The sequence below is a fragment of the Faecalicatena sp. genome (assembly GCF_058819085.1).
Map to the genome: position 1 here is coordinate 1 of NZ_JBZUUL010000037.1, position 115,343 is coordinate 115,343.

The 115,343-nt window shown below is 45.8% G+C and carries 96 protein-coding genes and 1 riboswitch (1 of these 97 running past the window's edge); of the genes, 82 read left to right on the forward strand and 14 right to left on the reverse strand.

From position 1 onward, the window contains the following. Positions 1-26 precede the first annotated feature (26 nt). Together AC4OGX_RS16995 and AC4OGX_RS17000 are read left to right on the forward strand one after the other, a co-directional pair. Positions 27-155, forward strand: a complete 129-nt coding sequence (locus AC4OGX_RS16995; RefSeq protein ID WP_493331944.1) for a DUF4367 domain-containing protein — start codon at positions 27-29, stop codon at positions 153-155. 64 nt (positions 156-219) lie between these two features. Further along, positions 220-735 (forward strand): hypothetical protein, encoded by a 516-nt coding sequence (locus AC4OGX_RS17000; protein WP_493331846.1) that lies wholly within the window; start codon positions 220-222, stop codon positions 733-735. A 240-nt stretch (positions 736-975) separates the two neighbouring features. Here AC4OGX_RS17000 and AC4OGX_RS17005 read toward each other — a convergent pair whose 3' ends face one another. Then, positions 976-1,218, reverse strand: coding sequence for a TIGR03905 family TSCPD domain-containing protein (locus AC4OGX_RS17005; RefSeq protein WP_493331847.1), 243 nt, complete (start codon positions 1,216-1,218; stop codon positions 976-978). 359 nt (positions 1,219-1,577) lie between these two features. Here AC4OGX_RS17005 and AC4OGX_RS17010 point away from each other — a divergent pair, with 359 nt between their 5' ends. The 16 genes from AC4OGX_RS17010 to AC4OGX_RS17085 all read left to right on the forward strand — a co-directional run bounded on the left by AC4OGX_RS17010 (position 1,578) and on the right by AC4OGX_RS17085 (position 20,624). Beyond that, entirely contained in the window at positions 1,578-2,345 is a 768-nt protein-coding gene (locus AC4OGX_RS17010; RefSeq protein ID WP_493331848.1) for a hypothetical protein, read from the forward strand. Between the two features lie 62 nt (positions 2,346-2,407). Continuing rightward, entirely contained in the window at positions 2,408-3,757 is a 1,350-nt protein-coding gene (locus AC4OGX_RS17015; RefSeq protein ID WP_493331849.1) for a glucose-6-phosphate isomerase, read from the forward strand. 294 nt (positions 3,758-4,051) lie between these two features. After that, positions 4,052-5,251, forward strand: coding sequence for a PD-(D/E)XK nuclease family transposase (locus AC4OGX_RS17020; RefSeq protein ID WP_493331850.1), 1,200 nt, complete (start codon positions 4,052-4,054; stop codon positions 5,249-5,251). A gap of 57 nt (positions 5,252-5,308) precedes the next feature. Next, positions 5,309-6,187, forward strand: coding sequence for a C-type lectin domain-containing protein (locus AC4OGX_RS17025; RefSeq protein ID WP_493331851.1), 879 nt, complete (start codon positions 5,309-5,311; stop codon positions 6,185-6,187). A 153-nt stretch (positions 6,188-6,340) separates the two neighbouring features. Next, on the forward strand, positions 6,341-6,892 hold the full coding sequence (locus AC4OGX_RS17030) for an FHA domain-containing protein (protein WP_493331852.1): 552 nt from the start codon (positions 6,341-6,343) through the stop codon (positions 6,890-6,892). Between the two features lie 183 nt (positions 6,893-7,075). Then, positions 7,076-9,343: a hydratase gene (locus AC4OGX_RS17035; protein ID WP_493331853.1), complete on the forward strand. Its 2,268-nt coding sequence runs from the start codon at positions 7,076-7,078 to the stop codon at positions 9,341-9,343. A gap of 215 nt (positions 9,344-9,558) precedes the next feature. Further along, positions 9,559-10,080 carry an RNA polymerase sigma factor gene (locus AC4OGX_RS17040; RefSeq protein WP_493331854.1) on the forward strand — a complete coding sequence of 174 codons (522 nt, stop codon included), beginning with the start codon at positions 9,559-9,561 and terminating at the stop codon, positions 10,078-10,080. Between the two features lie 3 nt (positions 10,081-10,083). Next, the gene (locus tag AC4OGX_RS17045; protein ID WP_493331855.1) at positions 10,084-12,162 is read left to right on the forward strand and encodes a beta-propeller domain-containing protein; all 2,079 of its coding nucleotides are present in this window, start codon (positions 10,084-10,086) and stop codon (positions 12,160-12,162) included. Between the two features lie 130 nt (positions 12,163-12,292). Further along, positions 12,293-13,057 (forward strand): TatD family hydrolase, encoded by a 765-nt coding sequence (locus tag AC4OGX_RS17050; RefSeq protein ID WP_493331945.1) that lies wholly within the window; start codon positions 12,293-12,295, stop codon positions 13,055-13,057. Between the two features lie 211 nt (positions 13,058-13,268). Continuing rightward, positions 13,269-14,144, forward strand: a complete 876-nt coding sequence (rsmA, locus tag AC4OGX_RS17055; RefSeq protein WP_493331856.1) for a 16S rRNA (adenine(1518)-N(6)/adenine(1519)-N(6))-dimethyltransferase RsmA — start codon at positions 13,269-13,271, stop codon at positions 14,142-14,144. Between the two features lie 188 nt (positions 14,145-14,332). Next, the gene (locus AC4OGX_RS17060; protein ID WP_493331857.1) at positions 14,333-15,712 is read left to right on the forward strand and encodes a citrate/2-methylcitrate synthase; all 1,380 of its coding nucleotides are present in this window, start codon (positions 14,333-14,335) and stop codon (positions 15,710-15,712) included. An 8-nt stretch (positions 15,713-15,720) separates the two neighbouring features. After that, positions 15,721-16,653 (forward strand): alpha/beta fold hydrolase, encoded by a 933-nt coding sequence (locus AC4OGX_RS17065; protein WP_493331858.1) that lies wholly within the window; start codon positions 15,721-15,723, stop codon positions 16,651-16,653. Positions 16,654-16,888: 235 nt separating this feature from the next. Then, complete coding sequence (locus AC4OGX_RS17070; RefSeq protein ID WP_493331859.1) at positions 16,889-17,035, forward strand: hypothetical protein; 147 nt, start codon at positions 16,889-16,891, stop codon at positions 17,033-17,035. A 413-nt stretch (positions 17,036-17,448) separates the two neighbouring features. After that, a complete protein-coding gene (locus AC4OGX_RS17075) occupies positions 17,449-18,105 on the forward strand; it encodes a GntR family transcriptional regulator (RefSeq protein ID WP_493331860.1) in 657 nt (218 codons plus the stop codon). 203 nt (positions 18,106-18,308) lie between these two features. After that, positions 18,309-19,430, forward strand: coding sequence for an MBL fold metallo-hydrolase (locus AC4OGX_RS17080; protein WP_493331861.1), 1,122 nt, complete (start codon positions 18,309-18,311; stop codon positions 19,428-19,430). 12 nt (positions 19,431-19,442) lie between these two features. Continuing rightward, positions 19,443-20,624, forward strand: coding sequence for a substrate-binding domain-containing protein (locus AC4OGX_RS17085; RefSeq protein ID WP_493331862.1), 1,182 nt, complete (start codon positions 19,443-19,445; stop codon positions 20,622-20,624). Positions 20,625-20,850: 226 nt separating this feature from the next. Here the strand turns inward: AC4OGX_RS17085 and AC4OGX_RS17090 are convergent, their stop codons facing one another. Next, on the reverse strand, positions 20,851-21,813 hold the full coding sequence (locus AC4OGX_RS17090) for a LysM peptidoglycan-binding domain-containing protein (RefSeq protein ID WP_493331863.1): 963 nt from the start codon (positions 21,811-21,813) through the stop codon (positions 20,851-20,853). 237 nt (positions 21,814-22,050) lie between these two features. Here AC4OGX_RS17090 and AC4OGX_RS17095 point away from each other — a divergent pair, with 237 nt between their 5' ends. Then, entirely contained in the window at positions 22,051-22,734 is a 684-nt protein-coding gene (locus tag AC4OGX_RS17095; RefSeq protein ID WP_493331864.1) for a YczE/YyaS/YitT family protein, read from the forward strand. 103 nt (positions 22,735-22,837) lie between these two features. On the opposite strand, the gene AC4OGX_RS17100 is transcribed toward AC4OGX_RS17095, so the two are convergent. After that, complete coding sequence (locus tag AC4OGX_RS17100; protein WP_493331865.1) at positions 22,838-23,308, reverse strand: ImmA/IrrE family metallo-endopeptidase; 471 nt, start codon at positions 23,306-23,308, stop codon at positions 22,838-22,840. A 55-nt stretch (positions 23,309-23,363) separates the two neighbouring features. Beyond that, positions 23,364-23,690: a helix-turn-helix domain-containing protein gene (locus tag AC4OGX_RS17105; protein WP_493331866.1), complete on the reverse strand. Its 327-nt coding sequence runs from the start codon at positions 23,688-23,690 to the stop codon at positions 23,364-23,366. 261 nt (positions 23,691-23,951) lie between these two features. Here AC4OGX_RS17105 and AC4OGX_RS17110 point away from each other — a divergent pair, with 261 nt between their 5' ends. The 11 genes from AC4OGX_RS17110 to AC4OGX_RS17160 all read left to right on the forward strand — a co-directional run bounded on the left by AC4OGX_RS17110 (position 23,952) and on the right by AC4OGX_RS17160 (position 37,236). Beyond that, positions 23,952-24,341 carry a gp17 family tail completion protein gene (locus AC4OGX_RS17110; protein WP_493331867.1) on the forward strand — a complete coding sequence of 130 codons (390 nt, stop codon included), beginning with the start codon at positions 23,952-23,954 and terminating at the stop codon, positions 24,339-24,341. An 11-nt stretch (positions 24,342-24,352) separates the two neighbouring features. Continuing rightward, complete coding sequence (locus AC4OGX_RS17115; RefSeq protein ID WP_493331868.1) at positions 24,353-24,871, forward strand: phage major tail protein, TP901-1 family; 519 nt, start codon at positions 24,353-24,355, stop codon at positions 24,869-24,871. A gap of 72 nt (positions 24,872-24,943) precedes the next feature. Continuing rightward, entirely contained in the window at positions 24,944-25,327 is a 384-nt protein-coding gene (locus AC4OGX_RS17120; RefSeq protein ID WP_493331869.1) for a tail assembly chaperone, read from the forward strand. A gap of 83 nt (positions 25,328-25,410) precedes the next feature. Next, positions 25,411-25,677: a hypothetical protein gene (locus AC4OGX_RS17125; protein ID WP_493331870.1), complete on the forward strand. Its 267-nt coding sequence runs from the start codon at positions 25,411-25,413 to the stop codon at positions 25,675-25,677. Continuing rightward, positions 25,678-28,755, forward strand: a complete 3,078-nt coding sequence (locus AC4OGX_RS17130; protein WP_493331871.1) for a tape measure protein — start codon at positions 25,678-25,680, stop codon at positions 28,753-28,755. A gap of 10 nt (positions 28,756-28,765) precedes the next feature. Continuing rightward, positions 28,766-30,295 (forward strand): distal tail protein Dit, encoded by a 1,530-nt coding sequence (locus AC4OGX_RS17135; protein WP_493331872.1) that lies wholly within the window; start codon positions 28,766-28,768, stop codon positions 30,293-30,295. Continuing rightward, positions 30,295-33,642: a phage tail spike protein gene (locus AC4OGX_RS17140; protein WP_493331873.1), complete on the forward strand. Its 3,348-nt coding sequence runs from the start codon at positions 30,295-30,297 to the stop codon at positions 33,640-33,642. Before AC4OGX_RS17135 ends, AC4OGX_RS17140 begins: the two co-directional genes overlap by 1 nt. Positions 33,643-33,649: 7 nt before the next feature. Then, positions 33,650-35,536, forward strand: coding sequence for a DUF859 family phage minor structural protein (locus AC4OGX_RS17145; protein ID WP_493331874.1), 1,887 nt, complete (start codon positions 33,650-33,652; stop codon positions 35,534-35,536). Between the two features lie 86 nt (positions 35,537-35,622). Beyond that, positions 35,623-35,928, forward strand: coding sequence for a hypothetical protein (locus AC4OGX_RS17150; protein WP_493331875.1), 306 nt, complete (start codon positions 35,623-35,625; stop codon positions 35,926-35,928). Positions 35,929-35,941: 13 nt separating this feature from the next. Continuing rightward, positions 35,942-36,187, forward strand: coding sequence for a phage holin (locus AC4OGX_RS17155; RefSeq protein WP_493331876.1), 246 nt, complete (start codon positions 35,942-35,944; stop codon positions 36,185-36,187). Positions 36,188-36,234: 47 nt separating this feature from the next. Further along, complete coding sequence (locus AC4OGX_RS17160; RefSeq protein ID WP_493331877.1) at positions 36,235-37,236, forward strand: N-acetylmuramoyl-L-alanine amidase; 1,002 nt, start codon at positions 36,235-36,237, stop codon at positions 37,234-37,236. Positions 37,237-37,413: 177 nt separating this feature from the next. Here AC4OGX_RS17160 and AC4OGX_RS17165 read toward each other — a convergent pair whose 3' ends face one another. After that, on the reverse strand, positions 37,414-38,157 hold the full coding sequence (locus AC4OGX_RS17165) for a hypothetical protein (protein ID WP_493331878.1): 744 nt from the start codon (positions 38,155-38,157) through the stop codon (positions 37,414-37,416). A 294-nt stretch (positions 38,158-38,451) separates the two neighbouring features. Between AC4OGX_RS17165 and AC4OGX_RS17170 the strand changes: the two genes are divergently transcribed. The 4 genes from AC4OGX_RS17170 (at position 38,452) to AC4OGX_RS17185 (ending at position 45,587) form a co-directional block, all read left to right on the forward strand. Continuing rightward, positions 38,452-39,147, forward strand: coding sequence for a response regulator transcription factor (locus tag AC4OGX_RS17170; RefSeq protein ID WP_493331879.1), 696 nt, complete (start codon positions 38,452-38,454; stop codon positions 39,145-39,147). A gap of 11 nt (positions 39,148-39,158) precedes the next feature. After that, positions 39,159-41,744, forward strand: a complete 2,586-nt coding sequence (locus AC4OGX_RS17175; RefSeq protein WP_493331880.1) for a sensor histidine kinase — start codon at positions 39,159-39,161, stop codon at positions 41,742-41,744. 197 nt (positions 41,745-41,941) lie between these two features. Further along, the gene (locus AC4OGX_RS17180) at positions 41,942-43,093 is read left to right on the forward strand and encodes a class I SAM-dependent methyltransferase (RefSeq protein ID WP_493331881.1); all 1,152 of its coding nucleotides are present in this window, start codon (positions 41,942-41,944) and stop codon (positions 43,091-43,093) included. Between the two features lie 58 nt (positions 43,094-43,151). After that, the gene (locus tag AC4OGX_RS17185; RefSeq protein WP_493331882.1) at positions 43,152-45,587 is read left to right on the forward strand and encodes a C39 family peptidase; all 2,436 of its coding nucleotides are present in this window, start codon (positions 43,152-43,154) and stop codon (positions 45,585-45,587) included. Between the two features lie 143 nt (positions 45,588-45,730). Here the strand turns inward: AC4OGX_RS17185 and AC4OGX_RS17190 are convergent, their stop codons facing one another. Next, positions 45,731-46,225 (reverse strand): QueT transporter family protein, encoded by a 495-nt coding sequence (locus tag AC4OGX_RS17190; RefSeq protein ID WP_493331883.1) that lies wholly within the window; start codon positions 46,223-46,225, stop codon positions 45,731-45,733. A gap of 306 nt (positions 46,226-46,531) precedes the next feature. On the opposite strand from AC4OGX_RS17190, the gene AC4OGX_RS17195 reads away from it, so the two are divergent. The 9 genes from AC4OGX_RS17195 to AC4OGX_RS17235 all read left to right on the forward strand — a co-directional run bounded on the left by AC4OGX_RS17195 (position 46,532) and on the right by AC4OGX_RS17235 (position 57,064). Continuing rightward, positions 46,532-47,497, forward strand: a complete 966-nt coding sequence (locus AC4OGX_RS17195) for a Gfo/Idh/MocA family protein (protein WP_493331884.1) — start codon at positions 46,532-46,534, stop codon at positions 47,495-47,497. Between the two features lie 64 nt (positions 47,498-47,561). Then, positions 47,562-48,953, forward strand: a complete 1,392-nt coding sequence (gene asnS, locus AC4OGX_RS17200; protein WP_493331885.1) for an asparagine--tRNA ligase — start codon at positions 47,562-47,564, stop codon at positions 48,951-48,953. A 118-nt stretch (positions 48,954-49,071) separates the two neighbouring features. After that, positions 49,072-50,124 carry a metallophosphoesterase family protein gene (locus tag AC4OGX_RS17205; RefSeq protein ID WP_493331886.1) on the forward strand — a complete coding sequence of 351 codons (1,053 nt, stop codon included), beginning with the start codon at positions 49,072-49,074 and terminating at the stop codon, positions 50,122-50,124. A 26-nt stretch (positions 50,125-50,150) separates the two neighbouring features. Next, complete coding sequence (locus AC4OGX_RS17210; protein WP_493331946.1) at positions 50,151-51,899, forward strand: ATP-binding protein; 1,749 nt, start codon at positions 50,151-50,153, stop codon at positions 51,897-51,899. Between the two features lie 116 nt (positions 51,900-52,015). Beyond that, positions 52,016-53,350 (forward strand): CCA tRNA nucleotidyltransferase, encoded by a 1,335-nt coding sequence (locus AC4OGX_RS17215; RefSeq protein ID WP_493331887.1) that lies wholly within the window; start codon positions 52,016-52,018, stop codon positions 53,348-53,350. Positions 53,351-53,414: 64 nt separating this feature from the next. Continuing rightward, the gene (locus AC4OGX_RS17220; RefSeq protein WP_493331888.1) at positions 53,415-54,437 is read left to right on the forward strand and encodes a CotS family spore coat protein; all 1,023 of its coding nucleotides are present in this window, start codon (positions 53,415-53,417) and stop codon (positions 54,435-54,437) included. Positions 54,438-54,485: 48 nt separating this feature from the next. Beyond that, the gene (locus AC4OGX_RS17225) at positions 54,486-56,216 is read left to right on the forward strand and encodes a phospho-sugar mutase (protein WP_493331889.1); all 1,731 of its coding nucleotides are present in this window, start codon (positions 54,486-54,488) and stop codon (positions 56,214-56,216) included. A gap of 240 nt (positions 56,217-56,456) precedes the next feature. Next, the gene (hbs, locus tag AC4OGX_RS17230; protein ID WP_216241830.1) at positions 56,457-56,732 is read left to right on the forward strand and encodes a non-specific DNA-binding protein Hbs; all 276 of its coding nucleotides are present in this window, start codon (positions 56,457-56,459) and stop codon (positions 56,730-56,732) included. A gap of 92 nt (positions 56,733-56,824) precedes the next feature. Continuing rightward, a complete protein-coding gene (locus tag AC4OGX_RS17235; protein WP_216241828.1) occupies positions 56,825-57,064 on the forward strand; it encodes an RNA-binding S4 domain-containing protein in 240 nt (79 codons plus the stop codon). 178 nt (positions 57,065-57,242) lie between these two features. Here AC4OGX_RS17235 and AC4OGX_RS17240 read toward each other — a convergent pair whose 3' ends face one another. Both AC4OGX_RS17240 and AC4OGX_RS17245 read right to left on the reverse strand, forming a co-directional pair. Then, positions 57,243-58,535, reverse strand: coding sequence for an ABC transporter substrate-binding protein (locus AC4OGX_RS17240; protein ID WP_493331890.1), 1,293 nt, complete (start codon positions 58,533-58,535; stop codon positions 57,243-57,245). Next, complete coding sequence (locus AC4OGX_RS17245; protein WP_493331891.1) at positions 58,535-61,456, reverse strand: hybrid sensor histidine kinase/response regulator; 2,922 nt, start codon at positions 61,454-61,456, stop codon at positions 58,535-58,537. Before AC4OGX_RS17245 ends, AC4OGX_RS17240 begins: the two co-directional genes overlap by 1 nt. Positions 61,457-61,688: 232 nt before the next feature. Here AC4OGX_RS17245 and yabP point away from each other — a divergent pair, with 232 nt between their 5' ends. The 4 genes from yabP to AC4OGX_RS17265 all read left to right on the forward strand — a co-directional run bounded on the left by yabP (position 61,689) and on the right by AC4OGX_RS17265 (position 64,289). Further along, positions 61,689-61,973 (forward strand): sporulation protein YabP, encoded by a 285-nt coding sequence (gene yabP / locus AC4OGX_RS17250; protein WP_216241823.1) that lies wholly within the window; start codon positions 61,689-61,691, stop codon positions 61,971-61,973. An 8-nt stretch (positions 61,974-61,981) separates the two neighbouring features. Further along, complete coding sequence (yabQ, locus tag AC4OGX_RS17255; RefSeq protein ID WP_493331892.1) at positions 61,982-62,314, forward strand: spore cortex biosynthesis protein YabQ; 333 nt, start codon at positions 61,982-61,984, stop codon at positions 62,312-62,314. An 85-nt stretch (positions 62,315-62,399) separates the two neighbouring features. Beyond that, the gene (locus tag AC4OGX_RS17260) at positions 62,400-62,738 is read left to right on the forward strand and encodes an FtsB family cell division protein (RefSeq protein WP_493331893.1); all 339 of its coding nucleotides are present in this window, start codon (positions 62,400-62,402) and stop codon (positions 62,736-62,738) included. Positions 62,739-62,891: 153 nt separating this feature from the next. Continuing rightward, a complete protein-coding gene (locus AC4OGX_RS17265; protein ID WP_493331894.1) occupies positions 62,892-64,289 on the forward strand; it encodes a SpoIIE family protein phosphatase in 1,398 nt (465 codons plus the stop codon). Positions 64,290-64,394: 105 nt separating this feature from the next. On the opposite strand, the gene AC4OGX_RS17270 is transcribed toward AC4OGX_RS17265, so the two are convergent. Next, positions 64,395-65,456 (reverse strand): ROK family transcriptional regulator, encoded by a 1,062-nt coding sequence (locus tag AC4OGX_RS17270; RefSeq protein WP_493331895.1) that lies wholly within the window; start codon positions 65,454-65,456, stop codon positions 64,395-64,397. A 323-nt stretch (positions 65,457-65,779) separates the two neighbouring features. On the opposite strand from AC4OGX_RS17270, the gene AC4OGX_RS17275 reads away from it, so the two are divergent. The 25 genes from AC4OGX_RS17275 (at position 65,780) to grdD (ending at position 98,594) form a co-directional block, all read left to right on the forward strand. Beyond that, positions 65,780-67,312, forward strand: a complete 1,533-nt coding sequence (locus tag AC4OGX_RS17275; protein ID WP_493331896.1) for a sugar ABC transporter ATP-binding protein — start codon at positions 65,780-65,782, stop codon at positions 67,310-67,312. A gap of 1 nt (position 67,313) precedes the next feature. Then, a complete protein-coding gene (locus tag AC4OGX_RS17280; RefSeq protein ID WP_493331897.1) occupies positions 67,314-68,294 on the forward strand; it encodes an ABC transporter permease in 981 nt (326 codons plus the stop codon). Positions 68,295-68,367: 73 nt separating this feature from the next. Further along, positions 68,368-69,444, forward strand: a complete 1,077-nt coding sequence (locus AC4OGX_RS17285; protein WP_493331898.1) for a sugar ABC transporter substrate-binding protein — start codon at positions 68,368-68,370, stop codon at positions 69,442-69,444. A 149-nt stretch (positions 69,445-69,593) separates the two neighbouring features. Further along, positions 69,594-70,643 (forward strand): NAD(P)-dependent alcohol dehydrogenase, encoded by a 1,050-nt coding sequence (locus AC4OGX_RS17290; protein WP_493331899.1) that lies wholly within the window; start codon positions 69,594-69,596, stop codon positions 70,641-70,643. A gap of 1 nt (position 70,644) precedes the next feature. Then, positions 70,645-72,114, forward strand: coding sequence for a xylulokinase (xylB, locus tag AC4OGX_RS17295; protein ID WP_493331900.1), 1,470 nt, complete (start codon positions 70,645-70,647; stop codon positions 72,112-72,114). Positions 72,115-72,287: 173 nt separating this feature from the next. Beyond that, entirely contained in the window at positions 72,288-73,757 is a 1,470-nt protein-coding gene (gene tilS / locus AC4OGX_RS17300) for a tRNA lysidine(34) synthetase TilS (protein ID WP_493331901.1), read from the forward strand. Beyond that, entirely contained in the window at positions 73,741-74,268 is a 528-nt protein-coding gene (hpt, locus tag AC4OGX_RS17305) for a hypoxanthine phosphoribosyltransferase (protein WP_493331903.1), read from the forward strand. The genes tilS and hpt overlap by 17 nt, the downstream gene beginning before the upstream one ends. A gap of 16 nt (positions 74,269-74,284) precedes the next feature. Further along, positions 74,285-76,132, forward strand: coding sequence for an ATP-dependent zinc metalloprotease FtsH (ftsH, locus tag AC4OGX_RS17310; protein ID WP_493331904.1), 1,848 nt, complete (start codon positions 74,285-74,287; stop codon positions 76,130-76,132). A gap of 30 nt (positions 76,133-76,162) precedes the next feature. After that, positions 76,163-78,208 (forward strand): glycoside hydrolase family 13 protein, encoded by a 2,046-nt coding sequence (locus tag AC4OGX_RS17315; RefSeq protein ID WP_493331905.1) that lies wholly within the window; start codon positions 76,163-76,165, stop codon positions 78,206-78,208. 138 nt (positions 78,209-78,346) lie between these two features. Next, positions 78,347-80,065 (forward strand): glycoside hydrolase family 2 protein, encoded by a 1,719-nt coding sequence (locus AC4OGX_RS17320; RefSeq protein ID WP_493331906.1) that lies wholly within the window; start codon positions 78,347-78,349, stop codon positions 80,063-80,065. Between the two features lie 110 nt (positions 80,066-80,175). Next, positions 80,176-82,656, forward strand: a complete 2,481-nt coding sequence (locus AC4OGX_RS17325; RefSeq protein ID WP_493331907.1) for a glycoside hydrolase family 94 protein — start codon at positions 80,176-80,178, stop codon at positions 82,654-82,656. After that, positions 82,653-84,077 carry a phosphoglucomutase/phosphomannomutase family protein gene (locus AC4OGX_RS17330; protein ID WP_493331908.1) on the forward strand — a complete coding sequence of 475 codons (1,425 nt, stop codon included), beginning with the start codon at positions 82,653-82,655 and terminating at the stop codon, positions 84,075-84,077. Before AC4OGX_RS17325 ends, AC4OGX_RS17330 begins: the two co-directional genes overlap by 4 nt. Before the next feature lie 8 nt (positions 84,078-84,085). Beyond that, a complete protein-coding gene (locus tag AC4OGX_RS17335; protein WP_493331909.1) occupies positions 84,086-85,828 on the forward strand; it encodes a sensor histidine kinase in 1,743 nt (580 codons plus the stop codon). Positions 85,829-86,004: 176 nt separating this feature from the next. After that, positions 86,005-87,348, forward strand: a complete 1,344-nt coding sequence (locus AC4OGX_RS17340) for an ABC transporter substrate-binding protein (RefSeq protein ID WP_493331910.1) — start codon at positions 86,005-86,007, stop codon at positions 87,346-87,348. Positions 87,349-87,417: 69 nt separating this feature from the next. Continuing rightward, positions 87,418-88,305 carry a carbohydrate ABC transporter permease gene (locus AC4OGX_RS17345; RefSeq protein ID WP_493331912.1) on the forward strand — a complete coding sequence of 296 codons (888 nt, stop codon included), beginning with the start codon at positions 87,418-87,420 and terminating at the stop codon, positions 88,303-88,305. A 14-nt stretch (positions 88,306-88,319) separates the two neighbouring features. Next, the gene (locus AC4OGX_RS17350) at positions 88,320-89,186 is read left to right on the forward strand and encodes a carbohydrate ABC transporter permease (RefSeq protein ID WP_493331913.1); all 867 of its coding nucleotides are present in this window, start codon (positions 88,320-88,322) and stop codon (positions 89,184-89,186) included. 98 nt (positions 89,187-89,284) lie between these two features. After that, positions 89,285-90,061, forward strand: a complete 777-nt coding sequence (locus AC4OGX_RS17355; RefSeq protein ID WP_493331914.1) for a response regulator transcription factor — start codon at positions 89,285-89,287, stop codon at positions 90,059-90,061. Positions 90,062-90,304: 243 nt separating this feature from the next. After that, positions 90,305-90,416: riboswitch (glycine riboswitch) on the forward strand. 85 nt (positions 90,417-90,501) lie between these two features. Continuing rightward, a complete protein-coding gene (locus AC4OGX_RS17360; RefSeq protein ID WP_493331916.1) occupies positions 90,502-90,960 on the forward strand; it encodes a GrdX family protein in 459 nt (152 codons plus the stop codon). A gap of 133 nt (positions 90,961-91,093) precedes the next feature. After that, positions 91,094-92,374 carry a glycine/sarcosine/betaine reductase component B subunit gene (locus AC4OGX_RS17365; RefSeq protein ID WP_493331917.1) on the forward strand — a complete coding sequence of 427 codons (1,281 nt, stop codon included), beginning with the start codon at positions 91,094-91,096 and terminating at the stop codon, positions 92,372-92,374. A 17-nt stretch (positions 92,375-92,391) separates the two neighbouring features. Continuing rightward, positions 92,392-93,702 (forward strand): glycine reductase complex selenoprotein B, encoded by a 1,311-nt coding sequence (gene grdB, locus AC4OGX_RS17370; protein ID WP_493331918.1) that lies wholly within the window; start codon positions 92,392-92,394, stop codon positions 93,700-93,702. 103 nt (positions 93,703-93,805) lie between these two features. Next, positions 93,806-94,750 carry a thioredoxin-disulfide reductase gene (trxB, locus tag AC4OGX_RS17375; protein WP_493331920.1) on the forward strand — a complete coding sequence of 315 codons (945 nt, stop codon included), beginning with the start codon at positions 93,806-93,808 and terminating at the stop codon, positions 94,748-94,750. 30 nt (positions 94,751-94,780) lie between these two features. Beyond that, positions 94,781-95,098 (forward strand): thioredoxin TrxA, encoded by a 318-nt coding sequence (trxA, locus tag AC4OGX_RS17380; RefSeq protein ID WP_493331921.1) that lies wholly within the window; start codon positions 94,781-94,783, stop codon positions 95,096-95,098. Between the two features lie 116 nt (positions 95,099-95,214). Next, complete coding sequence (gene grdA / locus AC4OGX_RS17385) at positions 95,215-95,688, forward strand: glycine/sarcosine/betaine reductase complex selenoprotein A (RefSeq protein WP_493331922.1); 474 nt, start codon at positions 95,215-95,217, stop codon at positions 95,686-95,688. A gap of 174 nt (positions 95,689-95,862) precedes the next feature. Further along, complete coding sequence (gene grdC, locus AC4OGX_RS17390) at positions 95,863-97,401, forward strand: glycine/sarcosine/betaine reductase complex component C subunit beta (protein ID WP_493331924.1); 1,539 nt, start codon at positions 95,863-95,865, stop codon at positions 97,399-97,401. 14 nt (positions 97,402-97,415) lie between these two features. Next, a complete protein-coding gene (grdD, locus tag AC4OGX_RS17395) occupies positions 97,416-98,594 on the forward strand; it encodes a glycine/sarcosine/betaine reductase complex component C subunit alpha (RefSeq protein WP_493331925.1) in 1,179 nt (392 codons plus the stop codon). 156 nt (positions 98,595-98,750) lie between these two features. Here grdD and AC4OGX_RS17400 read toward each other — a convergent pair whose 3' ends face one another. Next, positions 98,751-99,620: an Rpn family recombination-promoting nuclease/putative transposase gene (locus AC4OGX_RS17400; RefSeq protein WP_493331926.1), complete on the reverse strand. Its 870-nt coding sequence runs from the start codon at positions 99,618-99,620 to the stop codon at positions 98,751-98,753. A gap of 464 nt (positions 99,621-100,084) precedes the next feature. Between AC4OGX_RS17400 and AC4OGX_RS17405 the strand changes: the two genes are divergently transcribed. The 3 genes from AC4OGX_RS17405 to AC4OGX_RS17415 all read left to right on the forward strand — a co-directional run bounded on the left by AC4OGX_RS17405 (position 100,085) and on the right by AC4OGX_RS17415 (position 102,201). Further along, positions 100,085-100,951 carry a pyridoxamine kinase gene (locus AC4OGX_RS17405; protein ID WP_493331927.1) on the forward strand — a complete coding sequence of 289 codons (867 nt, stop codon included), beginning with the start codon at positions 100,085-100,087 and terminating at the stop codon, positions 100,949-100,951. 39 nt (positions 100,952-100,990) lie between these two features. Beyond that, positions 100,991-101,512: a TIGR04002 family protein gene (locus AC4OGX_RS17410; protein WP_493331928.1), complete on the forward strand. Its 522-nt coding sequence runs from the start codon at positions 100,991-100,993 to the stop codon at positions 101,510-101,512. A gap of 92 nt (positions 101,513-101,604) precedes the next feature. Then, positions 101,605-102,201, forward strand: coding sequence for a TIGR04100 family radical SAM protein (locus AC4OGX_RS17415; RefSeq protein ID WP_493331947.1), 597 nt, complete (start codon positions 101,605-101,607; stop codon positions 102,199-102,201). A 122-nt stretch (positions 102,202-102,323) separates the two neighbouring features. On the opposite strand, the gene AC4OGX_RS17420 is transcribed toward AC4OGX_RS17415, so the two are convergent. Further along, positions 102,324-103,187 (reverse strand): methionyl aminopeptidase, encoded by an 864-nt coding sequence (locus AC4OGX_RS17420; RefSeq protein ID WP_493331929.1) that lies wholly within the window; start codon positions 103,185-103,187, stop codon positions 102,324-102,326. Positions 103,188-103,222: 35 nt separating this feature from the next. Continuing rightward, entirely contained in the window at positions 103,223-104,467 is a 1,245-nt protein-coding gene (locus AC4OGX_RS17425) for a DUF1015 domain-containing protein (protein ID WP_493331930.1), read from the reverse strand. Between the two features lie 328 nt (positions 104,468-104,795). On the opposite strand from AC4OGX_RS17425, the gene AC4OGX_RS17430 reads away from it, so the two are divergent. Then, the gene (locus AC4OGX_RS17430; RefSeq protein WP_493331931.1) at positions 104,796-107,405 is read left to right on the forward strand and encodes an ABC transporter permease; all 2,610 of its coding nucleotides are present in this window, start codon (positions 104,796-104,798) and stop codon (positions 107,403-107,405) included. Beyond that, positions 107,393-108,154: an ABC transporter ATP-binding protein gene (locus tag AC4OGX_RS17435; protein WP_493331932.1), complete on the forward strand. Its 762-nt coding sequence runs from the start codon at positions 107,393-107,395 to the stop codon at positions 108,152-108,154. Before AC4OGX_RS17430 ends, AC4OGX_RS17435 begins: the two co-directional genes overlap by 13 nt. 148 nt (positions 108,155-108,302) lie before the next feature. On the opposite strand, the gene glgD is transcribed toward AC4OGX_RS17435, so the two are convergent. Together glgD and AC4OGX_RS17445 are read right to left on the reverse strand one after the other, a co-directional pair. Continuing rightward, positions 108,303-109,418 (reverse strand): glucose-1-phosphate adenylyltransferase subunit GlgD, encoded by a 1,116-nt coding sequence (gene glgD, locus AC4OGX_RS17440; protein WP_493331933.1) that lies wholly within the window; start codon positions 109,416-109,418, stop codon positions 108,303-108,305. 1 nt (position 109,419) lies between these two features. Beyond that, positions 109,420-110,559: a glucose-1-phosphate adenylyltransferase gene (locus tag AC4OGX_RS17445; RefSeq protein ID WP_493331934.1), complete on the reverse strand. Its 1,140-nt coding sequence runs from the start codon at positions 110,557-110,559 to the stop codon at positions 109,420-109,422. A gap of 416 nt (positions 110,560-110,975) precedes the next feature. On the opposite strand from AC4OGX_RS17445, the gene AC4OGX_RS17450 reads away from it, so the two are divergent. From AC4OGX_RS17450 to recR, 5 genes are all read left to right on the forward strand, one after another. Beyond that, positions 110,976-112,055: a 6-phosphofructokinase gene (locus AC4OGX_RS17450; protein ID WP_493331935.1), complete on the forward strand. Its 1,080-nt coding sequence runs from the start codon at positions 110,976-110,978 to the stop codon at positions 112,053-112,055. 24 nt (positions 112,056-112,079) lie between these two features. Continuing rightward, positions 112,080-113,657, forward strand: coding sequence for a DNA polymerase III subunit gamma/tau (gene dnaX, locus AC4OGX_RS17455; RefSeq protein WP_493331937.1), 1,578 nt, complete (start codon positions 112,080-112,082; stop codon positions 113,655-113,657). A 237-nt stretch (positions 113,658-113,894) separates the two neighbouring features. Continuing rightward, on the forward strand, positions 113,895-114,374 hold the full coding sequence (locus AC4OGX_RS17460; RefSeq protein ID WP_493331938.1) for a Panacea domain-containing protein: 480 nt from the start codon (positions 113,895-113,897) through the stop codon (positions 114,372-114,374). Positions 114,375-114,618: 244 nt separating this feature from the next. After that, entirely contained in the window at positions 114,619-114,972 is a 354-nt protein-coding gene (locus AC4OGX_RS17465) for a YbaB/EbfC family nucleoid-associated protein (protein ID WP_493331939.1), read from the forward strand. A gap of 119 nt (positions 114,973-115,091) precedes the next feature. Continuing rightward, a protein-coding gene (gene recR / locus AC4OGX_RS17470; protein WP_493331940.1) for a recombination mediator RecR crosses the window boundary here: on the forward strand, positions 115,092-115,343 show its 5' end (the start). Its footprint extends 345 nt past the window's final position; only the first 252 of its 597 coding nucleotides appear in the window; its start codon is at positions 115,092-115,094; its stop codon lies off the right edge, out of view.

A 115,343-nucleotide genomic window follows, 5' to 3' on the forward strand; every position in this document is an offset into this window, starting at 1 on the left:
ACCAGGAGATAGAAGTAAAAGAGTATATAGTAAAGGATTCCAAAAAGAAACGGTATATTGCGAATTTTGAATATCATGATGTAAATTATCAACTAAAAGGCATAATGGAAAAGGCAGAAATTATAAAAATACTAAAGGATTTAAAATTTAATTAAAAATGACGTAAGTTTTTTGGGTTCAAATTGTTAACTTAATGTAAGGTAAAAAGGGGACTTAGTTATGAAAACAACTAAAGATAAAATTTTATCAATAATGTGTATTGCAATTACATTAATTGGAATGATAACATTTTCTAATTTGGAAGTTAAAGCTTCAGATAATGAACTTGAAAGATTTGATGGTTCATATCTGACAATAAAAGACAGTTCTAAAGGGACAACACATTCAGAAATTAGTACCCGTGGGAAATATCTTATGGATGGAGAATCATCTATAACAAAAGCTGGTCGGGGGAAAATTTATGTTTATGCATCAACGACATCAAATCAGGAGTCCGTTGATTATATATCTGCAATAATTTATGTGGATAGGTTTAACCCAAAAACTGATAAATGGGGGCAAATAGATAGCTGGCAAGTAGAAGATCATAATACATATTATGTTGCTACTAGTAAACTACTATCAGTAGATAGCGGTTATTATTATCGAGTACATGCTTCGCATTTTGCAGGTATGAAAGCTGACTATCCATATGAAGAGGCAACTTCCCTCACCGACGGAATCTGGATCGACTAGATAACAACTATTTTCATCCGTAGCCTCGCCTCTTTCTTGAGCAATTGAAGTAGCTGCCGATATTGTAATTACATAACAGGAGAAACTATTAACAAATTTTGATTATAGAAAAGACCTGTACCGAGAAAACACCACAAATTTTTTTAAAATGTATTACATCGGCAGCTGCTTCAATTGCTCAAGGACGGGCACTCAAATTAATATTGGTTCATGGAGATTTATATAAAAAAAGCAATCGGATTATTTTCCGGTTGCTTTTTTTAATGCCTCTGCCAGTTGGTCCGGGCAGGAAGTTTTTTTGAAACCACATTTAATTCCTTCTATTTTGGAAATGGCCTCATCTACATCCATACCGTCGATAAGGCGGGAGATTCCCTGGAGATTCCCGCTGCATCCACCAACAAATGCGACATTTCGTACTTTATTATTTTCAATTTCAAAATTTATCATTCTGGAACAGACGCCTTGTGGTTTGTATTCCATGATAAAATCCTCCTTTTTTTGTTGTTTAAAAACTATTAGCATTATATCAAAAGAAAATCATAAATGCCAGCTTAATTTCGTATGTCATTTTTCGAGTCATTTTCCAATAAAGTGACAGTAGTTTTCTGAAGGGGAAGTGCTTGGATGGATTTGGAGTATTTTGTTAAATTTAAGGATTAATGACACTATTCCATTCTATGTTTCTTAACTTCAGGATATTCCTGGCTGAAGTTAAAAATACTTTGATGTGGCGAATTATGTAGAACGGTTTTTGAGGCAAGTCCAGAAAAGTTGGGCTATAATAGGCTCACACCAAAAAAATGGTAGTTGTGGCACAACCAAAAACAGGAGGTCTAATTATGTTTAAAAACGTAGCAGCCGACACAAACATTATTCTCTATTTAATGATTGCGGTAGGCGTCATTGGGGTAGTTGCAAAAATAGTAAATCATCTTACCCTTCGTCGTATGGTAAAAGCGGCAGGCAATATGTCAAAGAGTACACACAAACTGATGAAACTTGTGCGGGCAAAATATGAACACGCATGTATGATACACGATAAGGTGGAAAATGTAGGAGCATTTGTAGAGAAATACATATATGAATACCGCGGATTTATTTTCCGGGTACACACCTGGAGACAGGTAGAGTTACAAGCAATTTGGTTTTCAGGGATCCTGGCCTTACTTGGAGCAGGCGGACATTATCTTGCACATGGATTCTGTGAAGGAATGTTCCAATATCTAGCAGCAGGTGCTGCCGAAATGATGGCTCTGTTCGTGATCAGACAATTATCTGACGAACCATACAAAATGAATGCAGCAAAGATTTATATAGTCGATTACCTTGAAAATGTCTGTGCACACCGTTATAAAAAGGTGAAACAGACGGAAAAGGAAAACATAGATGTAATCAGTCCGGAGAACGCTGGGGCAGCAAGGACAGCCACACAGCGGGAGGAACAGGAATTGTCCATTAATATAGAGGGTGAGCCGCGCAGAGTAGAAAAAGGCGAGGCCGCAAGACAGGTGATCAGACGCACAGTAAAGGAAAAGTTGGAGGAGGATGAGCAGCCTGCACTAAAAGAGGAGGCAATTCGCCAGATATTAGAGGAGTTTTTAGCTTGATTAAGATTTGCATATTTGGTAGAATTAGTTTGTAAAAAACGTTTAGAGAGGAAGGATGAACAATGGCTAATAAAGTTACATTTGATTATTCGAGAGCAGGTAGTTTTATTCAGGAACATGAGATGGAATATATGAGCGAACTGGCTGCACAGGCGAAGGACAAGCTTGTTGCAAAGACAGGGGCAGGAAATGATTTCCTTGGATGGATCGATCTTCCGGTTGATTATGATAAAGAAGAATTTGCACGCATTCAGAAAGCGGCAGAGAAGATTCGTGAGGATTCTGAGGTATTGTTGGTTATCGGAATTGGCGGTTCTTATCTGGGAGCAAGAGCTGCAATTGAGTTCCTTGGACATTCATTTGCCAATGTCGTAAGTAAAGACGTTAGAAAGTCCCCGGAGATTTACTATGTGGGCAACAGCATCAGCAGTAAGTACATAAAGGATCTGATGGACGTTGTAGGCGACAGAGATTTTTCCATTAACATGATTTCCAAATCCGGTACGACAACCGAACCAGCCATTGCCTTCCGTGTATTTAAAGAAATTTTGGAAAAGAAATATGGAAAAGAGGGAGCAGCAAAGAGAATCTATGCTACGACCGATAAAGCCAAAGGAGCTTTGAAGAATCTTGCAACAGAAGAAGGATATGAAACTTTCGTAGTACCGGACGATGTTGGCGGACGTTTTTCAGTACTTACGGCAGTAGGCCTTCTTCCGATCGCAGTCAGCGGTGCTGATATCGCTAAGCTGATGGAAGGTGCGGCAGCAGGAAGAAAAGAAGCATTGGAGAATGATTTTGCAGAGAATGGGGCAATGCAGTATGCGGCAGCCCGCAACATTCTGCTTAGAAAAGGAAAGGCGGTTGAGATCGTAGCGAATTACGAGCCAAGCCTGCATTATGTGTCTGAATGGTGGAAACAGCTTTATGGAGAAAGCGAAGGTAAAGACCAGCGGGGTATCCTCCCGGCATCAGTAGATTTGACGACCGATCTGCACTCCATGGGGCAGTTCATTCAGGATGGCAGCAGAATTATGTTTGAGACGGTTCTGAATGTAGAGACTTCACCGGCAGAGATCGTGATAGGCGAAGAGACGGTTGACCTTGACGGACTGAATTACCTGAAAGGCAAGACCGTAGACTTTATAAATAAGAGTGCAATGAACGGAACGATCCTTGCCCATACAGACGGCAGTGTGCCGAACCTGATGGTGACAATTCCGGAGCAGAATGAATTCTATCTGGGACAGTTGTTCTATTTCTTCGAATTTGCATGCGGCGTTAGTGGATATTTACTCGGCGTTAATCCATTTAATCAGCCAGGCGTAGAAAGCTATAAGAAGAATATGTTCGCACTTCTGGGTAAACCAGGATTTGAAGAAGAAAGAGAAAAGTTATTAAAGAGATTATAATAGTTTTTTAGATATTATATTGTATTTATAGAAGTTAAATAATTGTAGGAAGTTCTAAAAACAGGAATCTTAGAATCAGAGATTCCTGTTTTTTCTTTATAGTTTTTTTATTTGTATCACATGAAAATCTATGGTATTCTGAGAACATCAAACGGCAGGCGTTTCAGCCATATCACAGCCGCAAGAGTTCTCATTTTTCGGCGTTTCAGATTCGAAACAGATTCCGTGAATGAAAAAGGTTAGACAAGAGAAACAGGCAGGAAAAACAGAACGTAAGAGAAAGGAGCAGTGCCTATGCACAAAAAGTTAAAAGATTATTTTCCACAGATTCGGACCAGAGAGGAGGTATTGGATGATATTTACGGGAATCCGGTCTGTTCCTATCAATTTGCATCTTTTCCACAAGAATTAAAAGATGAAATTATAGATTTCTGTACTGGAGCCAGAGGGGTTAAGATGACATATGATTCCTTTTTCAAGGAGATACTAAGTCCTGAGATCCACCCAGAACGGCTGGAGGAACTTTTGTCCTTATTGCTTGAACAGGAAGTACATATCAAGCAGGTCTTGCCAAATGATTCTGTGCGCATTGCTGATGAGAGTACATTGTTAGTCACTGATATTTTGGTAGAGCTGGCGGATGGCAGCCTGGCAGATATTGAGATACAGAAGATCGGTTATGCATTTCCCGGACAGCGCGGAGCATGCTATTCGGCAGATTTGTTATTGCGGCAGTATAAGAGAATGAAAGGGTTGAAGAATAAGAAGTTCAATTATCGGGATATGAAAACGGTATATACAATTGTATTTTTCGAGAAGAGCACTGTTGAATTTCATGAGGCTGGCAGCCAATATATTCACAGGGCGAGGCAGGTGTTTGATACAGGGCTAAAATTAGATATGCTTCAAGATTACATTTTAATCCCACTTGACATTTATAAAGAACACAAGCAAAATGAAAGTATAGAAACTAAATTAGATGCATGGTTGAGCTTCTTGAGCGATGACAGTCCCGGACGGATCATGGAAATTATAGACAAATATCCTACTTTTCGGGAGATGTACGGAGAAGTATATACAATCTGCAGGAACATCGAGGGAGTGATGGATATGTTTTCAGAGGAATTGCTTGAACTGGACAGGAATACGGTACAGTATATGATTGAAGAGCAGCAGGAACAGCTGGATGCTTTAAAGAAGGAAGTTGAGGAATGGACTAAGAGGGCTAAGCAGGAAGAAGAGGAGGCCAAAGCCGCAGAGTATAAAGCCGAGCAGGAGCGTACAAAGGCCGAGCAGGAGCGGATAAATGCAGAAAAGGCCAAAGAAACCGAGGAGAGAACTCGTGAGGCTCTGGAATATGTTAAGAAGGAGGTTTTGGAGGCCAGACGGGAAGTGGAACGGCTGAAAAAGGAAGCTGCGGAGAAAGCTGTTTTGGAGAAGCAGGTGGAGGATCTCAAGCGAATGGTAGCGGATCTGCTGGATAACAGAAGATAACTATTGTGGATAAGTATACTGTAATGTGGATAACGAAGTAAGAGGAGGAATAAGGGGTTGAAAAAGTCAAGGAATCATAAGAATGTAAAGGTGGTTATTATTGCAGCAATTTGTCTTGCTTTTGTGATCGGTATCGGAGCAGGGCTGGGAGCCGGAAAATATTTTCTGGATAACAAGGAGCAGAAGACTCAGGCAAAGACAGAGAATGCAAAGCCGGGTGACTCTTCGCAGAGTGGAAGCGATGAGGTCAAAGGAAATGCGGCGGCGAAAGATGATGGGAAAACTCAAGGGACGGATGCGAAGCCAAATGACAGTACAAACAGTGACAGTACCGGAGACGGCAGTCTCAAAGAAGACGGTTCCAAGGGCAGCGCGGCAGAGAAAGAGAATGACGATTCTAAGGGGAACACCCAGAATTCAGACTCAAATGACCAGCCGCAGGGCAGCGAAAGCAGTACATATGATGCTTCTGCACCGACAGATGATACGAAAATCCATAGATATGAATTGATCATCAGCGATGTAACGTGGCAGGAAGCTTTTGCAGATTGTATTAATAGAGGCGGATATCTGGCAAGGATCAACAGTTCTAAGGAATATGAGGCAGTCAGAAAAGAGATCAGCCGGCAGAAGATGACGAACATTTATTTTCGGATTGGCGGCCGGCGTGACAGCCAGTCAAAGGATTATTATTGGGTGAACGAGGATAACAGGCTGTTTGGTGAAAAATTGAATTCAGACAGCAGCTGGTGTTCTGATGAGTGGATGAAGGGTGAGCCTAGCTTTCAGGATGGGGATCTGGAAGAAAGATATATGGATCTTTTTTTCTTTGACGGGGAAAAAAGATTTGTCTGGAATGATGTGCCGGATGATATGCTTGCAGCAGAGCCTGCTTATACAGGAAAGCTGGGATATATCTGCGAATATGAAGATTAAGTTTTGGAAAGTTTTAATGGAGAAGGGATATGACACTCCAGTAATTAATTAAATATGACAAATAAATTAAATAAGTATGACAAAAAGGCTACATTTGCTTGCTTCGACCGGGAAAATATAGTACTATAAACTCTTGAAGGAGTTGATTAACAAATGATGTACTGGATTATTCTGATTGCCCTGGCAGTTTTAATTTTGGTCACCATCATTGCTACGATCGTGACAATTGTTAAGGAACGAAAAGATTATAAGAGTTATGAGCTTGATGATGAAGACGAGATAGATGATGAGATAGAAGAGGATGATTATGAAGAGCGCCCGGTCAAGAAGCGCAAAAAGCAGGTATCCGGGGAAGCACCTTCTTCGGGCGGCAGAAAGCGGCGTTGGAAGATCATTCTGGAGAATACGGATACTGGAGAGCGTCATGATTTTATTTTCTATGATGCTGTTGGCATAGGCAGGACTACGAAGGAAGTTGCCTTTGAGGAATTCCTTCCGCTGCCGGATGACAGAAAAGTGTCGAAGGTCCACTGTTCGATCGTCAGAAGCAAGGATAAGCTGTACCTGAGAGATGAAGGCTCTAAGAATCATACATATTTGAATGGGAAAAGGATTCAGAAGCCGATCTTGCTGCAGAAAGAGGATATCATTTCCATAGGAGAGACAGACTTGGAAGTGATCAAGATTATGAGAGAGGCAAATTAGTATTCAGGGCAGTGTAAGACTGCTTGATTAGAAACTTATAAATCGGATCAGAAGGCAGTATCTTACCGGATGCTGTCTTTTTTGCTGACTTTTTTTGTAAGTCCGCTTATTTACATCCATTCTTTATCATGCTAAAATGATAAACAGTAACGATTTAAAACAGAAGGTTTAGGAGGGTATTTCATGATAAAGCTATATGAGAATGGTGTTTATCTGTTAAATGGCACCGAGATAGTTGAAGATACAGGCAATGTACAGGTTCCTTCTACAAAAGAAGAGGCAGCTAAGAATACGATTGCCTATGGGATTTTAAAAGCGCACAATACTTCATCTGATATGGAACGGCTGAGGATTAAGTTTGATAAGCTGACTTCCCATGATATTACATTTGTCGGAATCATTCAGACAGCCAGGGCATCAGGGCTTGAGAAGTTTCCGGTTCCTTATGTGCTGACGAACTGCCATAATAGCTTGTGTGCAGTAGGTGGTACGATCAATGAAGATGACCACATGTTTGGACTGACTTGTGCGAAAAAGTACGGTGGCGTCTATGTTCCGCCTCATCAGGCAGTTATCCACCAGTTTGCGCGTGAGATGCTTGCAGGAGGCGGTAAGATGATCCTTGGCTCTGACAGCCATACCCGCTATGGTGCGTTGGGAACGATGGCTATGGGCGAAGGCGGACCGGAGCTTGTAAAACAGCTTTTAAATAAGACTTATGATATCAAGATGCCGGGTGTGATCGGTATATATCTTGACGGAGAGCCTATGAAGGGGGTAGGACCTCAGGATGTTGCACTTGCGATCATTGGTGCGACATTTGGAAATGGCTATGTTAACAATAAAGTGATGGAATTCGTAGGTCCGGGTGTCAGCAGGCTGAGTGCGGATTTCCGTATCGGCATCGATGTTATGACAACGGAGACTACATGTCTGTCCTCTATCTGGAGAACAGATGAGAAGATCCGGGAATTTTATGATATCCATGGAAGAAGCGAGGAGTATAAAGAGCTGAACCCGGGAGCTGTTACTTATTATGACGGAATGGTTTATGTGAACTTGAGTGAGATCAAGCCTATGATCGCAATGCCGTTCCATCCAAGCAATGTATATACGATCGATGAGTTGAATGCAAATCTGGAGGATATTCTGCATGATGTTGAGAAGAAGGCTCTTGTGAGCCTGGATGGCGCTGTGGATTATTCTCTTCAGGATAAGATCGTAGATGGTAAATTTTATGTAGAACAGGGAATCATCGCAGGATGTGCAGGCGGTGGATTTGAAAATATCTGTGCTGCCGCGGATATTATCAAGGGAAGAAATATCGGACATGATGAGTTCACATTCAGTGTGTATCCGGCAAGTACTCCGATCTATATGGAGCTGGTGAAGAATGGTGCGGTTGCTGATCTGATGGCAGCAGGAACGATCGTTAAGACAGCGTTCTGCGGACCTTGCTTTGGTGCAGGTGATACTCCTGCCAACAATGCATTTTCTATCCGTCATTCTACAAGGAACTTCCCGAACCGTGAGGGATCTAAGCTTCAGAACTCTCAGATCGCCTCTGTTGCACTGATGGATGCCCGTTCCATCGCTGCTACAGCTGCAAACAAGGGATTCTTAACATCAGCTACGGCAATGGATGTGGAATATACAGGGCAGAAATACCATTTTGACAAGAGTATTTATGAAAACCGTGTCTTTGACAGCAAAGGAGTTGCTGATCCTAGTGTTGAGATCAAATTCGGACCAAATATCAAGGACTGGCCGGCTATGTCTGCACTGCCGCAGAATCTGGTCCTTAAAGTGGTCTCTGAGATCCACGACCCGGTTACCACAACGGATGAACTGATCCCGTCCGGTGAGACATCCTCTTATCGTTCTAATCCGCTTGGACTTGCTGAATTTGCACTTTCCAGAAAGGATCCTGCATATGTAGGGCGTGCAAAAGAAGTACAGGCAGCACAGAAGGCGATTGAAGCAGGAACCTGTCCGCTGGATGCTCTGGAAGAGTTAAAACCGGTGATGGCTAAGATCCAGGAGAAATTCCCGGAGGCCGGAGCGGGGAATATTGGGGTAGGAAGTACAATCTTCGCTGTGAAGCCGGGAGATGGTTCTGCACGTGAGCAGGCCGCGTCCTGCCAGAGAGTGCTTGGCGGCTGGGCAAATATCGCCAATGAGTATGCAACAAAACGCTACCGGTCCAATCTGATTAACTGGGGAATGCTGCCGTTCCTGACAGATGAGGATCATGAACATCTCTCCTTTAAGAATGGAGATTATATCTTTGTTCCTGACATAAGGGCCGCAGTTGAGGAGAAATCTGATACTGTGAAGGCTTATGTGGTTGGAGACAGTTTAATAGAAGTCAGCTTCCGCCTCGGGGAACTGACAGATGCGGAACGCGAGATTATCTTAAAGGGATGTCTGATCAACTACTACAGAGGATAATGCAGGGAAATATAGGATAGAGACCGCATAAGAGCGCATCGGGCAACCGGTGCGCTTCTTTTCAAAAGCAGGATAGAAGGAACTAAGAAATGTTGACCGCACACAAAGCGGCTGTTTCTCATGAAAAAAATAATTTTGATGCAACAAAACAAGTGGATTTATACTCTTATATATAAAGGTGACATAGCTTATCTAACAGGAGAGGAGGGGTGCAGATGTATGATTATGAGCATAGTTCGGAGCTGGCATTGATCAGGCGTGCACATAAGGGAGATGTGAAGGCTTTTTCAGAGCTGTATGCCCGTATTTATGTGGAATTATATAAGTTTGCATTGTATACGCTGAAGCATCCGCAGGATGCGGAGGATGCAGTGAGCGAGGCTGTGATTGCTGCCTATGAGAATATAGGCAGCCTTAAGAAGGAGGAATCTTTCAGAAGCTGGATTTTTCGGATTTTAAGTAACCAGTGCAGGAAGAGGTTCAGAGATGCAAAGCCATCTGAAGAACTTGAGCCGGATATGGCAGTAGAAGAAAAGGATTATGCCGGGGATCATGACGTACGTCAGGCATTCCTTTTATTGAGTGATGAAGAGCGTATGATCGTGGCGTTTTCTGTATTCGGGGGCTATCAAAGTGATGAGATAGGCAATATCCTGGAACAGAAGCCGGCGACTGTCCGATCGAAGAAGACACGCGCACTGGAGAAGATGCGGCGGGTTTTGGAGAAAGGAGTGTAAGATATGAGTTTGGTTGGGTCAGATAACAGACAAAAGGGAGAACAGAAAGAATCGCAGGCAACAGAGGAACAGTTTGAAAAGACATTAAAGGAAAGGGCAGCATTGGAGACCGAAAAACTGGAAGTCCCGGACTCCTTAAAACCGGAGAACATCGAAAAGATGTTGGAAGCAAGGGCGGGTAAGAGAAACGGGAAAAAGTACAGGTGGAAGCCTCTGTATACAATGGCAGCGGCAGCAGCATGCTGTGTTCTTATTATTGGAATTGCAGTGATTGGCGGACAAAGCGGCCAGAAGCAGAAGATGGATACTGCATCGACGAAAGAAGCCGGACAAACTGGAGGAAAAAAGGCAGTAAAGGAGAGCCGGATTGCGTCGGCAAAGGATTATGATGAGGTATATCAGTATATCGAGGCTGAGAAGAAGAGCCAGGAGGCTATGGCCAGAAGCTATGAGAGCGGGAAGACCGATGACGGTGCAATTCCCGAAAGTAGTTCAGAAAAGGCTGCTTTGAATGCGTCTGGTGCGGAGCAGTCTGCAAAAAGTGACAGTACGGCGGCTGATACAGGTTCCTCCTATTCTGATACGAATATCCGACAGGAAGGTGTCGGTGAGGGGGATATCGTTAAGACAGATGGAAAGCATCTGTATATTTTAAACGGGCAGAAGATTCAGATCGTAGATATTCAAAACAAGGAAATGGAGCAGCTCTCCACAATCCGTCTGGATGATGACCAGTTTATTTCCGAGCTTTTCGTTAAGGATAACAGTATGGTCGTTGTTTATACAAAGTCTGAATACGAAGATGGGCAGAATGGATATGACGGTATTTATAAGCAGTATACAGTTGCACAGACCTATGATGTCAGTGATCCGAGAAAACCGAAACAGGCAGGAAGTATCACGCAGAGCGGGAACTTCTATACGATGCGCCAGAGCGGGGACTATATCTATCTGTTCAGTAATTTTTATGCAGATGTGCAGGCAGCAAGGAAGGATACCGGCGCCTATATCCCTGAAGTTAACGGAAAGATGCTGGACAGCGGAAATATCCTTCTTCCGGTCTATGCCCGAGGGAACCAGTATACGGTAGTCTCATCCTTTTCTTTAAAGGATCCTGGCGAGAAAACGGACAGTAAAGCAGTTTTCGGCAGTGCGGGACTGATCTATGTGAGCAATAAAAATATCTACGCCTGTGAAGCATATTATGATTCCAATGATTCTGATGTAACCCAGACCTGCATCAGGAAGGTTGCGTATAAAGATGGAAAGCTGGATGCTGTGGGACAGACACGGATCGATGGTATCCTGAATGATTCGTTCAGTATTGATGAATATGAGGGGAATCTTCGTCTGGTCACAACCGTGAGCCCGACTGGAGGAGGTGCATTCCCGATCGTAATCATGGATGATGTTGCAAAGCTCGGAGACACAGCACCTAAGGACAGCAACACATTATACATTCTGGATGATAAGCTGGATGAATTAAGCAGAATCGAAGGCATGGCAAAGGATGAGCAGGTATATTCTGCCAGGTTTATGGGAGATACCGGGTATATTGTAACTTATAAACAGGTAGACCCACTCTTCTCAATTGACCTTTCCGACCCAAAGAAGCCTAAAGTGATGGGGGAACTTAAGATCCCAGGATTCTCCGAGTATCTGCACCCATATGGTGACGGACAGCTGCTTGGGATAGGGATGGATGTGGATGAGACGGGCACGACAACGAATGGTGTAAAGCTGTCTATGTTCGATATCTCTGATCCAAAAGATGTAAAAGAGGTCCAGAAGTATGTGCTCGAGGATATTTATTCTACGAATGTATCTTATAATTACAAAGCAGCACTGATCGATACTGACCAAAACCTGATCGGATTTTCTGCATATGGAAAGGGTCAGGAATATTACCTCTTCTCCTATGATGAAAAGAAAGGCTTTGAATGCATATTTGACAGGGAGCTGAACGGATATTCAGAGGGACGCGGGATATATTCAGGAGATACATTCTACCTGATCGCAGGGAATACGGTTGAGTCTTATACGATGGATGGATTTCAGAAGATCGACGATATTGTTTTATAAGGAAAGGGAGCGTGATTTTGGAAGCGCCGTGATCTGCTTCCAACAAGGAAGCAGTGAAGCGGACTGCGAATATCCGCTTTTGCAGGGGGAGAATAGTAAAGAAGAAGGAAAATGCACAGGAGGCAGAAGGATGATATTTGATACGCATGCGCATTATGATGATGAGCAGTTTCAGGAGGACAGAGAGGAGTTATTAAACTCTATGCATGAGGGAGGGGTCGGAACTATTGTAAATGTAGGGTCCGATATTGCCTCATGGGAGGATATCCGTGCGCTCGTTAAGAAGTATCCTTTCGTATATGGGGCTGCAGGGGTACATCCAGATGATGTGGGAGAACTGAACGAAGAGAATTTTGCACGTCTCAGGGAGATTTTAAAGGAAGATAAATTTGTGGCAGTCGGTGAGATCGGGCTGGACTACTATTGGGATAATGAAAGCCATGATACACAAAAGGAGTGGTTTATCAGGCAGTTAGGACTGGCCCGGGAACTTGGTCTTCCTGTGATCATACACAGCAGGGAAGCGGCCGCGGATACATTTGAGATCATGAAGGAATATGCAGACGGGCTGGACGGAGTGATCCATTGTTTTTCCTCTTCCGTGGAGATGGCCAGGGAATATGTAAAGAGGGGTTTTTATATTGGAGTTGGCGGTGTTGTGACCTTCAAGAATTCTAAGAAGCTGAAAGAGGTGGTGTCGGATATCCCATTGGAGGCAATCGTGCTTGAGACAGACTGTCCATATCTGGCGCCAGTGCCAAACCGTGGAAAGAGGAACTCTTCTATGAACCTGACTTATGTAGCTCAGACGATTGCGGATTTAAAAGGTGTCAGCTATGAGACTGTGGTAAGTAAGACGGAAGAGAATGCAAGAAGGCTCTATCATATGGATTAGAAACAGGCGGAGTTTCTTCTGTGCAGACTGGTTTTATGGACGGATACGCCCGCCAGGGCACAAGCTGCGGGATGCCCTTTGGGCATAGAATGATTTCATATATGTCCAGGATATTGTTCCGGATATTATATTTTACATTGTCGGAAAGACAAAAGTATATTATACTGGATAGATAGAAATGGTAATGAATCATTCAGACAGGGAGGAACTTATGAAGGAGCCAACATTAGGCAATCCACAGAATACAATTGCGGTTTTACAAAAGTATAATTTCGTATTTCAGAAGAAGTTTGGACAGAACTTTTTAATAGATACCCACGTATTAGACAAGATCATCCGTTCAGCGGAGATTACATCTGAGGATATGGTCCTTGAGATCGGTCCGGGGATCGGGACGATGACTCAGTACCTTGCACAGGCAGCAGGAAAGGTGATTGCCGTAGAGATTGATAAGGCGCTGATTCCGATTCTGGAGGATACTCTGGATGGATTTGAGAATGTGAGAGTACTCAATGAGGATATCTTAAAAGTAGATATTGCAGAACTGGCAGAGCGCGAAAATGGAGGCAGGCCTATTAAGGTGGTTGCAAATCTGCCTTACTATATTACAACGCCAATCATTATGGGATTATTTGAGAACCATGTTCCGGTGAAAAGTATTACAGTAATGGTACAGAAAGAGGTAGCCGATCGTATGCAGGTAGGACCTGGAACAAAGGATTACGGTGCGCTGTCTCTTGCAGTCCAGTACTATGCTAAGCCCTATATTGTGGCAAATGTTCCACCGAACTGTTTTATGCCCCGTCCCAAGGTGGGATCTGCGGTCATCCGGTTAGAGACATATGAGAATCCGCCGGTACAGGTTGCGGATGAAAAGCTGATGTTTAGAATTATCCGGGCGTCCTTTAACCAGAGGAGGAAGACTCTGGCGAACGGGCTGAAGAATTCGGCGGAACTTCATTTTACAAAAGAACAGATAGAAGAGGCGATCGAGCGTCTCGGCAGAGGTTCAAGCGTGCGGGGGGAAGCCCTGACGCTGGAAGAATTTGCAGCTTTGAGTAATGATCTGGGACGCAGTGTGAGTTAAGAAACACTGCGTTCCTTCTTTTTTTGAATAAATATGAGAAATCGAAAGGCTGACAGTATCCTGGAGATTTCTTTCTTTTATGGCAGTTCATAAATATTTAATAGACATTTCATTGTATAAAATCCACTTTTTTAGTATAATAGAAGGGTCAGACAAGTGAATTAGTAGAAGAGGAAGGGAGAGGTTTTATGGCAAGAGTACCTAAAGACATTGACAATATCTTTTTTGAAAACACTCCAAAGATTGAAGAATTAGCCCGGATATGTGAGGAGAACAATGCAATTGAAAAAGAGCTTTACACGAAATACGAGGTGAAACGCGGCCTGCGTGACTTGAATGGTAAAGGTGTATTAGCCGGACTTACGAACATCTCAGATGTGTGTGCAACGAAGATCGTGGATGGAAAAGAAGTTCCTTGTGCAGGAAACCTCTATTATCGCGGTTACAATATTAAAGATCTGGTAAAAGGATTTTTGGATGCAAAGCATCCGGGATTTGAGGAGACAGCATATCTGCTTCTGTTTGGAAGCCTTCCCAATGAGGCACAGCTCAAAGAGTTCCAGGGAATGATCGCAGAGAGACGGATGCTTCCGCCTAATTTTGTGCGGGATGTCATCATGAAGGCTCCGAGTAAAGACATGATGAATATGATTTCCCGGTGTATTTTGAACCTTTATACTTATGATGAGAAAGCAGATGACACATCGATTCCAAATGTGCTTCGTCAGTGCATGAATCTGATCAGCCAGTTCCCGATGTTAATGGTTTACGGATATCATGCATATAATTACAGAAGAGGCGAGGATCTGTATATTTATGCACCTTATCCTGAATTATCCACAGCAGAGAATATTTTGATGATGCTTCGTGAAGATCGGAAGTATACAGAGCTGGAGGCAAAGATCCTGGACATGGCACTTGTGCTCCATATGGATCACGGCGGTGGTAACAACTCTACATTCACCACACATGTTGTTACATCTTCCGGAACGGACACATATTCCACGATCGCAGCTGCGATGGCGTCACTGAAAGGTCCGAAGCATGGCGGTGCCAATGTGAAGGTGACACAGATGTTTGAGGATATGAAGAAGAAGCTTACTGACTGGAAAGATGAAGATCAGATCCGCCAGTACCTGACCGATCTGCTGGATAAGAAAGCATTTGACCAGAAGGGATTGATCTACGGAATGGGTCATGCTATTTATTCTGTTTCTGACCCAAGAGCCGATATTTTCAAGAAGTTTGTTAAGCAGCTTGCCACAGAAAAAGGATATGAGGAGGAATATGCTCTTTATGAGAAGGTTGAGCATATGGCACCAGAGATCATCAGTGAGAAGCGTAAGATGTACAAGGGTGTTAATGCCAATGTAGACTTTTACAGCGGACTCGTGTACGGCATGCTTGATCTTCCGCCGGCATTGTATACTCCGATCTTCGCGGCGGCACGTATCGTTGGATGGAGCGCTCACAGACTGGAAGAGCTTAAGAATGTGGATAAGATCATCCGTCCTGCATATAAACCACTCGCTCCTTACCGTGAATACATAAAATTAGAGGACAGGTAGAGGATAACATGAAAGATGAATTTTACTTCCCATCAAAAGATGGTAATACAGAAATCCATACAATTGAATGGAAGCCGGAAGGCGAAGTAAAAGCGGTTCTGCAGCTTAGCCATGGCATGGTAGAATATATTGACCGTTATGATGAATTTGCTGATTTTTTGTGTCAGCAGGGTTATTATGTAGTAGGCAATGACCACCTGGGGCATGGAAAGTCCGTCCAGAGCAAGGCCGAGTATGGTTATTTTAATCAGAAGTATGGCAATGCCTGTGTGCTTGGGGACATGCATACACTGCGGCAGCGGATTTCCAGGAAGTATCCTGATGTTCCATATTTTATGCTGGGTCACAGCATGGGTTCCTGCCTGCTTCGCCAATACATCCAGATGTATGGGAATGGCCTGGGAGGTGCAATCGTGATCGGGGTTGTAGCTGATAAGAAGCGTGCGGCTCTGAGACTGGGAAAGAGGATCTGCAGAATTCTGGCTGCTTTCAAGGGATGGCATTACCGCAGTAAGCTGATCGATAATATAGCCATCGGCAGTTACAATAAAGCTTTTAAACCAGCAAGGACCCGGGCTGACTGGGTTACAAGCGATCCGGAAAAGCTGGATGCATATGTTTCGGATCCTCTGTGTTCATTTGTATTTACTGTGAACGCTTATTACCATATGTTCTGCGGTATGCTCCAGATGCAGAAAAAGGAGAGTATTTATATGATTCCGAAAAATCTGCCTGTCTTAATGGCAGCAGGTGCAGAAGACCCTGCCGGAAACTTTGGAAAAGGCGTTAGGAAGATCTATGAGCAGTATAAGGCAGCAGGGATCAAGGATATCACACTGCGTCTCTATGCAGGAGACAGACATGAACTGCTGAACGAAACAGACCGGAAACAAGTGTATCAGGATCTGTATGAATGGCTGGAAAGTAAAAGGAAATCTTAATAAGAGTATAAGTTGAAGAGAACAGGCGGTGAAATCCCTGTTCTCTTTTTTTGCGAGCAAAAGGGTCAGACCCTTTTGCTCGTCATTTTCAGAATATTCTTAAAATATCCAAGACGAGAAAATGAGATAATAAAAAATTTCAGCCAGGGAAAGTTAGATTCTATGTTTTAGGTAAAGCGATAAAACGGAGGGTTTATGGAGAGAATAAAAGGTGTTTCAAAATGGAGGTGAGCAGATGAATAAGAAACAGCAGGAGGAAATAAACAGCCAGAAGAACCGGAATGAGTTCAATAGCATTACGGAAAAGAAAAAGCCGGAAAACCAAAACCAGGATCACAATGCCCGAAAGGAAGCTGTAGATGTAAAAATGAGACAGGTATAGAAAGTTTACAGGCAGGTGAGTTTAAGATATCATGTTTCAGAGACACGCAGAAGGCCCGGATAGTATCGGCTATCCGGGCCTCTGTTGTCTTTATAGTTATCTAAAGGAATGAGAGTAAAGTGCGACACCTTGGGTTTCCCCAAGATGTCTTTACTTTATGAGGGGGGAGATAGTTGTTTATCAACTATCTAAGTACAAGTATAAGAGATAAATGTGACCAAAGTATGTTGTAACTATTAAAGAAATCGAAAAATTATTATGAAATTCTTAAAATCTATAGCTGTGGGTATTATTTTGCAGAGTAAATAGTAAACATATCCGCTTTTTTAAAGGTCTGTTTTCCCTTTAATTGCAAAAATAGTAGTTTAATGGTAATATAGTTTTAATATTTATTGTAGATTAGGAGAATAACTTTGACGAGGAAATTTACCGGCGGTATGTCGGAAGAGATTTATCAGCATTTATTTGATATGATTCTTTCTCTGGAAATCAAGCCGGGGGATCGTGTACCGGAGGCGGAGATCGCGAAGCGCTTCGGTGTAAGCAGAACCCCTGTCAGGGATGCTCTGCGAGATCTTGCAGGTGAGGGGATCTTGAATATTTATCCCAACCGGTATGTAGAGGTTGCTACATATGATGAGCAGAGAGTCAGGGAGATCGGTATGACAAAGATTGTACTGGATCGCTTTGCAATTAAGGCAGCAGCATATTTTGGGAGCCGTGCAGAATACGACGGTTTGTATGTTTATGCCCAGAATTGTCTTGATGCAGCTAAGAATCACGATATGGCCAACCGTATCAAGGCAGACTCGGACTTTCACTACGAATTATGCAGGATAGGGAAGAACGGGACTTTGATGAAGATGGAGAAGACCATGCTGCTTCAGTCGGAGTTTTTACAGGCGGCACGTTATCTGGAGGCGGATGACCCGGACTGTCAGTATAATGTACATATCGGGGTGATAGAGGCACTTAAGGAAGGCGATGTAGAGAAGGGGCTGAAGTTGATCACCGAGCCGACAATTAAGTTCTATGAGTTGGAGAATATGCCTCCGTCTTTATACCTGTAAGAAAAAGAAAAGAAAACGAAGGTTTTACGGATTTTGTTGAAAGCGAACAAAATCCGTATTTTTTTTGCCTTGAATTCGAATATAAAATATACAAAATAACAAAATGGTATACAATCAATATAGATTGTATTGACTTTGCACAAAAATATGAGTATGATACAACTATAGACAAACAAATTGCACAAACGAAGGGAGGAATTGGTTTGGCAGAAAAAGTGGAAAGAACAGATGGAAGAGGTATCCTGGCCGGGGATTATTTGAACCAGAACAGAGCACTTACCAGGCAGGACTGGCTGGAGGACTGCTTTCCAGAATGGGGAACACTGCTCAATCAGGAAATCGAAGATATTGAGCTGGAGAAAGGTACAGTAGCAATCTGGTGGCTGGGCGGCCCCTCATGGATACTCAAGACAGATGAAGGAGGAATTTTCTTTATCGATGTATACTCAGGACCGTCCCATTATACACAATATTATTACTGCGGTGTGTGTAAACAGGCTGGAGCAGAGACGATCAATTGGATGAGGCTGAATCCGCAGCTGATCGATCCTTGGAAGTTCCGCCGTCTGGACGGCGCTTTTAGTACACATAAGCATCAGGACCACTGCGATCTGTATACGGTAAAAGCGGCCCTGCAGACTACAGACTGTATGTTTTACGGCCCTCCGACAACAGTCGAAAAACTTAAAACGTTTGAGGTGCCGGATGAAAGGATCACCACCACCATTGTGGGAGAATCCGTGAAGGTTCCAGGTGCCCAGGTCGAGTTCTGCATGAATTATGATGAGACTGTTATCAAAACCGGAGAAGGGACAGTGCCGGACCGTTATGAGAACTGTGCCACGAGTTTTTTGTTCAAGACCTCTGCAGGTAATATTATGTTTCTGGGGGATACATGGTACCATGATGGATACAAGGCGGTAGGGGATAATTACGATATTGACGTGGCAATCTTCGATATGGGAATGAATGCTCCTGGCGCTACAGACAAAATGTCTCCCTATGACTGTGCACGCCTCGGGGAAACTCTCAAGGCGAAGGTTTTGATTCCTGACCACTATGATAACTGGGCGAATACGGCAAGTGACCCGGATCTTCTGGTCAGCCAGTTTGAGCGGATCGTGAGTGAGAATACACCGCAGATTAAAACAGTGATCTTAAAGCCGGGAGCACGTTTTATTTATCCAAACGACCAGAACATAAAGAGATACCGTTATCCGAACCAGGGAGAAGGTTACAATGCAGCAAGATCCATTACTTACGGTGAATATGCGAGAAAATATGGAAACAACAAGAAACCTGACGATAAGGATGTAGATGTTTAGGAGGAAACGTTTATGAAAAAGAAATTACTTGTTTTCGTATTGGGATTGACGCTGACCGCAGGTCTACTGGCAGGATGCGGAGGGAAAAAGGAAGAAGCGGATGCAGAGGCGGGGAAGAAGACAGCTGACAGTAAGGGCGATGAGGCATCAAAGGATCAGGCGTCAGGCCAGTCCGCTTATGGAGATGTGAAAGCAGAGGGAAAGTATAAGTTCCATGTCATTGTGAAAAGCTACAGCTCTGATTTCTGGCAGGCCACAGTAAAGGGGGCAAAGGATGAAGCAAAGGTGCTTGGAGTAGACGTACAGTGCGATGGCCCGAATAACAGTTCTGATATTGCAGACCAGGTTCAGATGTTGAACAGTGCGATCAGCAGCAGCCCGGACGGTATAGGGATTGCGGCAAGTGATCAGGATGCATGTCTTGATGCGCTTAAGCTGGCTATGGAATCCAACATCCCTGTTGTATGTTTTAACTCAGGAATACCAAATGCACCACAGGGCAGCGTTTATGCAACGGCTACCACGGATAACTATGCGGCAGGAGAGATCGCGGCAGAGCATATGTACGATGCCATTAAGGATGAGATTAAAAATGCAAAGGCACCGGTCAGGATTGGGGAAGTGAATCAGGATTCAACCAGCGAATCCGTGATCCAGAGAGGCCTGGGATTTATAGACAAAATGACAGAGCTGTGTGAGGCAGACGGAAAAAAGGCGGCTGTCATCGGGAACGATAAATATGTTGCCGATTGTAAGGATGCAGGGGAGGAATCCTCCGCAGATGTCATAATCGAAGTCAGGGTTCCGGCACAGGCAACCAACGAATTGTGTGCAACAGAGGCCTCCGCTTTATTAAATGAAGAAGACCTGGTCGGGATCATGGGAACCAATCAGGAGACGACAGAAGGAATTCTGATTGCAAATGAAAACCTCAAGAAGCTTGGAAAGGATACTGCTGATGGTCAGATCATCGGCTGCGGGTTTGATTCCGGGTCAGCCATCGTAACGGCTGTAGAGAATGAAATTCTGTATGGTGCAGTCACACAGGCACCAAGATATCAGGGGCAGGTAACCGTTGACCTTCTGACGATGGCAGCAAATGGTGAAGAGGTAACAGATGTGGATACACCGGCTTATTGGTATGATTCCAGTAATGTCGATGATCCTGAGATCGCACCAAACTTAATTAAATAAGTGCAAAAAAACCTCCAGTGGAGGTTTTTTTGTAGTTTTTATAGTTATCTAAAGGAATGAGAGTAAAGTGCGACATCTTGAGCTTCCCCAAGATGTCTTTACTTTATGAGGGGGGAGATAGTTGTTTATCAACTATCTGAGTATTAGTATAAGAGATAAATGTGCATAAAGTGTGTCGTATCTATAAAAGAAATCGAAAAAATATTATGAAATTATAAATTTCTTATTATGAAATACGAATCGTGCTTCCGGCATAGATCAAATTCGGATCTTCGATGCCATTTAGCCGCTGTAATGTGCTGACTGTGGTTCCGAAGCGCTCTGCGATCCCACTCAATGTATCGCCAGGCCGGATGGTATAATAACGGGCCGATGGAGCACCGCCTTCCGGCACACGAATCGTTTGTCCCGGGTAGATCAGGTTTGGATCAGAAATCTGGTTTAGGGAAGCCAGAGTCTGGTAAGTGGTTCCATACCGTAAAGCAATCCCGCTTAAAGTGTCCCCCGGCTGGACGATATAAGTAATATAATCCTGGTCCGGCGGTGGAGGTGTACTGCCGTTCAAATGATTCAGCCCTGCATCCCGGATTATAGCAGGATAGTTCTCAAATGAGACATCCAGGTCCACATTTCCGCTGATACCGGGAACACTGCCCTGGGCAGTATACTGCCACATTCCGCAGTTGGTGTTATCAAATTGCGTATTGTAGTATGCATACCAGAGTGCATACCGGTCAGACAGACTTTCCGGAACATAATTATTCAAAAAGTTCCGGTTGCTGTAAAACATTGCAAAGTATCCTCTTTGTTCTACCCGATTGCAAAAGCTTTGGACAAATTGGGCAGCAAGGTCTCTTGTGACGGTAACGCCATTTTCTGCGGCGTAATTGACGGTTGCCTGCTCTATGTCATAGCAGACGGGGTAATCCAGGCGGTAACCAGAGACTGCATTGATACAGCCATCGGCCTCCTGCCGTGCAGTTTCCGGTGTCAGCGCATAGCAGAACCAATATACGCCGATGGGGAGCCCGATTCGGTTACACTCTGAAGCATTTCTTCGAAACTGCTGATCCAGGGTACCGAAGCCATATCCGGCGCGGATCATGGCAAACTGGTAGCCGGCAGCTTTTACACGCTCCCAGTCGATGATTCCCTGAAATTCACTGACATCAAGTCCTTTTATACTCATAAAAACTCCTTTACCATAGAATGGAGAACATGATCACTTTATTATATGAAAAATGAGGGAAAACAGTTCTTGGAGAGCTGCCTTTTGGACCGGAACGGAAACGAAGATCAACAAAAACGAGGATCAACAGAAAGGGGGTTCAGAAACTAGAAACAGAAACCAGAATACCGATTGAATAATCATGCCCGGGAAGATATAATACTTATACTAATGTTAATTTGTATGGGGGATATCAAGATGGAGAATGCCAAGGGAAAGAAAAAGGAACAGTTTGCCTCCGATACTTCGCAGAGAGATGCGAAGGGCTGGGCAAAGGCACTGGTCATACTGCTGGTGGGACTGACGATCGCACATTTAGGAGTAACGCTGTTTTTGCTGTCGGAACTGGGGACGGATACTTTTACGGTCTTCATACAGGGCCTGTCACGGACAGTACATTTGACTGTGGGGACAGTGCATGTGATCGTGCTGTGTATTCTGATGGTGATCATGCTGGCAGCGACGAAGGGATATGTAAAGCCGGGGACGGTCGTGTGCGCGTTCTGCGGTGGACCGATCATTGATCTTTTCACATGGATGTTCGGTGGATACATCAATGGGGATGCGGCTATGCCGGTCCGGGTGGTCAGCATGGTTTTGGGATGTGTGATTTTATCGGCAGGAATGTCCATCGTGATCAATAGCAATGCAGGGACAGGGCCGAATGATCTGGTGGCGATCATTTTATCGGATAAGATCGCATCCGTGGAATTCAGATGGGTCAGAGTTGGTTGTGATCTTTTCTTTGTTGTGCTGGGCTTTTTGCTTGGAGGGACAGTGGGAGTCGGAACGATTGTGGCTGTTTTCCTGACAGGTCCTTTCGTGCAGTTCTGGCTGCCCAGGACGAAACGGGTAGTGCAGGGGATCCTAAGAGAAGAGTAAGTACATAGATATATACATAGGGAGATATAGGATGAGAAAATCCGGCTTAAGAGAAGTCAGCCGGATTTTCTCATTTTATGAAACAATAGTGTCTGGCAGTTGATCATTTTAAAACTTTTCCGATTGCCAGATGGGGGATGAACATGATGCAATAGCTGTCGATCGTGGCGGCAACGCCATATTTTTCACGGTAACAGCAGATACACTCCTGAAGGAATTCCTCTGTAACCTCAAGATATTCAGCAATCTCGTAACTATTATGGCATCCGTGTTCATATGCGGCGATCAATCCTTTTAAACCGATATGCTCATTGTAGGCCCAAAGCCTGGCCTGGTATTCCTGTTTTCTGTTCTCTGCTTTGGACATATCGGTAATATTTCCGCTGGTAGTATAGTGATGACCAAGCTCTTCTACCATAATGCAGCCCTTTTCCACGGAGGTATCGAGCTTATCTGACAGAGCGATGTTACCGTCCACATATAGACCGGAGATCTTTCCGTTAAATGGGAAATCCTCATCCACATCGATTCCGGCTTTATAAGCCTTGTCTAACAACTTTTCATATTTATTCATTCAACCAACTCCTGTTTACTTATTATACAAAACCTCATGTACAATAATCAGGACTTTACTTATTTCTTTTGTTTTTTATAAATGCAATATAGTTAGCAACATCATCTAGTTCATCCTGAGTCAGATCCTCAGTATCGAGATGGGCAGCAATTGTAACCGGCTCTGTAGCATGGACCGTCTGGCTGGTACGGCCTAATAAATAGTCCAGATCTACATTAAAATAGTCAGCAATCAACTCCAGCGTTTCAAAATTAGGCTGCCGTTCTCCGCGCTCATACATATTAACTGCACTCTTGGAAATACCAAGTGAATCTGCAAGCTCCTGCTGCGAGAATCCTTTTTTGTTTCTTAATAAACGTAATACTTTTGCAAAATCCGCCATTTGTACACACCCTTTTCCTTTGATAATTGTATTATACACGAGACGTGTTTAAAAGTAAATAAAAAAGTGCACAAAGTGTGCTTGACAAAACAGCAGGGTGTGTGTATTATATAAGTGTGCACAAAACGTACTCGAACCTGAAAGCAGTTTTATGAATCAGGGCGGTATGTGATAGTTATAACTGAAAAATGGCCAGGAAGAGAATTTTTTTTACCACGATTGAGCACGAAAAGTGCACAAGAAGGAGCGGGAGGTAACCGGATGAAAACAGCAGAGCAGGCACTACATGACAGCTTGTGGGATTTTTTATCAGTTCGGCTTGCAGGAAGAGTTTATGAAAGCCGTCCCATGACAGATGCTGAATATCCACTTGCAGATTTTGGGGATTTTGAAACGGACTACATAAGTACAAAAAACGGAAATATTTCCAAAGTATCTTTTAGTCTTAATATCTGGGATACCGGGGAGAACCGGAAGAATGTGTCAGATGTGTGCAGCGAAGTTTTGAATGAGGCGATGGTGTTGTCTGATTCATACGGACACAGGGTGTCGCTTGCAGTCAATGATTCAGGCATCAGGATTACCCGGGACAAAACAGCAGACCCTCCACTTTGGCGGGGAAGCGTAAACTTAGTATTTGATATTTTATAGGAGGATTTAACATGAGCGTAATTAAAGGAAAAAGAATTGTTTATTTATACCGTATTTTAAAGGATGCAGAGACAAGCACAGCAACGGCGATTGCTTTCACAACAGAAAACAGCCGTTCTAAATCAAGAGATTCAGATACCGTAGCAACAAAAGACGGGGTGATCCGTGTTCCGCAGGAGGCAGAGGTTGAACTCAGTACAACCGCTCTTTTTGCAAATGAGAATGATGAAATGATCAATAAGCTGGAGACAGCGCTTGACACAGGTGAAAAGGTGGAAATCTGGGAAGTGAACCTGGACAACCCGGGAACAGGAGATGAGGCCGGCAAATATGCGGCAAAATATTTCCAGGGATTCGTGACAAGCTTTGAATTAGCATCCAACTCTGAGGATCACGCAGAGGCGACTCTGGAGTTCGGAATCGAAGGAACCGGAGTGAAAGGATTTGCAACGATTACAGACGCACAGCAGGAGCTTGCATCCTATGTGTTTAAGGATACTGCAAAGGAAGCGGCACCGGCAAACGAATAAGAAACAGTAGATAAGGCGGGGGATGGAGGATATCCCCTGCCGGAAAATGACTGAAAAATGGAGGACAGGCAGATGTATGAATTAACAGTAAATAATCAGGTAGTACAGTTTAACTTTGGAATGGGATTCCTTCGTGAAATGAACCGTAAGGTTTCAGTCCCGGTAGAAGGGATGCAGGGGGTCAAGCAGAACATTGGACTTCGTTACAATGTAGCAAGGCTGATCGACGGTGATGTGGAGGCGCTGGTTGATGTGCTGGACGCTGCTAATTTAGGCTGTGAACCGAGGGTAACAAGAAAGACACTCGATGAGTTTGTGGATCAGGCAGATACGGATATTGATGAGGTTTTCGAAAAGGTGCTGGGTTTCTTGAAGACAGCCAATGCTACCAGAAAGGTGACGGAAAGCGTGATGGAAGCAGTGGAGAAGGAAATGAAGAAGGCAAAGAAGGCATAGAAGACTTCGAGGAAACCTACCATCGGATCGCCATTGACTGTTTCCGTTATCTTGGTATTCAAAGTTTGGCGCAGGTGGATCAAATGACAATCCCAGAATATGAAATGAGGATGGAGGCATTCCGGCTTCAGATGGTAGACCGGGATTATTACATCCACAGGCAGGCTTATCTAGACTTTGCGGTACAGGCTGAACGTCCTGTCGGTAAAGGTAGAACAAAGCCGGTGTATAACCGTTTTGATAAATTTTTTGATTATGAGAAGGAGTTGAAAAGGGTATCCGGGAAAAAGAAGGAGAAAAATGGGAGGTTTTCAGGTATAGGAAAGCTGCTGAGAAAGGAGGACACATAAATGAGCAATGCGGTTGTAAAGGCAGAAGCAGGAATTGATACTAACATTATAGTAGAAATCGTAACGAAAGAGAAAGCAGAAGACGATAATTTTAGTAAGGTTATGGAAAGTGTCCTCGGAAGCGCAGAAAAATTAAAAGCAGCAATGACCAGTGGGCTGGGATTTAAGACGATTGCGTCTCTAGGAACGACTGCGATGTCTGCGATCAATAGTGGAATTACTGGAATCATTGGAGATATGCAGACGGCAAGTTCTGCATGGAAGGTATTTGAAACGAATATGCAGATGAATGGTGCCGCAGCATCTGAGATACAAAGTATAAAACAGGAATTACAGGATTTTGCATTACAGACAGTGTATACAGCGTCTGATATGACAAGCACCTATGCACAGCTTGCGTCTGCCGGACTAAAAGATACAGGCAGGCTTGCGAAAGGTCTTGGGGGATTGGCGGCGGCTACAGAAAGCCCTCAGCAGGCAATCATGTCACTCAGTGAGCAGGCGGCAAAAATGGCTGCCAAGCCCAAGGTTGAACTGGAGGACTTTAAACTTCTTCTGGATAAGATACCAGGAGGGGCATCCGCAGTTGCTGCGGCGATGGGAATGTCCGCAGATGAAATGGTTAAGAGTATTGAGGGCAGCCAGATCGTTACAGAGGATTTCTTTCATGCAGTTGCAGAAGCGGGGACAAATGTGGATTTCACAAATCTGGCCTCTCAGTTCAATACTGTGGATCAGGCAATGGATGGGCTGAAGGAAACTGTCGGTACAAAGCTTCAGCCGGCATACGAGGAATTGTCGTCCTTTGGGATCAAGGCAGTCAGTAAGCTGACAGACTCTTTCAGCCAGATTGATGGAGAAGCACTTGGGGCAGCCGTTGGTTCCTTAGTGGATACGGTCTCTAAATATTTTGATACATTTATAGAAAATATGTCCGGTGTGCCCGGTGCATTTGGTGATGCATTTAAGGCGATCGGTTCAGAATTGGGAAAAGTACTTGGCAAGTTTGGATCGGATAAAAGTATTGAAGGGTTTGGAGATGCCGTCAGTGTGGCAGGAGACTGTCTGAAAACGTTTGCCGGATTTTTGGAGGACAACGCGGATAAGGTAGTTGCAGTGCTTAAAAATCTGCCAGTCTTGCTGGCAGCAGTCAAGGGGTTCAAGATTTTTCGGGCCATGGCACCGGCTGTTGAGACACTGACAGGCGCATTCAAAGGACTGGAAAAAAGCAATCTTGGAAAGCTTACGAGGAGCTTTCTGGGGCTGTCGTCGTCTGAGAAAGAGAACGAGGATGGCAGCAAAAAGGCAAATGAGGGTATCACATCTTTGAAAACAGGTTTGAATTCGCTTCAGAAAAGTGCAGGGATCGCATTGATCATCGGTGCGCTGGCCGGTCTTGCTCTTGCTCTGCGGCCATTAGCGGAGCTGGGAGTGACAGCGGTAGTACCTCTTCTCACATTTGGAGCAGTTGTAGCCAGCCTGGGAGTTGTTTTGGGTAACATGGGTAAAAACCTACAGGCAAGTATGCTGGGCATCATGGCTTTTGCGGCGGCGGTATCCCTTATGGCACTGGCTATGGTTCCGATCGCGATGACAGGGACCGAAGGTGCGGTTGCGATGGGAATGTTCGGGATCGTTGTAGCGGCGCTTGCAATGGTCTTTGCAGCATTTGGATCTTATCTTACAGGGGCGATCCCGGGAATGCTGGCATTCGGTGCAACTGTTTTAATGGTAGGAGCCGGAATGGCCATGGCATCGGTTATGATCGAAGCACTGACACCATTTCTCAGTCAGCTGGGAAATACGGTGACGCAGATCGCATTCGCCATCGCCGTGGCAGTCACTATGATCATCGCGTCATTTGCGAGTCTGGTACCGGTAATTGTCGGTGCGGTGACGCAGATCGTAACTGTCATAGGAACGGTGCTTGTTAATGCCATACAGATAGCCGGAGAGGTTATCAGCGAAGTGATTGATTCGATCAGCGAGGGATTTAAGACCATAACGGAGGGGATATCCGGGGTGATTGATTCAATCAGCGGAGGATTGACCGGTATATTGGAAGCTATTGCTGACGTCATCAGTGCAATTGGCGAATCAGCTTTGAATGCCGGAATGGGATTCGAATTGGTGGCAATCGGGATTGAAAGGATTGCGGGACTGTCAATCGGGGATGTTGTAAAGGCTCTTGGATCAGTTGCTCTTGGACTTGGCGAAATCGCCGGTAAAGGCGAAGGCCTTCTGAATGCAGCAGCGGGAATGAGTGGCATTAATGCGGCTATCATGAGTGCAGCAACATCGGCAGCCATGCTGAATGGATTACTGATGCAGTTAAGTGTACTTTCTCTGAGCGTCGCAATGAGTATTTCTATGATAACACTGGCGTTCAGCGGACTGGTGATCCCTCCATTGGATATCGGGCCTATACTGGCGGCATTCGCAGCTATCACGATGGCTGCAACGATGCTGGGAAGTCAGATAACCGCACTGGGAGCACAGGCAGGTACGAATTTTACGACAATGTTTTCTACCGGTATCATGAGGGCAGTTATCATTGCAGCGAATATTTCGACTTCCATCGTTAATGCACTGAGAACGGCAGAAATTGGAGCATTTTCGTGTGGCTTATATATAGGAATCGGGCTGGCAAATGGAATGCGAACCGCGTTAGGTGAGGTTCAGGCTGTTGCGAACCAATTAGCGGCTGCGGCAGAAAAAGCCGTGATCGCAAAGGCCAGGATCGGCAGCCCTTCACGAGTATTTAAGGAGCTTGGAGGCTTTATAGGTGAGGGATTTGCGATTGGAATTGCGTCTATGGGCGACCTGGTCAGAGGTGTCAGTGAGGAACTGGTATCGATTCCAGACGTTCCGGCTTTTGAGGGTGTTTCCGTGGGAAATCATTTCTTTGGAAACCAGGAGCTGCAAAATGATTATACATATCATCCGACAGTCTATGTGAATGCAGAAGTGAGAAGTATTATGGATGGAAGAGAAGTAGGCTATGGCAGTGCACGATATGTGAGAGAAAAGAATGATAAAGAAGAAAAGGTTAGAAGATATATAAGCGGCGTAAGGTAAGGAGGGGCATATGTATAGTTTTGTAGATACCATAGAATACAGCAGAGGCAAGGGATCCCTCCCTGCCGAAGCTGTAAGCATGAATGATAAATATATAGAAAATGAGATCGAGGGATACCGTACCCTGCATGTTGTGGGACGGGAGTTACTGGAATCTGAAATTATAGAACGTCAGATCGGAAATGAAGACGGGGCTCAGTTCCAGGGTAAGAGAAATACGACAAGAGTGATCACGGTGACTTACAGCCTAACGGCAAAAACACCGGAGGAATTCAGGGATAAATTCAATAAGCTGAGTCTGATCCTGGATCAGGAGCAGGCCAAAATCGTGTTCTATGATGAACCGGATAAATATTTTATCGGAACAAAGAGTTCGGTGGAGGCGGTTCCCGAGGGACTTTTGAATGTAGTTTCAAGCTTTGATATCTATTGTGCAGACCCGTATAAATATTCTGTGGTTGAAAAGACCTTCCAGGCAGCCCCCAACAGTGAGGGAGTACTGGAAGCGGTGATCGTGAACAATGGAACGAAGGCGGTTCCGGTTGATTATACGATCAGGCATAATCATGAGAATGGGTATATTGGGATCGTGAGTGAGCATGGGGTGATACAGCTTGGATCACCGGATGAGGTGGATGCAGAAGTCAGGCAGAAATCTCAGGTGCTTGTCAATTACAGGAATGCAGCAGAAATGGGCGCAATGGTAGACGGCCAGGGTGTCCTGACAGAGAATTTCCCGAAAAACGGGACGTTCAAGACGGTGACCATAAACGGGCAGCAGGTGCTTGCACTCAATAATGCAGGAAGCGGAAGCAACTGGCATGGAGCGAGCAAGATGGTAACATTACCGGCGGATTCCAGCGGAGAAACCGGGGCAGCGAATTTTCTGGCGCAGTCGCATATTTGGTTTGAAACCGGAAGAGTTCCACAGACCGGGCTTCTGGAATTTGTAGTCGGGGACGAGGCAGGGCAGCACCTGGCATCCATCCATATTTTTAAAAAGGCAACAAATGCGAATCGGGCCAACGCTATTATGATGATCCAGCTGCAGGAAAAGAAACGGATCGTCTATGAGCCGAATTATAAATCTGTAACTGCAAATGGTTCAGGCAGCAATATTTATATACGAAAGAGCGGGGAACTGTTCGAATTCTATTTTGGAGGCAGAAAGTACCAATTCCGTGTTCCTGCGCTGGCAAATAAAAAGGCAGCGACAGTTACTATTTTCCTGGGACAATGGGGAGCCTTGGGAGGGGGAAATCTGGTTTCCAGGATGTATTTCCACAATGTACTGTTCCAGAAGGACCGTGTGAAATACTGGTATGATATTCCGAACCGATACAGGGCCAATAGTACGGTCTATGTAGACGGTTCTGCCACTAAGGTGTATGTGGATGGTGTGGCAAGCCTGGATGATGAGCAGGTAGGCAGCAGTTATTTCCTGGCACCGCCGGGGGAGACGAAGGTACAGTTTTACCATTCTGATTTCAGCAGTCCTGGCCCCACAGCAGAAGCTAAGATAAGGGAGGCATATTTATAATGGAGAATATAAGAATCGCAGTATTAAATACATATGATAAAGTATGCGCCTTCTTAGATAATACGGTTCCGGAGGCAATGCACTATTATGAAGACGAATTACACCAGTATCTGAAAGGATCTGCAAATACATATTCTTTTAAAACGAGTTCCAGACATATGGATGCGGGATATCTAACAGAGGGGAATAAGCTGGCATTTCGGTACCGGAATCAGGATTTCTACCTGAACATTATGCGCGTGACCAGTGATGAGAATGAGATCGAGGTAGAGGCCTATTCCTTAAACTTCGAACTGCTCAATGAGCAGAAAGAGGAGTACAAGGCATCCAATGCCATGACCTTCAAACAGTATTTGGAGGTGTTTGATTATGAAAAGGTTGTGGCTCTTGGCATCAACGAGGTATCAGGCAAGTCTGTTCAGCATGAATGGACAGGAACAGAGTCTATGCTGGCGCGGATTTTTTCCCTGGCAGAGGTATTTGGGGCAGAGGTGGAGTTTGTTCCAAAGCTCAACCCGGATTACTCTCTTAACAGTATCATACTGAATGTCTATAAGGAGCATACGGATGTGGTGCAGGGAGTGGGAACAGACCGGACCGACACAATCCTGCGGTATGGAAAAAACGTGTCCGGAATTACGAAGACATCTGATATTACGGAACTGTACACAGCCATCCGCCCTGTTGGGAAGGATGGCCTTACAGTAAGCAGCATCAATAAGACCGAATATGATGCAAAAGGAAAGGTAGAGTTTACCTGTCCTGCAGGGAAAAGGAATATTTATGCTGTCCAGGCGAGAGACCGTTTTCCGTCCAATCTGCTGGCAAATGAAAACGAAAGATATATTGCCCAGATCTGGGATTGTGATGCAGATAACGTAAATGTTTTATATGAGCAGGCTCTTGCGGAATTGAGAAAAAACTGTGTACCTCAGGTAAGCTACGAAGTAGATGGATATTTTGATACAGATATCGGTGATACAGTGACGATCGTAGACCAGGAGTATGTGCCGGAACTATATCTGGAAGCCAGAGTCACAGAACAGCAGAGGAGTTTTACAGATCCTTCCAACAACAAGACTACGTTCAGTAATTTCAAGGAACTCCAGAGCCAGGTCGATCCTGCACTGCTTCGGAAAATGGATGAACTGATTTCTGCCGGCAGGGTATATGCCTGTTCTATAGTGTCAGATAACGGGATCATCTTTAGAAATGGGGAAGGAGAAACGACTTTGACTGCGCTGGTCATGGATGTCGGAAAGGACATGACTGACAGCCTTACAATCCATTGGATGAAGGACGGGGAGGAGGCAGCAGCAGGCAAGAGTATAACAGTCTATGCAAAGGACATATCAGGAAAGGCTGTGTTTCGGTGTGAGGCCTCTGATAAGGCAGGGAAGATCAGGGGAACCTGCGAAGTAACTGTGTCGAACCTGGTGGATGGTGTGGATGGCCGGAACCAGTACCTTCATGTGAAATATTCGGATGATGGCGGGAAGACATTCACAGCGGATCAGGGGGAGACACCGGGGGAGTATATCGGTGTCAGGACAGATGAGGTTGAGGAAGCCTCCCTGAATGTGAAAGATTATAAATGGTGCCGTATGAAAGGAGAGCAGGGTATTGCAGGACCGTCAGGAAGTCCTGGAAGGACATCTTATTTCCATGTGATGTACAGCCCGGTGAAGTCACCGTCCTCTGCTCAGATGACCAAGACTCCGGATAAGTATATTGGAACCTATGTGGACTTTAATGAAGAGGATTCCACAGATCCGGCTGTTTATCAATGGCAGCAGCTTGAGGGGACACAAGGTCCACAAGGAGACCGCGGGATTCCCGGAGTAAATGGAGAGGATGGAAACACTTCATACCTTCATATTAAGTATTCAAATGACGGTGGAAATACGTTCACAGAGAATTCAGGGGAAAGCTTGGGAAGCTGGATTGGAATGTATGTGGATTTCTATCAGCCGGATTCAGACAAGACCTCGGATTACAAATGGCATAAATTTGAGGGAGATGCAGGAAAGAAAGGTGAACCGGGTAAAGGGATACAAGAGAGAAAGGCCTACTATCTCGTTTCAACGAAAGATACAGGAATTACGACGGAAACTTCGGGGTGGCAGACTACGATCCCGACTATGACAGAGGAAAACCGTTACCTCTGGATCTATGAAGTGTATGTTTATACAGATGGAAGTGCAGATCATACAACACCGAGAGTGACAGGAGTGTACGGAGGCCGGGGAGAACAAGGTGCTCAGGGCCCGAAGGGAGATAAAGGAGATCCGGGAGAGCGCGGGCTGCAGGGATTGCAAGGCCCGAAAGGCGATCAGGGAATCCAGGGTCCGAAAGGTATGGATGGAAAAACCAGTTATACGCATATCGCTTATGCCAACAGCGCAGACGGCACAAAGGATTTTTCAATCTCGGACAGTAACCGGGAATACGTTGGTATGTATGTGGATTTTGCGGCAGCAGACAGTACAGACCCTAAGAAGTATGCCTGGAGCAAGATAAAAGGCGCAGATGGGTCACAGGGAATTCAGGGGCCTAAGGGTGCTGATGGGAAAACCCCGTATCTGCATGTTGCCTATGCAAACAGTGCAGACGGTAAAACAGGTTTTTCTACCACCGACAGTGCGAACAAGCTGTATATCGGACAGTATACGGACTATACATCTGCGGACAGTACAGATGCCGGTAAGTACTCCTGGACGAAGATCAAGGGGGAAAATGGAAAGGACGCGGCCATTGTTAGCAGCACGGAGCCTTCAGATAAAACGAAGCTGTGGTGTGACACATCAATTACACCGCCATTGATGAAGCATTATAATAGTGCGTCATCGTCCTGGGAGATCGTGAATGACCAGTCTCAGGTCATAGAGACTATTTATCAGAGTGTATATGCTGAAATCGATAAAGCGTATGACAAGGTTGTGATCGAGGTTGGAGAGAAGACGTATTCCAAAGAGGATGTTGATTATCTGATTGGAAATGTAAATACACAGTTTGAGCAGACAAATAACGAATTTAACTTTAATTTCGAGCAGCTTACTAAAAATATGAATGAGCTCATAAGCGAGACGGATTCTGGTTTTAATGGAATTAAAAAATACATTCGTTTTATTGACGGCGCAATTGTCATAGGCGAGGAAGGAAAAATGCTTACCTTGAAGATGATAAACGACCGGATTTCTTTTTTGGAGAATGGAAATGAGGTCGCCTATATCAGCAATAGAAGGATGTATATAACAGACGCTGAGATCCTGAAGTCTTTGTCAATTGGAAACTTCGCATTTACGCCGAGGGAAAATGGAAATCTCTCATTTGGAAAGGTAAGGTGATGATAGAATGGGAAATTATGAAACACGGATGCGCCTGATCAGTGAAACGAACGTGAACGTTGCGAATAATACGAGTTATGTGACCGTTGCATTTGATTTCCGGCGTACAGATTATTCCTATTATGGTTATAACCTGACGGGTGATGCTTATTGGAATATCAAAGTAGATTCTCAATCAACCGGAAACATCAAGTTTACATATAACTGGAGTTTTGGACAGAATGTGTGGAAAGAGGTTGCACGGAGGAGCTTTACAGTCACGCATAATGCAGATGGTAAAAAGACGATCAACATGTCCGGTACGATTTATTTTGGCGCTGGGGTTTCTCCGGGGACACTGACGGGTTCAGGAAGTGCAGCTCTTTCAACGATACCAAGAGCTACAACTCCTACACTCTCACCGGCCAGTCAGAACGCAGGGAGTGCGATTACTATTAACCTTCCGAGGGCCAGCAGTTCATTTACACATAAACTGACATATAAATTCGGTAGTGCATCGGGGACAATTGCGACGGCTGCCGGGGCGTCCCAAAACTGGACGCTGCCTGCATCTCTGGCAGCGCAGATACCGAATGCAACAAGCGGTATAGGTGCTATTACATGTGAAACATACAATGGTTCGACTTTGATCGGTACTAAAACTGTGAATTTTACAGCAACGGTACCGTCAAGTATGATCCCCTCTGTTGGAACTGTTGCGGTATCAGAGGCGGTGGCTGGGCTGAATGCTCAGTTCGGGGCTTATGTACAGCACAAGAGTCAGCTTAAGATCTCCATATCTGCAAGCGGAGTACAGGGGAGTTCGGTTACGGCTTATAAAACAGAAGTTGGGGGGAGGGTATATTCTGGGAATAGTTTTACGACAGGGATTATAGACTCATCAGGAAGTTTGCCAGTTAAAATTACGGTGACGGACAGCAGAGGAAGGACAGCGACTAAAACGCAGACAGTTAACGTATTAGCATATGCAAATCCATCAATTATCACATTTTCGGCAGTCAGGTGCAACTCATCGGGAACTTTTGATGAACAGGGGACATCTATGTGTATCTCTATGAATTTTAACGTGTCTGATGTGGGTAGTAAAAATACAAAAAACTTTATAGTAGAACTCCAGAAAAACGGGACGACTACATGGACAGAGGTAGTAAGTAATAGTGTTTATTCTTATAACAGTACTTATATTGCGGATGATCTGTTAAGTGTTGATTCCTCTTACACTTTACGATTGAAGGTTACTGATTTTTTTACTACATCCTCGGCAACAGTAGATATTAGCAGTGGATTTACACTGATGGATTTCCGTTCAACTGGAAAGGGAATCGGAGTGGGGAAGGTTAGTGAGAAGGATCAGCTGGAAGTGGATATGATTGCGGAATTTTATAAAGCGTTAATACTTCATGGGAATGGAACACAATATAACCTTTTTGATAAAATAGCGGCACTTTCAACGCAGATTTCGAATAATGCTTCGCAGATTGCTACCCATACTACACAGATCGCCGGAAAAGCAGCAGCTTCCCACGGACATAGTGTGGCTACTCAAGGGGCAAATGGGTTCATGTCGGCTGGAGATAAGAAAAAGTTGGATGGGATAAATGTCGGAAATAATCTAGGGGCTCCTGTTAATCTGATCAACAACACATCATACACGTTTCCATCTGACGGATATTTATATTTGGAAGCGAACTATAGGGCAAATCATTATATCGCGTTAAGATTATATGGGACTGGTGCCACTAATTTTATATATGTTCTTCAATCATCCCCAACAAGTGTCGGATGTATTAACAACAATGCTACGAGTACATTTGTAAAGAAAGGAATGCGCATTCAAAATATTGAAACTAATAGTAAAACATACAATAAGTTAAAATTCTATCCTTTACAGTAACTTTTAATTAGATAAAGGCATAGAGGGAGAAAATGTTATCTTCTATATAGGTTAAGAAAGGGGATGTTCCATTGAATGAATTCTTTATGCAGACCTACATCATTGCGCTACCTATCTTACTAGGATATATTGTATGGCTTCTGAAAAGGCAGAAAAGAGACAGGGATGCAAATGGAAAGGGGACAATGCTCCTCCTGCGTGTACAGCTGATAGCATATCATGATAAATATATGTCCTTGGGATGTATTCCTTCCTATGCTTATCAAAATTTCTGTGAAATGTATGAGGCTTATCACGCACTTGGGGGAAATGGTATGATTACAAAAATGTATGATGAGATTCAGGAGCTGCATATAAGAAAAGGAGCTATTATAAATGATGAAGAAAATTAATTGGACGGTAAGGTTGAGAAATAGAACATTCTGGGCAGCCCTTATCCCAGCGATTATCCTATTGATACAGGCGGTGGCTGCCGTATTTGGCTACACGCTGGATTTTAAACAACTAGGAGACAAACTGCTGGCTGTAATCAACGCTTTATTTGGAGTACTGACAATCATCGGGGTTGTGGCAGACCCGACCACAATTGGACTATCAGACAGCCGTCAGGCACTTACATATGAAAATCCAAGAGATTCCGAGGGCGAGTAATATCGTCCTCTTTTCACCTCTTAACATAACAATAGGAAGGAGTATTTATGGCAATATATAATATACATGCAGGACACTGCCCGCAGGGAAAAGGTGCATACGGAGCAGTAGGGATCCTGCAGGAGTCTGTTGAGGACAGGCTCGTGAAAAATCGGGTTGTTTCTGCACTCCGAAAAGCAGGACAGACAGTTTATGACTGTACAGATGATACAAACTGTGATGTGAATGCGAATCTAGCAAGAATTGTAGCAAAGTGTAACATGCATGCCGCAGATCTGGATATATCCATCCATCTCAATTCAGGCAGGGGAGATTATAAAGGGGATCACAGCACTGGAGGGGTAGAAGTATGGTGCTACGACAGTGGTACTGCGGTTATTGCACAGCGAATCTGCGACAGCGTGTCCAAGACATTAAAAATTCATAACAGAGGGGTAAAATACTCACAGGAGTTATATGTTTTAAACAGCACCCTATCTCCCGCATTACTGGTAGAGTGCTGCTTTGTAGATGACAAGGACGATGCGAATTTGTGGGATGCTAACGCCTGCGGAGACGCGATCGCTTCGGGAATCCTTGGCAGATCTATATCTGGAGGCCCTGTCAAGGATACAGCCCGGCAGATTCCCGGAAAAGCTGCATATGCAGAAAAACGTCTGAATTATCGCGTACATCAGCAGTCTTACGGATGGCTGCCGGTTGTCAGAGATGGACAGACAGCCGGGGTTACCGGGAAGTCAAAGCGTCTCGAGGCACTTAAGATCGATCTTAAAATGTCCGGTGTCCGATTAAAGGCATCTGCTCATATTCAAAATATCGGTACGATTGATTACGGATACATTACAAAGGATACAGTGATCGGCACAGTAGGGAAAAGCCTGCGTTTAGAAGCAGTCAGACTGGAAGCCGAGGGGCTGCCTGATGGGATGGATATCTATATCAGATATCATGTCCAGGGTGAAGGCTGGTCTGTCTGGATAAAGGGTGGAGAGGCTGGGACATATGGATTGTCGAAACGTCTTGAGGCACTGCAGATTAAAATTAGTTAAAAGATAAGCCTGGAATCACAGTGAGTATATCACAGGAGGATTCCAGGCTTAAAATGTAAGATATTATGAATGCATTACAGCCGTAGATCAAATTTCTTAAGAGCACATTCAATTTCTTATAAGGCAGACACTTTACTATATTTTCCCGCTAATAGGAGAATCGAAAAGTCCTATAATCTATTCACCAACAGGAACGAGCTGAATCGAAACACCTGAGACTTTAAGAGCATTACCTTCTTCAAACACAGCATTATTAAATTGAGGAATATAAAGGGCTGGGTCTGCCTGAATCCCCATAACTTCATTCAGTCCCCCATTGTACATATTGTCGGAACTGACATTACCACTCCCGCTAGTTACAACGATGTTGTATGTTGCAGCCGGGAAATCGGTTCCTGCTGTATAATTCCCGGAAGTTAAATCAATTGGTGTTGCATCGGCAACGGTTCGCGGAGTAACGCCGGCTACCTGCGCATTTTCCGATACCATATGTATAGAGACTGTGCCACGCAAGCTTAAAACGACGTCTTTGTCCAGCTTTACTCCATTGTAGGAATCCACGGAAATGCCTTCTTTTATCGGATTACTCATGACAGCATTTAATCCTCCAGAGTACATGTTTGACGATGAAACATTACCACTTCCGCCAGTGGCAGTAATATTATATGTTCCTATCGGGATATCAACACCAGCAGTATAGTTTCCTGCAGTTAGGTCGATCTCATAATGTTCTTCTGCAATTTTGGGCTCCTCTTTCTTTTCTTCCTGAACTTTGGGCTCTTCTTTCTTTTCTTCCTGAACTTTGGTTTCCTCTTTTGTTTGGTCAGGCTTATTATCTGCCTTAGATCCCCCGCCTCCACATGCAGCTAAGGACAGTGCCATCATACCTGAAATTAAAAGTGCCAAGATTTTCTTTTTCATAAAGTAACCTCCTTGTGTTTGTACCAGTGCACAGCATTTTATGTTAAGCCTGTTGGCAGAACATCAGTTGGATACACGTCTTTTGAGTACATAAATACCTAAATTCTCTATGAATTGAATATACCATTTTATGAGAGAAAGGTAAATGAAATTTAAGAAAAAAATATGGAAAGAAACAAAATGAAAATAAGCAAGCTGTTAGAGTAATCCTATTTTAATAATTTCCTAAGAATTTCCCCAATGAGTTTTAAAATTTCCAAGATATCATGTATACTGTAGGGGAGGTGATGAAAAATGTACAATATTTTAGTTTGTGATGATGACAAGGAAATCGTAGAAGCAATCGAGATATATTTAACCCAGGAAGGCTATCATATACTCAAGGCGTATGATGGTGTGGAAGCCCTTAAGATCCTGGAATCAGAGGAGGTCCACCTGCTTGTGCTGGATGTAATGATGCCGAAGCTGGATGGGATCAGAGCCACCCTTAAGATCCGTGAGAATAACAGTATCCCGATCATAATCCTGTCTGCTAAATCAGAGGATGCGGATAAGATCCTGGGACTGAATGTAGGTGCGGACGATTATGTTACAAAGCCATTTAATCCATTAGAACTTGTTGCAAGAGTCAAATCTCAACTGCGCAGATATACTCAGCTTGGCGGAACCGTGAAGGAGAAGTCGGAGAAGGTATATGAGGTTGGCGGTCTTGCGATTAATGATGACTTAAAAGAGGTCACGGTGGATGGAGAAGCTGTAAAGTTAACACCGATCGAATACAACATTCTATTATTATTAATGAAAAATCAAGGGAGAGTTTTTTCTATCGATCAGATCTACGAATCCATTTGGAATGAGAATGCAATCGGAGCGGACAACACGGTAGCCGTGCATATCCGCCACATCAGGGAGAAGATTGAGATTAATCCAAAGGAGCCCAGATACTTAAAAGTGGTATGGGGTGTGGGCTATAAGATAGAAAAAGGCTAGAAAGGAGTTTTATGAAGAACTGGTATAAGAAACCGGTGACCAAAGGGATTCTTCTCCTGCTTGCGCATATAACCGCAGTGACTGCTGTATTATGTACGGTTGTGATCATGTTTTTTTCAGGTGGTATCTGGACGGGACAGTTTCTTGAGACATCCGGCAAGTCTTATGAAGAATCAAAGAGCTTTAAGAATATGGTTTATAACGCCACATGGCAGGTGATGGAAGGCATCGCCATGAAGAATAATTTTGAATCCGATGGAAAATATAACCCGGATAAGCTTGTAGATGTGGTCGAACTGGCAAAAAACGGGGAGATCAGCGGGGAGAATATAAATGGGCTGGCGTATGAACTGGAAGATTTAGTGAAATGGAGCAATGAGTATATTGAAGACGGTGCAGATTATGATGAGACGAATGTCGTTGTCTGTGAAAGGGCTGATGGAAAGTATCACTACTATTATATGGATGAATTCCAATCCCTGATCCAGGAACAAAAGCTGCGTCTTGAGATTCCAAATCAGACTTCTGAGGAATTTATGAATGAACTGGAGCACGGGTATTATACATCTGGTTATTATGATACTCTTTCTATAAAAAACGAAAAGGGAGATATCCTGTACACGGACTGCTGGACATTTAACAATGCACTGCGTGAGAAGTATACACCGGTAGGGGCGGCTAATATCCTGGAGGTGGTGAATAATAATCCGGCACTGAACGGAAAGCTGTCACGGGTATACGGATATCTGCAGACTATCTTAAATAGTCTGGGACCCCAGATGGACCGTTATCTGTATACAGGAGATGCGTGGGAAGAAGGAAACACTAATTTCACATATATATATGTAGATGAAAGCACGAAAAAGGTCTACACGAATAACAGCCATTACAAGGATTACAAAGATGTAAAAGAAAATCTGGAAGAAATGAAATCTAACAGCAGAGGCCGCTATTTGATCGTCAGGCCTAAGCTTGCAGAGTTTGAGACGAATATGGATATACCGGCCAGCGAATGGCGTACCATGGTAAAATCTTATCATTACAGTCAAAAGGTAGACTGCATATTTGCAGCAGTTGTCGATACTGGTTTTCCGATACAGGACGCTTTTTATACAGATGCCAAGGAGTATGAGACATATGCGCCATACCTGAAGTTTTCAGCAGTGGGAAGCGTCGCATGCACGATCCTGTTCCTGGGGATCCTTATCTGGATGACATTGATTGCCGGAAGAAATGGTAAGGATGGAGAAGTACATCTGAATGTATTTGATAGATGGAAGACAGAGATCGCAGCAGCATTTGTTATTCTCATATGGATCTTGCCGGTATTAGCGGTTGGGGGAAGCTGGGGCGGTGTAATGACACGGGATATTTCATCTTCTGCTTCTGAAATTTACTATCCGTCATTGTATTCCAATATATATCCAGGGACATTTCAGAATTACCTGAACGTAACGGATATGATATGCATAGGATTTTTAACAGCTTATACGGTCCTGTGTTTCTTATTTGGTTACTTAAGCCTGGTGAGAAGGCTGAAAGCAAAAACTGTATGGAAGGGCAGCATCCTGAGAAGCATCTGTCTGTTCCTGAAAGAATTCTGGAGCAACCGGAGTGTGACATTCAAGGCGATCCTGCTGTTAGGCGTATTTTTGGCAGCTCATTGGCTTGTGATGCTGTCAGACAGCGAAGACATTTTTGTTCTCTTAATGCTGTTGACAGAGGCGGGAGCAGCCTATATTGTAGTAAAAAGCTCGGTTGCAAAGAGCCGGATCAAGCGAGGCATCCGTGAGATTGCCTCCGGCAATGTGGATTATCAGATTCCGCTGGAACATTTGAAGGGACAGAATCTTCAGATGGCAGAGATGGTCAATGATATCGGAAACGGACTGCAGCGTGCTGTGGAAGAGGGGATGAAGAGCGAACGGCTCAAAACAGACCTGATCACGAATGTTTCCCATGATATTAAGACACCTCTGACATCCATCATTAACTATGTTGACCTTCTTAAACGGGAGAATTTCGAAGATCCGAAGATCCGGGGATATCTGGATATCCTTGAAACTAAGGCTCATAGGCTGAAAACCCTGACAGAGGATGTCGTGGAGGCATCCAAGGTCAGCAGCGGCAACATTACACTTGAGATGATGGATGTGAATCTGGTAGAAATGATCAACCAGACAGAAGGGGAATTTACGGAGAAATTCGAGGCTAAGAATTTGAAAGTAGTCCAGAGCCTGCCGGATGTACCTGCCATGATCCATGTAGACGGACGCCGGATGTGGAGAGTCCTGGAGAATATTTACAATAATGCCGCGAAATACGCGATGCCGGGAACCCGGGTCTATGCAGATCTTTGGCTGCAGGAGGAAAAGGTTATTTTCTCTTTAAAGAACATTTCTGAGCAGCCGCTGAACATTTCGGCGGATGAACTGACCGAACGGTTTATCCGAGGGGATATCTCCAGAAGTACAGAAGGAAGCGGTTTGGGGCTGTCTATTGCTAAAAGCCTGACAGAGATGCAGGGCGGAGTTTTCAGACTATATTTGGATGGAGATCTGTTTAAAGCAACGATAGAGTTTCCACGCGTGGGATAATCGTGAAGGAATTGCAAAGGGGTCAGACCCTCCTGCGGAGGGGTCTGACCCCTTTGCTGTCCGTTTTCAGAATATTCAGATTATTTTGCCGAAACAATGTCTTCACATCAGTATAATCTGTAACTGATTCTTGCACCATTGTGGGTTTTGCTTTACAATAGGGAAGAAGCCAGGATGAAGGATTCAAGGAGTGTTCTATGGAGACGATACAAGAATTATTAAATGATGTTTTAGATATAAATTTTATTCAGGGGATCATCAGTAATCCCCGCACCAGGGAGGGGGTTCTCAAGATGAAGGTGCGGCCGGTCAAGATGAAAGACGGGCTTTATTTTCAGTGTGAATCCTTTACGAAGACGCAGGCCTTCCATGAGAATCTAAGAGCTGAGGAAGCGGCGGAAAGACTTGCAAATTCGATGTCGGAGTTTCGGCAGATGCAGCTGGAGACAAGGTCGGCAAATTACACCATTTTGATCAGTAAAAAGGGGAAGGTGACAATTCAGAAGAAACGGCAGCAGAAAGAAGTAAAAGCGGTGGAGCTCTCCCATAATAGGAGTAAACGGTATATTCTAACGGAGGGTGTTGCCGTACCTTTCTTACAGGATTTAGGGGTTATGACAGCGGACGGCAATATTGTGAAGTCGCGGTTTGATAAGTTCCGGCAGATCAATCGTTTTCTGGAGTTTATTGAGGATATCCTGCCCCAGCTCGATAAGGAGCGTGAATTGACGATACTAGATTTCGGATGTGGAAAGTCTTATCTTACTTTCGCAATGTATTACTATCTTCATGAGTTGAAAAAATATGATATCCGTGTGGTAGGATTGGACCTGAAGAAGGATGTGATCGAGCGCTGCAGCAGGCTTGCAGAAAAGTATGGATATGAGAAGCTGACATTTTTAGTAGGCGATATTGCAGATTACGAGGGAGTGCAGGAAGTAGATATGGTGGTTACGCTCCACGCCTGTGATACAGCTACAGATCATGCCCTGGCAAAAGCTGTGGGCTGGAAGGCAAAGGTAATCCTATCCGTGCCATGCTGTCAGCATGAGTTAAACGGACAGATCCGGTCAGAGGAATTGTCTCCGGTCATGGACTACGGTCTGTTAAAGGAACGTTTTGCAGCACTCGTGACAGATGGGCTGCGGGCAAAATATCTGGAGGCATCAGGATATGACACTCAGGTTTTAGAGTTCATTGATATGGAACATACCCCGAAAAATATTTTGCTGCGTGCTGTCAAGACTGGAAAAGTAAGTCAGGAAGCCGGGGAGGCAGTGAAACGATGTGAGGCATTTCTTGGTGCAGATCCTACACTGGGGAAATTATTAGGGACCGGCCAGGAATGATACGGGGAGTTATGGAGATATACTATTAGGGCATATTCGTAATAAAGGGGACAGATAGATGAAAAAAAAGAGGTGGATAAAGGCCGGGATCCTGACCGCTGTATTTTTTCTGGCGATCGTGGTAAGCAGCCTGATAACAAATAGAGGGACGGCAGATCTGACCGTTGATTTAGGCGATCCTACGCTGCCCAGGATATCATTTTCGGTGGAAGATAAAAATGTAAACACATTGGCCGGATTTGTCAATGATATGGATATTACTGCCATGCGTGACACGATCACACCTGTGGAAAAGAATGGCACTCTGAAATTGAATCTGGAGAAGGACGGCAATGAGATCAACGAGGTCCATTATGAGGTTTATTCCCTGGACGGCGATGATATTTATGAAAAGAGTGAGGTTAAGGACTTGTCGGAGGATACCCTGACCTTAGATCTGAACAGTGTACTGAAAGAAGAGGTTACCGAGGCTGTGCTGAAGGTGGTCTTAAAGCTGAAGGATAAGGATGTGTTTTATTACACCAGAGTGGTAAGGCCTGAGGAGCTTGCTGTTAAGGAGTGCTTAAAGTTTGCAGAGGATTTCCATACAAAGACCTTCAATAAAAAGAATGCGCAGGATCTTTTGACTTATCTTGAGCCAAATGAGGAAGGGGATAATACGACATACCAGACCGTAACGATCCATTCCGATGCCGCGCATGTTACATGGGGAGAATTGAATCCGGAGATCTCCAGTGATGTAGAGTGGAGCATCAAGGAGAGCAATACAGTGTATACCTCCCTGCTTGCCACATATCAGGTGACATGTATCGGAGATAGGGACGAGGTGGAGACTTATAACATCAAAGAATTTTTCCGTGTCCGTTTCAGTGAAGATGAAGTGTACCTGCTGGACTATAACCGAAGCATGGACCAGGTATTTAACGGAAACAAAAAAGTATTAAATGAAAGTGGAATCTTGCTCGGAATCGCCCCGACTGATATTTTATACGAGACTAATAAAGACGGTACGATTGTTTCATTTGTACAGGAAAGAGATCTTTGGACTTATAATAAAAATTCAGATGAACTGTCTCTTGTATTCAGCTTTGCGAACAGGGAAGGGCATGATGTAAGAAGCCGGTATGACCAACACGCAGTTCGGATCATCAGTATGGAGAAAAACGGAAGCACGGCCTTTGCTGTTTACGGATATATGAACCGGGGAAACCATGAAGGCGAGGTCGGTGTTGCGATCTATTATTTTGACATTGAAAAAAATGCAGTGGAGGAAAAGGCGTTTATCCCGAGCAACAAGTCATTTGCTATGGCAGAGGATGAACTTGGGAAGATGGTTTACTACAGTCATGAAAGACAGATGCTCTATGTTTTGGCAGGAGGCAAGTTGTATCAGGTAAACCTGGCAAAGGATAAGCAGGAGATCCTGGCAAAGGATCTTAAGGAGGGACAGTACACTGCGTCTGATGACGGACATTTGCTGGCCTACCAGACAGACGGAACTTTGGAGGATGCTAAGGAAATTACGATCCTGAACCTTAAGACAGGCAAGGAGAGGAAGGTAGAGGCAGAAAAGGGAGAGTCCGTCAGGCCTCTTGGATTTGTTGTAAATGATTTCATTTACGGATGCCAGCGTTCCTCTGACAAAGGCAAGACAACGGCGGGGGAGGATATCCTGCCGATGTACAAGGTGGAGATCAGAGACAGTAAAAATAAAGTAGTGAAGACTTACAAGGCAGATGATACATTTGTTTCTGACATTTTCATAGAGAGTAATCTGGTAACGCTCAACCGGGTGAAAAAATCAGGCGATGTTTATGCCGGTACTAATCAGGACTATATCAGTAATAATGAGGAACGCAGGGAGAGTAATATTTTCCTGGAGTCTTATACAACAGAATTGAAGGAAAAACAGATGCGGCTGACCTATGCAGACGGGATTTCTGACCAGTCACCTAAGATCCTGCGGCCAAAGCAGGTGATGCTGGATGAACCGGTCACGATCGCTTTCGACGGAAAGGTGAAGAGTGATAAGTATTATGTTTACGGAATGGGTGAACTGGTTGCGATCTACGACAGAGCTTCCTATGCAATACAGAAGGCAGAAGAGGTATCAGGAGTTGTGATTTCCTCGACTCAGTCCTACATCTGGGAGAAGGGAAATCGTGATCTGGTCTATTATACAGATATGGAAGCTTTCAAAAAAGCGGACGGGCAGAGCTCTTTAGAGGCCTGTGAAAAGCAGATGGAAGCTTATAAGGCAAAACGGGTAAACCTGACAGGATGTACTCTGGATCAAGTGCTTTATGTAATTAACAAAGGGATTCCGGTGATTGCCATGACGGGGCCGGATCATGCGGTACTTTTGACTGGATACAGCACTACGGATGTGACTTATATTGACCCGGACAGCGGGGAAGAGAATACGGTGAGTGTGAATGACATGGAAGATATGGCTGGCAGAAGTGGAAATACATTTATTGGATATGTAAAATAGTACTGCCCAAATGAAGAAATTGTTTGTAGGAATATTGGAATAGAAAACGGGTGGATATCTGTTGCAGTAAGAAGTCTGCGGCGGATATCCATCTGTTTTTATAAAGCTGTTATGCTTTCTCTGTCATATAACTGTAAGTGATCCTAAACTGTCTTAAAGATCGCATGTCTATACCTATTCAATGCCCCATACACGATCATCCCCAGAACTCCGCAGGAAATGACTTCTCCGATCCCGACTGTCAGCATCATAAACGGAATCGGCAGCAGGATCTGATATCCATAGTGCAGGACGAACGGTACGATGATGGTGTTAGCTAAGATCGGTGGGAGCGGAGCAAGGAATTTGCTCTTATTGCGCAGCTTCCAGGTAAAGACAGCACCGATCAAGGTTGCAAGGCTTCCGAAGATCATATCAGGAAGAATCCCTCCAATCATATTACTGATGAAGCATCCGATGAATAAACCCGGGATCGCAGCCGGTGTAAATACCGGGAGGATGGTCAGTGCTTCGGAGATACGCACCTGCACTTCACCGAAACCAAATGGAGCGAATATAATTGTGAGCACCACGTAGATGGCAGCGATCATCGCTGCCTGTGCCATGAACAGTATTTTTTTGCTTCTTGAATCTTTCATTTTTAAAATCTCCTTTAGTTTTGTTTTACGTGTGGAAGGTCTCGAACACACGGTTTGAAACTGCCCTTAAGACCTTATTTTTCAGGGCTTTGGAACGGGTTTTAGTATAGCATAGAGGAATGTGGAAATCAAGTCTGCTACGGACATGGTTTGTTGCGAATACATTGTGCCAGGGGCTTCCACCATCACAAAGTTTATGATAGAATATGGATATTCTAACAGCAGTAAATTGAAAAAACGTATTCAGTAAAAGTAAGAAGAGAGATATCAAAAGTGAAATGGAGGTATTTGACCTTGAAGCTTGGAATGATAGGAACAAATTTTGTGAGCGACTGGCTGGCCGAGGCAGCAGCTGCGGTAACTGATGTGAAGGTCCATGCAGTATATTCCAGAAAACAGGAGACTGGAGATGCATTTGCCGGGAAACATAATATCCCACACGTCTATACCGATTATGAGGAATTCCTGCAGTCGGATATCGATGCGGTCTATATAGCGACCCCGACCTATGTACATTGTCCGCAGGCTATTGAGGCGATGCGCCATAAGAAGCATGTTTTATGTGAAAAAATCATGGCGGTCAATGAGCGGGAAGCGGCCCGGATGTTTGCCTGTGCCAGAGAGAATCAGGTCGTACTTCTGGAAGCGATGCGGCCGGACTTTGACCCTGCCCTGGATGTGGTGAAAGAATATCTGCCGCAGATCGGGAAGCTTCGAAGAGTGACGATGGAATACTGCCAGTACTCTTCGCGCTATGACCGATTCCGTGAGGGGGAAGTGATGAATGCGTTTAATCCGGAGCTTTCCAATGCAGCGATTATGGATATCGGGGTCTATTGTATCCATACGTTGGTCAGGCTGCTGGGAATGCCGGAAGAAGTCAAGGCATTTTCCACAAAGCTGCATAATGGTTTCGAAGGAAACGGAATCGTGTTGATGCAGCATAAGGACTTGACTGCAGAAGCAGTATACTCTAAAATTACAGAATCTGTAAATAAGAGTATATTCGTCGGAGAAGAGGGAAGTATTCTTATAGGAAAGATTTCCATGCCGGATTCTGTGGAGATCGTATATCGGGATGGAAAAAGAGAGATGCTGCCATACACGCCTGCTGAGAATAATATGATCTATGAGGTTCAGGAATTTGCAAGACTTGTGAGGGAAAGCTGTGTAGAGCATCCTTATCAAAGGTATTCCTTAGACACACTGCGTGTGACAGATGAGGCAAGAAGACAGAACGGGATTGTATTTCAGGCAGATTCGGTGTTATAATAGTGATAATGTGCAATAAAGGATACCCTTTGGGTTAAAAAAGATGAAATGAGGAGTAATTGTTATGGACCTAGTTACAATTCGGGAATTATTTAAAAACAGAGAAGACTATCTGGACAAGAAGGTAACCGTTGGAGGATGGATCCGCAGTATCCGTGATTCCAAGACATTTGGTTTTATTGTAGTAAATGACGGTTCTTATTTTGAACCATTACAGATCGTATACCATGATAATATGGATAATTTTGAAGAGATCTCTAAGCAGAATGTGGGGGCGGCTATCATTGTGACAGGTACGCTTGTTGCGACCCCTCAGGCGAAACAGCCGTTTGAGATCCAGGCAGATGAAGTGACAGTAGAAGGTGCATCCGCACCGGACTATCCGCTTCAGAAGAAACGTCATAGTTTCGAATATCTCAGGACGATCTCTCATCTTCGCCCTAGGACGAATACATTCCAGGCAGTATTCAGAGTGCGCTCTCTGATCGCATATGCGATCCATCAGTTTTTCCAGGAGAGAGGCTTTGTATATGTGCACACACCGCTGATCACGGGAAGCGACTGTGAGGGTGCAGGAGAGATGTTCAGGGTGACTACCCTGGATATGGACAATGTACCGAAGAAACCAGATGGAAGTGTTGATTACAGCCAGGATTTCTTTGGGAAAGAGACTAACCTGACAGTCAGCGGGCAGCTCAACGGAGAGACATTTGCCCAGGCATTCAGAAGTATTTACACCTTCGGACCTACCTTCCGTGCTGAGAATTCTAATACAACACGCCATGCGGCAGAGTTCTGGATGATCGAGCCTGAGATCGCATTTGCAGATCTGGATGATAATATGGATCTGGCAGAGGCAATGCTCAAATACGTGATCTCTTATGTTCTTGAGAATGCACCGGAGGAGATGAACTTCTTTAACTCTTTTGTAGACAAGGGACTTCTTGAGAGACTTCAGAATGTGGTGAACTCTGATTTCGCAAGAGTGACTTATACAGAAGCCGTAGAACTTCTGGAGAAGAATAACGATAAATTTGAATATAAAGTATCTTGGGGAACCGACCTGCAGACAGAGCATGAGCGCTATCTGACAGAGGAGATCTTCAAGCGTCCGGTATTCGTAACAGATTACCCGAAGGAGATCAAGGCGTTCTATATGAAGATGAACGAAGACGGAAAGACCGTGGCAGCCGTAGACTGTCTGGTACCGGGAATCGGTGAGATACTTGGAGGCAGCCAGAGGGAAGACGACTATGACAAGCTGCTTAACAGAATGAAAGAGATGAACTTAGAGGAAGAGGATTATAAGTTCTATCTGGATCTCAGAAGATATGGATCTACAAGACATGCAGGATTCGGGCTTGGATTCGAGAGATGCGTCATGTATCTGACCGGAATGTCCAACATCCGTGATGTTCTGCCATTCCCGAGAACTGTGAATAACTGTGAACTGTAATGATCAGTGAACTGTGACATATTTTTATTGAGGACGTAACACACCTGCAAAGGGTTACGTCCTCAATTGACTTTATACAGTGATCGATACAGGAAATTTGAAAATGTTGGAGGACATCATGAGATTTATCCACATAGCAGATGTGCACCTGGGGGCACAGCCGGATGCGGGGACAGCTTACAGTGCAGGCCGCGCACAGGAGATATGGGACAGCTTTTTTAAAGTCATTTCCCGGTGTGAGGAAGAGAAGACTGATGTTTTGCTGATCGCGGGAGATTTATTTCATCGGCAGCCCCTTCTGCGCGAATTAAAGGAAGTCAATTACTTATTTTCCACGCTAACGCATACACAGGTCGTTTTGATCGCGGGAAATCATGATCATATCAAGAAAGGCTCCTATTACCGTACCTATCAGTGGTGTGAAAATGTGCATCCTCTGTTTGGAAGTGAGACAGGGTATGTCATGCTTAAGGAGTTTGATCTGGCGGTATACGGTTTTAGCTACCATACGCGGGAGATCCGGGAAGAGTATTGTGATTTAAAAGCGCCGTCAGCAGCGCCATATGAGATCCTTTTAGTGCATGGCGGAGATGAAAAGCATGTACCGCTCAGGAAGGAAGACCTGGAAAATTCAGGGTTTGACTATATTGCAATGGGGCATATCCATAAGCCGCAGGCGGTACTTAAGGATCTGGCGGTCTATGCAGGTGCCCTGGAGCCTGTCGATAAAAATGATACGGGGCAGCATGGCTTCATCCGGGGAGAAATCACGGAGAAGGGCACACATGTTGAGTTCATTCCCTCGGCCCTGCGCGAATACATTCATCTTGCCCTGCGGGTAAACGAGAATATGACAAACGGCAGTGTAAAAAATTATATCCAGTCTACCATAGAGAAGCGCGGTATTCAGAATATTTATAAATTTATACTCCGCGGTTTCCGGGACGCAGATGTAGAATTTGACACGGAACATATGGATATTTACGGAAACATTCTGGAAATCGAGGATCAGACCCGGGCGGCCTATCATTATGAAGAGTTATACGAGGAAAATAGAGATAATCTGATCGGAAAGTTTATCGAGGGATTCTTAGGATGTGAGGAAGGAAGCGTGGAATATTTGGCGCTGCAGGAGGGAGTGCAGGCATTATTGGAAAACCGGCTGGAGTAAAACAGCCGGATAGAAGGTTGGAGAACATGGTAATCAAGGAGCTATACTTAAAGAATTTTGGAAAATTTTCAAACCGTGAATTCCTGTTAAAGGATGGGATCCAGGTTTTTTATGGTGAGAATGAATATGGAAAGTCAACGATCTATGCATTTATCAAAGCTATGCTTTTCGGTCTGGAGCGGGGGCGCGGAAGAGCGGCGCTCAATGACGAGTTCAGCCGTTATGAGCCGTGGGAAAATCCTAATTATTATGCAGGAGTGATGCGTTTCACAAGCGGCGGCAAGTGCTTTCGATTGGAACGCAGCTTTGACAGATATACAAAGGGGGCAAGCCTTGTCTGCGAGGATGACGGTGAGGAGCTGTCGGTCGGGGACGGGGATCTGGAGATGCTTTTAGGAGGCATGACGAAGGAAACGTTTGAGAATACCGTTGCGGTGGGGCAGCTTTTGGCCAGACCGGGGCAGGAATTGGCAGAAGAACTCAAAAATTATGCTGCCAATTATTATGAGACAGGCAGCAGCACAGTGGACCTGGGTAAAACCATGGAAACTCTGCAAAATCGCAGAAAGTCTGTGGAGCAGGAGGTGAAGAGCCTGCTTGAGAAGCAGGAGGAGATAAAGGAGTCTGTGCGGCAGGAGTGCCGGTATGTGACAAATGACGGAGAACGGTTAAAAAAGGAATTGGAAGCGAATCAGGAGAAGCTGGCCCGGCTTAGGAATAGCGAGGAGGCCTGGGAGAAGAAAGCCAGGCTGAAAATTGCCCATGAGGAAAAGGTTCGTGAAAGGACGGACAGCTGGCAGAGAGACACGGATACAGCAGAGAATGATCCCGGATGTGGTGACAGGAGATCAGTGGCTGAGAGTACAGGTGATGGGACCAAAACAGATACAGGGAGTGGAAAAAGCCGGATGGCTGTGGGAGCCTTGGGGATAGCCGCAGGGACTGCAGGAAGTCTCTGGAGTGGTTTTGTCTCCTCACAGGAGGGATTTTTGGGAGGCAGTGCCATCTCTGTGCTGGCGTGGCTGTTTTTGGCAATCGGGATTTTTCTGGTCATGGTTGGAGGGGTTAAGTATCTGCGAGGGCGGCAGGCTTCTAAGAGGCGGAAGGACGGCGGGAAGGAAAGCCAGATCAGTCCAAAGGAAGAGACGAGTGAGCGGGAAAGGATGCTAAAGGAGCAGGAAAAGGCAGAGTTTGAGCAAAGACAGCAGATCAAAACAGCGCTGCAGAAACTGGAGTGGGAAAATGAAAGGATCAAAGCAGAGTTTAAGGAAAAGCAGGTTCGTTTTCAGAATCTCCAGGAACAGCTGAATGAGCTGGATGTTCCAAGCGGGAAGGTCAAAAGCCTGCGGTCAGTGATCCAGGCGATTCAGCTCGCCGAGGAGAAGATGCTGGAGGCTTCCCGCAATATGACTCAGGGCTTTGGCAGTCTCTTAAACAAGAAGGCATCGGCTATTTTAGCAGATGTGACAGAAGGCCGTTATACGAAATTGCTGGCAGATGACAAGCTGAACATGACACTTTTGGAGAACGGCCGCCGGATCCCCATCGACCGGGTATCCTGCGGGACGATCGAGCAGGTATACTTTTCACTTCGTATGGCGGCTGCGGAAATGCTCTGTGAAGATCCAATTCCAATCATATTTGACGATGCATTCGCATTTTATGACGAAAAAAGATTAAAATCTACTTTAAAATGGTTGAGCGAACAGCAAAGACAAGTTATAATATTTACTTGTCAAAAACGTGAACAGGAAATTTTATCGCGCATGGTTTAACAGGAGGAATGTCCATTCGGACGGCAGAAAAACGCGGTAAATTGTAAAACAATTCTGAAAATGGCGTGCAAAAGGGTCTGACCCCTTTGCAGTCACCTTTTGAAAGGAAGATTTACATGAAGATAGAGTTGCCAAGAAAAGTGATCATGATTATTAACAATCTTCAGCTGCATGGCTACGAGGCGTTTGCTGTGGGCGGCTGTGTGCGGGATTCCATCCTCTGCCGCAGGCCGGAGGACTGGGACATTACGACTTCTGCGAAGCCGGAGGAGATCAAAAGGCTGTTCCGCCGAACGGTAGATACAGGGATCGAGCATGGAACGGTCACAGTTATGATCGGAAAAGACGGGTTCGAGGTTACCACATACCGGGTCGACGGAGAATATACAGACAGCCGTCATCCGAAGGAGGTCACCTTTACGACGAATCTGGAGGAGGATCTAAAGCGCAGGGATTTTACCATCAATGCGATGGCTTATAATGATGAGGTACGTCTTGTGGACGTATTTGGCGGTATGAAGGATCTGAATCATCATCTGATCCGGTGTGTAGGTGATCCTATGGAGCGGTTCTCTGAGGATGCACTGCGGATCCTGAGAGCGGTCAGGTTTTCAGCACAGCTTTCCTGCTCTATAGAAAAAAATACGGCCGATGCAGTGCGTGCGCTGGCTCCCACATTGAAGAATATCAGTGCAGAGCGGATTCAGGTGGAGCTGGTGAAGCTTTTAACCTCCAATCATCCGGAGCTGATCCAGGATGCTTACGAACTGGGGATCACAAAGGTGATTCTTCCGGAGTGGGATGCCATGGTAGGAGTGGAGCAGAACACCCCCCATCATAAATATGACGTAGCGGATCATACGCTCCATGCCTTAAAGAATGTGAAAAAGGATAAGATCCTGCGTCTGACCATGCTTTTTCATGATATGGGTAAGCCGGCGATGAAGACGACAGATGAAAAAGGGCGTGATCATTTTAAGGGGCACGCGCTTGTCAGCGAGGAGATCGCAAGGACGGTCTTAAGACGCTTGAAATTTGACAATGAGACGGTAAAAAAGGTGACCCGGCTCGTATGTTACCACGACTATCGCATAGAGGCGACGCCCCAGAACGTGCGCCGTGCCATGAACCGGATCGGCGTAGAATTATTCCCTTATTATCTGGCTGTGCGAATGGCAGACGTGAAGGCTCAAAGCCCATATAGGCGGCGTGCAAAGATCGAGAATATCGTGGCCATGAGAGAGCTGTACCAGGAGGCACTCTACAATGACCAGTGTGTAACCTTGAGGCAGCTTAAGGTAACCGGAAGGGATCTGTTAAAGCTGGGCATGCAGCCAGGACGGCAGATGGGAGATATGTTAAGTGAGCTCTTAGAGCTTGTCATTGACGACCCGGAAATGAATGACAGAGAAAAATTGTGTGATTATGTAAAAGAAAAGCTTGGGATTTAGCATACTCGGGCTGCCCTCTTCATAGATTAGAAAGAGTTATGAATCGTAGAAGCAGGGGGCAGCCATGAGAGATTATGAATTAGAAGTTTTAGAGCAGTATGACATAGAAGTGAAGGGCACCCGCAAGATCAGGGGTGCGTTTTTTTGCGATACAAAAGAGGGTACGATGCTGTTGAAGGAAGCGGATGTTTCAGACAGGCGTGCCCCTTTACTGTATATGGTTTTAAAAAATCTGGAAAGTGACGGCTATCCGAATGTAGACACCCCGGTACGCAATCGGGAGGGGAATCTGACCAGCGTATCAAAGGACGGTACCAGGTACATGCTCAAGAAATGGTTCTCCGGCCGGGAATGTGATGTAAAAAGAGAATATGAGATTCTTCAGGCCGCCAGGAATCTCGCCCAGCTTCATCAGAAAATGCAGTGGCATGAAATCTGCGGGAATCTGGATAATTTCGAGGAGGATATCGTGATCCGTCCGCCTACGGGACGGCATCTCAGGGACGAATTCGAGCGCCATAACCGTGAACTTAAAAAGGTGCGTGCCTTTATCAGGAATAAAGTTTCCAAAGGTGCATTTGAGTTTCTGTTTCTGGAATATTTTGATAAAATGTATACTCTGGCTGAACAGGCTTCAAGGCGTCTGGAGGCCTCCCGATATGACAGCCTGTATCAGGAAAGTATTGCAGATCAGAAGCTGGTGCACGGGGACTATAATTATCACAATGTTTTATTTACTCCGGCCGGGATCGCTTCGACAAATTTCGAGCATTTCCGCGTGGATGTACAGGCACAGGATCTCTATTATTTCCTGAGAAAAGTGATGGAAAAACACCAGTGGCATGAGAACTTAGGCAGGTCCATGCTGGAGGCCTATCAGAGCGTACGCTCTCTGGATACGCGGGAATTGGAGTATATTGCACTCTGCCTGGCTTATCCGGAAAAATTTTGGAAGACGGCGAATACTTACTATCATTCAAATAAAGCCTGGATTCCAGAGAAAAATGTAGAGAAATTGCAGACTGCGATCACGCAGACAGAAGAAAAACTGCGGTTTTTAGAGAATATATTTACTTTTAATTTATAGCCGCCTGTTGTATAATAGGGACATACTATTAAGGCAGGAGGTACCAGTATGGAATACAAAGCAAGATACGAGGAGTGGTTATCCAATCCATATTTCGACGAGGACACAAAGGAAGAGCTTAGAGGGATCGCAGAAGATGAGAACGAGATAAAAGAGCGTTTTTATACAGATCTGGAATTTGGCACGGCAGGACTGCGCGGGATCATCGGGGCAGGAACCAACCGCATGAATATTTATACCGTCAGAAAGGCTACACAAGGGCTGGCGAACTACATTCACAAGAGCGGCAATGCGGGCAAGGGGGTTGCAGTAGCCTACGATTCACGCCGCATGTCACCGGAATTTGCAGATGAAGCGGCATTATGTCTGGCTGCGAACGGCATCAAAGCGTATGTATTTGAGTCCTTACGTCCTACACCGGAGCTGTCCTATGCAGTGAGGAAGTTAGGCTGTATCGCAGGGATCAATATCACAGCCAGCCATAACCCGCCGGAATATAATGGTTACAAGGTATACTGGGAAGACGGCGCACAGATCACTCCGCCGCATGACAAGGGAATCATGGACGAGGTGAAAGCGGTAGAGGATTATACCACCATGAAGACCATGAGCCTGGAAGAAGCAAAGAAAGCCGGACTTTATGAAGTGATCGGTGCAGAAGTTGACGATGCATATATCGCAGAGCTGAAAAAACAGGTGCTTCACCAGGATGCCATCGATGCAGTGGGCAAGGATTTAAAGATCGTATACAGCCCTCTGCATGGTACAGGCAACATCCCTGCCCGCCGGATCTTAAAAGAACTCGGGTTTGAGAATGTATATGTCGTAAAAGAGCAGGAGCTGCCGGACGGTGAGTTCCCGACCGTATCCTATCCGAACCCGGAGGCGGCAGAAGCATTCGACCTCGGATTAAAGCTGGCGAAGGAAGTGGATGCTGATATCGTACTTGCTACAGACCCGGATGCAGACCGCCTTGGTGTGCGCGTGAAAGACAAGGACGGTGTATACCATACTCTGACAGGTAACATGTCAGGCTGTCTGCTGGCTGACTATGAGATCGGACAGAGAAAAGAACTCAAAGGCCTGCCAAAAGACGGATACCTGATCAAAACAATCGTTACCTCCAACATGGCAGATGCGATTGCGAAGTATTACAATGCAGGACTGATCGAAGTACTGACCGGATTTAAGTTCATCGGACAGCAGATCCTTGGATTTGAGACAAGCGGTAAGGGAGAATACTTATTTGGATTCGAAGAGAGCTATGGATGTCTGATCGGAACCCATGCAAGGGACAAGGATGCCATCGTTGCTACTATGGCGCTCTGCGAGGCGGCAGCTTACTATAAGACAAAGGGCATGAATCTGTGGGATGCCATGATCGCAATGTATGACCGTTACGGATACTACAAGGATGACATCCAGTCCATCACATTGAAGGGAATCGAGGGACTTGCTAAGATCCAGGAGATCTTAGAGACACTCCGTAAGAATCCTCCGATGGAGATCGCAGGCTACAAGGTGCTTAAGGCAAGGGATTACAAGGCAGACACCATCAAAGACATGGCGACAGGCGAAGTAACAGGGACAGGCCTTCCGAACTCCAATGTACTCTATTACGATCTGACAGACGATGCATGGTTATGTGTAAGACCTTCCGGAACAGAGCCGAAGGTGAAGTTCTATTATGGGGTAAAAGGAACTTCTGTTGAAGATGCTGATGCGAAATCAGAGCAGATGGGAAAAGAAGTCCTTGCCATGATCGACAAGATGATGTAATATAATCTGTCATGCCAAATACAGGAAGAAATTTCCAATCAGAACACCCGGTTGGAAATTTCTAAAAAAACCCTAAAAAAGTGCCGAAAACCGCGCAAATACGGGAAAAATCCTTGACAAAAATAAGCGAAACAGTTATAACAGTACATAAGGGCTGATCATGTGAACGCCAGTACATGAGCGCCTTTATTAAACTGTAGAATATTATATTCTAGTACAATAAAGAGGAGGAATTTATCCATGAACAAAACAGAATTAGTTGCAGCTATTGCAGAACAGGCAGAAATTTCTAAGAAAGACTCCGAAAAAGCATTAAAGGCTTTTATCGATGTGGTATCCGAGCAGTTAAAAAAAGGCGATAAAGTACAGTTAGTAGGATTTGGAACATTCGAAGTAAGCGAAAGAGCAGCAAGAGAGGGAAGAAATCCTCAGACAGGTAAGACAATGAAGATCGATGCTTGCAAAGCTCCTAAGTTCAAAGCTGGTAAAGCATTAAAAGACGCTGTTAACGCTTAATCGATATAGATCGATCAAGATAGACACACGAAGAGCACTTATGATGTCCTGCATTGTAAGTGCTTTGTTTATGCAAAGGAAAGGGTAGTACAATGCGTTTAGATAAGTTTTTAAAGGTTTCACGGCTGATCAAACGCCGCAGCGTTGCCAATGAGGCGTGTGACGCTGGAAGAGTCCTGGTCAACGGGACTGTGGCAAAGGCATCGGTAAAGGTAAAACCGGGAGATATCATCGAGATCCAGTTTGGGACAAAAACGGTGAAAGCAGAAGTCCTGGACATACAGGATACGACCAAGAAGGAAGAGGCAAAGGACCTGTTCCGTTATCTGTAGGCCTGAGAGACTGTAGATAAGCCGCCAAAATCCTGGTCTGGGAAGCGGCAGAATAAGGGAAGGATCAGACTGGCAGAATAAGAAAATGGGGATACCGCGGGTTCATCAGAGCTTTGATCGATCTGGTGAATCGGCGGTATCCCCTTCCTGCTTTATCCTGTCCTTATGAGCCGCACTTCTACTTTCCGTATGCTTTGATCTCTGCCGCCTGTCTTTTATCATATTCTGCGGCGGCATCCTCGGGGCTTGTTCCCTGGCAGACCTTAAGTGAAAGCTCCTTGACATTATTCCACACATTGAAACGGAGCCTAAAGTCCTGGTTGGGGATCTGCTTTCCCCTGGCTACATAGGAAATGATATCGTTGGATTCGGGAATATCGGGTGCTGTTGCGTTTTTTGAGGAGGAGATCTTTCCCAGGTCCTTTGCGATGGAATCCAAGGTCGAAGTTTTCCCCATGTTTTCGACGATCGTGAGTGCATTGTCGAGCTGTTTGGAATTCGGATTCACTGCAAGCCTCTGGGCTGCCCCGACAACGCACACCTTATCATTCTCGACGATCGGCAGAGGTGTCATCTCGATCTGGAAGGGATAGTCCTTAAATGTCTGGGCTCGGTACAGGGCGCTGATAAATGCACAGTTTTCATCTGCAAAAAACCGTGTCTCCTCCTCGGAAGAAGGGAGGGTGTTCAGTGCCTGCTCAGGGTCCAGATAACCGTTCTTTATCATCTCCTCGACAAAAGAGAATCCATTTTCCATATAAGTACTGACTGGGGTGATCCCTTCAGACAGGTCATTCAGGAGCTGATCTGCTTCATCACTCTGATAAATATCATACAGACCCGCACACATGGCAGGCACGCCCAGACCAAAATCCGAATTTGCCCCGTAAGGGAGGACCCCGTTTTGTTTAAGTGTTTCGCATACTGTCCAGAACTCCTCCAGGTTATTTGGGATCTCCAGTTCATATTTGTGGAGCATGTCTACGTTCCAGACAAATCCGAAACAGGTATAGGACAGAGGGATAGAAAAGACCTTCCCGTCATAAGTACTCTGTATCAGGGCGTCATGGGAAAGGTTCCCCACGCAGTCCAGGTCCGACAGGTCATAGATATACCCTTTGCTGCTAAAGTCCAGCACATCCTCTGCGGGAATGACATAAAGATCGTCGGCTTTTCCGGATGCCAGACGTTTGGCAAGCAGCTCACGGTAAGACAGCCCCTCCTTATCATAGTAATCGGCAGAATCAGTATAAAGAACGATATTTTTCCCCGTACCTTTATTCATCACATCGTGGCAGTATTCTTCAATTGCATCGGAAACATTGGTTGCCTGCGTGAATATAGTGACTACACTTTTTGGGGATTCATCTGCGATATAGAGATCCTCATCTTGATTGCTGCAAGCGGTACATACTGTCATACAGAAAAATACAGATGCGAGTGCTGCTGACAGGATTCTTTTTTTCTTCATTATTTTTCCCCCGTGCCTATATGGCTGTCTTTAAACTGATTCATAATGTGAAATAATTCGTCCAGAATGATTGGTTTGCTTAAATGTCCATCCATTCCTGCGTCTCTGCTTTTGTGGATGTCTTCGTCAAATACATCGGCGGTCATTGCTACGATCGGAATAGACCGTGAATCCGGATGCGTGGAGCGGCGGATTAAGCGGCATGCATCCAGACCGTCCATGACAGGCATGTGGATGTCCAAAAGGATCAGCTGATAATAACCAGGCGGGCTTTGTTCGAATGCGTCCAGGGCCTCTTTTCCATTCTCTGCGCAGTCCACCTGCGCCTGTTCTGCTGTGAGCAGTTCATATATGATCTCACGGTTTAGTTCGTTGTCATCGGCAGCCAGAATCCTTGATCCTAAGAACTGGGCCGGCATATGTGCAGTGCCGGTCTCATGGCCTCTGGCGGGGGCAGCGCTGTTTAGATAGGGCTTGAGCGTTTCCAGCAGCTCATTTTTAAAATAGGGCTTGGTCAGAAATCCATCTATTCCGGCGGAGCCAGCATCCTTTCTTATATCCTCCTCATCGTAAGTGGATAATAGGATGACAGGGATCGTGCCGCCGTCCAATGCCCGGATCTGTCTGGCAGTCTCGATCCCCGTAAGCGGTGTCATTCTATTTTCGAGAATGACCATAACATAATCCTTCTGCTCCTGATGGGCTTTCTGTACCTTTGCTACGGCTTTCGGACCGGAAGCTGCCCATTCTGTCTTGAGGCCTGTCCCATTCAGAATGTGCCGGATACTTTCGCAGGCTTCGGAATCTGTGCTTGCGATCAGGATCGGGCGGCTTTCAAATATGGGAGTGTCCTCCGTACTGTCCGTGGAAAGCTTTAATGGAAGCTCTACAGTAAAACGGGAGCCTTTTTCAATCTGACTTTCTACCTGGATACGGCCGCCCATAGAGTCGACGATACCTTTGGTGATCGACATGCCAAGGCCTGTACCTGTGGTCTTACTCATGCGGCTGTCCTCGGCTCTTTCAAACGGCTTAAAGATCCGTTTCATGAACTCTTCGCTCATACCGATCCCGTTGTCCTCGATCACAATGCGTATATCGGCGATCTCGCGGGAATGCCGGAACTCCTCAATGGAAAACAGGATATGTCCGCCATCAGGAGTATATTTGACTGCATTGGACAGAAGATTCAGGAATACCTTCCCAAGGTTCAGTGAATCACCGATAAATGTATCATGCTCCAGGACAGTAGATCTCATCGTAAGCTCCTGGTGTTTTCGGTGCATCTCAGGTTTGATAAAGCTGAGTATGTTCGAGATCAGGGCAGGCAGCTGGAATGTTTCCTCCTTCAAACTAAACTTGCCGCTTTCGATCCGGGACATATCCAGTATCTCGTTGATCAATGCAAGCAGATGGTCCGAAGCAGCTAAGATCTTAGACAGGCAGTCAGAGACTTTTTCAGGCTGGTCCAGGTTTGTCAGCGCAATATTGGTCATTCCGATGATCCCATTCATTGGTGTGCGTATATCATGTGATATGGAGGAGAAGAACAGTGTTCTGGCCTGGTTGGTGTTGCGGGCCTGCTTTAGTGCATCTGACAGGGTCTCTCGCATATGGTGCTCTTTTGTTGTGTCATGGAAGACGGCGAGATACTGTCCATAATCTGCGGGAATCAAATGGATCGCGATCCAGCGCACCATCTCGTCCGGACCATTGCCGATCCTGCATTCCTGCAGATGCTGTGTCGTAAGCCGGCCGTTTAAAAAGGCCTCCCCCATCTCAGCCATCTCCTCACCGAAATACCGGAAGATTATCTCTGGACTTTTTAAGGCTTGTTTTGCCGGAATACCAATGATCTCGGAAATATTATTGGAGAGAAGCTCTGTTTTATGGGAGGCTGGCGTATAAAGCATAAATGCAAAATCAATGTTTGTAGACAGGTTTTCAAACAGCTTTTCCCGGTATTCTCTTTCCTTAGACCTGGCCTTTAAAGACTGTCTTCCGGCGGCCAGCAGGGAAATGAGGATTCCGGCGGCCAGCAGAAGCACAAGCAGTCCCTTGAGCATGGCAAGGATGTCAAAAGCTTCATGCTGGAGTACAGACTTGGGGATCATGGTTATAAGGCAGCTGCCGGGCGGTGTGTCCAGAGGAAGAAAGCACAGCAGGTAATCCGTTTCATGGAAACGGATACTGATTGTCCCTCTTTTGCCTGCTGATATGGCATTCTTCATTGCCTGCAGGATCGTGTCTGAATTCTTTTCTTTTTTCAGATAGCCATAGAGCGTATCTGATTCCCCTGCGCCTTTCCCGGTTATGAGCCATTCTCCGTTCTGTGCATTGATCACGTAGGCAAGGCCTTCCCCGTTGTGGAACATAAATAAAGAAGGACTGTCAAAGTCCTCAAGTACTCTCTGTGCATATAAGGCTCCGATCTGCCTGCCGTCTTTCATGACAGGAGACTGGTAAGCGATCTCCAGCCATCCGCTGTTCCCGTGATAGGCAGGTGAATTGCTGCGTTCCCCGTCTGAAAGGGCCGTATCGTCAAAAGGCAGCTGCGAGAGCTCTGTGACCGAACCGCTGCTGTTGATTCCTTTTCCGTCCATATTAAGATAGGTGATCTTAAAGAAACCAGAGGAGTTTACATAATTTTTCAAGGTATCTTTAAGATCAGCTGCCGGTTCAGAGGCGATCAATTCCGAAAATGTGACCAGCATTTCTTCGTCCAGCTTGATCTTATTATCCAGTCCGTCCTTGATGATCTGGCTTGATGCAAGGAATGATTCGTTCGTGCTGTTGTTTATCTTGGTGGTGATCCGCGCCAGAAGTACGCCTGTCAGAATGGTGGCAAGAATAAAAAAGATAACAGATATTATTAAAATAATTATGGCTTTGCGTTTCCGGATCTCGCTTATTTTTATCATATACAAATCCTGCCATTCTTAATATAAATCACAATATAGGTTAACTTTTATTATATTACAAATAAATAGGAAAGTACATACTGGTCACAGCGAAATTTGTCAATTCATGGAAACCAGGACAGATAGAGGCGGAAACGATAATAGAAAATCCGGAAAATAACCAGGGCAGCAATACATATTTTAGAACAACCTCTCATATATATAGAAGAGCACAGTTGAAGGGGGAAAGTGTATGGAAGAGCGGCAAATGCCCAAAGCGCACAAACTGGTTGTGAATAACAGAAAGACAAGTATGGTCACCGGAGTCCTGGATGTTCTTTCTTTTGACTTAAATGAGATTCTTTTAGAAACAGAACAGGGAATGCTGATGGTGAAGGGAACGGATCTGCATGTAAACCGGCTCAGTGTGGAGAAAGGGGAGGTGGATCTGTCAGGAAATATCGACAGTATCGCTTATTCCAGTGTAAACCAGGCTGCCCGGTCCAATGAGAATTTTTTTGCAAAATTGTTTAAGTAGGCCAGCCTATGATGTTGGGAATTGGAAAAGAAGCGCTTATTTTTCTTTATGCGGGGCTGTCAGGTATTGTTATTTTGTTGTGTTATCAGATACTCCGGCTTTTCAGGAGACTGATCTTGCATCATATTGTGATCGTGAATCTGGAAGACCTGCTGTATTGGCTGGGTGTCAGCATATATTTGTTTCGGCAGATGTATAGAACGACATATGGTAGTATCCGATGGTTTTTCGTACTAGGTGTGGTATGCGGGATCTTACTTGCAAATTTTGCGCTTTCCCTGGCGAAAAAAATGTACAGAAAAATAAAGAAAGGCCTTGAAAAAAGAAGGAAAAACCGCTAGAATATTTTTATTAGACAGGGGTGTTTAATGAATAATCTTTGACTGAACAGGGGTGGTTCAGTCAGGATAAGCAGGGTGAGTATAAATGACGAATAAGAAGAGGACCACAGCCGGACGGCGCAGGAGCCGCAGGCGTAGTTCTGCTTTTGGCTACCACAGAAGGAGCATTGGGATCATTACATTTGTTTTAGTGTTATTGATCTGTGTACTGACGGTGAACGCAGTAAAGCTGCAGGCCAGGAACCAGGACTATAAACAGCAGGAGGCTGAACTCAAGGCTCAGATCAATGAGCAGAAGGAGCGCTCCAAGGAAGTAAAAGAATACCAGAAGTATGTAAAGACAGACGAATACATAAAAGAAATTGCCGAGGAGAAGCTCGGTCTCGTCGATCCGGACGAGATTATCTTTAAACCGGCAGGATAGAGAAGATCGAACAAGGATATACACTACGAAAGATAAGCTCCAGGAGGATTCCTGGAGCTTTTGTTGTTACCAAAAGGGCGGTGATGTCAGATCCTGCCCGGAAGCCGGCGGCAGGACCGCGGGCAGAAAATACGGAGAATAGGAGGGGTGGACATGGACGATGGACAAGCTTTACATGCCAGTCCTTATGTGGCCCAGATTGAAAAATTTGCAGATTCTTTAAAGCAGCTGTCTCATACATTTTTAAAGCTGGAGGAGAAGAAAAAGTCCTTCAGCAATGAAGAGATCGAGGATATGTTCGAGAGGGTAAAAGGGAAGGTGTGCACGAACTGTGAGAAGTGTGACTGGTGCTGGGGGGAGAATTTTGTACATACATACCAGATGGGATATGAGATCCTTTCTGCGGTGGACAACTATGGAAATGAGCTGAATACGGAGACAAAACGAAAACTCCAGCAGAGATGCATCATGGCGCCTCGTTTCTTGCGGGAAATGCTGGAGGCGTTCCATGATGCCCGGCAGAATATGATGTGGATCAACCGGATCGCACAGAGCCGGGAGGGGTGCGCCGCCCAGATGGATACCTTTGCGGATATGATTAGAAGCACGGCAAAGGAGCTGGAGGACAGCATGTTTACGGACGAGCGGCTGGAAAAAAAGCTCAGCTCCCACCTGAAACGGAAGGGAATCCGCGTACTTTACACGAATTTTTTTATGAACAAGGAGGGAAAATATGAGGTCCATGTGACTGCCAGGGCTATGCAGAATGAATGTGTGACCACCAAAGAGCTGGTGCGCGGCCTGTCGGAGGTGATGGGACGCAGATTTGTGCTGGAAGGGGCGCACTGCCAGATGCTGGGGAAGGATTATACGACGGTGGTATGCATGGAGGGGCCTGCTTTTTATACTCTCCAGGGAGTTGCCCGTATCGGAAAGGGATGCAGCCAGATCTCCGGGGATAACTTTATGATGCTGGAGCTTTCCGGCGGGAGGCAGGGGGTTGCCCTGTCCGACGGCATGGGCTCCGGTGAGAAGGCATGCAGGGAGAGCACCCTTGTGATCGAGCTGCTGGAAGAGCTTTTAGAAGCAGGTTTTCCTGAAAAAACAGCGATCCAGATGATCAATACGACGTTGGTCATGGGTCGGGAAGAAATTCATTTTTCCACCATAGACATGAGTGTGTTCGACTTGTACACCGGCACCTGCGAGATCATAAAAGCGGGGGCATCGTCCACATTCATCAAAAAGAAAGATAAAGTAGAACATCTAAGCTCCACCAGTCTGCCGATCGGCGTGCTGCATACGATTGAGATCGATTCCGTGAAGCGAAAGCTGGAGGACGGAGACTTCGTGATCATGGTCACCGACGGGATCATGGATGCACTTCCCGTGGGGGAACAGGATATTGTTCTGGAGACGATCATTCAGGGGACGGTGATGAACAACCCAAAAGAGATGGCACATCATATACTGGAACAGGTGCTGAATTGGAATAACAGCCCGCCGCTGGATGATATGACCGTGCTGGTCGTAGGGCTGTGGGAATGCTAAAACTTGAGAAAATTCTGACAATGGAGGGCAAAGGGGTCAGACCCCTTTGCCCTTGAATTTTAAGAATATTCTGAATACGGCTTGCAAAAGGGTCTGACCCCTTTGCTAAAACTCCTGGATAAACTGATTGATAAAGTGGATCGCCGCCCCCACCGCCGAGGCTTCGGTACGGTAATGGCAGACCTGGATAAAGGAGCCGTCCTGTTCAAAGGGGTTGAGCGCGATAGCCTTTTCTCTGAAGGTATCGATATATTCTGTCATATAGGCGCCGACATACCCGCCCAGTACGATATTGCAGTCATAGCACATCCGCAGGGTGTTTACTGCAATGGCCAGGTGGTTCATATACTGGTCAAAGACATTCTGCAGCCCTTTGTTGTGGGGGAGCTGTGCAAAAAACTTTTTTAAATCCCCGCCTGTAAAGTCTGACAGGACATTGGAGGAGCAGTAAGCATCCAGGCAGCCGTATCTTCCGCAGTAGCAGCGTTTCCCGTGGGGGATGATCGTCATATGGCCAAATTCACATCCGCGCCAGTTGTCCCCTGTATAAATCGTCTGGTTATTCATATTCGCACCGCCCACGCTGCTGCTTAGGGAAATGTAGACCATAGGCTGCGTGTAGTGTGCTCTCCAGCTTTCCGCAAGCCCTGCGGAGTTGGAGTCGTTGAACAAAAGGATCGGCAGGTCGATATGGGCCGCCAGCTTTTTGTAAATGTCGTTAGAAGCCTGAATGACCGTTGCGTAGGTCACGGACTTCTGGTCTGAACCAATGATCACGGGCATAGAGATCCCGGCCCCCAAAAGCTTTGAACGGTCGGCCACATGTTTCTGTATGATTTCTTCTGTCTCACTACGCATTGTCTGGAAATACCCATCTGTCTCATCATAAGGAATGCGTATCCTTTTGTTCGCAATAATATTCAGGTCCAGGTCAATCAATACAATGGAAAGATGGTTCCTGGTAATATCAATGCCCATCGCGTATCTCGCATCGGGGACACAGCGCAGGATGGTCGGTTTTCTGCCGCCTGTGGATTCAAAATTCCCGGCATTGTAAATAAAGCCAAGGTTGCGGAGTTTATTCAGATTCTGTGTTACTGTCGGCAGGCTGATGCCGAGCAGCCTGGAAATCTCCTGTCTGGAACATTCCTTGTTCTGATAGATCATTCGGTATATATCACCTAAACTTCTTGAATTAATATAAGTGTCATCCATAATGAGTCCCCCTATAGTTACAAAGTAAATTGATTGAGTCTTAACTTATGATAACCTATTTTTAAAAGTTGGTCAAGAATTTAACGAGATAAGGAAAGAGTTTTACTTTAGATATTGTGAAAAAATTATCTAAAACGAACTAAAAGCACGATTATTAGTATAATATGCACAAATTTCCGAAATAAATTTAATGCACTAATTACAAACTTAAAGAAAATAATTGACAAAAGTACATGCGCGGAATTATACTTTAGAAAACAAAGGAAAGAAGTTTTATGAAAGTGGGTGAAGAGATGGACGAAATCAAGATGCGCGTCAGCGGAGTTGAAAAATCATTCCCTGGAGTAAAGGCGCTGAGCGGAATTGATTTTGCAGTGCGTAAAGGAACAGTACATGCACTCTGCGGGGAAAATGGAGCCGGCAAGTCAACTCTGATGAAGATTATCATGGGTCTGTATCAGGCCGATAAGGGCCAGATCTATCTGGACGAAAAGCCCGTGGAGGTGAAGAATCCGATACAGGCAAGGGAACTTGGGATCTCCATGATCGCTCAGGAATTGAATTATGTTCCTGAACTCTCTGTGGAGGAGAATCTCTTTTTAGGCCGTCTTCCGGTCAATAAGTTTGGGAAGGTCGACTGGAAAAAGGTGAGGAGTGAAGCAAAGAAATTTTTGAAGGAGGAGAACCTTCCGTATACTCCTGACCAGAAGTTAAAGACATTGACTGTCTCTGACATACAGATGCTGGAGATCATTAAGGCGATCACGAATAACGCACAGGTCATCATCATGGATGAACCCACATCTTCAATCACACAAAGGGAAGTGGAGCAGTTATTTGGAAAGATCGAGCAGCTGAAAGCCCAGGGCGTTTCGATCATCTATATTTCACATAAGATGGAAGAGGTGTTCCGTATTGCAGATGATATTACAGTCCTTAGAGATGGTGCGGTAGTCTCTACAGACCGGGCCGAAGATCTGGATCTGGACACCGTCATTGCCAGGATGGTCGGCAGGAAGCTGGACAGCGTCTATCCGAAGGAGGTCATCCAGATCGGTGAGAAGGCACTGGAGGTAGAGCATTTTACGCAGAAGGATCTGTTTGAGGATATCAACTTCTATGTAAGGAAGGGTGAGATCGTAGGATTTGCCGGATTAGTCGGGGCCGGAAGAACAGAAACCATGCGGGCTGTATTTGGCCTGGATCCTCATGATTCCGGAACGGTAAAGATAGACGGGAAGGAAGTAAACATCAAAAGCCCCAGCGACAGCATTTCCCATAAACTGGTCATGCTGTCAGAAAGCAGACGCGATGACGGAATCGTCCCGGTCAGGAGTGTGGCGGAAAATGCCAGCCTGGCCAGCTTAAAAAGATTTATTTATGGAGGTTATACACACAGGGCGAAGGAGAGGGAGGATGTGAAGCAGAGCTTTGCAAAGATGAATGTAAAAACTCCTTCTCTGGACACGGCTATTTCCACACTGTCAGGCGGCAACCAGCAGAAGGTCCTTCTGTCAAGATGGATGCTCTGTGAGCCGGATGTCATGATACTGGATGAACCGACCCGCGGGATCGACGTGGGAGCCAAGTTTGAGATATATAAACTGATCACAGATATCGTGAAGGACCAGAAAGCGGTTATCATGGTTTCCTCAGAGCTGCCGGAGCTGATCGGCATGTGTGACAGGATTTACGTGATGTGCCAGGGAAGGATCAGCGGCTGCATCCCAAGAGAGGCATTTACGCAGGAAACGATCATGAAGCATGCGGCCGGGTTAGTGAATGAGGAAACGTCGGGAGGAGTTTAGAATGAAATCAAAAACATCGCACTATTTACAAAAGTTAAGTATTTTTATAGTACTGATCGTACTTTTTATCATCTGCAGTATCATAAGTCCTTATTTTCTGCAGTACAGCAACCTGATCAATGTAGCCAGACAGTTGTGTGTCGGAATCCTGATCGCCTACGGTGAAATGCTTCTGATCATCAGCGGTTTTTTGGATCTGTCGGTGGGCTCGGTACTGGCACTGGCCGGAGTATTCTCGGTATCCGTATACAAGTCAACACAGTCTATGGCAATGGCCCTGATCGCAGCATTGGTGACCGGCATTGTCTGTAACCTGATCAATGCAGTATTTGTGGGACACTTCAATGTGCCGGCTTTCATTGCAACCTTGGGTATGCAGCAGGCAGCCAGGGGACTTGCACTGTATTTTACCGGTGGACAGAACATCCTGCAGCTCGGCAAATTCGTGAAGATCGGACAGGGAATGGTCGGACCGATCCCGGTGCCTGTCATTATCATCGTCGGGGTCACCATTGTCGTCTGGTATCTGGTCAATAATACGAGGTACGGACGAAGCCTGTACGCGATCGGCGGCAGCAGGGCGGCGGCAGAGGCCAGCGGTATCAATGCAAAGAAGAGTATTTACATATCTTATATTTTAAACGGGATCATGGTTGGTCTTGCGGGAATGATCTTTATGGCACGTAACAATGCGGGTCTTCCAAACGGAGCAGTAGGATACGAGATGACAGGTCTGACAGCAGCCATCGTCGGCGGAACTTCCTTCACAGGAGGAATCGGAACGGTCAGCGGTACGATAGCAGGTGCGTTTATCATCGGATTCTTGGAAAATGTTATGAACCTGCTGGGAGTAAACTCCTATATCCAGCAGATCATTGAAGGTGCGATCATCGTACTTGCAGTTGCATTTGACGTTGTCAGCAAGTCCAAGAAGTCACGCAAGGTCATTATTGTAAAGGAAACACAGGAGAGCAAGAAATAAATTTGTACCTGATCAGCCTGTGAGTGTGCAGGTTGATAAGTAAATAAATTCATGTTTAAGGAGGAAAAGTATTATGAAGGCAAAGAAAATCGGAGCAATGTTATTGGCAGCGGTTATGACCGTATCACTTGCAGCATGCGGCGGAGGTGGAAAAGGTGATTCAAAGGGGGATTCTTCTTCCGGTTCTTCCTCAGATAAGAAGCGCGTCTGCTTCGTGGCCCGTGCAAGTGCGGATACATTTGCAGCATGGCTCACAACAGAGATGAAAAATGAGGCAAAGAACTATGACAATATCGAACTGACCTGTGTCAGCGGTGAGGGTGACGATAACAAGGAAAATGGACTTTTGGAAGACTGTGTGACAAAGAATTATGACCTTGTCATCGTACAGTCCAACAACAACGGCGCACAGGCTCCTTATGTACAGCAGCTCGTGGATGCAGGGATCCCGGTCATCACCACAAACCCGACGACTCATCAGAGTGACCTGGACGGAAGCGATGATGAATCTGTTATGGAAGGAACAGGAACTGTCGATGCAGACCCGATCGCACAGGCAAAGGTGAGTGCAGACAGAGCAGTAGAAGAGGTACCGAAGAATGCAAATGTCGTAGTTTTAAACGGCCCATCCGGAAACTTCCATGCGGATAAGAGAAGAGAGGCCTGGACAGAGTATTTCTTCGACAAACGTTCTGATGTAAAGATCCTCTATGAAGATTATGCAAACTGGAACAGTGACGAGGCTCTGACCTTGATGGAGTCCTGGGTACAGTCTGGAACACATATTGATGCGATCATTTCCATGAATGATAACATGGCAGCAGGTGCGATCGAAGCGATCAGAGATAACAAAGAGTATATTGCAGAAGACGGAACACCAAGCTTCCTGGCATACGGCGTAGATGGTACGGCACAGGGATGCCTGCTGATCAAGGAAGGTCTTCTGACTTCAACAGCACTGCAGTCCGCAGCAGACCTTGCAAAGAAAAACATGGAATATGCTGACAAGGTAGTGAACGGAGAAATGAAGGTTACAGATGTAAATGACTATGTTGATGCACCGGAGATCAACAAGGATAATGTCCAGGAATATATCCAGATGTATATTGACAATGGTGAAATTACGGATGACGGTTCTCTCAGCAAATAACCCATCCGTGCCCTAAAAGGGCGGCTGATCTGAGAATGAGAGATAAATAAAGAACTGGCTGCCTGGTAAACTTAGTTACCAGGCAGTTTTAGTAAAAGGGTGCAAAAACAGCTTAGTTTAAGGATTCATAATGAAAGGAGATTATAAAGATGAAAATGCAGAAGGGTGCTTTTATGAGAGGAACAAACAATATGGTCCTCAAAGAAATTCCTGTACCGGAGGTGGGAGAAAAGGAGGTTTTAGTTTCCTTGGAATATGTAGGGATCTGCGGGTCCGATGTCCATTATTTTCACAATGGGAACTGCGGCGCGTATAAGGTAGATCTGTCCGAGGATTTTATGCTGGGACACGAGTGTGCAGGTACGGTAGTAGAAGTCGGGGCAGGCGTAACTGATTTAAAAGTGGGCGACAGGGTAGCGCTGGAGCCGGGGATCACCTGTGGAAAATGTGAGGCATGCAAGTCCGGCCATTACAATCTCTGCCCGGATGTTGTGTTCCTGGCCACTCCTCCGGTTCAGGGATGCAATGAGGAATATATTGCTTTCCCGGCAGATATGTGCTTTAAACTTCCGGAAAATGTTTCTACGAAAGAAGGTGCGCTCATCGAGCCTTTATCCGTAGGCTTCTATGCAGCGGAGCAGGGGGCCGTCAATACAGGGGATACGGTGATTATCCTCGGCGCAGGATGCATCGGCCTGGTGACTCTTCTGGCTTGTAAGGCACACGGGGCAGGTCAGATCATTGTGGCAGACCTGGTGGATGCGCGTCTGGAAAAGGCAATGGAGCTGGGTGCTACGGCGGTTGTAAACAGTGGGAAGGAAGATATTTTTGAAAAAGTAAAGGAGCTGACCAATGGACGCGGATTTGATGTGGTATTTGAGACGGCAGGCTCTGCAGTGACGATCGCGCAGACTCCGTTTTTCGTAAGACGCGGCGGAACGATCACATTGGTAGGGATTTCTGCACAAGAAGAGATCAATTACAATTTTGCGCAGATCATGGACAAAGAAGCTACGATCAAGTCTGTGTTCCGTTATAAAAATATTTATCCGAAGGCCATCGCGGCAGTATCCGGCGGGGCAATTGATGTGAAAAGTATTGTAACCCATGAATTTGACCTGGAGCATATTCAGGAGGCTTATGAGGAGGCTGTCAATAATAAAACGGATCTGGTAAAGGCAGTCATAAAGGTGAAATAGTATGATCTATATAGGGATTGATTTGGGAACATCGGCTGTCAAGCTGCTGGCGATGGACGAAAAAGGTGTGATACGAAAGGTCGTTACAAAGGAATATCCGCTCTACTTCCCGCACCCGGGCTGGTCACAGCAAGATCCGGAAGACTGGTATGAGCAGACGATAGAGGGCTTGAAGGAGCTGGTGTCAGGACTGAATGCTTCTGAGGTTGCGGGAATCGGTGCAGGAGGGCAGATGCACGGTCTGGTGGCTCTTGATGAGGCGGATGAGGTGGTGCGGCCGGCAATTCTATGGAATGACGGAAGGACCGGGAAGCAGACGGAGTATCTCAACGGGGTGGTCGGGAAGGAACGACTCTCCGCGTATACTGCAAATATCGCATTTGCGGGGTTTACAGCGCCTAAGATCTTGTGGATGAAGGAAAATGAGCCGGAACTTTTCCAGAGGACGGCAAAGATCATGCTGCCGAAGGATTACATTACATACCGTCTGTCAGGGGCTTTCTGCACGGATTATTCAGATGCGTCAGGAATGCTGCTGCTGGATGTGGAACACAAGTGCTGGTCAGAGCAGATGATGGAGATCTGCGGCATACGCAGGGAACAGCTTCCGCAGCTCTATGACAGCTATGAGGTGGTCGGAACATTGAAACCGGAGCTGGCAGAAGAACTGGGCTTATCACCAGAGGTTAAGATCGTCGCAGGGGCCGGAGATAATGCCGCTGCTGCGGTGGGGACAGGAACGGTCGGCGAGGGGCGGTGCAACATTTCCCTCGGAACGAGCGGGACGATCTTTATTTCCAGCCGGAATTTCCGTGTGGATGACAACAATGCGCTGCATTCCTTTGACCATGCAGATGGATACTACCATCTGATGGGATGCATGCTAAGTGCGGCGTCCTGCAATAAGTGGTGGATGGATGAAATCCTGCAGACAAAGGATTATGCAAAAGAACAGGCACAGATCCAGAAGCTGGGTGAGAATCATGTATTTTTCCTTCCGTATCTGATGGGAGAACGCTCCCCGCATAATGACCCGGATGCACGGGCCATGTTTGTGGGTATGACCATGGATACGACCAGAGAAGATATGACCCAGGCAGTCATGGAGGGCGTAATCTTTGGACTGAGAGATTCACTTGAAGTGGCAAAAAAATTAGGCATTCAGATTGAGCGGACCAAGATCTGCGGAGGCGGTGCCAAAAGTCCGCTGTGGAAGAAGATGACCGCAAATATCCTGAATATGGAGGTTGATGTCATTGAGACCGAGGAAGGGCCCGGATACGGCGGCGCAATCCTTGCCGCGGTAGGGTGCGGACGATTCAAAGATGTCGAGAATGCGGCGGAACAATTAGTGAAAGTGATAGACACAGTAAAACCAGAGCCGGAATTAGTTTCTAAGTATGAGGAAAAATACCAGCAATTTAGAAAATACTATCCGGCAGTAAAACAGCTGTTTAAAGAACGGGTGTAGGATACGATAGCTGAAAATAAGGGCCGGAATGCGTCGGAGAGGATGAAGACGCATTCCGGCTTTTCGAATGGGCATCATAAAACTTGAGAATATTCTGAAAATGGCGAGCAAAGGGGTCTGACCCCTTTGCAGATCCCCTTGCATTCACCATCAAAATTGAGTATAGTTTACATATGATGGAAAAAGTAATCAAGTTTATTGAAAAGTATCATATGATAGTAAAAGGGGACAAGGTGATCGCAGGGATATCGGGCGGAGCGGATTCGGTATTCCTGCTTTTTGTGCTTCTAAAGCTTCGGGAAAAAGAAGGAATTGAAATCACCGCAGTTCATGTCAACCATGGGATCAGAGGGGCGTCTGCCCAATCTGACGAGGAGTTTACGGTGGACCTGTGCAGGAAGCACGGGATAAAATGTGTGGTTTATCATGAAAATGTAGAATCAATTGCCAAAAAACGGAAACAATCTGTTGAGGAGGCGGGGAGGAATGTCCGCAGAGAGGCTTTTGAAAAGACATTCAGGGAAGAGCATGGAACCAAGATCGCCATGGCCCACCACCAGAATGATAATGCGGAAACTCTGCTTATGAATCTGGCAAGAGGAGCCGGGCTGAAAGGCCTGGGAGGCATCCGGCCTGTGAATGGGAATGTGGTGCGTCCTCTTTTGTGCCTGACCAGGCAGGAGATCGAAGCGTATTTAAAGAAGCTGGGCCTGTGCTGGTGTCAGGATGAAACCAATGATGAGGATGACTACACCAGGAACCGGCTGCGCCACTTTGTGATCCCGTTTCTGGAGGAACAGGTGAATACGCAGGCAGTCCGGCATATGAATGAAGCCATGGAACAGGTGCGTATGGTAGAGGAATATCTGGAAGAGCAGACCCGGGCTGCGGCAGCGGTCTGTATTCGGGAGAAGGAGCCGGGAGAGCTGCTGATCCAAAAAGATCTGTTTCTCAGCCAGCCAAAGGTGATTCAGAGAATGCTGGCAAGAAAGTGCCTCGCTATCGCAGCGGAGGCCTGGAACAATATATCCATTGTACATGTAGATGCATTGATCAGCCTGTTTGAGAAACAAAGCGGCAGGAGCAGGAACCTTCCTTATTCCGTAAAAGCGCTCCGGACATACGAGGGAGTTCTTTTGAAAAAGAATCCGTCGGGGGCGGACGGCGTGAATCACGCGGAAATAAAAGGTACTGCAGGAGGAAAGGGGACCCAGGGGACATTTTTAGGGTCATATGTATTGAAGGTTCCCGGGATTACAGAAATAAAAGAACTGAATCTGACGATTTGCTGTAGTATCCTGGAAAAAGGAAAGGATTTTTCGGTAAATCAGATACCGCAAAAGAACTACACGAAATGGATGGATTATGATATAATAAAGGGTAACCTGATTGTCAGGACAAGGTTAAGTGGTGATCGCATTGTGATTGACAAGTCAGGACGAAGTCAAAAACTAAAATCATATCTCATTAATGAGAAGATACCGGCAGAGGAACGGGACAGTCTGCCGCTGATCGCAGACGAGGATCAGATTTTATGGATACTGGGGCACCGTATGAGCAGTGCCTGCCTGGTCACCGAACAGACGGACCGGGTATTAGAGATAAAAGTAACGGAGGAGAAAGATCATGTCAGAGAAGATTAAAGTTTTAGTATCAGAAAAAGAAGTAGACGAAAGAATCGAGGCATTGGGAAAGCAGATCAGTAAAGATTACGAAGGAAAACAGGTCCACTTGATCTGTGTATTAAAGGGCGGCGCATTTTTTATGTGCGAACTGGCAAAGAGGATCAGCGTGCCGGTCTCTTTAGATTTCATGAGCGTTTCAAGCTATGGTGACGGGACGGCTTCAAGCGGTGTCGTACGCATCGCCAAGGATCTGGATGAGTCGATCGAGGGAAAGGATGTCCTGATCGTGGAGGATATCATTGATTCCGGAAGAACATTATATTATCTGATGGACATTTTGAGAAAGCGTAATCCAAACAGCCTGCATTTATGCACACTGTTAGATAAGCCGGAGAGACGCGAGAAGGACGTAAAAGTAGATTACGTCGGATTTGAAATACCAGATGAGTTCGTAGTAGGCTATGGCCTGGACTATGCTCAAAAATATAGGAATCTGCCATATATCGGTGTGGTGGAAGGAGTAGAATAGGAAGGAGTACACACCATTGAACAACAAAAAGTATAAGGGCGCGGGCGGTGCGACATTTCTTACATTTATCGTCATAGTGTTTCTTGCACTCTGGCTGACAAACCGTATGCAGGTCAGAGAACAGGATATGACTTACCAAAGCTTTGTACAGGAAGTAAAGAATCAGAATGTGCAGGATGTCAACATTAAGCAGAACAAGACAGTTCCAACCGGAGTCGTGACCGTGACGCTCAAGGACAGTGACACAACAAAGCAGGTCAATGTATCTGATGTAAATGCAGTACAGGAACTTTTGGAGAAGTATAAGGTCGACTATCAGATGCCGAACGTACAGGAGGATTCCTGGCTGACGACGTTACTGATGCCGCTTTTGTTTACATTGCTGGGGATCACATTGATCTTCATGTTTATGAACCGTCAGGGAGGCGGTGCTAATGCAAAGGCAATGAACTTCGGCAAGAGCCGTGCAAGGATGACCACAGACACTGATAAGAAGGTGACATTTGCAGATGTGGCCGGGCTAAAGGAAGAGAAAGAGGAGCTTGAGGAGATCGTGGATTTCCTAAAAGCACCGAAGAAATATATCCAGGTAGGGGCCAGGATCCCGAAAGGGGTTCTTCTTGAGGGACCTCCGGGAACAGGTAAGACCCTGCTTGCCAAAGCTGTTGCGGGAGAAGCGGGAGTTCCGTTTTTCAGTATTTCCGGTTCTGACTTTGTGGAGATGTTTGTCGGAGTCGGCGCATCCCGTGTTCGTGACCTGTTCCAGGATGCAAAGAAAAATGCTCCGTGTATCGTCTTCATTGACGAGATCGATGCAGTCGCAAGGCGCAGGGGAAGCGGGCTTGGCGGCGGACATGATGAGAGGGAGCAGACACTCAACCAGCTGCTTGTAGAGATGGATGGTTTCGGAGTAAATGAAGGCATCATCGTCATGGCAGCGACGAACAGAAAAGATATCCTTGATCCGGCGATCTTAAGACCGGGACGTTTTGACAGGAATGTCATCGTAGGAAGACCTGATGTGGGCGGCAGGGAAGAAATCCTGAAAGTCCATGCAAAGAACAAACCGCTCGGGGATGATGTGGATTTAAAACAGATCGCCCAGACCACTTCTGGTTTCACGGGTGCAGACCTGGAGAACCTGCTGAATGAAGCGGCGATCCTGGCGGCTAAGGAGGGCAGGGTATACCTGCAGCAGTCCGATATCCGGCATGCATTTGTCAAAGTGGGCATCGGGCCGGAGAAGAAGAGCCGCATCGTGTCTGATAAGGAACGCAGGATCACGGCATACCATGAAGCGGGCCATGCCATATTGTTCCATGTACTGCCTGATGTGGGGCCTGTCTACAGTGTATCTATCATTCCGACGGGAGGTGCAGGCGGTTATACGATGCCGCTTCCGGAGAATGACGATATGTTCAACACGAAGGGGCACATGCTTCAGGAGATCACGGTTTCACTTGGGGGCCGCGTGGCAGAGGAAGAAGTATTTGACGATATCACAACTGGGGCATCCCAGGATATCAAGCAGGCTACGGCGATCGCGAAGTCTATGATAACGAAGTTTGGTATGTCAGAACGCCTCGGACTGATCAATTATGATAATGACAGTGATGAGGTATTCATCGGACGTGATTTTGGACACACATCAAGGGGATATGGTGAAAAAGTGGCCAGCACGATCGACGAGGAAGTCAAGAGGATCATTGATGAATGTTACCTGAAGGCGAAATCCATTTTAAAAGAGTATCATTCCGTCCTTCAGAAGTGTGCAGAATTACTTTTAGAAAAAGAAAAAATTACAAGAAGTGAATTTGAAGCACTGTTCGATAACAATGATGAATGGGGCAAGAACTTCCAGTAATGGAGGTCCTTGCCCCAAAGGAGGTTTTTTATGAACGAGGACGCACTATTTAGTGATGGAACGTCCAGCTATGTGATTCCTGCAGAACCAAAGGAAAATGAAAGGGTAAGAATCAGGTTCCGTACAGCAAAGGATGATGTAGATGAGGTACGGATCTCCACAAAGATCGGCGGATACCGAATGAAAAAGACAGTATCCGGTGATGTATTTGATTACTATGAAATCGAGTGGCAGTTAAGTGATGAGCCGTTTTCCTATTGTTTTGAAATCAGGAAAGGGGAAGAGGTATGCTATTATAACCGCTGTGGTATTGCTAAGGAAATCGTGGATTTCTATGCGTTCGTGATCGTTCCCGGATTTTCTACTCCGGAATGGGCCAAGGGCGCAGTGATGTATCAGATTTTTGTGGACCGTTTTTATAACGGTGATCCGACCAATGACGTTGAGGATTGGGAATATATTTATATTGGGGAACCCTGCCAGAAGGTAAAGGACTGGAATCAGCTGCCGCAGGCCATGGATGTCCGCAGATTTTATGGCGGAGACCTGCAGGGTGTTTTGGAAAAACTGGACTATCTGGAAGAGCTGGGTGTGGAGGTCATCTATTTTAATCCATTGTTTGTATCTCCGTCGAATCATAAGTATGATATTCAGGATTATGATTATATCGACCCGCACTATGGTAAGATCGTGGAAGACGGAGGTTTGACTCTGCCCGAGTGGGCAGCGGATAATATCGAGGCGACCAAGTATCAGAAGAGGACAGGGGCTAAGGTTAATTTAGAGGCAAGTAATGCCCTGTTTGCACGTCTGGTAGACGAAATGCATAAACGAGGGATGCGCGTGATCCTGGACGGAGTATTCAATCACTGCGGGTCTTTTAATAAGTGGATGGACAGAGAACGGATTTACGAACAGCAGGAGAGTTATGAGAAGGGGGCATTCGTAAGTGCGTGGAGCCCTTACCGCACCTTCTTTCATTTTTTTAACCAGAGTGATTCTGCCTGGCCGTATAATTATCAATATGACGGCTGGTGGGGGCATGATACACTGCCGAAGCTGAATTATGAAGATTCACCAATGCTGGAACAGTACATTATGGATGTGGCCAAAAAATGGGTGTCGCCTCCGTATAATGTGGATGGATGGCGTCTGGATGTGGCGGCTGACCTTGGATACAGCAATGAGTATAACCATATGTTTTGGAAGCGTTTCCGCAAGGAAGTGAAGAAGGCAAGACCGGATGCTCTGATTCTGGCGGAGCATTATGGTGATCCGGCGGAATGGCTGCAGGGAGATGAATGGGACAGTGTCATGAACTATGATGCTTTTATGGAGCCTGTTACCTGGTTTTTGACCGGGATGGAGAAACACAGTGACGAGCGCCGTACAGATTTGTGGGGCAATGCAGACAACTTTGTGAACACAATGAACCATTATATGTCCACGATGCTCACACCGTCTCTGCAGGTAGCGATGAATGAGCTTTCCAATCATGACCATTCACGGTTTTTGACCAGAACCAACCATATTGTAGGCCGCGTGGAGCAGCATGGTTCCAAGGCCGCAGAAGAAGGGGTCAATCCGGCTGTGATGAGGGAAGCTGTTGTGATCCAGATGACCTGGGTGGGTGCACCGACTGTGTACTATGGAGATGAGGCGGGGGTATGCGGGTTTACAGACCCGGATAACCGAAGATCCTATCCATGGGGCAGGGAGGACCAGATGATGCTGGGCTTCCATAAAGAAATGATCCGTATCCATAAGAAGCAGCACCCTCTGCGCCAGGGGTCTCTCAGGATATTATACTGGGAAGATAATGTGCTTGCGTATGGAAGATTCCAGGGAGAAGAGCAGGTCGTCGTTGTATTGAATAACAGTAAAGATCTAAAGCAGATCACGGTGCCGGTATGGAAGGCTGAGGTTCCGATGAAGGGACGCATGAAGAGGCTGATCTATAGCTATGAAGAAGGATATACGACAGATTATGATGAGTATATCGTGGAAGATGGAGAGATCGTGCTCAATATGGGGCGCCATTCGGCTGTCGTCATGAGGACGATCCGTGAAAAATAAAGATGGATAGGGAAAATCTCTTAGATTAGTGGTAGAATATAATCTAAGAGATTTTCTTTTTTAGTATTGGACATAGAATTATAAGGAATCATATAGGATAAAGACATAACGATACAATATGCAGAAGGGAGCAGACGCATGAAACAGCTTTATACCAGATGGGGCAGAGAATTGGATTCAGAACATATTTTGGAGGAATATCCGAGACCTCTTCTTGTGAGAGAAGGTTATATGAATTTAAACGGCCGCTGGGAATATGCTTTCACGAAGACCTTTAGAAGGCCGGAAATTTTTGAGGGAACCATACTCGTTCCATTTTCCCCGGAGAGCGTCTTATCAGGAGTCGAAAGGCAGTTAAAGCCGGATGAATATCTATGGTATCGCCGAAGTTTTTCTGTATCCCCTGGAGTTTTAAGGGAGAGTGCACAGCGCCGTCTGCTGCATTTCGGAGCAGTAGACCAGGCATGTATCGTATATGTGAACGGTCAGGAGGCGGTCCGGCATACAGGGGGATATCTTCCGTTTGAAGCAGATATTACGGAGCTGCTCATAGAAGGGGAAAATGAACTGACAGTTGTAGTGAAGGACTTAAGCGATACTTCGTATCACGCAAGGGGAAAACAGAAGCTAAAAAGAGGCGGAATGTTTTATACGGCACAGAGCGGCATCTGGCAGACCGTCTGGATGGAGGATGTGCCAAAGGATTATATCAAAGAGATCATAGCAGAGCCGGATTTTGATGCAGGCAGGGTAAAAATAACGGTGAAGTCAGAAAAGTCATGTCCCATGGAAATTAGGATACGGGATGAACAGCTTTTGAAAACACAGTTTTGTGTGGAGGGTACAGCAAATAAGCCTATCGAGATCATACTCCCTGAGGTTCGTCCGTGGACCTGTGAAGACCCGTATCTATACTACTTTACAGTGAAGATGGGAAATGATACGGCAGAAAGCTATTTTGCAATGCGGACCTTTACAGTTGAGAAGGATGAGGACGGAATCCCAAGGATCTGTCTGAACCATCAGGTGCAGTTCCAGAAGGGCGTGCTGGATCAGGGATACTGGCCGGACGGACTGTATACCGCGCCGAGCGACGAGGCTTTCATCTTCGATATCCAGTCCATGAAGGATATGGGGTTCAATATGATCAGGAAACATATTAAGATCGAACCTCAGAGGTGGTACTATCACTGTGACCGTCTGGGAATGGTCGTGTGGCAGGATATGGTAAATGGGGGCAGCACCTATAAACCATGGTTTGTCACATACGGTGCCACAGTCCTGTCCTGGAGGAATGTGAAGATAAAGGACGGACTCACAAGGCTTTTGTCAAGGCAGGAGAAGGCCGGACGGCTGGAATTCATTCGGGAAATGAAAGAGACAGTACGGATTCTGAAAGGGCATCCCAGTATTGCGGCCTGGGTCATCTTCAACGAGGGCTGGGGACAGTTCCAGGCCGCAGAAATGACGGAGATCATGAGGAACGAAGATCCGTCCAGGCTGATCGATCAGGCGAGCGGATGGTTCGATCAGGGAGGCGGAGACTTCCAGAGCATTCATAACTACTTTTTTAAGCTGAGGATTAAGCCGGAAGAAGACAGGGCAACGGTTCTTTCTGAATACGGAGGATATTCCATGCGCGAGGAGGGTCACAGCGCATGCCTTACGCAGTATGGATATGGGATATTTAAGGATAAGAGACTGTTGAATAAGGCTTATGTAAAGCTTGAGAAGGAAGTTGAGGAGCTGATACCAGAGGGCCTTTGCGCCAGCGTCTATACGCAGCTTTCGGATGTGGAGGAGGAAGTGAACGGGATCTTTACTTATGACAGGGAGGTGTGCAAGATCCGTTGTTAGAATCCACAACTTTATCCAAATAATCGCATATCTCACAGTTGGTTCTCCCAGCACATGAGTCTATAATGAAGTTATATTAGAAGACTTATGCGCTGGGAGGTTTTTATATTATGAAATATGGTCATTTTGACAACGAGAACAGGGAGTACGTGATCGACCGGGTGGATCTGCCTGCATCCTGGACCAACTATCTGGGTGTGCGTGATATGTGTGCCGTAGTCAACCATACTGCAGGGGGTTACTTGTTCTATAAATCACCGGAATACCACCGGATCACACGTTTCCGTGGAAACGGAGTGCCGATGGACCGTCCGGGACACTATGTATACCTGCGGGATGATGAGGACGGAGATTATTGGAGCATCTCCTGGCAGCCCGTGGGAAAGAGTCTGGACGAGGCACAGTACCGCTGTGTCCATGGCATGTCCTATACCAGATACGAGTGTGAATACAAGGGGATTCAGGCGAGTCAGACCCTATCTATTCCGATAGAAGATCCAGTGGAATTGTGGGATGTTAAGATTAAGAATACAGATACAAAGGTACGCGAGATTAGTCTGTTTTCCTACTGCGAATTCTCTTTCCATCATATTGAGTTCGACAATCAGAATTTTCAGATGAGTCTTTACTCTGCAGGCTCTTCCTATGAGGATGGCATCATTGAACATGACCTGTATTATGATGAGTTCGGGTATCAGTATTTTACTGCAGACTTTGAACCGGATAGCTTCGACTGTCTGAGGGATGAATTTATCGGTGTCTATCATTCCGAGAGCAATCCTGTCGGTGTTGAGCGCGGAGTGTTAAGTGGTTCCTATGAAAAAGGAAATAACCACTGCGGTGCACTTCATAAGAAATTCATCCTAAAGCCTGGTGAAGAGATTCGAGCTGTCTTCCTGTTGGGAGAAGGAAACCGGGAAGCCGGAAGGAAGATGAGGGAAAAATATCAAGATTTCCACAATGTCGATCAGGTTTATGTGGATATCAAAGCGTTTTGGGAGGAGAAATGTGGAAAACTTCAGATCCAGACGCCGAATGAAGGCATGAATACACTGGTGAATACCTGGACTTTGTATCAGGCGGAGATCAACGTGATGTTCTCACGTTTCGCTTCCTTTATCGAGGTGGGCGGACGTACAGGACTGGGCTATCGTGATACGGCTCAGGATGCGATGACCGTACCGCACTCTAACCCTGAAAAATGCAGGCAGCGGCTGGTGGAGCTTTTAAGAGGGCTTGTTTCAAAGGGATACGGGCTGCATCTGTTTGAACCCCGCTGGTTCGATCCGGATGCAGAGGAGAAACCTTTTAAGTCACCGACGGTCGTTCCGGAGCCGAACAAACAAGATATGATACATGGTCTGGAGGACACCTGTTCCGACGATGCACTCTGGCTGATCGCTTCGATCGTAGAGTACGTCAAAGAAACGGGAGAGTATGATTTTATTGATGAGGTGCTTACTTATGCGGACGAAGGAAGCGGGACTGTCTATGAACATATGATGAAGATTCTGGACTTCTCCTTTGAGCAGGTGGGAGCGGACGGTGTCTGCAAAGGGCTGCGGGCAGACTGGAATGACTGTCTGAACTTAGGCGGCGGAGAGAGTGCACTTGTCTCCTTCCTGCATTACTGGGCGCTTACCAATTTCCTGGAGCTGGCGCGGTTCAGAGGCGATCAGGAGGCCGTAGAAAAATATGAGGCAATGCGAAAGACGGTCAAAGAGGTCTGCGACAGAGAATTGTGGGATGAAGAGTGGTTTATCCGTGGGATCACAAAGAATGGAAGAAAGATTGGAACAAAACAGGATCAAGAAGGCAAAGTCCATTTGGAGTCGAATGCCTGGGCTGTCCTGTCAGGTGCATCGAGCTACGAGAAGGGCTTAAAGGCAATGGACAGTGTGCAGAAATATCTGTCCACCCCATATGGAATTATGCTGAATGCTCCGTCCTTTACCGTTCCGGACGATGACATCGGATTTGTCACCAGAGTGTATCCGGGGGTAAAGGAAAATGGTTCCGTGTTCAGTCATCCAAACCCATGGGCATGGGCGGCAGAATGCCGTCTGGGAAGGGGAGACAGAGCCATGGAATATTACAATGCGCTCTGCCCTTATTACCAGAATGACAAGATTGAGATCCGGCAGGCGGAGCCTTATTCCTACTGTCAGTTCATTATGGGAAAAGACCACAGTGCCTACGGCAGGGCCAGACATCCGTTCATGACAGGCAGCGGCGGCTGGGCGTATTTCTCGGCGACCCGGTATATGCTGGGGATTCGTCCGCAGTTTGACGGCCTGGAGATCGATCCCTGCATACCGGCCGATTGGGATGGATTTGAAGTAAAACGCGTATGGAGGGGAACAGCCTACAGGATTCTGGTGGAGAACCCGGAGCATGTGATGACAGGAGTGAAGGAGGTCAGCCTGGACGGTCAGCCGATCGAAGCAGTCCTGTCAGAGTCAGGACTTTCAAAAGAAGGAGATACATCAGGCCGGACAGCAAAGCGCCAGACAGCAAGGATTCCGTTTATCAAAGATGGAAAAGAACATATCGTCAGAATTAAGATGGGAGAAAGGAAGGCACAGTTATGATCGCATTTGGAACAGGCGGATGGAGAGCAATTATAGGAGATGAATTCACAAAGGCAAATATCCAGATCCTTGCAAAGGCAATGGCAAGGAAGATGAAGGCAGAAGGCGTGGAGGAGAAGGGGATCGTTATGGGCTATGACAGACGTTTCCTTTCGAAAGAAACTATTTACTGGTCCTGTGAAGTGTTTGCAGAGGAAGGGATCAAGGTCTGGTTCATTGACCGCTCTGTTCCCACCCCGCTTGTCATGTTCTATGTGATGAAGCACGACATGCCTTACGGAATGATGGTGACTGCAAGCCATAACCCGGCGATCTATAACGGGATCAAAGTATTTACAGAGGGCGGCAGGGATGCCAACGAGATCCAGACCCAGGACATCGAATGCTATATCCGTGAAGTGGAAGAAGAATTCAAAGATAAGCCGATCCCGGTGATGGAGTATGACAAGGCCGTGGAAGCCGGGCTTGTAGAGCAGTTCAACCCTCTGAATGAATATCTGGATAATATCATCGATAATATTGATATGCAGAAAATCCGGGATGCCGGGCTGCATATTGCGCTGGACCCGATGTACGGGGTGAGCCAGACTTCACTCAAGACTATTCTTTTGACCGCAAGGTGTGATGTGAACCTGATCAACGAGCGTCATGATACACTGTTCGGCGGACGCCTCCCGGCACCTACGGACAATACCCTGCGGGCTCTTAAGACTTATGTGATCGATTATGGCTGTGATATCGGTCTGGCTACCGACGGAGATGCGGACCGGATCGGCGTCATCGATGACAAGGGAAGATTTCTGCACGCGAATGACATTTTGGTGTTATTATATTATTATCTTGTAAAATATAAAGGTTGGAGGGGACCAGTCGTTAGAAATGTAGCCACCACACATATGCTGGACAAAGTGGCAGGAGGTTTCGGTGAAACCTGTTATGAAGTTCCGGTCGGATTCAAACACATTTCCGCCAAGATGCAGGAGACAGGGGCGATCCTGGGAGGTGAGTCTTCAGGGGGACTGACGGTACGCGGGCACATCAATGGCAAGGATGGCGTGTATGCGGCCATGCTTCTTGTGGAGATGCTTGCGGTGACAGGCAAGAAAATGTCTCAGATCATGGATGATATTCAGAGCGAATACGGGGCGATCCATATGGAAGAGCGCGATTATAAGATGAGCCAGGAAAGAAAGCAGGAGATCTTTCACATGATCATGGAAGAAAAGCTGCTTCCTAAGATGGAGGTGCCGATCCGTGATGTGTCTTATCTGGATGGATGTAAAGTCTATTTCGAGGATGGCGGATGGATCATCGCGAGATTTTCCGGGACAGAGCCTCTTCTGCGTATCTTCTGTGAGATGCAGGATGCGGATGCGGCAAAGAAAATGTGTGAGAAGTTTGAGGCATTTCTAGGACTCTAAAGAAACGTATGAAGACAAAAAGAAAGATTTCAGTGAAATCCAGGATCATTGCGCTGATGCTTATATGCTGGCTTCTGCCGCTGATCATCATTACGGGAGTGAATATCTACTATATTTATGGCAGTCAGTTTGAGAGTAAGATCACAAAGCAGATCGATCAGCTCAAGTTCAACGACCAGGTCAGTGCGGAGCGTCTAGGAAAGGTCGTAGAGTCTTCACTGGATGCCTCTTATGATGGGACATTGATGTCATTGTACCGGCGTTATCAGAGGAAAACGATCATGGAGCACGACCTGCTGGCATCCAGTATGTACTATCTGGGGAATCGTTATGGCAGGGACAGCCGGGTGAAGGCTGCGATTCTGTGGTACAGGGAGAATCCTAAAAAGCTGAACAGCAGTGCCTATAACACAAGTGAAGGTGCAACTTATCAATTGGTGCAAAACTACTGGAACGAGGATCATGAGGCGATTGCCGCCATTTCAGAAGATCTGGGTACGGCAGTCCGGTTTTATAACAATGGCAGCCGCCTGTATCTGGTGAGGAATCTGTATAATTCGAATTACGAGAATGTAGCAGTACTCGTTCTTCTGGTGAATGAAGAAAATTGTTTTGAAAACTATTCCATATTCCCGGAAGGGACCTCCGTGACGCTTCATGTTGATGACTGCAGCTTCCCGCTGATCGGGGAGGAAGTGACAGAGGAAGAAACCGGAATGACAGAGATGGGAGGAAACTCCGGCTACATATGGGAGAACGGGGTCCTTTGCCTTTATCATGATATGAAAGTAGAAGGCCACAGGCTGGTATCCCTCGTGCGGTTCGATGACAGTTCCTCGTTCACATTGTTTTATGGGTATAAGGCGGTCATGATCAGTATGGCATTGTGTCTGATCCCATTGCTTGCCATCCTGCTGATGGTGTTCTACCGGCATGTGACAAAGCCGATCCAGGTGATGATGGATGGTGCAGTTGAGATCGAAAAGGGAAATCTGGGATATCAGCTTGAATACGAGCCGGACAGCACGGAGTTTCAGTATCTGGCAGAATCCTTTAATAAGATGTCTGAGCGTCTAAAGTATCAGTTTGACCATATTTATGAGGAGGAGCTGGCACTTCGGGATGCGAGGATCATGGCACTGCAGTCTCATATCAACCCGCATTTTATGAATAATACACTGGAGATCATTAACTGGGAGGCACGTCTGTCCGGGAATCAGAAGGTGTCCCAGATGATCGAGGCACTGGCGACACTGATGGATGCCGGGATCGACAGGAAGAAACAGCCTGAGGTCCTTCTATCTGAGGAAATGATCTATGTGAATGCCTATCTGTATATTATTTCCGAGAGGCTGGGCAAACGGCTGACGATCAAGAAGGAGCTTCCGGAAGAGATCATGCAGTATAAAGTGCCGCGGCTCATTCTGCAGCCTGTGATCGAGAATTCCATCGAGCACGGCGTTGTGAAAAAGGGCCAGGGGACCGTGATACTGACCGGTTATAAGAAAGGAAAGTTCTTATATCTGGAGATAGTCAACGAAGCGGTTCTAACCAAAGAAGACGAGGCAAAGATCGAACGCCTTTTAGATGTAGATTATGACACAAGCAAGGAATCATCGGGCAGTATGGGGATCGCCAATGTGAACCAGCGGCTTAAGATCCTGTATGGGGAACCATGTGGCTTAAGTATGGAGAAGTTAGATGACGAGCATGTCTGCGCCCGTCTGACCATATTGGCGGAACGCTCATGAGATTCGCAATTAAGATACCTGCGGATCGTACCGCACTTTTGACCGTATTATCATAAATTGGCAAAGATAACAAAATGGTGCAAGAAATCACAGATTGAGTTATTCACTTTTCCTAAAAAAACGTCATAATAAAAGTATAAATTATACAGAGTGTATAAGGGATTGGAGGAAAAGTTATGAAGAAAAAAGTAGTATCAATTTTACTGGTGACTGCAATGATCGGAACGATGGCAGCAGGATGTGGGTCTAAGAAAGGCAGCGAGGAAGGAAAGGATGAGGAATTATCCTTAAGCGTCACCACAACATTTGCAGGTGAGGACGGCAATGCAGGTAATTATAAAGAAGCCGTAGCAGCATTTGAAAAAGAGTCAGGGATCAAGATCAATGATTCATCTGCAGTTTCTGATGAGACATTTAAGGCACGTATCGAGACCGATTTCCAGGCAGGATCAGAGCCGGACGTACTGTTCTTCTTTAACGGAGCAGATGCAAACTCCTTTATTGAAGAAGGGAAGGTGGTTTCCATCGATGAGATCAGGAAAGAATATCCCGATTATGCATCTAATATGAACGATGACCTGATCGCTCCTTCACTGGTGGACGGTGTGAAATATGCGGTTCCTGTTAACGGATACTGGGAAGGCCTGTTCTGCAACACAGAGGTTCTGGATGCAGCTGGTGTAAAGGTTCCGGGAGCTGACTATACATGGGCAGACTTCGAGGCGGACTGCGAGAAGATCAAGGCAGCAGGCTACACCCCGATCGCAGCAGCACTTGGCGAGATTCCTCACTACTGGTGGGAATACAGCATCTTCAACCACACCTCACTTGACACACATCTGGAAGTACCAGAGAGCGTTGATAAAGGTAACGGACCTGGATGGGTAGAGGGTATGGAAGATGTCAAGGGATTATATGAGAAAGGATATTTCCCGGAGAATACATTATCAGCAAAAGATGACGAGACATTCGCATTATTTACAAGCGGAAAGGCAGCATTCTTGATCGATGGTTCCTGGAAAGTCGGCGGTATCGCATCAGCATGCCAGTCCGACCCGGATGATGCTTCCACACTCGATAAAGAAAAGCTGGATAAATACACTGTTACATATGTTCCGACGAACGGAGAAAGAAAAGCAACAGACCTGATCGGTGGACTTTCTATGGGATATTACATCACTCAGAAAGCATGGGATGATGAAGCTAAGAGAGATGCAGCAGTGAAGTTTGTAGAATACATGACAACAGATGATATGGTAGCTAAATTCGCACAGCACACAGCATCTGCCTTGAAAGAAGCACCGGAAGTGGATTCCGCAGAATTCAACTCCTTACAGATCAAAGCAATCGATATGATGGCAGGTGTTACATCCCTGACAGGCGCTGTACAGGACGTATTCAACGGACTTTGCAGAGTATCCACATTTGACGGAATGCCTCAGATCGTGACAGGCGAGGTCAGTGCAAAGGATGCCGTACAGCAGGGTCTGGAAGCATACGCAGAAGAGACAGCAGAATAACAGGTTTTCAGCCGGGGGCTTCGTAAAAGGCGCCTCCGGTTTTTCATGAGGAAGCAGGAGGCTGAAATTATGGAATCTAATATATATAGAAACAAAAAGCCGCTATTTGTGTTCTTGATACCGGCATTTATATTCATGGTCGTGTTTCTCTATTACCCTTTTGTCAAAAATATACTGAACAGCTTTCAGAAGATTGTCAGTCTGGGGGCGGCAAGCAAGGGATGGAACGATCCGTGGTATTCGAACTATGTAAAAATGTTCAATGACCCCAATATGCGGACCGCAATCTTAAACACAATTATCATGATGGTCGTAACGATCATCGGCCAGGTGGGGATCGCAGTTGTCCTTGCACTGATGGTTGACAATATTAAAAAGGGAGCCAAATTCTTCCGTACCGTATTTTTCTTCCCAATCGTTATTTCCGCAACTGCGTTAGGTCTGATGTTCAACCTGATCTTTTTGTATGATAAGGGAATGGTCAATCAGCTCCTTGAGATGCTGGGAAAAGGAACACTGACAGATTGGAAAGACACAGCACACGCACTGGTGATCATGCTGCTTCCTGTGATGTGGCAGTATGTGGGATTCTACTTCGTCATCCTGATCACAGGGCTGAACAATATACCTGAGGATCTGTATGAATCTGCATCCATCGATGGTGCGACCAGATGGCAGCGTATCCGTTACATTACCCTGCCGATGTTAAGAAACGTCATCTGTACCTGTGTAGTTCTGGCCGTGACCGGAGCCCTGAAGGTCTTTGACCTCCCATGGGTGATGTTCCCGAAAGGAATGCCTCTCGGCAAGACCTGGCTGACCGGAACTTATATGTACTACCAGGCATTTAACACCAAGAACGTAGACTACAGCTCCGCAATTGCAGTTGTCATCGTAATCCTGGGAATTATAACATCAAAGATCGTCAACAAAGTATTCAAAGAGGCAGATTATTAGAAAGGAGGATCAGCATGAAAGCAAAAACGAAAAAACACGTATCTCCAGGAATGATCGCCATTTATGCGATTCTCATTTTCTGGGCACTGACTACCATTTACCCGATCTTCTGGATCATCATGAACTCCTTTAAGGCGAAAAATGAGATCCTGGCAGATTCCTTCGCTCTGCCGCTGGGAGACCTGTTTACAACATCAAACTATAAGACTGCTTTTGAGCGTCTGAACATTTTCAGTGCTTATCGGAACAGTATCATCATATCCTGTACTGTAGCACTTGTCGTTGTGCTTTTGGCCGGACTGGCATCCTTTGCGATCGTCCGTTACAGCTTCCGGCTGAAAAAATTTGTTTACTCGCTGATCATTGCAGGTATGATGTTCCCTGTATTCTCCACCATTATTCCGGTCTTTAGAATGCTGAACACCATGCACATCGCCAACACAAATAACCTGTGGCTTTCCCTTCTGTCTGTGGCACTGCCCCAGATTGCAGGCAATCTGTCCTTTGCGATCGTGGTATTGAGCGGCTACATCAAGTCGCTGCCGATCGAATTGGAGGAAGCAGCCTACATGGAGGGCTGTAATGCATATCAGATCTTTTTCAAGGTCGTGATGCCTCTGACAAAGCCATCCTTTGCCACCGTTGCAATTTTCTCCTTCCTCTGGAGCTACAACGACCTGTTCACTCAGATGTTCCTGCTGCGTCTGCCGGAGCAGAGAGCGATCACACGTCTGTTAAATGAATTGACTGCTATGGAGGGTACGAACTATGGATTGATGGCAGCAGCAGTTGCACTGGTTGTCATTCCGGTCATCATCGTGTATATTATATTACAGAAGCATATCATAAAAGGTATGACTGCAGGTGCGATCAAGGGTTAAAGGTATACAGAAGAGCCGGTGTTATCCTTAATACCGAAGGATGATATGAAGTATCAGAGGATGCACCAGGATAAAAGTTGACTTATGGGGATGGGATTATGTACAAGGTTGTGATTATCGATGATGAACCGATCATAGTGGAGGGCTTGTCCCGTGTGATCAAATGGGAAGAGTACGGCTGCCGTCTGGCGGGAACTGCCTATGACGGATTGGATGGTGTGAATGTGATCCGGGAGCTAAAGCCGGACATCATCTTCTCCGATATTGCCATGCCGGGGATGGACGGTCTGAAAATGATCGCCGCTATCCGGGTGGAACAGCCGGATGCAATGATCGCGATCCTCACCGGATACCGGGACTTTGACTATGCACAGACAGCGATACGGCTGGGTGTGTGCAGATTCCTGCTAAAGCCGTCGAACTTATCGGAGCTGGAAGAGGCAGTCCAGTTTATGGTCGCAGAATTGAAGAAGAAACACCCCGAAGAGGCGAAGGAAGAGGCTGCACAAAACGGAGACGATTCCGAGGCAAAAGATTCGGAAGGGACAGCCGGAAGCTTTATCGTCAAGAATGCGCTGGAATATATGGAAAGCCATTACGCTGAGAAGATCACCCTCTCGGAGCTGGCAGATAAGATGTATGTAAGCCAGTGGCATTTGAGTAAACTCCTCAATAAGCATACAAAGAAAAGTTTTAGTGAACTTCTAAACGAAATCAGGGTAAAAGAAGCAAAACAATTGCTCAAAGATCCTTCTCTCCGGGTGGGAGATGTGGCAGAGATGGTCGGGTTTCTGGATATCGCACATTTTTCAAGGGTATTCAAGAAATGTACAGAGATGTCGGCCAATGAGTACCGGAATAAAAAGCTGGGATAGGATCAGGGCATAAAGAAGGGTACTGGAATAGGCGGAGTAAAAACAACGTCTTTCCAGTACCTTTTTAAATAAAAGGTAAATCCCGGACAACAGATTTAACAAAAAATCACATATGATTTTGTGGAAAAACACTAAATTCATTTAATCGCAAACTAGAGGTTGCAAAATTTTTAACAATTGGTTATTATAGAAACAGGCAATAGAACGGGTTCTAGTTGTCTATAAGTAAACTGTATAGTGGGATGATGTTTTCTAAGAGAGAGTTGATCAATTCAACCGCCGAAGAGGCAAGCCGCACATGCGAGGGTGAACGCATGTGGGTGAAACTTTCAGGCAAAAGGACTGGAGAACGTACCACATTCTGAATCTTGTGCTGAGAGTTTTTTTAAAACGAATGATCAGGGCAAAAAGACAGGAAGGAGGACGATTTACACACATGTGTGTTTAAATTGTCTTTTTTTATTCTAAAAGGAAATTTCCTGGAAAGAACTGAAAAGGAGAAGATGGATCGGATGAGTAAATGCAGCTACATAGTGATAACAAACAATCCACTTGTTTTTGAAAAACTGAAAGATGAGCACAAAGTCATATACAAAGAGATCTCTTATGAAGAGATTTTAAAAGAGGCTAGAGACAGAATCCACGATGGTCACCGGCTTTTAACACATCCTCTTTCGGGAAGTGTAAAACCGAATGAAACACCATACAAATCAATTTTAATAACAGAAAGAAAGGAGAAGATGGATGAATGGTCCGTCAAGATCATTGAAAGTGCCATACAGGCCTGCGCGAAGTTCGAGTTCAGATCGGATAAGTACAGTCCTGAGGTGTACAAAGATTTTCAATTGATCGACTGGACACTGTTGGAGAGTGGATTATCATCGGCTGACGCCTGGTAGGCGTAAAGCCAGGCATGCCTTCGCGGGACCTTTCATGGAGCGTAGGTGTGTGGAAGATTCAAAAAACTTGAATTGTTAAAATTGTACGGAAACTAAAAAATTAATTATAATCATTGAGAGGAGGGCATGACAAGTGAGATTAGAAATGGGACACATTTACATTAAGGATATCCAGTTCGGACCGGAGTCAAAGATCGAAGACGGAGTCCTTTATGTATCCGAGGAGGCTGTAAAGGCAGTAGCTCTGGAGGAGGAAAAAATTAAGAGTGTATCACTTGACATTGCAAGACCGGGCGAATCCGTAAGAATCACACCGGTTAAGGACGTTATCGAACCAAGAGTAAAGGTAGAAGGAAGAGGAGGAATCTTCCCGGGAGTTGTTGCTAAGACTGATACAGTCGGAGAAGGCAAGACTTATGCTTTAAAGGGAATGGCTGTTGTTACAGCAGGTAAGATCGTTGGATTCCAGGAAGGTATCATTGATATGACAGGTCCTGGAGCTGATTACACACCATTTTCTAAGACAGTGAACCTGGTTATGGTATGTGAGCCTGTAGAGGGTATCGAGCCTCACGATTATGAGAAGGCAGTTAGACTTGCAGGATTTAAAGTTGCAGTTTATATTGGAGAATTAGCACGTGAACTGACACCGGATGAGACAAAGGTATATGAGACATGCACCATCAAAGAAGGAATTGAGAAGTATCCTGACCTTCCGAGAGTTGCTTATGTACAGATGCTCCAGAGCCAGGGACTGCTGCATGATACATATGTATACGGCGTAGATGCTAAGAAGATCGTTCCTACGATCTTAAGCCCTACAGAGATCATGGACGGCGCGATCGTATCAGGAAACTGTGTATCTGCCTGTGACAAGAACCCGACTTATGTACACTTAAACAACCCTGTTGTACATGATTTATTCGAAGAGCACGGCAAGACAATCAACTTTGTATGCCAGATCATTACAAACGAGAACGTTTACTTAGCTGATAAGCTTCGTTCTTCTGACTGGACAGCAAAGCTTTGTAAGATGCTTGACTTAGACGGCGTTATCGTATCCCAGGAAGGATTTGGTAACCCGGATACAGACCTGATCCTCAACTGCAAGAAGATTGAGGCAGAAGGCGTGAAGACAGTTATCATTACCGATGAGTATGCAGGACGTGACGGTAAGTCCCAGTCTCTTGCAGATGCAGATCCGGCAGCAGATGCTGTTATCACAGGCGGTAATGCAAACCAGCTGATCATTCTTCCGAAGCTGGACAAGGTGATCGGTACATTAGACTATGTGAACAAGATTGCAGGTGCAAGTGAAGAGACTCTCCACGAAGACGGAAGCTTAGAGGTTGAGATTCAGGTTCTTACAGGTGCAACGAATGAAACTGGCTTTAACAAGCTGAGTGCAAGATAAGCGGGGAGGAGAAGAAAATGGCTAAAATTAAAGTTGTTCATTATATCAATCAATTCTTCGCACAGATCGGCGGAGAGGAAAAAGCTGATTATCCGGCAGAGATTCGCGTTGGCGAAATTGTAGGACCGGGTATGGCATTGACAGCAAGCTTCAAGGACGAAGCAGAGATTATCGCAACGATCGTGTGCGGTGACTCATATTTTAACGAGAATCTTGAGAAAGCAAAAGCAGACATCCTTGCTATGGTAAAAGAGCAGGCACCGGATGTATTCGTTGCAGGACCGGCATTTAACGCAGGACGTTATGGTGTGGCTTGTGCTACGATCGCTGCTGCTGTTCAGGAAGAACTCGGAATTCCTGCATTAACAGGTATGTATGAAGAGAACCCTGGTGCTGATATGTTTAAGAACCAGGTTTACATGATCGCAACAAAGAACAATGCAGCTGGTATGAGAGATGCAGTTACAAAGATGGCACCTCTGGCATTAAAGCTTGCAAAAGGTGAGCCGATCGGTGCATCCGCAGAAGAAGGATATATGCCGAACGGTATCCGTGTAAACTTCTTTGAGAGCGAAAGAGGATCCAAGAGAGCTGTAAATATGCTTCTTAAGAAGCTGGGCGGAAAGCCATATGTAACAGAGTATCCAATGCCTGACTTCGACAGAGTAGATCCGAATCCGGCAGTTAAAGACTTAGCTCATGCTAAGATCGCTCTTGTTACATCAGGCGGTATCGTACCGAAGGGTAACCCGGATCATATCGAGAGCTCCAGTGCATCTCACTATGGTGAGTATGATATTACAGATGTATATGACCTGACAGAAGAGACTTATGAGACAGCTCACGGCGGATACGATCCTGTATATGCAAACCAGGATTCTGACAGAGTTCTGCCGGTTGATGTTCTCCGCGACCTGGAAAAAGAAGGCGTGATCGGAGAGCTTCACAATAAATTCTACACAACAGTGGGGAACGGAACAGCCGTTGCCAATGCAAAAGCATTTGCTGCTGAATTTTCACAGAAACTGCTTGCAGACGGCGTGGATGCAGTAATCCTCACCTCCACGTGAGGCACCTGTACTCGTTGCGGTGCAACGATGGTGAAAGAAGTGGAAAGAGCAGGAATCCCGGTTGTACATATCTGTACAGTAACCCCGATCTCCTTAACAGTTGGTGCTAACAGAATCGTACCGGCTATCGCTATCCCACATCCTCTCGGCAATCCGGCTTTGAAGGCTGATGAGGAAAAAGCACTTCGTCGTAAGATTGTTGAAAAAGCATTAGATGCTTTAGCAACTGAAGTAGACGGACAGAAAGTTTTCGAGTAAAATAAGATTATCAGGACAAACTCCTAAGGAGCCGGTTGATAAGCGGCCGGCTCCGCCGGAGGTATTCCGGATAAGATATCCATGAAGGAGAGGTAACTTCGTTATGAGCAAGATTTATGACGTAATCATCCTGGGAGCAGGCCCGGCAGGACTTGCAGCAGGACTGTATGCAGGCAGAAGCCGTCTGTCCACACTGATCATTGAAAAGGGACAGGACGGAGGACAGATCGCGATCACAGACGAGATCGAGAACTATCCGGGACAGATCGTAGAGGGTGAATCAGGCCCGTCTCTGATCGAGAGAATGACACAGCAGGCTGAAAAATTCGGCGCAGAGCGTGTGTCAGATACGATCAAAGAAGTACAGCTTGAAGGCGATGTGAAAGTCTTAAAGAGCGAAAAAGCTGAATACCAGGCTAAGAATGTCATCATTGCAACTGGTGCACATGCAAGACCGATCGGATGCAAGGGTGAGAAGGAATACATGGGCAAGGGTGTATCCTACTGTGCAACATGTGATGCCAATTTCTTCGAGGACTTTGAAGTATATGTAGTAGGCGGCGGAGATTCTGCAGTCGAAGAAGCAATGTACCTCACAAAGTTCGCCAGAAAGGTAACCATCATCCACAGACGTGATGAGCTGCGCGCAGCGAAGTCCATCCAGGAAAAAGCATTTAAGAATCCGAAGATCGAGTTCTTCTGGGATTCTGTTGTAGAGGAGATCTACGGAGACGACATCCTTCAGGGAATGATCGTTAAGAATGTAAAGACCGGAGAGACAAGAAAAGTAGAGGCTGACCCGGATGACGGAATGTTTGGTCTGTTCGGATTTATCGGAACTGTTCCGAACTCTGATATTTTCAAAGGGATCATCGACATGGATGAAAGAGGATATATCAAGACAGATGAAGATATGCATACTAATATCCCAGGAGTCTATGCAGCAGGTGATGTCCGCATTAAGAGTTTAAGACAGGTTGTTACAGCAGCTGCTGACGGTGCCATCGCAGCCGTTCAGGTTGAGAGAAGCATGTCAGATTATTTTTAAATTCAAATAAGAAAGAGGAGGTACAGACCAGTGTTAGATTTAGACAAGACCAATTTTGAAGAAGAAGTGTTAAAAGCAGAAGGATATGTATTCGTAGATTTCTACGGAGACGGATGTGTACCATGCCAGGCATTGATGCCAAAAGTACATGAATTTGCAGACACATATGGTGACAAGATGAAATTTACATCTTTGAACACAACAAAGGCACGCCGTCTTGCGATCGCTCAGAAAGTTCTTGGACTTCCTGTTATGGCGATCTATAAAGATGGAGAGAAGATCGACGAAGTAGTAAAAGATGACGCTACTCCGGAGAGCATTGAGGCGATGATTAAGAAATACATCTAATCAGGTGGTTTCTGAATCATAGATAAGATTACTGCCGGTCAATGTCCGGGTTTGGGCAGATACGGGTAGTATAGAAGATGAGTGATATAACTTAAAAGAAAGGAGAATGAATAATTATGGCTATTTTAGAAGGAAAAAAAGCAATAATTATCGGAGACCGTGATGGAATTCCGGGACCGGCTATCGCAGAATGCGTAAAAACAGCTGGTGCTGAAATCGTATTTTCATCAACGGAGTGCTTTGTCTGAACGAGCGCAGGCGCAATGGACTTAGAGAATCAGAAGAGGGTAAAAGAATTTGCTGACGAATACGGTGCAGAGAACTTAGTAGTAGTTCTCGGTGCTGCAGAGGGTGAAGCTGCAGGTCTTGCAGCAGAAACTGTAACAGCAGGTGACCCAACTTTTGCAGGTCCATTGACAGGAGTCCAGCTTGGACTTCAGGTATATCACGTATGTGAACCAGAGATGAAGGATGAATTTGACGCAGACGTTTATGACGAACAGATCAGCATGATGGAAATGGTACTCGATGTAGATGATATTATCAGCGAAATGACCGCTATCAGAGACCAGTACTGTAAATTCAATTAGGAACACCTAGCAGAGTTTATTTACTGTGCAAGTTCGAATGAACGAGTAATGGAGGGCAGGTCTTAAGCGAACCCGTTAAGGACCTGCCTTCTTCCTATGTAACCAAGATAACATCCATTTGATTAAGTATATCACAGTTAAAATTTTTGAAAGCTTAAGAAAGGCGGAAAACCAATGAACAGTGTAATTAAAGGGGCAAGCTATGTATTAGTACATACTCCTGATATGGTTTTATATAATGGTACAACACAGACAACAGAGAAGATCGTGAATCCGGAATCAGAGTACTTAAAGGAAGTACCAAACCATCTGCGTTCTTATGAGGATGCAGTTTCCTACTGGCCGAACCAGACCTATATCGGAAACGTACATCCTGACGAGCTGACAGGTGTCGAGTTCCCATGGTTTGACAAGAAGAAAGAGAATGCAGACCGTTATGGTAAATTCGGAGAGATCATGCCGGAGGAAGAGTTCTTATTCCTGGTTCAGGCATGTGATATGTTCGAAGTTGTAAAATTGGAAAAGGGATTCGTTGCAGAGTATAAAGATGCATTTGCAAAGAACCCGATCATTTCAGAAGACATCGCAGAGAAGATCCAGGAAGGTGTTGAGCTTTCTGAGATCGAAGGTTATGTAAACAATGACCACGCAGAGGGATTATATTTCCAGAATAAGCTGGTAGGATGTATTAAGCCTGCCCATGACATTGATGTGAACTTATCCGCACATGTTATGCATGAGAACCTGATGAGCAAGGCATCCAGTGTTCTTGCACTTCTCTATGCAGTACGCAATGCAGGCATCGATAAAGCAGATGTAGAGTATGTCATCGACTGTGCTGAGGAGGCATGCGGTGATATGAACCAGAGAGGCGGCGGAAACTTCGCAAAGGCAGCAGCAGAGGTAGCCGGACTTGTAGGTGCAACCGGTTCTGACGTAAGAGGATTCTGCGCTGCTCCTGTACATGCAATGATCGAAGCAGCAGCACTCGTAAAATCCGGAGCTTATAAGACTGTAGTCGTAACAGCCGGAGGATGTACTGCTAAATTAGGCATGAACGGAAAAGACCATATCAAAAAAGGCCTTCCGATCTTAGAGGACTGCCTGGGCGGATTCGCAGTTGTTGTATCCGAGAACGATGGAGTGAGCCCTGAGATCGACTTAAGTCTGTTAGGACGCCACAGTGTAGGAACAGGAAGTGCACCGCAGGCTGTTATCGGAAGCCTTGTATCTGATCCGCTTGACAGAGCAGGAATGAAGATCACAGATATTGATAAATTTGCACCAGAGCTGCAGAACCCGGACATCACAAAACCGGCCGGAGCAGGAGATGTGCCACTTGCAAACTATAAGATGATCGGTGCGCTGGCAGTAAAACGCGGCGAACTGGACAGAAAGGGTCTTGCAGACTTCACAACTTCACACGGACTTACAGGATGGGCTCCGACACAGGGACATATCCCGTCAGGCGTACCATACATCGGATTTGCATGTGATGATATCAAAGAAGGAAAAGTAAACAATGCAATGATCATCGGAAAGGGAAGTCTGTTCCTTGGAAGAATGACCAACTTATTTGACGGTGTATCCTTCGTAATGCATGGCAACACAGCTGCTGAGGAAGAAGCGAAAGCAGGCGTTTCTGAGGATGAAGTAAAGACAATGATCGCAAAAGCTATGAAGGAATTTGCAGCTTCTTTATTAGCAGAGTAAGGGAGGCAGTGATAATGGCAGACAATATTCAGAAAATGATCGCTGATACCTTCCTGGAGATGGCACAGGGTCTGGAGACAGGATCATTCGGTAAAAAACCGAAGATCGCACTGACAGGCATGGGCAGCGAGCATGGCGAAGCAAATGCGATGGAAGCAGCAGTTGCAGCCGCAAAAGATGGAATTGATGTATACTATATTGGTACTTTAGAGGCAGAAGAAGATCCAAGTTCAACCGGACAGGTGATCACCGTGAAGGTTGAGGATGAGGAAGCTGCCCACAAGAAAATGGAAGATCTTCTGAAAGAGAAGGCAGTGGACGGGGCTGTGACCATGCACTATCCATTCCCGATCGGTGTTTCTACTGTAGGACGTGCAGTGACACCAGGAAAGGGACGTGAAATGTATGTGGCAACAACCACAGGTACATCCAGTGCTGACCGCATCGAAGGCATGATCAAGAATGCAATTTACGGTATCATTGCTGCAAAAGCATGTGGAAAAGCAAACCCGACAGTGGGAATCCTGAATGTAGACGGCGCACGCCAGACAGAGATCGCGTTAAAGCAGTTAAGAGACAATGGCTATGACATCACATTTGCAGAGTCTCAAAGAGCAGACGGCGGATGTGTCATGAGAGGGAACGATGTTCTCCAGGGAACACCGGACATCATGGTATGTGATTCCTTATCAGGAAATATCCTGATCAAGATGCTGTCCTCCTTCACAACAGGCGGAAGCTATGAGGCATCCGGATACGGATATGGACCTGGAATCGGGGAAGGCTATGACCAGCTCGTCATGATCATCTCACGTGCATCAGGAGCACCGCTTATTGCAGGAGCAATCCGTTATGCGGCTCAGCTGGTAAAAGGAAAGATCTTCGAAGTGGCTGCAAAAGAATTTGAAGCAGCAAACAAAGCAGGACTGGCAGATATCCTTGCTGCAAGAAAGGCAAATGATAAGCCGGCAGCAGCACAGGAAGTTGTAACAGCACCACCAAAGGAGATCGTTACAGCGCAGATTCCGGGAATCGAGATCATGGACCTGGAAGACGGCGTTCAGGCACTCTGGAAGATCGGCGTTTACGCTGAGAGCGGTATGGGTTGTACAGGACCGATCATCCGTGTATCAGATGCGAACCTGGCGAAAGCAGAGGAAGAGCTTAAGAAAGCCGGATATATCGGAGATTAGTTAAGAAACATGGTAGGTATTAGAGGATAAAGAAAAGGGATGAGCGATCCGGGCAGGACTCTTGTATAGTGCTGCAGGGCGGGGGCTCATCCCTTTAGTTTATGTCGTTTGTCGTAGAGCAATAGAGAGGGAGAATATATCTTTGCGTATCAATCTTTATAGTAGATGAAATTCTTTAAGTAATTGATCCTGATAAGCTTTATCAGTGACAGCTCTTTCAATCTCATCAGTACGGGACTGCTTTATTAAAATCTGAATCAGGCGGTTGACGCTTTCTTTGCCGTCCTCCTTAAGCAATCTGTCACGTTCTTCCATTTTCATATAATCAACTCCCATCTGCGTACTAGATTTAATATGTTTAACCTTTTCATGCAGATGCCGCAGCCTTTCATCACAGCCATCCGGGATACTTTCATCTGTGCTGTGCTCTACATAGTGCAGAAAATCAATCAGTGACTGTTCCTCCTCCTCATCATTTTCTCCCTTGGTATTTAGAATGACTTTTTTACACTCGTCACCTAAGGAAAGAGGCTGGGGCAGGGCTTCGTGACATAGATTTTCGAAAGTGTACCGATATTTCTTTAACCCAAAGATATCAAATCCGCAGATCACAACAATATAAGTTGGGTTTAGATGATCAAAGCCTATCTCACCGCTTTCCAAAAGTGGGGCATCGAGGAGTGCCTGATAAAATCTCGTTCTCTTAGGAATATTTCCTACATTGCGTTTCTGCATTTCTACATCAAAAATTCTGCCGTCTTCGTCCACTACATAAAAATCCATTCGTATTCCACGTTTACCGGGAAGGTTATGTATCACCTTCTGTCCTTCTTTCCAGCAGATCCTCTGAATCTTGATTCCCAGGGAAAGCTCCAAAATGATCTTGCAGGCTTCCAGATCCACCGTGGCGGCATCAAAAAGGTAGTCATCCATCAGATTTAGGTTCTGGAGTGGAGCCAGTAGTGCGCTGATATTCTCTGTAGATGTCTGTGGCATCTGAGTATTTAATTTTTCGTTTTCTTCCATATAGTTCTCCTTTAATTATAATATTTTCCTGTGTGTTTGGCAATGAAGAAGCAGAGTAATCATCTCCTTTCTGGTGAAAATGTGATGAAATCTTAGTGGAATGTCTGCTAAGAATGGTCTTACAGTCAGAGGCGGAATAGATAAGCTATTAATCACCAATATGACGTAATAGAAATGAAATTTTAGTGAGGAATTCAAATAGGATTAAGATATTTGTTTATTATGCTTCTCTTGTAATCACAACAGTTTAAATTGGGTACCCCGGTGAATTACCGGTCAGAAAAAGAAAAGCGAATGCTTTTCGATATCCTTAAGCGAAAGTATATCATAGTGATTGGAGAATAACAATTAGACAACATGCTGAAAATAAACTGGTCTGCTCAAAAAGTTCACAACTGGACGTTTAGACTAATCCACTTCTGTGATATCATTGCATGCAAGTGAAAGAGAAACGAGGTTATACTATGACGAAAAAAATTGCAGTCATCAATGATCTATCCGGGTTTGGGAGATGCTCTCTGACAGCCGCAATTTCTGTGATCGCGGCAATGGGGGTGCAGCCGTGTCCGCTTCCGACGGCGGTTTTGAGTGCGCAGACGGGGTATCCGAGTTATTTCTGTGATGACTATACAGATAAAATGGAACATTTCAGGCAGGAATGGGAGAAGATGGGAGCTGTGTTTGACGGAATTTATACCGGGTTTGTAGCGAGCGAACAACAGATTGAAAATATTTTTTGTTTTCTGGATACATTTTGCAAAAAGAATACATTTCTTCTGGTTGATCCTGTCATGGGAGATAATGGAAAGGTATATGCGATGTTTACCGACAGACTCTTAAGCCTGATGAGAGAGCTGGTGTATAAGGCCAATGCGGTTACTCCTAATTTGACAGAATTATGCCTGCTGACAGATACGGATTACCGTATGATCCAAAGTCTGACGGATGAGAAGCATTTGCTGACGGTAGTGGAGCAGATGGCGAGAAATGTGATCAAAAGAGGTCCTGATACGGTTGTGGTTACAGGAATACATTTTCAGGATGAGGAAGACGGGATCGAGAAAATGGGGAATCTGGCTGTTACAGGAAAACAGGCGGAGCTGTCTGCATTTCCTTATGTTGGAGGCAGCTATTCGGGAACCGGAGACTTGTTTGCCTCTGTGATCGCGGCGGGGATCGCAAGAGGGGATCGGATTAAGGACAGTATCCATCTGGCAGGAGAATTTATTGAGCGTGCCATCGTGGATTCGGTGAAGGAGAAGATACCGCGTAATGACGGTGTCAATTATGAACAATTTCTTGGGATGCTGACAAAGCAGCCGAAAGCCTGAGAGAAGAGATATCCGGAATAAAAAGGGAGGGCAAAGAGGATGAAGCATAACACATCAAAATTGACGATGACAGGCTTATTTGCGGCGATGATCACGGTGATGACGGCGTATATCTGCCATATTCCATATGGTGCAAACGGCGGTTATATCCACTTCGGAGATGCGTTGATCTATATGGCGGCTGTCTTTCTTCCGAGGCCGTACGCCTTAAGTGCGGCTGCAATAGGCGGAGGTATGGCGGATCTGCTGACTGCACCGATGTGGGCTCCGGCAACCATAATTATTAAAATGCTGATTACGCTGCCGTTTACAAGCAAAGAGGGAAGGATCCTGACCCGGAGAAATATTGCGGCGCCATTTGCGGCAGCGGTTATCTCTGCCGCAGGATACTATCTGGCAGAAGGCATTTTATTTGGCTCCTTTATCGCGCCTCTGGCATCCATCGCGGGAAGTGCAGTACAGTCAGGAGGAAGTGCGTTGATTTTCCTGCTTCTGGCAGCAGCGATGGATAAGGCACACTTGAAGAGTAAGACACAAAGGATGCTGCATATGTGTGAATAAGAATGGAAACAAGGGTTTTAACTGTGGATAACTTTAGGATCTTTGAGGAAAGAATGAATGATGCAAGATCAATTGGAAAAGAGGAAGAAAAAATGGCAGATATCTTATATACATATAAAAATCAAGTCTATGCAAATATTACAAATCTGTGCGACTGCAGATGCCGATTCTGTATCCGCAGCCACGAGGATGGAGTGGGGGATGCCGAGACGCTGTGGCACAAGGTTGATCCTACATTAGATGAGATCATAGCAGCATTAGATGATTTTGATTTCACCGGATATACGGAGCTTGTATACTGCGGATATGGGGAGCCGACCTGTGCGCTTAAGAATCTGATCGAATCCGCCAAATATGCGAAAGAGAAATATGGCGTTTCTATCCGGGTCAATACCAATGGACTGGGAAATCTTTACCATGAAAAGGATATTGTCCCTGTCCTTGCAAAAGTGGTGGATACGGTATCGATCAGTCTGAATGCACCTACAAAAGAGGCGTATATGGACGTGACACGGCCCAGGTTTGAAGATGCATTTGAGGGGATGCTGGATTTCGCATCGGCATGTAAAGGGGTGATCCCACAGGTGAAAATGACGGTGGTGGATGTTCTTTCAGAAGAGGATATCCAGGCAAGCAGAGAGCTGGCTGAATCCCTGGGAGTGGAACTGCGGGTCAGAAAGTTTGCGTAGGATGCGGTCCGTCAGGAATCATTGAATTGAGAACGGTTATAAAATAAAAAGCCTGCAGCGTTTGAAGCACAGGGGCACACTATGCAAAGTGGCCCGGACTTAAGAACGCTGCAGGTTTCTTTTTATTTTGTCAATATTTCTATCCCATCCTCTGTGACAAGAACCATGTATTCGATCTGTGCGGACAGTCCGTCGTCAATCGTATATACGGTCCAGTCGTTATCCTCATCCACAAAGAAATCAGGACTTCCCTCATTGATCATCGGTTCGATCGTAAACATCATGCCCGGCACCAAAAGCATTTCACTTCCCTTAGGTGTGACATAGCTGACAAATGGATCCTCATGGAACTCTAATCCGATCCCATGCCCCCCGATCTCCTCCACAACAGAATATCCATGAGCCTTTGCATGGGTGTTGATGGCATCCGCGATATCACCCAAATGTCCCCAAGGCTTGGCAGCAGCCAGGCCCAGCTCCACGCATTCCTCTGTGACCCTGATCAGCCGTTCGGCACGTTCGGAGATCTTTCCCATCTTGAACATCCTGGAAGCGTCAGAAAAATAGCCGTCTAAGATCGTAGATACATCTACATTGATGATATCCCCTTCCTCCAGGATAATATCAGGATCCGGGATTCCGTGGCAGATCTCGTTGTTGAGTGAGGTACACACACTCTTTGGAAATCCCTGGTAGTTGAGCGGTGCAGGGATCCCTCCGTGTTTCGTGGTGACATCATATACGATCTTATCAATCTCCTCGGTACTCATTCCGATATGGATCTGCTCTGCCACAGCATCCAGGACAGCGGTGTTCAGTGCAGCACTTTCTTTGATCTTCGCGATCTGGGCAGGGGTCTTTAAAAGCCTGCGGCTTGGGACAATCTCACCTCTTGCGGCATGGAGAGCCATCTTTTCTTCGATCGCCATATGGCATTTTTTGTATTTTTTCCCACTTCCGCACCAGCACGGTTCATTTCTTTCCATATAAATACATCTCCTTTTTCAATATCTCATCAATTTTATCGTTCAAACGGGTGGATGAAAAGCCCGCTTCTCAGCTTTGGTTCAAACCAGGTAGACTTAGGGGGCATCAGCCGTCCTGCATCGGCAACTCTGAGCAGTTCCTCCATAGAAGTCGGATACATAGCAAATGCAGCTCCCTCTCCGGCAGTATCGACAGCCTCTTTTAAAGCGTCCAGTCCCCGGATGCCTCCCACAAAACGGATCCTTAGGTCGGTCTTCGGATCGCGGATATGAAGAAGAGGACCCAGGATTACATTCTGCAGAATGGATACGTCCAGACTGTTGACCGGATCATCTGAAAATAGAAATGGATTTGCCTTCAGGCAGTACCAGGAACCATTTCCGTACAGGCCGATCTCTCCTTTACAGGAGGGGCGGTAAGGAGTCTTTCCCGTCTCGGTTATTTCAAATCCGCTTCGCAGCAGATCCAGAAAAGCGTCGAAGGTATAACCGTTGAGATCCGAAACCACTCGGTTATAATCGTAGATATGAAGCTCCTCAGCGGGAAACAGAACGGATAGGAAAAAGTTGAATTCTTCATTCCCGGTATATCCGGGATGCTGTTCCCTGCGTTTTAATCCTGCCTTCACGGCGGAAGCGGCACGGTGATGGCCGTCTGCTATATAAATATGATCGATTTCCTGAAAAATCCGGTGGATATCCCTGATATTATCTTCGCTTCCAATTTTCCAGACCTGGTGCCGCACAGAATCCTCACTTGTAAAATCATACAGCGGTGCCGTCAATTTTACTGCATCCATGATCCGGGACAGTTCAGGACGAGCATGGTAAGCCAGGAAGATCGGTCCGGTCTGTGCACTTAAAGTATCTACATGCCGGGTCCGGTCAAGCTCCTTCTCCTCGCGGGTATTCTCATGCTTTTTGATGCGTCCCTCCAGATAGTCGTCGATGGATGCACAGCCCACCAGTCCGGTCTGAGTCCGTCCGTTCATGGTCAGTGCATAGATGTAATAACAGTCCGTTTCATCCTGGATGAAAGAACCGTCTGCTCTCATTTCCTCAAGGGTATCTTGGGCCCTGTCATAAACAGCCTGGGAATACATGTCTATATCAGTGGAAAATTGTGTTTCCGCGCGGTCGATCTTTAAAAAAGAAAACGGATTTAAATCCACCGTTTTTTTTGCTTCTTCTCGGGTGTAAACATCGTAAGGCAATGCGGCAATAGAAGAAGCCAGTTCTTTTTTCGGCCGCACGCCGCGAAAGGGTCGGATGACTGCCATAGTATGTTCTCCTTTCATCAGCAATCGCACTTTGTCAGACTGCACCCATGAACAGGCCCTGAAAGATGAGCCATTGAATGGGGCAGCCGAAACCTCCTTTATTTTAGCACAAAGAATCAGAATTTACTACGGGATTCTATTTTATTGGCACAGGAAAAAGCATCATTCACGCAATATCCATTGTATAAAGTATAAAAAAGGAATAAGATAGGAATTAAGTAAAAGGGAATAACCGGAAAGAGAAACAAAGTGAGACTGGTGGATCTTACCACCGTTAGACGGAGGCATACACCTCACTTATGATTAAAAGAACAGGGAGGGAGATTTTATGAATGCGGTGAGGAAGGCAAGAAGGTTTCAGGTAATATGTGGGATAGTGGTATTTTTTTCCGTGCTGTTTTGTAAGTTCAATACAGATACAGGATTCTGCAGCCTGTGGGATCTTATTTACATGATCCGGGACGGAATGCTTACAGATGCTAATTGGGGAGTTCGTGTCCACTGGGCCGGTGCATTTTGTGGTCTGATTGCGAACCTCCTATATTTCATCCGCTCACTCTGGCTTATGAGCGGCAGGAAAATCGGATTTTTTGAGGTATTGCCGGGAGTGGGACTTGTCCTGTATGTTGTGTCGGCAGGGTTCGCCTTACAGCCTTATGCATTTGTCGGAATCATCATACTGATCTTTGATTATATGGGGGCGCGCTGGATCGAAGAGCGTGAGGCGATCAACAGGGCATATGAAGAGCAGAAGGCACGGGAGCTTGCCGAAAAAGATGCCATCAGGCGGGTACGGCATTTCCCGGGGAGATACCCGGAGGAATTTTTCAGGATGATCCGCAAGAATGCGGTCTATGGAAAAAAGGGACAGATGATCCTGGCAGCGGGCTGCATCCTTACATCTGCATTTATGTATATTATGTTTACAATGTATGGGCTGATCTCACAGGTGCATGGAGAGGAAGACTTTGCCTTTGGATTTGGTCTTGCACGGATTTTCCGGGAGACCGGGCTTATGATGGCTCTCTTAAGTATCCTGATGATGACCATGATCATTTCACATTATATCAAAGACCAGAAAAAATCAAACCGGCTGCTTGTCATCCTGGGGATGCGCAGCAGGACCGTTTATCTGATGTTTGGGATCGTGTTTGCTGCAAATGTGATCCTGTCTGGTATCGTGGGAACAGTGGCAGGAGGTGCGATATCCTATCTGGTAAGAGATATCTGGCAGAGTGGTCTTACGAATAATGGGGTCGTGGTGAATCTGGCATCCGCGATCAGTGGAAAAACAGTTGGAATGGGAAGCCTGGGATATCTGATCATCGTCCTTTTGTCGCTTGGTTTTAATCAGGAAAACGTGCTGAACCTGGCAAGATCCATGGATATGACTGCCGAGGTGCAGAAGGAGAAACGCGGGAAAAAGCATGCACCTTTACTGGCAGCGGCAGGCGCGCTCCTGTGTCTGATCAGCATTCGGCTCTATTGGTCCAGAAGCTGGGCAGAGACGATGTTTCTCCATATCTTTACGGTATTGGGGCTGTATCTGCTCCTTTTGGGAGGGATTCGCTTTTATCTGAACAGGCTTGAGGGCCGCAAGGATAGGTATTACCGAAGCCTGCTGTCTCGCCGCCCGCTTTATTACCGCTATAAAAAGAGTACCTGGAATCTGTTCTATCTGTCCGTAATACATTTGTTTATCCTGGGTGTGTTTGCAGTTCAGCTGACAGGTGGTCTCCTCAGACAGGACATTCCAAAGCTCTATCCCTATGATATCGTCTGTACGGCTTATGACGCGGATATGCAGAAACTGGAAGAGATTGCACAGGATCATGACGCCAGGATGCAGGTATATCCGATGCTTCGGATCACCTCGATCTATGGCTCCGATGCACCGAACATGCAGTGGGGCGGTGTCCGTCCGGTTCAATGGCCCCAGGGGCAGCACATTGCGATCTCAGAATCTACATACCGCGCCTTAAAAAAGGCCCGGGGAAAGACTCCCGAGAAGCTTGATCTGACGGGGGACGAGATCCATGTGGTATATCAGCAGGATCTGTCGGCCAAAGCGCATACGATTGACTGGGATACTAACAGAGTTCATAAAATGCTCAGGATCGGTCAGCCTCTGATGAGCTATATGACTGCTGAATATGAAAAGATCTTTCCGGAAAGAAAGATCAAAAGTGAGGAGCTGGACAGCCTTACCGGAGTTTTCCATGAAGGAATGGAGGATAATCTGGTCGTATTCAACGATACCTATTTTGAAGGAGAATATCAAAGGATATCCTCCTATAATCAGAAGCAGTGGAGCTTAAGAAAGGCTGCTGATTCTGATGAGTGGAACAGTTATACATACACCCATACCTCGAATATGACAGAGGGCCCCACACAGCTTCTATGTATCAGCGTGCCGGAAAAGGAATATGAAGGGATGCTCAGGGATATGGACTATCTGATCGAAAAACATGCATTTGACAGGACCTGGGACAGTGCCATCCTTCCATTTTATGGGAAACAGCAGATGATCGTGGATACCGGGGCAGAAATCTTCTTCAGGAAACTGGTTTATTTCTTTATTGTTATCCTGTTGTCGATCATGGGACTCTTCCAGTATTATGTGAAGTTTGAGTCGGAGGCAGGGGAGCTGAAATGGCAGAATCAATTCCTGAAAAAGCTCGGCCTGAGGGAGAAGGGACGTAAAGCGGCACTGACGGGACAGATGAAGATATTTGTAGTCCTGCCGCTTATTGTTGGAACATGTGGAGGAATCATTTTCGGAGGGCTCAGTGTCAGGGCAAGGCTGTATAATGCAGCGGCACTTAAAAGCTTTCTTTTGACAGGGGCTGTGGTTTATCTTATCTATATTGGTATCTGGATCATCTGGTATCTATGGGTAAAGAAATTAATATGGAGGCAGGCAGAATGGGAGAAGTAAATGTATTACAAGTGGAAGAGCTGATCAGGAATTATGAGAAGCAGACGCCTAGCGGCGCAAAGGATGAGATTAAGGTGTTAAAGGGGCTCAACTTCAATGTGAAGGAAGGGGAGTTCGTAGGTGTGATGGGGAAGTCAGGCTGCGGCAAGACGACACTTTTAAAGGTGCTGGGATTGATCGATAAGCAGACCGGAGGCGTCTTAAAGTTCATGGGTAAGGATACAAACGGACTCCATCCGGACGAGCTGGCTGATATCAGGAGAAAACAGATCGGGTTTGTGTTCCAGGATTTCTATCTGATGGACAGTCTGTCAGTGGAGGAGAATATCATGCTGCCGATGATCCTGAATAAGGAAAAGTCAGAGGTCATGTCCGAAAAGGCAAAGGAGCTTGCCGTACAGTTTCAGATCGACCACCTGCTGGGGAAGGATCCCTATGAGCTGTCAGGCGGAGAAAAACAAAGATGTGCGATCTGCCGTGCGCTGATCAACGACCCGGAGCTGATCCTGGCAGATGAACCGACAGGAAACCTGGATTCTAAATCTGGTAAGATCGTGATTGATGCTCTGACCAGGATCAATGAGGAGTATGGAAAGACGATCGTGATGGTAACCCATGATCCGAAGATGGCGGGATATTGTCAGAAGATCATACTATTGAAAGACGGTGTGATCCTGGAAACGTTGGAAAAGGCAGGGACAGACGAGGAGTTTTATCATCTGATACTGGATAAGATGAGTGAATTATAAGAGCAGCATAATAAAACCCCCAATAAAAACAGGTGTGTAAATGTATTTCTTTTCATTTACACACCTGTTCTTTACCTTATGAGGTATGGGGCTAAAGGAGTCCTGTCCCATAATATGTTTCTCAGGTCCGGCAGGATCGGAAAGACACTTATAATCTGTCTCTTCTTCTGATATAACCGGGTTTTGAAGGATCGGCAGTAACCTCTTTTGCATGGATCACTTTTGCACCCTTGTCAACAACCTGATTTTCAATATGTACGTCTTTTCCAATCGTTGCCCCCGGCAGAAGAACACTGTTCTTGATCACAGCACCTTTCTGGATGATACAGCCGCGTCCGATAACGGAATTCTCGATGGTACCCTCGATGGAGCAGCCATTGGATACAACGGAAGACTTCACATCCGCAGTCTTATAATACTGTGTTGGGCAGGAGTCATTGGTTCGTGTATAGATCGGCCATTCATCGTCAAACAGAGTCGTGGAATTCTTCAGGTCGATCAGTGAAATATTAGCATCATAGTAACTCTTAAAGTCTGTGATGGAAGCAAAATAACCTCTGTGTGAAACTCCGCGTACATCAAGCTCCTCACACTGGTTATCAACGATCTGGGCCAGCGTATACATGGAGGAAATACTTCTTGCCTTTTGGATCAGTTCTAACAGCAGGTCCTTTTTCATAACGTATGTGTCCATGAAAATGCTTCTGTTCTTAGCGGTCCCCCGGTTCTTCTCAATAGATAAGACTCCCTTCTGGCGGTTTAGGTTCAAGAGGTCGCAGTTTAAGAAGGCTTCCTTTGCATTATCTGTTGAGTGATACAAAAGAGAGATATCTGCTCCTGATTCGATATGTGTCTCCAGCAGATGGTCGAAGTTCTGGGTATATACCATATAGCTTGGAGCGATCACTACATATTGGTAATGCATTCTCTCGATACACTCAAGGTTCTCCCAAAAAGCTTCGATATCAGTATTGTAAATATCGTTCTCTGAGCTGCTTTCAGAGAAAAGCACGCGCAGCTTTCCGCGCTTGGAGTTGATGTTGTAATGTCGTCCTGTTCCAAGGTGTTCTACAAGTGAACGAGGTTTTCTTCTCAGATAAACCTGGATCTGGTCAATGCCGCTGTTACTCATATTGGAAATCGGAAAATCGATGACACGATATCTGCCCAGGAAGGAAAATGCTCCGATGCTGCGGTAATTCTGAAGCCCTTCTACCCAAATGTGATTCCCGGAAGGATAAACAATTCCAAATGCGTTATTCATATTATTCTGCCCCCTTTACATGTTTCGCAACCAGTTCGATGTGCTCGCTGTCAGCATGTCCTACGACAGCATTCTTGTCGATCTTAATTCCATCGGCAACGAGTGCACGTGTCACAACTGCGCCCTCGCCTACTTCCACACCAGGCATCAGTACACTGTCAATGATCTTGGCACCTGTACCAACTCTGGCCCCTGTGAACAATACGGAATTCTTGATCTCTCCGTCTAAGACACAGCCCTGGGTGATGAAAGCATTCGTAATGTCTGCATTTGGTCCTACATAGTGAGGCAGGGTATAACCGTCTTCGGTATAGATCTTCCAGGTCGGGTCATTTAAGTCCAGCTCGTTGTTCTTGTCCAGAAGGTCCATGTTAGCCTCCCAGAGAGAGTCGATGGTTCCAACATCCTTCCAGTAGCCTTTGTATTTGTATGCATACAGTCTCTTCTGGTCATTTAAAAGGGTCGGGATGATATCTTTACCAAAATCATGGTTGGAATCGGCATCCTTCATATCTGCAAGAAGCAGCCTGCGCAGAAGCTTCCAGTTGAAGATATAGATTCCCATAGATGCAAGGTTGCTCTTCGGCTGTGGGGGCTTCTCCTCGAATTCTACGATGCGGCCCTCCTCGTCGGTGTTCATGATACCGAAACGGCTTGCTTCTTTCATTGGGACTTCAATGACGGCGATCGTTGCATCTGCCTGACATTCCTTGTGATAAGCGAGCATTTTCGCATAATTCATCTTATAAATGTGGTCACCTGACAGGATGAGGACGTATTCTGGTGAAAAGGTATCGATAAAATCGATATTCTGTGAGATCGCATCTGCTGTTCCCCGGTAAACGTCAAGGTTGGCGTCAGCCTTTTCGCGCGGCGGCAGAACGTAAACACCGCTGTTCTGTGCATCTAAGCCCCAGCGGCGTCCGGCAGCAACATAGCTGTTTAGTAAAATAGATTCATATTGTGTCAGTACACCCACTACATCAATGCCGCTGTTGGCACAGTTACTTAATGGAAAATCGACAATGCGGTATTTCCCGCCATATGAAACGGCTGGCTTAGCCACTTTGTTCGTCAGGTCATGCAGACGAGAACCGCGACCGCCAGCTAAGATCATTGCTAACATGTTGTTTTGTTTCATACTAAGTCCTCTCTTTCATATTACTTGTACATATTGTACAAGTTTTTCGGGGTGATTACAATCCTTTTGTGCAAAAACATAGTAGAAAATCGCGGTTTTGGATTATACTTTCCAGAAAAAGGAGGAGAATAGAAGCAAAAATCGGAAGGTTAAAACGGAAAAGAAATGGAAGGCCGGGATATCTGCGGACGGCTTTGCCAAGCTCCACAAATCAGGGGGCTAAGATTTTCTTGTTACAGTGTTTAAAATGGGGTATAATTATAAAGGTAAGAGTAAGCTTCACCTTACGGTGGAGCTTTTCGTAGTTAATATACTCTGCGGATGCCGCAAAGGCATGTTCTTAGTTAGAATATAGGAGGATGGCGGCAGAAGGGCATCAGATGTGCAGGGAAGTTTGAAAAAGGAGGACACGTACTATGTTAAGGATCGGAATGTTGACAAGTGGCGGAGACTGCCAGGCTTTGAATGCAGCCATGAGAGGTGTTGTGAAGGGAGTCTGTTCCAAACGTAAGGATGTAGAGATTTATGGTTTTAAAGATGGTTATAAGGGTCTGATCTATGCCAATTTCGAGATGCTGACCTCCAAGGATTTTTCAGGGATCCTGACCAGAGGCGGTACGATCCTGGGTACCTCCAGACAGCCGTTTAAGCTGATGCGTGTACCGGACGAGAACGGGCTTGATAAGGTTGCTGCTATGAAGCATACATACCACAAGCTGAGCCTGGATTGTCTGGTGATCCTGGGAGGCAATGGTACGCATAAGACAGCGAATATGCTTCGGGAAGAAGGATTGAACATCATCACGCTTCCGAAGACGATCGATAATGATCTGTGGGGAACGGATATGACCTTCGGATTTCAGAGTGCGGTGGATATTGCCACTGACACGATCGACAGGATCCATACCACAGCGACTTCACACAGCCGTGTATTTATAATAGAAGTAATGGGGCACAAGGTGGGACATGTCACGCTCCACGCCGGTATTGCAGGCGGTGCGGATATTATCCTGCTCCCGGAGATCCCATATGATATCAATGTAATTGCAGATGTGATCCAGAAGCGTACCGAGGCAGGCAAGCCATTCACCATCCTTGCTGTTGCAGAAGGGGCGATCTCGAAGGAGGACGCAAAGCTTAAGAAAAAGGAATATAAGGAAAAGCTGGAGAAACGAAAATATCCTTCCATTGCATATGAACTGGCAGAACAGATCCAGAAGAAGACGGATAAGGAAGTCCGTATTACGGTGCCGGGACATACACAGAGGGGGGGATCGCCTTGTCCTTATGACAGAGTATTTTCTACAAGGGTAGGGGCGGCGGCAGCCCAGCTGATCTTAGAAGAGGATTATGGTTATATGATCGCAATGAGAAATGGTGAGACTGTGAAGGTACCGCTTAAGGATGTGGCAGGGAAGCTGAAATATGTGGATCCGAAGTGCAGTCTGATCAAGGAAGCAAAGCTGACGGGAATTAGTTTTGGAGATGAAATTTAAGTAAAGAGAACAGAGGTGTGATTCATGTCGTATACGGCGCTATATAGAAAGTTCCGTCCTACTGAATTTTCAGATGTAAAAGGGCAGGACCATATTATTACAACATTACAGAACCAGATCAAGGCAAACCGCATCGGGCATGCCTATCTGTTCTGTGGGACCCGCGGGACGGGAAAGACTACGGTTGCGAAGATATTTGCCAAGGCGGTGAACTGCGGGCATCCGGTGGATGGAAGTCCCTGCGGGGAATGTGCGATGTGCAGGTCCATTGCGGCGGGTACTTCCATGAATGTGATAGAGATCGATGCTGCATCGAACAATGGTGTGGACAATATCCGGGAGATCCGGGAGGAGGTGGCGTACCGTCCGACAGAGGGACGGTATAAAGTCTATATCATCGATGAGGTCCATATGCTTTCCATAGGGGCCTTTAATGCACTTTTAAAGACGCTGGAGGAGCCGCCGGAGTATGTTATTTTTATTTTGGCGACGACGGAGGTTCATAAGATACCGATCACGATCTTGTCCCGCTGTCAGCATTATGATTTTAAAAGGATCAGCATCGAGACGATCTCGGACAGATTGAAGGAGCTGATGATCGAGGAACAGGTAGAGGTGGAGGATAAGGCGATCCGTTATGTGGCGAAGGCGGCGGATGGCTCCATGCGTGATGCGCTGAGCCTTCTGGATCAGTGTATCGCCTTTTATCTGGGGCAGAAGCTGACTTATGATAATGTGCTTGAAGTACTCGGCGCGGTGGATACGGATGTATTCAGCCAGCTGCTGCGCAATATCATCCGGCGGGATGTTCCCAAGGTGCTGGATACCGTGGAGGAGCTGGTGATGCTCGGAAGGGAGCTGACGCAGCTGTCTGTAGATTTTACATGGTATCTGAGAAATCTACTCCTCATGAAGACGTCTGATAATATTGAGGATGTACTGGATGTATCCACGGAAAATATGCAGCAGCTTAAGGAAGAGGCAGAGATGATCGAGACCGACATGCTGCTTCGGTATATCCGTATTTTTTCCGAACTTTCAGGGCAGTTAAAATATGCGTCCCAGAAGAGAGTGCTTCTGGAGGTCGCACTGATCAAGCTGTGTACCCCGGCGATGGAGATAGAGCAGGACAGCCTGCTTGACCGGATCCGTGCACTGGAGGAGAAGATAGAGCAGGGAATTCCGGCAGGAGCTGTTTCGGAACGGGTGGTATATGTAGGAAGTGAAGATGCTGATGTGCCTGCGAAGACAGGTCCGAAGCCGGAGCTTCCGAATGCGGTCCCGGATGATATCAAGGAGGTTGTGAAGAACTTCAGACCCATTGCAGATGAGGCATCCGGCATGCTTAGGACCTTCTTAAAGAAGGCAAGATTAAGCCTTGGAGGAGATAACCGGCTGATGATCGTTATGCCCGGGTCAATGGAGGCTGAGATCGTCGGAAGGGAAGACCATCGGCAGGAGTTAGAAGGTTTGATCGAAAACCGGATCGGGAAGAAGGTTGAGGTGGAGGTGCGCCATGTAGAAGAGGGGCGGCACTTTGAGGACACATTTGCAGACCTTGAGAAATATATTAATATGGAGATCATTGTGGAGGATGAATAGAGACTTGAGAGGGATTGATGCTGTATATATGGAGGCATATTAAGCAGGTATATTGAGTGTAAAATGAAAACATAAGAAAAAGAATATATAAGAAAAAAGAACGCTTGTTCTGTTTGGCGCTTTATGCTATATTAGATATAGAGAGTTGTGATAAAAATAAGACTTGTATTTTTATCAGCAGTCCTATAAAGGGGAAATGTTATGTACCCAAAATCGTCTGTGAAAGGAGGCCCTAAGATGTATAGTGCGATAGATATAGCGAATTATACCGTGAATTATATAAAGGAATGCGGCAGGCACATCTCCAATCTGAAACTGCAGAAGCTGTTGTATTACATTCAGGCAGCATTTTTATGTGAGCGGGGAGAGGACTGCTTTGATGAGGCTATCCTTTGTTGGAGGCATGGTCCGGTGATTCCAAGTGTTTATAATCGGTTCAGTCAATATGGAAGTGATGAGATACCGCAACAGAGAACGGAGAACAGGCTTGTATTTAAAGCCGGAAGGCTGCAGATGGAGAATGTGAGCATTGATACAGATAGAATCTGTAAAAGGGATAAAGAGCTGATCAATTCTGTATTGGACGGACTTATGGATTACAGTGCATGGTATCTGGTTGACCGTACACATGAAGAAGAGCCGTGGAGACGTCTAAAGGATTATAACGATGAGATTACAAGCAGCAGCATCAGGGACTATTTCATATTTCATAAATGATGAAGAATTACGATACATATGCTTCTTTTATAGGGAATGATCCAAAGGATGGTATTTATTCGCTGTAAGAGGGGCATATTGTCTGTTATCTTAATCGTGAGATATTTTGATGAGAGATGTTTTCACATGAAAAAACTACACAGATAAAAGGAAATATGATAATATAAGTAATGAACGGCTGAAAATCGCCGTAAAGATGATAATAGCGTATAAATTTTATATTGTAGCATAGGAGGATCAGATCATGGCAAAAAGAGGTGGATTTCCAGGCGGCGGAATGCCTGGCAATATGGCGAACCTTATGAAGCAGGCGCAGAAGATGCAGCGTCAGATGGAAGAGCAGGCAAAGGAGCTTGAGACAAAAGAGTTTACAGCAACAGCAGGAGGCGGTGCAGTTGAGGTGACTGTTTCCGGTAAACGCGAGGTTCTGAAGGTGAAATTACAGGAAGAAGTAGTGGATCCGGAAGATATTGAGATGTTAGAGGACCTGATCGTGGCAGCAACAAACGAGGCACTGCGCCAGGTCGATGAAGTATCCGGTGCAGCAATGAGCAAACTGACAGGCGGACTTGGCGGCGGAATGCCGGGAATGTTCTAAATATTCTGACAATGGAGAGCAAAAGGGTCAGACCCCTTTGAAGAAGGGTCTGACCCTTTTGAATCGCTCGTTGAATTACCCGGCAAAAGGACATAAAAGGAATACAGGAGTGAAACCAGATGGACTATTATAGTAATCAAATCAGCAGGCTGATCGAGGAGTTTTCGCGGCTTCCGGGGATCGGAGCGAAGTCTGCGCAGCGGCTTGCCTTCCATATTATCAATATGCCGAAGGAGCAGGTGGAGGCACTGGCAAAGTGTCTTGTGGATGCACGCAATAATGTGAGATACTGCTCACAGTGCTGTACCCTGACGGACCGGGAGCTTTGCCCTATCTGCAGCAATCCAGACCGGGACCAGAAGACGATCATG

What these genes read in the sequence shown, in the direction of transcription:
- AC4OGX_RS17000 (WP_493331846.1), top strand. Translation starts at nt 220, where the DNA reads ATGAAAACAACTAAAGATAAAATTTTATCAATAATGTGTATTGCAATT.
- AC4OGX_RS17005 (WP_493331847.1), bottom strand. Translation starts at nt 1,218, where the DNA reads ATGGAATACAAACCACAAGGCGTCTGTTCCAGAATGATAAATTTTGAA.
- AC4OGX_RS17010 (WP_493331848.1), top strand. Translation starts at nt 1,578, where the DNA reads ATGTTTAAAAACGTAGCAGCCGACACAAACATTATTCTCTATTTAATG.
- AC4OGX_RS17015 (WP_493331849.1), top strand. Translation starts at nt 2,408, where the DNA reads ATGGCTAATAAAGTTACATTTGATTATTCGAGAGCAGGTAGTTTTATT.
- AC4OGX_RS17020 (WP_493331850.1), top strand. Translation starts at nt 4,052, where the DNA reads ATGCACAAAAAGTTAAAAGATTATTTTCCACAGATTCGGACCAGAGAG.
- AC4OGX_RS17030 (WP_493331852.1), top strand. Translation starts at nt 6,341, where the DNA reads ATGATGTACTGGATTATTCTGATTGCCCTGGCAGTTTTAATTTTGGTC.
- AC4OGX_RS17035 (WP_493331853.1), top strand. Translation starts at nt 7,076, where the DNA reads ATGATAAAGCTATATGAGAATGGTGTTTATCTGTTAAATGGCACCGAG.
- AC4OGX_RS17040 (WP_493331854.1), top strand. Translation starts at nt 9,559, where the DNA reads ATGTATGATTATGAGCATAGTTCGGAGCTGGCATTGATCAGGCGTGCA.
- AC4OGX_RS17045 (WP_493331855.1), top strand. Translation starts at nt 10,084, where the DNA reads ATGAGTTTGGTTGGGTCAGATAACAGACAAAAGGGAGAACAGAAAGAA.
- AC4OGX_RS17050 (WP_493331945.1), top strand. Translation starts at nt 12,293, where the DNA reads ATGATATTTGATACGCATGCGCATTATGATGATGAGCAGTTTCAGGAG.
- rsmA (WP_493331856.1), top strand. Translation starts at nt 13,269, where the DNA reads ATGAAGGAGCCAACATTAGGCAATCCACAGAATACAATTGCGGTTTTA.
- AC4OGX_RS17060 (WP_493331857.1), top strand. Translation starts at nt 14,333, where the DNA reads ATGGCAAGAGTACCTAAAGACATTGACAATATCTTTTTTGAAAACACT.
- AC4OGX_RS17065 (WP_493331858.1), top strand. Translation starts at nt 15,721, where the DNA reads ATGAAAGATGAATTTTACTTCCCATCAAAAGATGGTAATACAGAAATC.
- AC4OGX_RS17070 (WP_493331859.1), top strand. Translation starts at nt 16,889, where the DNA reads ATGAATAAGAAACAGCAGGAGGAAATAAACAGCCAGAAGAACCGGAAT.
- AC4OGX_RS17085 (WP_493331862.1), top strand. Translation starts at nt 19,443, where the DNA reads ATGAAAAAGAAATTACTTGTTTTCGTATTGGGATTGACGCTGACCGCA.
- AC4OGX_RS17090 (WP_493331863.1), bottom strand. Translation starts at nt 21,813, where the DNA reads ATGAGTATAAAAGGACTTGATGTCAGTGAATTTCAGGGAATCATCGAC.
- AC4OGX_RS17095 (WP_493331864.1), top strand. Translation starts at nt 22,051, where the DNA reads ATGGAGAATGCCAAGGGAAAGAAAAAGGAACAGTTTGCCTCCGATACT.
- AC4OGX_RS17100 (WP_493331865.1), bottom strand. Translation starts at nt 23,308, where the DNA reads ATGAATAAATATGAAAAGTTGTTAGACAAGGCTTATAAAGCCGGAATC.
- AC4OGX_RS17105 (WP_493331866.1), bottom strand. Translation starts at nt 23,690, where the DNA reads ATGGCGGATTTTGCAAAAGTATTACGTTTATTAAGAAACAAAAAAGGA.
- AC4OGX_RS17110 (WP_493331867.1), top strand. Translation starts at nt 23,952, where the DNA reads ATGAAAACAGCAGAGCAGGCACTACATGACAGCTTGTGGGATTTTTTA.
- AC4OGX_RS17115 (WP_493331868.1), top strand. Translation starts at nt 24,353, where the DNA reads ATGAGCGTAATTAAAGGAAAAAGAATTGTTTATTTATACCGTATTTTA.
- AC4OGX_RS17120 (WP_493331869.1), top strand. Translation starts at nt 24,944, where the DNA reads ATGTATGAATTAACAGTAAATAATCAGGTAGTACAGTTTAACTTTGGA.
- AC4OGX_RS17125 (WP_493331870.1), top strand. Translation starts at nt 25,411, where the DNA reads ATGACAATCCCAGAATATGAAATGAGGATGGAGGCATTCCGGCTTCAG.
- AC4OGX_RS17130 (WP_493331871.1), top strand. Translation starts at nt 25,678, where the DNA reads ATGAGCAATGCGGTTGTAAAGGCAGAAGCAGGAATTGATACTAACATT.
- AC4OGX_RS17135 (WP_493331872.1), top strand. Translation starts at nt 28,766, where the DNA reads ATGTATAGTTTTGTAGATACCATAGAATACAGCAGAGGCAAGGGATCC.
- AC4OGX_RS17140 (WP_493331873.1), top strand. Translation starts at nt 30,295, where the DNA reads ATGGAGAATATAAGAATCGCAGTATTAAATACATATGATAAAGTATGC.
- AC4OGX_RS17145 (WP_493331874.1), top strand. Translation starts at nt 33,650, where the DNA reads ATGGGAAATTATGAAACACGGATGCGCCTGATCAGTGAAACGAACGTG.
- AC4OGX_RS17150 (WP_493331875.1), top strand. Translation starts at nt 35,623, where the DNA reads ATGCAGACCTACATCATTGCGCTACCTATCTTACTAGGATATATTGTA.
- AC4OGX_RS17160 (WP_493331877.1), top strand. Translation starts at nt 36,235, where the DNA reads ATGGCAATATATAATATACATGCAGGACACTGCCCGCAGGGAAAAGGT.
- AC4OGX_RS17165 (WP_493331878.1), bottom strand. Translation starts at nt 38,157, where the DNA reads ATGAAAAAGAAAATCTTGGCACTTTTAATTTCAGGTATGATGGCACTG.
- AC4OGX_RS17170 (WP_493331879.1), top strand. Translation starts at nt 38,452, where the DNA reads ATGTACAATATTTTAGTTTGTGATGATGACAAGGAAATCGTAGAAGCA.
- AC4OGX_RS17175 (WP_493331880.1), top strand. Translation starts at nt 39,159, where the DNA reads ATGAAGAACTGGTATAAGAAACCGGTGACCAAAGGGATTCTTCTCCTG.
- AC4OGX_RS17180 (WP_493331881.1), top strand. Translation starts at nt 41,942, where the DNA reads ATGGAGACGATACAAGAATTATTAAATGATGTTTTAGATATAAATTTT.
- AC4OGX_RS17185 (WP_493331882.1), top strand. Translation starts at nt 43,152, where the DNA reads ATGAAAAAAAAGAGGTGGATAAAGGCCGGGATCCTGACCGCTGTATTT.
- AC4OGX_RS17190 (WP_493331883.1), bottom strand. Translation starts at nt 46,225, where the DNA reads ATGAAAGATTCAAGAAGCAAAAAAATACTGTTCATGGCACAGGCAGCG.
- AC4OGX_RS17195 (WP_493331884.1), top strand. Translation starts at nt 46,532, where the DNA reads ATGATAGGAACAAATTTTGTGAGCGACTGGCTGGCCGAGGCAGCAGCT.
- asnS (WP_493331885.1), top strand. Translation starts at nt 47,562, where the DNA reads ATGGACCTAGTTACAATTCGGGAATTATTTAAAAACAGAGAAGACTAT.
- AC4OGX_RS17205 (WP_493331886.1), top strand. Translation starts at nt 49,072, where the DNA reads ATGAGATTTATCCACATAGCAGATGTGCACCTGGGGGCACAGCCGGAT.
- AC4OGX_RS17210 (WP_493331946.1), top strand. Translation starts at nt 50,151, where the DNA reads ATGGTAATCAAGGAGCTATACTTAAAGAATTTTGGAAAATTTTCAAAC.
- AC4OGX_RS17215 (WP_493331887.1), top strand. Translation starts at nt 52,016, where the DNA reads ATGAAGATAGAGTTGCCAAGAAAAGTGATCATGATTATTAACAATCTT.
- AC4OGX_RS17220 (WP_493331888.1), top strand. Translation starts at nt 53,415, where the DNA reads ATGAGAGATTATGAATTAGAAGTTTTAGAGCAGTATGACATAGAAGTG.
- AC4OGX_RS17225 (WP_493331889.1), top strand. Translation starts at nt 54,486, where the DNA reads ATGGAATACAAAGCAAGATACGAGGAGTGGTTATCCAATCCATATTTC.
- hbs (WP_216241830.1), top strand. Translation starts at nt 56,457, where the DNA reads ATGAACAAAACAGAATTAGTTGCAGCTATTGCAGAACAGGCAGAAATT.
- AC4OGX_RS17235 (WP_216241828.1), top strand. Translation starts at nt 56,825, where the DNA reads ATGCGTTTAGATAAGTTTTTAAAGGTTTCACGGCTGATCAAACGCCGC.
- AC4OGX_RS17240 (WP_493331890.1), bottom strand. Translation starts at nt 58,535, where the DNA reads ATGAAGAAAAAAAGAATCCTGTCAGCAGCACTCGCATCTGTATTTTTC.
- AC4OGX_RS17245 (WP_493331891.1), bottom strand. Translation starts at nt 61,456, where the DNA reads ATGATAAAAATAAGCGAGATCCGGAAACGCAAAGCCATAATTATTTTA.
- yabP (WP_216241823.1), top strand. Translation starts at nt 61,689, where the DNA reads ATGGAAGAGCGGCAAATGCCCAAAGCGCACAAACTGGTTGTGAATAAC.
- yabQ (WP_493331892.1), top strand. Translation starts at nt 61,982, where the DNA reads ATGATGTTGGGAATTGGAAAAGAAGCGCTTATTTTTCTTTATGCGGGG.
- AC4OGX_RS17260 (WP_493331893.1), top strand. Translation starts at nt 62,400, where the DNA reads ATGACGAATAAGAAGAGGACCACAGCCGGACGGCGCAGGAGCCGCAGG.
- AC4OGX_RS17265 (WP_493331894.1), top strand. Translation starts at nt 62,892, where the DNA reads ATGGACGATGGACAAGCTTTACATGCCAGTCCTTATGTGGCCCAGATT.
- AC4OGX_RS17270 (WP_493331895.1), bottom strand. Translation starts at nt 65,456, where the DNA reads ATGATCTATCAGAACAAGGAATGTTCCAGACAGGAGATTTCCAGGCTG.
- AC4OGX_RS17275 (WP_493331896.1), top strand. Translation starts at nt 65,780, where the DNA reads ATGAAAGTGGGTGAAGAGATGGACGAAATCAAGATGCGCGTCAGCGGA.
- AC4OGX_RS17280 (WP_493331897.1), top strand. Translation starts at nt 67,314, where the DNA reads ATGAAATCAAAAACATCGCACTATTTACAAAAGTTAAGTATTTTTATA.
- AC4OGX_RS17285 (WP_493331898.1), top strand. Translation starts at nt 68,368, where the DNA reads ATGAAGGCAAAGAAAATCGGAGCAATGTTATTGGCAGCGGTTATGACC.
- AC4OGX_RS17290 (WP_493331899.1), top strand. Translation starts at nt 69,594, where the DNA reads ATGAAAATGCAGAAGGGTGCTTTTATGAGAGGAACAAACAATATGGTC.
- xylB (WP_493331900.1), top strand. Translation starts at nt 70,645, where the DNA reads ATGATCTATATAGGGATTGATTTGGGAACATCGGCTGTCAAGCTGCTG.
- tilS (WP_493331901.1), top strand. Translation starts at nt 72,288, where the DNA reads ATGATGGAAAAAGTAATCAAGTTTATTGAAAAGTATCATATGATAGTA.
- hpt (WP_493331903.1), top strand. Translation starts at nt 73,741, where the DNA reads ATGTCAGAGAAGATTAAAGTTTTAGTATCAGAAAAAGAAGTAGACGAA.
- AC4OGX_RS17315 (WP_493331905.1), top strand. Translation starts at nt 76,163, where the DNA reads ATGAACGAGGACGCACTATTTAGTGATGGAACGTCCAGCTATGTGATT.
- AC4OGX_RS17320 (WP_493331906.1), top strand. Translation starts at nt 78,347, where the DNA reads ATGAAACAGCTTTATACCAGATGGGGCAGAGAATTGGATTCAGAACAT.
- AC4OGX_RS17325 (WP_493331907.1), top strand. Translation starts at nt 80,176, where the DNA reads ATGAAATATGGTCATTTTGACAACGAGAACAGGGAGTACGTGATCGAC.
- AC4OGX_RS17330 (WP_493331908.1), top strand. Translation starts at nt 82,653, where the DNA reads ATGATCGCATTTGGAACAGGCGGATGGAGAGCAATTATAGGAGATGAA.
- AC4OGX_RS17335 (WP_493331909.1), top strand. Translation starts at nt 84,086, where the DNA reads ATGAAGACAAAAAGAAAGATTTCAGTGAAATCCAGGATCATTGCGCTG.
- AC4OGX_RS17340 (WP_493331910.1), top strand. Translation starts at nt 86,005, where the DNA reads ATGAAGAAAAAAGTAGTATCAATTTTACTGGTGACTGCAATGATCGGA.
- AC4OGX_RS17345 (WP_493331912.1), top strand. Translation starts at nt 87,418, where the DNA reads ATGGAATCTAATATATATAGAAACAAAAAGCCGCTATTTGTGTTCTTG.
- AC4OGX_RS17350 (WP_493331913.1), top strand. Translation starts at nt 88,320, where the DNA reads ATGAAAGCAAAAACGAAAAAACACGTATCTCCAGGAATGATCGCCATT.
- AC4OGX_RS17355 (WP_493331914.1), top strand. Translation starts at nt 89,285, where the DNA reads ATGTACAAGGTTGTGATTATCGATGATGAACCGATCATAGTGGAGGGC.
- trxB (WP_493331920.1), top strand. Translation starts at nt 93,806, where the DNA reads ATGAGCAAGATTTATGACGTAATCATCCTGGGAGCAGGCCCGGCAGGA.
- grdC (WP_493331924.1), top strand. Translation starts at nt 95,863, where the DNA reads ATGAACAGTGTAATTAAAGGGGCAAGCTATGTATTAGTACATACTCCT.
- grdD (WP_493331925.1), top strand. Translation starts at nt 97,416, where the DNA reads ATGGCAGACAATATTCAGAAAATGATCGCTGATACCTTCCTGGAGATG.
- AC4OGX_RS17400 (WP_493331926.1), bottom strand. Translation starts at nt 99,620, where the DNA reads ATGGAAGAAAACGAAAAATTAAATACTCAGATGCCACAGACATCTACA.
- AC4OGX_RS17405 (WP_493331927.1), top strand. Translation starts at nt 100,085, where the DNA reads ATGACGAAAAAAATTGCAGTCATCAATGATCTATCCGGGTTTGGGAGA.
- AC4OGX_RS17410 (WP_493331928.1), top strand. Translation starts at nt 100,991, where the DNA reads ATGAAGCATAACACATCAAAATTGACGATGACAGGCTTATTTGCGGCG.
- AC4OGX_RS17415 (WP_493331947.1), top strand. Translation starts at nt 101,605, where the DNA reads ATGGCAGATATCTTATATACATATAAAAATCAAGTCTATGCAAATATT.
- AC4OGX_RS17420 (WP_493331929.1), bottom strand. Translation starts at nt 103,187, where the DNA reads ATGGAAAGAAATGAACCGTGCTGGTGCGGAAGTGGGAAAAAATACAAA.
- AC4OGX_RS17425 (WP_493331930.1), bottom strand. Translation starts at nt 104,467, where the DNA reads ATGGCAGTCATCCGACCCTTTCGCGGCGTGCGGCCGAAAAAAGAACTG.
- AC4OGX_RS17430 (WP_493331931.1), top strand. Translation starts at nt 104,796, where the DNA reads ATGAATGCGGTGAGGAAGGCAAGAAGGTTTCAGGTAATATGTGGGATA.
- AC4OGX_RS17435 (WP_493331932.1), top strand. Translation starts at nt 107,393, where the DNA reads ATGGGAGAAGTAAATGTATTACAAGTGGAAGAGCTGATCAGGAATTAT.
- glgD (WP_493331933.1), bottom strand. Translation starts at nt 109,418, where the DNA reads ATGAATAACGCATTTGGAATTGTTTATCCTTCCGGGAATCACATTTGG.
- AC4OGX_RS17445 (WP_493331934.1), bottom strand. Translation starts at nt 110,559, where the DNA reads ATGAAACAAAACAACATGTTAGCAATGATCTTAGCTGGCGGTCGCGGT.
- AC4OGX_RS17450 (WP_493331935.1), top strand. Translation starts at nt 110,976, where the DNA reads ATGTTAAGGATCGGAATGTTGACAAGTGGCGGAGACTGCCAGGCTTTG.
- dnaX (WP_493331937.1), top strand. Translation starts at nt 112,080, where the DNA reads ATGTCGTATACGGCGCTATATAGAAAGTTCCGTCCTACTGAATTTTCA.
- AC4OGX_RS17460 (WP_493331938.1), top strand. Translation starts at nt 113,895, where the DNA reads ATGTATAGTGCGATAGATATAGCGAATTATACCGTGAATTATATAAAG.
- AC4OGX_RS17465 (WP_493331939.1), top strand. Translation starts at nt 114,619, where the DNA reads ATGGCAAAAAGAGGTGGATTTCCAGGCGGCGGAATGCCTGGCAATATG.